We start from the raw sequence: 95,092 nt of genomic DNA, 5'->3' as shown, positions 1-95,092 counted from the left end.
CACAGCTGGCGGCTATGGCTTTTCGAACCTGTTTGCCGACGACATCGCCCGGATCGAGATATTGCGCGGGCCGCAATCGATCCTGTGGGGCAGCGACGCCATCGGCGGCGTGGTCAATGTCCAGACGGCGCGCGCCACCAAGGCGCTGGAGGGCAGCTTTTCCTTCGAAGGCGGATCGCGCGACACGATCAATGCCCGCGCGGCAGTGGGCGGCACCAGCGACCTGATCGACTGGCGCGTGTCGGGATCGACTTTCTCCACCGACGGCATATCCGCCCGGTCCAGCGGCACCGAGGATGACGGCTATCGCCGCCGCGCGGCAAGCGGCACGGCCACCGTGCGGCTGTCATCCGAAATCTCGGTGGACCTGCGCGGCTATTGGGTGAAAGGGCGCAATGATTTCGACGGCTTCGCGGGCGACACGCCTGAATATGGCGCAACGGAGGAATGGACGCTTTATGCCGGATTGAATGCGGTGCTGCTCGATGGACGCTTCACCAACCGCCTCGCCATTCTGCAAAGCGAAACGGATCGCGAGAATTTCAATCCCGCCCGCGCAATACGGCCCATGAATTTCGACGCGCATGGTCGCGTGCGCCGCTATGAATATCAGGGCACTTTGAAGCCGTCCGACATGGTCCAGATCGTCTTCGGCGCGGAACGGGACGAACAGCGGATGACCACCGCTTCCCCGAATGACAGCGCCGCGCCCTATGTGCTGACGCCTTACCGCACCGATACCAACAGCCTCTATGGCGAAATCCGCCTCACGCCCATTGCGGGCGTAACGCTGAACGGAGGCGTGCGCCGGGACCATAACAGCCGTTTCGGCAACAACACGGTTTTCAGCGGCGGGGCGGTCTGGTCCCTACATGAAGGAAATACCGTGCTGCGGGCCAGCTATGACGAAGGGTTCAAGGCTCCTTCGCTCTATCAGCTTTTCAGCGACTATGGATCGGCCGGTCTGCGCCCCGAAAAGGCGAAGGGCTGGGAAGTCGGATTTGAACAGGCGATGGGTAAGATTGCGCGTCTGTCCGCCACCTGGTTCGAGCGCGATACCGACAATCTGATCGACTTCTCTTACTGCCCGAGCGACGTGCCCTCCAATTGCTATATTCCCGGCACGACGGTCGAACGCTTCGGCTATTATGCCAATGTGAAGAAGAGCCACGCCAAGGGGATCGAACTGTCCGGCTCGCTGGAATGGCGGGGCCTGTTCGCGAACACCAATTATAGCTGGATCAAGGCCGAGGACCGGACGATCGGCAGCACCTATGGCCGCCAGCTTCAGCGTGTTCCCCGGCATATGGTGAACGGCGAGCTAGGCTATCTCTTCCCCTTCAATCTGAAGGCCAGCGTGGCGGTCCGCTATTCGGGTGAGACTTATGATCGGGCTACGGGCACATTCAAGCTGGACGATTACTGGCTGACCGATCTGCGCGCCGACTGGCAGGTGCTGTCGGGCTTGGCGCTCTATGGCCGGGTCGAGAATCTGTCGGACAAGCATTATGAAACGGCAAGCGGCTATGGCAGCCTGGGCCGCAGTTTCTATGCCGGCATCCGAAGCCGCTTCTGATGCTGAAGCCGGTCGAAACGGGCGCGGCCGTGGTCGTATGCAATACCTGCCGCCTCTCGCCCGACCGGCGCGAGGATGAAGACGGGCGGCGCGGTGGCGCGCTGCTCGTCGACGCATTACGGCGCGTGCAGGAAAAGGAGCCTGCCCTCGCCGGGGTCGCGGTGCAGGAAATGCCCTGCCTCTTCGCCTGCCAGCGCCACTGTGCCGTCCATATCCGCGCGCCGGGCAAGGTCGGCTATGTGCTGGGCGACTTCGCGGCGGATGAAACGGCGGCGCGGGCGATCCTCACCTATGCGGCGCTTCACGCCCAAAGCGCGGAAGGCGTCGTGCGCTATGCCGACTGGCCCGAAGGCGTGAAGGGCCATTTCATTACTCGTATGCCGCCGGAAGGATTTGTCTGCTCATGATCCATTTTCCTGAACGGGCCGCGTTCGAAGCCGCGCTCCACACACTGCCTTCACCCGATCATCTGGCGATCGAAGCGGCGGCGGCGCGGCAGGGCCAGCTTACCAAACCGCCCGGATCGCTAGGACGGCTGGAGGAGATCGCGTTGTTCATGGCCGGATGGCAGCGCACGGCCCGACCTCGAATCGATACCATTCGGGCAGCCGTCTTCGCGGGCAATCACGGCGTGGCGGCGCAAGGGGTCAGCGCTTTTCCGCCCGCCGTCACGGCGCAGATGGTCGCCAATTTTCATGCAGGCGGCGCGGCCATCAATGCGCTGGCGCGTGCCTGCGGAGCCGCGCTTTGCGTGGTGCCGCTGGATCTGGACCGCCCCACCGGCGACATCAGCATCAAAGCGGCGATGAGCGAGGCCGAGTGCCTTGAGGCGTTGAACGCCGGAGCGGCGGTGGTGCGCGCCAACATCGACCTCTTGTTCGTCGGCGAAATGGGGATCGGCAATACGACCCCGGCAACGGCGCTGTGCGCGCAGGCTTTCGGTGGCAGGGCAAGCGATTGGGTCGGACGCGGCTCGGGCGTCAACGATGCCGGGATCGCCCGTAAGGAGCAGGCCGTCACCCGTGCCCTTGCTCTCCACGGCGCAGCTTGCGACGGGCCTTTCGAAATGCTGCGACGCCTGGGCGGGCGGGAAATCGCGGCCATCGCCGGGGCGATATTGGCGGCCCGCATGGAGGGTGTTCCGGTGTTGCTGGACGGCTTTATCTGCTGCGCCGCCATCGCGCCGCTTGCGGCGACGGCGCCTGCCTTCACCGATCATTGCCTGGCCGCGCATTGCTCGGCGGAAGGGGGCCATGCCCGCCTGCTGGAACATCTGCGCCTTCGCCCCCTGCTCCACCTCGACATGCGGTTGGGGGAAGGATCGGGCGCGGCGGTCGCGGCGCAGATCGTGCGATGCGCGCTGGCGACGCATAACGAAATGGCTACCTTCGCCGAAGCCTCCGTGTCAGGCGCATTGTGAACGGCATAGCCTCCGCCGCACGCAGCCTGCTGGTGCTGGGCGGCGCCCGGTCGGGGAAAAGTCGCTACGCGCAGGCGCGGATGGAGCGGATGGGCGGCACATTTGCCTTCATCGCGACGGCGCAGGCCCATGACGCGGAAATGGAGGAGCGCATCGCACGCCACCGCGCCGACCGGGACAGTCGCTGGATCACCATCGAAGCGCCGGTCGATCTGGCAAGCGCCATTGCCGCCGCCGCGCGCAAGGCGGACGCCGTGCTCGTCGATTGCCTGACCCTCTGGCTTTCCAATCTGCTGCTGGCGGGAAAAGACATAAGGAGCGCCAGCGCGGCGCTGGAAGAGGCTATCATCGCCTCGCCCCTACCCGTCGTGCTGGTCGCCAATGAAGTGGGTCTTGGCATCGTCCCCGATAATGCGCTCGCTCGGCGGTTCCGGGATGAAGCGGGATGGCTCAATCAGAAGTTGGCGCGCCTCTGCGATGAGGTCGCGCTCGTCACTGCGGGCCTTCCGATAGTTCTGAAGTCGCCGCTTTCTCCATGATGCTGCTCGAAAGAAGGCGGATCAGGTCCGCCTGTCCACGCACGTCCATCTTGCCGTAGATGCGTTTGGAATAGTTGCGGGCCGTTTCGATCGTGAGGCCCAGAAGCCTGGCGACCTCCGCTATGCTTGCGCTGTCCGCCATCCGCGCGGCAAACCTTGCCTCGCTGGGCGTCAAGGAAAACAGATCGGAAAGGATCGACGCGCTCACGCCTCTTCCTTCCCCATGCGGCAGAGCGCGAATGCGGATGAGGCAGCGGACGGTTGCGAAAGCCCGTTCCACGCCATCGGGCGGCGGCATCACCAGCATCTGCATGGGCGGATCATGCCACAACCATTCGGCGCGATGCGAAACCGGCCCGGCATTCCCTATCGCCTGCTCCAGCAGCTTGGCCGCTTCAGGAAGAAGCAGGCGCAACCGCCCGTCCGGCGCCCGGCCCATGATTTTTCCCTGGGCGATCAGCATCGCGGTCTCGCTGTCGCAATCCAGCAGATGCGCCTGTGCATCGACCAAAATCCAGCCACCGCCAAGCAGCGCCAATTCCCCTTCGGTCACGGCGATGTGGCCGCCTTCCCGTTCCAGCCGGCCCCATGTCCTCCCGGCGATGGCAAGATGGGGGGCAAGGCTCGCCAGCAGTGCCGAATCGCTCGCGCTGAAATCACCGTCCTCGCGAAAGACGGAAAGACACAGGTCGCCCACATCCGTCAGCCCGAGCCGCATATGCCGTGCTGCAGGGGAATGGGCATCTTCCAGTTCCGTGCCCGAATAGACGCGCCCCGGCCGCATCCGATCCCAGGGCGGCTCGGGCGGCACGAATCCCGGCGACACATGCCGGTCACGCATTTGCGCCGCGAGCATCCAAGCCTCTCCACCAACTGGGCGCAGCATGAGTTGGGCGACGTCCGCCTCAGCACGCGCGAGCAGGCGAAGCAAGAAAAGCCGCCATGGCTCCTCCCCCAAAACACCACCGTAAAGCGCCGTCAGAAGCTCATTTTCATCCGTCCGCGTCAGAACCACGGAAAATACCTCCCATATGGGAGGTGTGTTCGCATCACGGACGTTTATGTCAAGCGTCACCTTATCTTGAAGGAAAGATGCCGGCCCCATGACGACAGCTACCGGACAACTGGACGCCACTCGCCTGACACATTTGGAACGCCTGGAGGCAGAGAGCATACATATATTGCGGGAGGTGGTGGCAGAAGCCGAACGCCCCGTGATGCTCTATTCTGTGGGCAAGGACAGCGCAGTGATGCTGCATCTGGCGAAGAAGGCTTTTTACCCTTCGCCCCCGCCCTTTCCGCTGCTGCATGTCGACACGACCTGGAAGTTCCGGGCGATGTACGATTTGCGCGACAAGGCCGCGAAAGATGCGGGCATGGAACTGCTCGTCTATCATAATCCGGAGGCGAAGGAGCGCGGGATCAACCCGTTCGACCATGGCCCGCTGCATACCGACATGTGGAAGACCGAAGGGCTGAAGCAGGCGCTTGACCTTTATGGCTTCGACGCGGCTTTTGGCGGCGCGCGACGCGACGAGGAGAAGAGCCGGGCGAAGGAACGCATCTTCTCCTTCCGCACCGCCAGCCACCGCTGGGATCCCAAGGCTCAGCGCCCGGAACTCTGGCATCTCTACAACGCCCGCAAGAGCAAGGGCGAATCGATGCGGGTGTTCCCGATCTCCAACTGGACCGAACTGGATATCTGGCAATATATCCACCTCAACAATATCGAGATCGTGCCGCTCTATTTCTCCGCGCCGCGCCCGACCGTGGAGCGCGACGGCATGCTCATCATGGTGGATGACGACCGATTCCCGCTCCGGCAGGGCGAAGAACCGGTGATGCGCTCGATCCGCTTTCGTACGCTGGGCTGCTACCCGCTGACTGGCGCTGTGGAAAGCGAAGCGGCGACGCTTCCGGAAATCATCCAGGAAATGCTGCTCACCACCACCAGCGAACGGCAGGGCCGCGTCATCGACAAGGATGGCGGTGACGCTTCCATGGAGAAGAAGAAGCAGGAAGGGTATTTCTGACGCGAACCCCGTTCGCCTGATCCCGGCGCTGGCCGGAATCGGATAGCCCAAGCCGCACCCCTACCCCAAAACCAACGAGATGCCGGCCTTGGTCCGGCTGACGGGACAGACATCATGACCGACACCGTTGCAGACCCCATTTACCGCACCGACGCCCTGATCGCCGAGGATATCGACAAATATCTGGACGTGCATCAGCACAAGACGATGCTGCGCTTCATCACCTGCGGGTCGGTGGATGACGGCAAATCGACCCTGATCGGGCGGCTGCTCTACGATTCGAAGATGATCTTCGAGGATCAGCTCGCCGCACTGGAAGCCGACAGCAAACGCGTCGGCACACAGGGGCAGGAAATCGACTTCGCGTTGCTGGTCGACGGCCTCGCCGCGGAGCGGGAACAAGGCATCACCATCGACGTCGCCTATCGCTTCTTCGCGACGGAAAAGCGCAAGTTCATCGTCGCCGACACGCCCGGCCACGAACAATATACGCGCAACATGGTGACAGGGGCATCGACCGCCGACCTTGCCGTCATCCTGATCGACGCGCGCAAGGGCGTGCTGGTGCAGACCCGGCGGCACAGCTACCTTGCCCACCTGATCGGCATCCGCAACATCGTGCTGGCAGTCAACAAGATGGATCTGGTCGATTACGACCAGGCCGTGTTCGACGCCATCGTGAAGGATTATGCGGAGTTCGCGCAATCGATCGGCATCGACAATTTCGTCGCCATGCCGATCTCGGGCTTCAAGGGCGACAATATCACCGGTCCCAGCGCCAACACGCCCTGGTATACCGGCCCTGCACTGATGGAGCATCTGGAGACGGTGGAAGTCGACGCCACCGTCGACATCGCCAAGCCCTTCCGCATGGCGGTGCAATGGGTGAACCGGCCCAATCTCGACTTCCGGGGTTTCTCCGGCCTCATCTCCGCCGGGACGATCCGGCCGGGCGATGTCGTCCGCGTTCTGCCTTCGGGCAAGACCAGCACGGTCACGCGAATCGTGACGCTGGACGGCGATCTGGAGCAAGCGGTGGCGGGCCAGTCGGTGACGCTCTGCTTTGCCGATGAAATCGACTGTTCGCGCGGAGACGTGATCGCCATTGCCGATGATCCGGTGCAGACCGCCGACCAGTTCGAGGCGACCGTCGTCTGGATGGATGAGAATGAACTGCTTCCCAGCCGTCCCTATTGGCTGAAAATCGGCACGCAGACTGTCACCGCGACCATTCAGCAGCCCAAATATCAGGTCAACGTCAACACGATGGAGCATCTGGCGGCCAAGACGCTGGACCTTAATGCCATCGGTGTCGCCAATCTGTCGACCGACCGCCCTATTCCGTTCGAACCCTATACGCAGAACCGCGATCTGGGCGGGTTCATCCTGATCGACAAGATGACCAACGCCACCGTGGCGGCTGGCATGATCCACTTCTCGCTGCGCCGCGCGGACAATGTCCATTGGCAGGCGACGGACGTGACCCGCGAGCATCATGCCCAGGTTAAGAACCAGAAGCCCGCTGTGCTGTGGCTAACGGGTCTGTCGGGCGCGGGCAAATCGACCATCGCCAATCTGGTGGAAAAGAAGCTGGCGCGGATGAATCGCCACACCTTCCTGCTGGACGGTGACAATGTGCGTCACGGCCTCAACAAGGATCTGGGTTTCACCGACGCCGACCGGGTGGAAAATATCCGCCGCGTGGGCGAGGTCGCGAAACTGATGACGGACGCGGGCCTCATCGTCATCACCGCCTTCATCTCGCCCTTCCGCGCCGAGCGCGACATGGTGCGCCAGATGATGCAGCCCGGCGAATTTGTCGAAGTCCACATCGACACGCCGCTGGCGGAAGCAGAGAAGCGCGACGTCAAGGGCCTCTACAAGAAGGCGCGGTCAGGCCAGCTCAAGAACTTCACCGGCATCGACAGCCCCTATGAGCCGCCTGCCAACCCCGAAATCCACGTCGACACCACCAGCATGACCGCGGAAGAGGCTGCGGAAGAAATCATTCGGAAACTCATCCCTTAAAATCATGTGCCGGCATGACGATGCGCTGCCTGGAGCAAAACCAGGTGGCGCATCGTCATGAAAGCGGTTCCTACTTCTCGGCCGAAGCGGAGAATCTGTGATGCCATGTTGTGAGACGATCGCGAATCGGCGCGTGCTGTTCGTGATGGCGGCAGAGCAGGAATATGGCCCTCATCTGCGCCGCCGCTTCACGCCGCTGATGACCGGCGTTGGCCCGGTGGAGGCCGCGATGGCAACCGGCATTGCCCTTCATACGCTCGATCAACGGCACGGCCTGCCGGACCTCGTCATATCGCTGGGGTCAGCGGGATCGCGGATTTGCCGGCTGGGTGAAGTCTATCAGGTTCTCAGCGTTTCGTGGCGCGACATGGATGCGTCGCGCATCGGCATTGCCAAGGGCGTGACGCCTTTTCTCGATCATCCGGTCGACATGCCGTTGACGACCCCTTTGTCCTTGCAAACTGCGCGCCTTTCCACGGGAGCCAATATCGTGGGTGGGGAGGGCTATGCCGCGATCGACGCGGACATGGTCGACATGGAAACCTTTGCGATCGCCCGGGCCTGTCAGCGTTTTGAAGTGCCCTTGATGGGACTGCGCGGCATTTCCGATGGCCCGGGAGAACTCAGCGGCATATCGGGCTGGACGCAGTTGCTCTCCTTGTTGGACGAACGTCTTGCCGAAGCAGTCGATCTGCTGGCCGAGACGCTTAGTGGCCCGCGAAAGCCATGATGGCCGCCGTGGCGACGCCATCTGCCTCCAACGCCAGCCTGCCGCCCAGATCGGGAAGATCGATGGCGAAGATGGCCATCAGCACGTTTGCGCCCTGTTCCCGGAGCAGTTGCGCCGCTGCCTGAGCCGTCCCACCGGTCGCGATCAGATCGTCGACCAACAATACGCGCGCGCCCCGCGGCACCTGTCCTTCGTGCAATTCCAGTCGATCGGCGCCATATTCAAGCACATAATCGATGCCGACCGTGCGTCCCGGCAGCTTTCCCGCCTTACGCACGGGCACTAATCCCTTGCCCAGCGCGTGAGCCAGCGCCGCCGCGAGAATGAAGCCACGCGCTTCCACCCCAACCACCAGATCCGGGTCGAGCGGTTCCACAATCCGCGCCATATGATCGACCAGTTCCCGAAAACCCGCTCCGTCCGCCAGCAGGGTGGTGATGTCGCGGAACTGGATGCCCGGCTTGGGGAAATCCGCAATGGTGCGAACCAGGGCGGTCAGGCTGTCGATGCTCATCTGTTCCTCACATGAAAAAGGGCGCGGCCCCTGCGGACCGCGCCCCTGAACATTCAAACGCCCTGGCGTTCCGCCATCAGGCCGCCTTCTTCTTGTCCGCCCAGATGTTCTGATAGGACATATAGGCGAGGCCGGTGGCGATCAGCAGGAAGATGATCGTCGCCAGGCCCGCGCGGCGGCGGTTTTCGAGCTTCGGTTCCGCCGTCCAGCTCAGGAAAGCCGCAACGTCCTGCGACATCTGGTCCACCGTCGACTTGGTGCCGTCGCCATAGGTTACCTGGCCCTCAGCCGTCAGCGGCGGCGCCATGGCAAGGTTCAGGTTGGCGAAATAGGGGTTGTAATGCAGCCCTTCCGGCGTCTTGGCATCCGGGAACTCCTTGAGCAGTTCGGCCGGTTGCGACTGGAAACCCGTCAGCAGCGAATAAACATAGGCGGAACCATGATGGCGGGCCTTGGTCATCAGCGACAGATCCGGCGGGATCGCATTGTTGTTCGCCGCGGCCGCTGCGACATTATTCGCGAAGGGCTTGGGGAAATAATCCGCCGGGATCGGATCGCGGGTCGACATTTCACCCGTCTTGGGATCGACGTCGGGGGTCTTGATCGCCCACTGCTTGGCGATCGCCTTGATCTCCGCCTCGTTATAGCCAATGCCCTTCAGATCGCGGAAAGCGACATAGTGCAGGCTGTGGCAGGCCGAGCAGACTTCCTTGAAGACCTGGAAACCACGCTGAAGCTGCGCCTGGTCGTACTTGCCGAAAGGCCCGTCGAACGAAAAAGACACATGCTTGGGACTCCGGTGGAATTCATGCTCCACCGTCTTGGCCGGCGGGTCGGTGACAAAGGCCACCGCGCCCACCAGAAAAGAGATCAGCAGCCAGCCAGCGAAAAAGAGGCCGACGAGAAATGCGCCGATGCGAACCATGGTTGTATCTACCCCTTATTCGGCCGGGACCGCGGCGGTTTCGCCGTCGGCATGGCCATATTTCGCAAGGACCGCCTCGGTGATCGAGTTCGGCAGCGGCAGCGGCTTTTCAAAGCGCGAGATCAGCGGAAGGATGATCAAGAAGTGGGCGAAATAATAAGCCGCCGCGACCTGAGAGATCATCACATAGGGTTCCGCCGCCGGAGCACCGCCGCAATAGCCCAGGATCAGCACGTCGATGACGAGTATCCAGAAGAACTTCTTGAAGGTCGGACGATAGCTGCCCGAACGCACCGGCGAGGTATCCAGCCAGGGCAGGAAGAACAGCAGCAGGATCGACGCGAACATCGCGAGCACACCCAGCAGCTTCGCCGGAATGAAGAAGAAGTCCACGGTGAAGGCGCGCAGGATCGCATAGAAGGGCCAGAAATACCATTCCGGCACGATATGCGCGGGCGTCGAAAGCGGGTTTGCTTCGATATAATTGTCCGGGTGGCCGAGATAGTTCGGCGCATAGAACAGCAGGACCGCGAAAAGGATCAGGAACACGCCCGCCCCGAAACCGTCCTTCGCCGTATAATAGGGGTGGAAAGGAACGGTGTCCTGCGGCCCCTTCACTTCCACGCCGGTCGGATTCGAGGAACCCGGAATGTGCAGCGCCCAGATATGCAGGATCACGACCGCCGCGATCACGAAGGGCAGCAGGAAGTGCAGCGAGAAGAAGCGGTTGAGCGACGCGTTACCGGGCGCAAAACCACCCAGCAGCCAGGTCTGGATCGGCTCGCCCACGACGGGGATCGCACCGAACAGGCCAGTGATGACCTTCGCGCCCCAATAGCTCATCTGCCCCCAGGGAAGCACATAGCCCATGAAAGCGGTCGCCATCATGAGCAGGAAGATGACGAGGCCGAGCAGCCACACCATTTCGCGGGGCGCCTTGTAGGAACCGAAATAGAGGCCGCGGAAGATGTGGAGATAGACCACGATGAAGAAGAAGCTCGCGCCGTTCGCGTGGGCATAGCGCATCAGCCAGCCCGCGTTCACGTCACGCATCGTCTGTTCGACGGTGCTGAAAGCGACCAGCGTGTTCGCGCCATAGTGCATGGCCATGACAACGCCGGTGACGATCTGAATCACCAGCGCGAGGCCGGCGAGGACACCGAAGTTCCAGAAATAGTTGAGGTTGCGCGGGACCGGATAACCGGCGCCCACCGCGTTGTAGACGAGGCGCGGAAGCGGCAGCTTCTCGTCGACCCACTGCATCAGCGGATGCTTGGGAGTGTAATGCTCAGCCCAGGGAAAGCTCATCGTTTCTTACCTCAGCCTACAAGAATGGCAGTGTCGGAAGTGAAGCTGAACTTCGGCACTTCCAGGTTCTTGGGCGCGGGGCCCTTACGAATGCGGGCCGCGGTGTCATAGGACGAACCGTGGCAGGGGCAGAAATAGCCGCCATATTCGCCGCGATTCTCACCCTCGCCCGCGCCCAGCGGCACACAGCCCAGATGGGTGCACACGCCCATGGTGATAAGCCACTGCTTCTTGCCGTCGACGGTGCGTTCTTCCAGCGTCTGCGGATCGCGCAGGGTGGAAATATCGACCTTGTCGGCTTCAGCTATTTCCTTGTCCGTCAACTGACGCACGAACAGGGGCTGCGACCGGAAGGTCGTCTTGATCGCCTGTCCCGGCTGAATCGCCGAAAGATCGACTTCCGTCGATGCCAGCGCGAGCACGTCGGCGCTGGGATTCATCTGATCGATCAGCGGCAGGACGACGACAACCGCGCCGACCCCCGCAAAGCTCACCGCGGCGATGTTGATAAAATCGCGGCGGCGCACTCCGTCTCCGCCGGCTTGTATTTCGCCGTCCGTATGTTCAACGCTCGCCATGCACCTCAACCCTTGCAAGAACGTCCCTGATCCCGCCGCATTGCCGTCTCCGGCCCTGATTATCAAGGAATTTGGGTGCCTATAAAGCGACGGCCCCCGCTTTCCCCCTAGCGTGTTCGCGGGCCTGATAACCTCAGGGAGCGCATTTTGCCAACAGCAATTTGGACATGGCTATGACAATTTGCCCTGCTGCTTTATGCGCGCGGCATGCGTATCGCCCTTTATCAGCCCGAGATTGCGGGAAATGTCGGCGCCATTTTACGGCTTGCCGCCTGTTTTTCCGTGCCAGTGGACATCATCATGCCGACCGGATTCGCCTTTTCCGATTCTCGCCTGAAGCGCGCCGCGATGGATTACGGCGCGGCGGCGGAGGTCACGCGCCATGCGAATTTCGAAGCCTTCGACGCCCTGCGCCGCTCTGAAGGCCGCCGCCTGATCCTCATGAGCAGCCACGCATCGCAGCGCCTGCCCGACGTCGCCTTTCAGGAGGGCGACGTCCTGCTGATGGGATCGGAAAGCGCGGGCGTGCCGGTTGCGGTGCGCGACATGGCCGATATTCGCGTGCGTATTCCGATGGCGCCGGGATTTCGATCCTTGAACATCGCCGTTTCGACGGGCATCGCGGTGGCCGAAGCCCTACGCCAGACTGGAAAGTTTCCGCAATGACATTGACGCTCGATCCCAAACAGCAATCCGCCCGCGACTGGTTCGAATCGCTGCGAACCCGCATCTGCGAGCAGTTCGAGGCCATCGAGCGGGAAGCGGGAAGCGATGCGCGCTTCGTTTTCACCCCTTGGGATCGCGAAGCACCGGGCCTTGTTGCGGGCGAGGGCGGCGGCGGCGTGCGCGGCGTGATGAAAGGCAAGGTGTTCGAGAAGGTCGGCGTCAACGTATCCACTGTCAGCGGCGCTTTTGCTCCCGAATTCGCAAAGACGATCCATGGGGCAGACGACGATCCCGCCTTTTTCGCGACGGGCATCAGTCTGGTTGCTCATATGGCCAACCCGCATGTGCCCGCCGTTCATATGAACACGCGCTATCTGGTGACGGCCAAAAGCTGGTTCGGCGGCGGCGCGGACCTCAACCCGCCCTTGCCGCGCGAGGAGGATACGGCCCATTTCCATAATGTGCTCAAGGCCGCCTGCGATGCCCATGACCCGGACTATCACCCACGGTTCAAGGCATGGGCGGACGATTATTTCTTCATCCCGCATCGCGGCGTGCACCGGGGCGTTGGCGGTATCTTCTACGATCATCTGGAGGGCGATTTCGATGCCAATTTCGCCTTCACCCGTTCTGTGGGAGAGGCTTTTCTGGAAGCCTTCGCGCCCATCGTGCGGCGGCGGATGCACGAAAGCTGGTCGGAAGAAGAATATCGCACGATGCTGGAATGGCGGGGACGCTATGCCGAATTCAACCTCGTCCACGATCGCGGCACGCTGTTCGGCCTCAAGACCGGCGGCAACATCGACGCGATTCTGATGAGCCTGCCGCCCATGGCAAGCTGGAGCTGAAGCCCATGAGCCTGACGCCCGTGGCGAAAGGACAGGTCGCGGCCATCGTCACCCATCTGGAAATGCGCGAACGGCCAATGCCCGCCCCCATCCCGCCCGCTCCGCTGCGGCTGGCGCCGTGGAAAGAGCCTGGACTGGATGCCTATCGGACGCTGTTCCGCCGGATTGGCACGCCCTGGCTCTGGTTTTCGCGGCTGGTGATGGATGACGCCGCGCTGGCCGCCATCATCCACGATCCGGCCGTGTCCATTTATGCGGTGACGGACCCGCGCGGCGTGGAAGTGGGCCTGCTGGAACTGGATTTTCGGTCGCTGCCCGATTGCGAACTCGCCTTTCTAGGCCTCATACCCGGCCTCAACGGCAAGGGGTTTGGCCAATGGCTGATGATGCAGGCCAAGGCGCTGGCATGGCGCAAGGATGTGGAGCGTTTATGGGTGCACACCTGCACGCTCGACAGCCCCGCGGCGTTGGGCTTCTACCAGAAACACGGCTTCCGCCCCTTCGCACGGGAGGTGGAGATTTTCGCCGATCCGCGCCTGGCCGGCATATTGCCTCGCGATGCAGCGCCGCAGGTGCCGCTGCTGGACTGACGCGGAGGGGCGCTTATGCCCCCTCCAGCTGGCGATAGATGCGCGCGGTGAACACCATCAGATAGACGTTCGCAGCCCCCGCCGCGAGGGCGACGGCGATGTCGCTGACCGATCTTCCGCCTTCCTGCCCCAGAATCAGCGTGCCGACGATGCCGAATATCGACTGCACGGCGATCTGGACCACCAGAATCAGCATCATCGAAACGAGGATGAAGGCCCCCAGTCGCCCGGCCTGCCCCCGCGTCAACGACAGCGTCTGCCTGAGCGCGGCCATCACTCCCTGCCGATGATCGATGACAAGGGCGCTGAGCGGCAACATTCGTGCGCTGACATAGAGCATCGCCGCCAGCATCAGCGCGGCGGCAAGGATCAGCCCGCCCACCTTGCCGATCGCGACCGACAGCAGACCGCCGATCATCGCCGCGCCGAACAGGACGAACATGAGCGCAATACCGACAAGCACAGACGCGCCCAATATCACCGGCAGCCGCTTGATGGCGAGGCGGATCGCCTCCGCCACGCTGATGCCCGGTCGCAACGCCAGCGCATAGACCGCGAGCGATCCAATCAACATGACGATCCCAGCCACGATCATCGCAATCTTCACCGTCCCGGGCAGCGGCGGCAGCGAAGCCAGCGTCTGGCCCGGCGCCATCCGCATATAGTCTGGCGGGATCATCAGTTGCAGGATGGCCATCGGCACAGACAGGAACAACAGGGCGACGGGAAACAACAGGCTCCCTTCGCGCTTGATGAAAGCCAGGCTGTCTTCCCATGCCTTGCCGATCGACAATGCCGCCATATCTTTATGCCTTCATCCCTTGCGCGAAAATGCGCTGGAGACTTGATCGCTCGCTTCGCGCAAGTCAAGGAAACGCCATGACCGCCCCCTCTCCTTTTCCGTCCGTGTCCGAAGCAGCCGGCCGCGTCGAATGGCGCGCCGAAACCGCACAGGTGGATTATCCCGAAGCCTTGGCGGACATGGAGGCGCGCGCCGCCGCGATCTTCGCCGGGGAAGCGAAGGAGCGCATATGGCTGCTTCAACATCCCCCGCTCTATACGGCGGGAACGAGCGCCGATCCGGCCGAACTGATCGATCCGCGGTTTCCCGTTCACGCTGCGGGCCGCGGAGGCCGCTACACCTATCACGGGCCGGGCCAGCGTATCGGCTACCTCAACATCGACCTGCGCGACCGTGGGCGGGACGTGCGAAATTTCGTCCATCATCTTGAAGGATGGATGATCGCGGCGCTCGCTGATCTGGGTATCTCCGCGCGGCGGGCGGAAGGCCGCATCGGCATCTGGACGAACGATGAGCACGGCCGGGAAGCAAAGATCGGCGCTCTGGGCATCCGTGTGCGCCGCTGGATCACGCTCCATGGCTTTTCCATCAACGTCGATCCCGACCTGTCGCATTTTGGCGGCATCGTGCCGTGCGGGATCAGCGAATATCCGGTCACAAGCATGGCCGCGCTGGGCTGCAAGGCTGGAATGGCGGAACTGGATGCTGCGCTAAGGGCTCATTTCCCTGCATTTCTCGGTCATCTGGGCCGGTGCGGCACGGGGGGTTGAGCAATATTGAACGGGCCGTTAGGGTCGCCGCTTTGCCGGGCGGGGGGCTGCCGGGCTTAGCCATTGAACAAGGAGACCCGGATGCATGCCACGGCAAAAATCCTCATTAAAGCCGTCCTTTTGAGCGGCTGCGCCACCCTCATAGGATGCGGCGGCGGGGATAAGGGCGGCAACGCCGTGCAGATGAAGGATATGGAAGTGATCGACGGCACCGCGACCGACGCGATGACCGATCTGGATGGCGTCCAGAGCGAGGGCACCGCCACCGTCATGCCGGCCGGAAATGCGAGCAATGAAAGCGTCGCTACGGCCAGGCCCGACAGGAAAAAGGAAGAGACCGGCGAATCAGCCGATCAGGGCGCCGAAGTGGTCGCCGACCAATAAGGGCGTGGCAAACGGACACAAGATGCAGGCGAACCTCGCAAAGCTAGTGACCAGTGCCATGCGGGGTGATATTCCGCCCTTCTTCGGAGAAGGATTTTAGATGACGTTCCGCTTTGCCACACGCCACCTGCTTTCAGGCCTCGCCATGGCCGCCGCCATGGCGGTCCAGCCCGCCGCCGCCCAGTTCTACTGGTCGCCCCCGGACCTGAGCGCGCCACCCCTGACCGACGATCAGGCCGCTACCGCCTTGGGCCTGCCAGGCGCCACGGCTGCGGAAATCCGCGCGGGTCTGGTGTGGAATCTGCGCGCGGCGCTGAATGTCGCCGCCCTGCAATGCCAGTTCGAGCCGACGCTCCTCGCGATCAGCAATTATAATGCGATGATCGCCCATCATGACGCGGAACTCGACGCGGCGATGGCGACGGTGCTGGGCTATTTCCAGCGGACCGTAGGCAAGGGCAAGCCGGGCCAGTCGGCCGCCGACCAATATGGCACCCGCATCTATTCCGGTTATTCGACGGTTCAGGCGCAGCGCGGATTCTGTCAGGCTGCCGGTGAAGTCGGGCGGCAGGCAATCTTCGCGGATCGCGGCAAGCTGCATGAAGTGGCGCGCAGCGGCCTGCCATCCATCAAGAAATCCCTGATCCTGGCAAGCGATCAATATTATGGCGATCCGGGCCGCAGCTATTCGCTATCGCTGCCCTCGCTCGATGCCAAGTGCTGGAAAAAGGGCAAGCTGACGCCCGCCTGCCAGCAGCAATGGGAAGCCGGGACGAACGCACGGCCCTGACGAAACGGTCTCAACGCAGGCCCAGATATTTGTGGGACTGGAGCGTCAGCCGCCAGCGCGGGCGCTCCATCACAAAGGCGATGGCGGCTTTGACATTGTCCGCCGCCGCCGCATCGTCGAGCGGCTGGACCAGCAGATGACCGAACGCCCATTGCTCCATGGCGTCGACCTCTTCCACGGAATGGCCCGCGCCCGGCTGCGGCCATACAAGCTTTAGCTCATCGCCACTTTTCTGGACGACATCACTGCCGGCCTTGGGGCTGATGCAGACCCAGTCGATTCCCGGATGGACCGGCAAGGTTCCATTGCTTTCTATCGCAATGGTGAAGCCACGATCGTGCAGCGCATCGACCAGGGCATCGTCGATCTGCAACATCGGCTCGCCCCCGGTCAGGACGATGTAACGCAGCGCCCGGTCCTGCCCCCAAAAATCCTGCGCGGCATCGGCGAGCGCGGCGGCGTCCGGGAATTTGCCGCCGCCTTCGCCATCGGTGCCGACGAAATCGGTATCGCAAAAGCGGCAGACGGCGTCGGCCCGGTCACGTTCGCGGCCGGTCCAGAGGTTGCATCCGGCAAAACGCAGGAACACGGCCCGGCGTCCGGCATGCACCCCCTCTCCCTGGAGGGTCAGGAACATTTCCTTGACCGCATAGCTCATCGCATGAAGCCTTCAGGGCCGCATCGCATAATGGGTGGGGTCGGCCAGACCCGCTTCCTGAAAACCCTTGGCCCGCAACCGGCAGCTATCGCACAGGCCACAGTGCTGGCCGTTGGGCGCGGGATCATAGCATGACCAGCTCATCCCCGCATCCAGCCCCAGCCGATGGGCTTCCCGCACGATGTCCGCCTTGCTCATATGCTGAAGCGGTGTGTTGATGCGAACGGGTTTGCCTTCCACGCCCGCTTTGGTGGCCAGCGTCGCCATCTTCTGGAACGCATCGATAAATTCCGGGCGGCAGTCGGGATAACCGGAATAATCCAGCGCGTTCACGCCGATGAATACATCGTTCGCGCCCGCTGCCTCGGCCAGTCCCAGTGTCAGCGAAAGAAATATGGCGTTGCGGGCCGGAACATAGGTGACGGGAATATCGGCCCCCACGCCTCCTTTGGGCACCGCGATGTCGGCTGTCAGCGCCGACCCGCCAAAAGCGGTCAGGTCCAGCGGCAGGACGATGTGGGACATCGCATTCAACGCCTTTGCGATACGCGCCGCCGCGCGCAGTTCCACGCGATGCCGCTGATTATAATCAATCGTCAGCGCCAGCACATGATAACCCGCCTCGCGAGCCAGCCCGCCGGCAACCATTGAATCCAGTCCTCCCGAAAGCAGGACGACGGCGAATTTTCCTTTATTTGCGACCATGGCGTGATGCGCTAACGCCCCATCCCCGCACGCGCAAGCCCGGCTTCCTAGCGGCAGGCGCCAATGCGACGAGCTTCCATGACCCGTGCAAAAGGCGCGCCGTTCGCCACGCCTTGCGATCGAATCTGCACCAGCCGCGGCGTTTCGACGCGCACGTCGGTGCGTCCTCCGCCGCCCGCCGCGCAGTCATAAGTGACCGATGCTGCGGCAGGTTCATCTTTCACGGTGAAGAAGCGGCATTGGTGGCGGGCATGTTCCGTCTGGAGGAGCTGACGCGGATCGCGCACGCAGATCCGGCGCTTTCCTTCATCCTTCTCCAGCGCGCGCAATTCCCATTCGCCCGGCTGCACCGTATCGAGCGCGACCAGCCGTTGCGGCTTTGCCGCGGCCGTTCCTGCCGCCATCATCAACGTTCCCACAATGATCGCACGCAACCACATCGTCACCATAGATCCTCAATAGCCCCGCTACGCATCGTCGGCAAACAGCCGGCCGCCTTCCCACTTCTCCAGATAAGCGGAATAGTGCCCAATTGCGGCAATTTGATAGCGCAGGAAGGATGGCCCTGCCCCAATGTGGGACATGGTCCTGCCCTGATCGAGCGGATCAGTGCCGGGTGAAACTATCGAGCGCGAGCGGGAACAGGCGCGAGCAAAAGGCGCAATCGACGCCGATCACCCCGCATTCGTCCGCCATTTCCGCGCGCTCCTGCTCGGAAAAACGGCCAATGACGTCGCGGATATGGTCCAGGTCGCAACGGCATCCCTTGGCCAGGACAGAGCTTTCCGTCACGCGCACCTCCTGCTCCTCATGGAACAGCCGCCAGAGCATATCCGTCAGCGGAAGCATGTCGTCCGTCAGTTCTTCGTCCTTCAACGTTATCGCCAGCGCCTGCACATGCTCCCATTCGGGATGATCGTGCCGCACATGCAGCCGCTCGCGGCCGACTTCGCCTTCGGGCAGGTGCTGGAGCAGCATGCCCGCCGCGAAGCATCCGTCCGCCTCATGACGGGTTGCGATCTGGATGATGCTGGGAATTTGTTCGGACTGGAAGAAATAATGCTCCGCCGCCTGCGCGATCGATTCGCCATCCAGCGGCACGATGCCCTGATAACGCTCACCGGTCACCGCCTGATCGAAGGTGATGGCAAGATAGCCCTTGCCAAACAGCCCGAACAGCGTGGGGTCGGCGCCAAGTTCCGCCAGACGGTCGGCATCGAATTTGGCATAGCCTCTCAGTTCGCCCGCCTTGTAATCGGCCACCAGCAGGCTCACCACGCCATTTTCCGTCTGCGCCTGCAGCGTGAGCTGCCCCCCGGCATCCTTGAGCGTGCTGCCGAGCAGCGCCGCGAGCACCAGACCGGAGGCCAGCAGGCGCTCGATCTGCGGCGGATAGTCATGCGCGGCAAGCACATCGTTCAGCACAGGCCCGAGGCGCACGATCCGTCCGCGCACATGGCGCGAGGGAATGGTGAAACCCAGAGCTTGGTCGACATTGGCGGAAAAGGTCAAAAACGGGCTCCGATTATCGCCGCACGAACGGCGGGAGAGAAGGACGGCATCCCCGAGGGCGGGGATGAACCCCGGCTAGATAGGAATGCCGCCGCGAAACTCAACCGAGCAGGCCGAACGCCCACAGCAGGACGGATTTCTGGGCATGGATGCGGTTTTCCGCTTCATCCCAGATCAACGACTGCGGTCCGTCGATGACCTCCGCCACCACTTCCTCGCCGCGATGCGCGGGCAGGCAATGGAGGAACTTCGCGTCCGCCTTCGCCCCGGCCATCAGCGCGGGCGTCACCTGATAGGGCATCATCGCCTTCAGCTTTTCGTCCGCATGGGCCTGTCCCATGGAAATCCATGTGTCGGTGACGACGACATCGGCATCCGCCACCGCCGCCTGCGGATCGCGGGTCAGGGTGATGCGCGATCCCAGCGCCTGTGCCGCCTCCGCGAAGGACGGGTCGGGATCATAGCCTTCGGGTACGCCGATGCGGACGTCGAACTTGAGCAGGCCCGCCGCCTCCACGATCGAATGGAGCACATTATTGCCGTCGCCCAGCCACGCCCATTGGCTGCCCGGCAGGGCCAGCCCATGCTCCACCACCGTCAGCAGGTCGGCGACGATCTGGCAGGGGTGCGACAGGTCGGTCAGGCCGTTGACGACCGGAACGCTGGCATAGTGCGCCATTTCCTCGATCTTCGCATGGTCGTCCGTGCGGATCATGATCGCATCGCACATGCGGCTGAGCACGCGGGCCGTATCCGCCACTGTTTCACCGCGCCCAAGCTGGCTGGTCGCGCCGTCCAGGATCAGCGAATTGCCGCCCAGTTGCCGGATCGCCATGTCGAAGGAGACGCGCGTGCGGGTCGAATTTTTCTCGAAGATCATCGCCAGCGTCCGTCCGGCGAGCGGCGCATCCGCATCGGTCGCGCCCTTGGGCAGGGCCTTGCGTGCCGCCTTGCGGTCGATGGCGTCGGCAATCATCGCGGCGATGGCGTCGCCGCCCGCGTCGGTCAGGTTGAGAAAATGTCTGGTCATGAATAACCTCCATTCCCGTATTCCGTTCGTTTCGCGCTGGTCGGGAAACGCCGTGCAAGGCTCCTCGACGTCACGCGAAGCGAACGGATAGGGAAGATGATGTCAGGCGGCCGCCGTTTCCCCGGCAAAGCTGCGCGCACCGGCTGAAATCCGCTCGATGCATTCGGCGACGTGGCTGTCCTCGATCACCAGCGGCGGCAGGATACGCACGACATTCTGCCCCGCCGACACCGTCAGCAACCCGTGATGATCGCGCAGATGCGCCACAAAAGCGCGCGCATCATAGGCGTCCTTCATCTTGACGCCCAGCATCAGCCCCATGCCGCGCACATCCTCGAACATGCCGTCATGATTGGGGATAAGCTGCTCCAGCGCGGAACGCAGCCGCGCGCCCATCGCCTTGACGCGATCGAGGAAACCGTCCGCCAGCACTTCGTCCAGCACGGCCAGGCCCGTCGCCATCGCCAGCGGATTGCCGCCATAGGTCGAACCATGGGTGCCGAACACCATGCCCTTGGCCGCGTCCTCGGTCGCAAGGCACGCGCCCAGCGGGAAACCAGCGCCGATCCCCTTGGCCACGGCCATGATGTCGGGCCTGACGCCATATTGCTCATGCGCGAAGAAGGTGCCGGTGCGCGCATAGCCGCATTGCACTTCGTCCAGAATCAGCAGCAGCCCCTTCTCGTCGCACAGCTTACGCAGACCAGTCAGAAATTCCTGCGTCGCGGGCGTGACGCCACCTTCGCCCTGCACCGGCTCCAGCAGGAAACCGGCGGTATCGTCGTCAACGGCAGCCGTCGCGGCTTCCAGATCGTTGAACGGCACGACCGTGAAGCCCGGCAACAGCGGCTCGAACCCGTCGCGCATCTTGGGCTGGCTGGTGGCCGAAATGGTGCCCAGCGTCCGCCCATGAAAGGCATTGTCGAAGCTGACGATCTTATGCCGGTGCGCCGCGCCGTTCACATAATGATAGCGCCGCGCCGTCTTGATCGCGCATTCCACCGCTTCCGCGCCGGAATTGGTGAAGAACACCGTATCGGCAAAGGTCGCGTCGACCAGGCGCTGCGCGAATTTTTCGCCCAGCGGCATGCCGTAGAGGTTCGACGTGTGCATCAGCGTGGCGGCCTGATCCGCGATCGCCTTCACGATCCGGGGATGGCCATGACCCAACAGGTTCACGGCAATGCCGCTGGCGAAATCGAGATAGCGTTCGCCGCGTTCGCCGATCAGGTAACAGCCTTCGCCTCGCACCGGACGGACATCGCACCGGGGGTAGACGGGCATGAGCGGCGGTATCGACATGATGCTTCCCTTTCTGGGCTGATAAATATTCGTCCGGTAGACATTTGGCGAAACGCAAAAAGGCGGCCCCCGCCGGGCCGCCCTTTGCGAGAGCCGCCTATACAAGGGCGCCTGTAAAGGCGCAACCCCGCACAGGCGGACCGGATGACGGCTTCAGCCGATCTGGCCCCACGCATCCGCGATTTCATCGATCATGACGCGGGCCTGTTCGACGGCCTCGGCGTTGCGTTCCTTCGCGCCCACGAGCAACAACCGCCGCGCTTCGCGATAGATTTGGGCAAGGCCGATGGCGATGTCGCCGCCCTTGTCGAAATCGAGACTGGATTCGAGCGCGAAGAGGATGGACATGGCGCGCGCCTGCTTGTCCGACACCTTCAGCCGGTCGTTCTGCCGCTCGGCCAGCACGGTGGCTTCCAGCGCGATCAGCAGTTCGTCGAACAGGATCTTCACCAGCGCATGGGGCGTCGCGCCTTGCGTCCGCGCACCCGAATGGACGGCCGCATAGCGCCGCGCCGCCATATTGCCCGCATATCCCTGATTATAGAACATTGCCCTTGCGTCCCTGCTTAATTGTCGCTGTTGTTCCAGGAGTCGATCTGCTGTTGCAGATAGCTCTGGGTGGCCTTGAGCGCGGTCAACCGCGTTTCCATGGCCGTGTAGATTTTCGTGAGCTGCGCCTGATAATCCGTCATCTGGTCGCTCAGTTTCTCAAGCTGCGCGGATAGGTTCTTTGCCAGCGCATCATATTTGCTCTGCGCGCTGGCGAGGGGACCGTCCTTCTGCTGGATATTGTCGCGCACATTGTCCATCAGACCGGCCAGACCGGGATTGCTGCCGGATTTGACCGCCGGATTGAGCAATTGCGTGATCGCGGACGGATCGGCCGCCATCGCCTTGTCCAATGTCTTGGTGTCCAGCGTCAACGTGCCGTCGCGATTGGTCGTGACGCCCAGATCCGCCAGCGTCTTGTATGCACCGGTGGGAGACAGCGCCGCCGACGTCATCTGCGAAAGCTGGCGCTTCATGTCGCGGATGGAGGATTCGCCGTTCAGCACGCCCGCGCTGGAGGAATCGGCGCCCTTCGACGTCGCGGTGTTCAGCGCCTTCATCAGCGTGTTGTAGGCATCGACGAATTCCACCATCAGGTCGCGCATCGACGTGGTCGGCTCGGTCGTGGCCAGCGTGACGGACGTGCCCGGCGACGCCTTGTTGAGGTCGATCCGCAGATAGGGAATGGCCGTATCGACGGTGTTGGCGGCATAATGCTGCTCCACGCCGTCCAGCAGGATGATCGCATCCTGGGCCGTCGACGCGGAAGTGAAGGAAGAATTGGCGTTCGGACCCGCCTTCGACCAGGCGAATTTTTCCAGTTCGGCGGAATCGGCGCTCAGCGAGAAGTCGTTGGCCTCTCCGCTCGCGCCTTTCATCACCAGCCGCGTTCCCTGCGTATCGGTGACGAGCGAGGCGGTGACGCCGGTTCCGCTGCTATTGATGGCGCTCACCAGGTCGGCATAGGTGCTCGATGCGGTGAGGACGATATTCTTGGGCGCGCCATTGCCCACCGTCAGGGTCAGCGTGCCCGCCCCGACGAGGGCCGTGGCCGACACATTGGGGTCCGGCGCCGTCGCAAGCGTGCGACCGGAGGCAAGCTGCTGCACCTGAAGCTGCGCGGGCAGGCCCTGCGGCGTGCCGCCCGGCAGAGCGCTGACCGTCGCGACGCTGGGATCGTTGGAGGCGGGCACGCCGGAATAACCCGTGCCCGAAAGCAGGCTGTTCAGCGCATCGGCAAACGCATCGAGCGAACTGGACGCTGAAGCGAGCGCCGAAATACGCGCACTGTTCAGGCTCTGGCGGTCGGTGATGACCTTTTGCTTGGGATCGCGGGCGGCGCTCACCAGGCTGGAAACCAGCGCATTGGTGTCAATGCCCGACCCGACGCCCAGCGCTGTTGAGATACTGCTGCTAACCGAGGTCATGTGCCCGTCCTTTCAGAATGGAAGAACGGCCCTAGCGCCAAGACCTTTAGGAAAGATTTTCGTCAAGCGCCGCCCATCGGCGGCAATGGATTTTCAAACCACCGCGGACAGGATCTGATCCACCGTGCCGCGTTTCATATGCGCCTGCGCCGCATGGGCGTAGCGCGATTGATCGGCCATCCGCCGCGCGAGCATCACGGTGCTTTCCACCGCTTCCTTGCTGGCGGGCGGCAACGGCACGATGATGATCGGCGTCGGCAGCATGGCTTCGATCCGCGAGGTCGCCGCGGCCACCGAGGCGGCCGGGTCGGTCCGCATATCGGCCATGATGTCCGCGATTTCCGCATGGATGCGCGCATATTCCGCGGCGCCCGCAATCTCTTCCTCGAAGGCCGCCGGATCGCGGGCCGGCAGCGCGGGAGCGCGCCCGCGAGAGGCTGCGGCATCGCCATTGTCCGGCTTCACGGTCACGGACTGGGCGGCCGAAACGGCGGGCACGGCATTGGGCCGGGCCGATGCCCGATCCGCAGAGGATATCTCGCTCTTCGACAGATAGTCGCTCATGACGCACATCCTAATGCGTCCCCATGAAGGGAATACGGATGATCGCGGCTAAACTTTAATTCACCATATCGCGTTTTTTTGCCGGCCTGTCACATCTTCTGCCCGTCTGCGTCGAAACGCAGGTCGTCGGGCACGGTGATGAAGGGCCGGTCCATTTCGCTCGCCATGCGGTTTTCCACGCGGAAAACGAAGGCCAATACGGTCGCGACCGCCATATATAGCCCTTCATTGATGACCTGCCCGGCCCGCGACGTGAAGTAGACAGCGCGCGCCAGTTCGGGAAATTGCATGACGGGCACGCCATTTTGATCGGCCAGTTCGCGGATGGCGGCCGCGATGGCGTCACAGCCGCGCGCCACGACGATGGGCGCTGGGTCTTCGCCCGGCTTGTAGCGCAGCGCGACGGCGAAATGGGTCGGGTTGGTGATGATGACGCTGGCTTCGGCCACGGCCTGACGAGTCGACCCGTTCAGCACCTCATATTGCTTGCGGCGGATATGCCCCTTGAGTTCGGGCGATCCTTCGCTTTCCTTGTTCTCGTCCTTCAAGTCCTGCTTCGACATGGCGAGACGCTTGCCCCGCTGGAAGATCTGCGCGGGCACGTCGATCCCCGCGATCAGAAACAGCCCGCCCGCCATGATGAGGCAGGTCATGATAAACATGTCGCCCAGGCTCGACATGGCGGGCGCGACGCCAGCCTTGCCCAGCCCGACTATAGCCGTCAGCCGGTCCCAGATCACCCACGCGCCGATCGCGCCGAGCAAGCCGACCTTCGCCATGGATTTCATCAATTCGATAAGCCCGTTGACGCCGAACATGCGCTTGAGGCCCGATGCCGGATTGAGCTTCGACGCCTTGGGCGCGAACGCTCCCGGCCGAAACCCCAGCGATCCCAGCAGCGCGGGCGCGGCGATGGCGGCGATCAGCGTCGCCAGCAATATGCCGCCCACCGGGAGCGCGATCCCCGACAGCAGCGCCATACCCCGGTCGGCGGGCGCGAAGTCGACAATATCCTCCCGCCGGAAACGCAGCGCTTCGATCAGCATGTGCGACAAAGCCTCGACAAGCGAAGGCCCCATCACCGCCAGCCAGCCGATTCCCGCCATCACCACCAGCGCGGTTCCCAGCTCGCGGGACTGGAGGATGTCGCCCTTCTTGGCGGCGTCCTGCAATTTCTTCTGTGTCGGCTTTTCGGTCTTTTCGCCGCTATTGCCCTCCGCCATGGCTCAGCGTCCTTCCGCAATTGACTGGGCCTGCTCAAGGCCCGCCTTGAGCGCGGCGGCAATGCCCTCGCCCATCACCGGCGTGGCGATGGCGAGCAGCACCAGCCCCGCCATCAGTGCAACCGGCATACCCACAGCGAACAGGTTGAGCGAAGGCGCGGTCCGCGCCAGCATTCCCATCACGATCTGCACCAGCACCAGCGCGAAGCCCACCGGCAGCGCGATGGTCACGCCCGCCCCCAGCAGCGCCCCGCCAAATTCGATCAGGTGCCACACCGCATCGTTGCTCAGCATCGCCGCGCCCGGCGGCAGCGCCTGATAGCTCTGCACCACGAAGCTCGCGAGCATCAGATGCCCGTCCATCGCCAGCAGCAGGAAGGTTGCGAGGATGGACAGAAACTGCCCCACCACCTGCGTCGACTGGCCCGATTGCGGATCGACCATCGCGGCAAAGCCCAGGCCCATGCTGTTGCCGATCGCCTCCCCCGCGACGAAGGCGGCGGCATAGCCGATCTGCACGGCGAACCCCATGGCAAGCCCGGCCAGCACTTCCCCCGCGACCAGCATCACGCCTTCGAAGCTCGCCACGCCGTCCTGCGGCAGATGGATCGGCACGGCGTTGAGCGCGGCCAGCCCCAGCGCCAGCGACAGGATCAGCCGCAACTGCAACGGCACCGCGGGCGCACCGAATACCGGCGCGGCGATAAAGGCCGCTCCGGGCCGGATCATCGCGATCAGCCAGATCCAGAGCTGTGTTTCCACGCCCGCAAAGCCGGGCGCCATCATTGCAGCAGGTCCGGTATCCGCTCAAATATTTCGCGAGTGAAGTCCGCGACCAGCACCATGATCGACCCGCCGAACAGCGCCAGCATGGCGCACACCACGATGATCTTGGGAATGAAGCTCAACGTCTGTTCGTTGATGGAGGTCGCGGCCTGCACCATGCCGATCAGCACGCCCGCGATCAGGGCCGGAATCAGGATCGGCGCCGCCGCCAGCGCCGTAATCCACAGCGCCTGCTGCGCCAGCCCCATGAAGAAATCGGCGTTCTCCATCGGTCCGGCCCTATGTCGCGAAGGAGCCGGCGAGCGACCCCATGGTCAGCGCCCAGCCATCGACCAGCACGAACAGCAGCAGCTTGAACGGCATGGATATGATCGTGGGCGACAGCATCATCATGCCCAGCGCCATCAAGGTGGACGCCACGACAAGGTCGATGATGAGGAACGGCAGGAAGATCATGAAGCCGATCTGGAAGGCGGTCTTGAGTTCGCTCGTCACGAAGGCGGGCAGCAGGATCGAAAAGGGAATGTCGGCGGACGACCGGAAAGCGGGCGCTTCGGCCATGTTGGCGAACAGCTTAAGGTCGGTCTCCCGCGTCTGCTTCACCATGAAGCCGTGCAGCACCTTGCCAGAGCGGCCCACCGCTTCCTCGATGGAAATCTGGCCCTTGCCATAGGGATCGAACGCCTGCGCGTTGATCTGGTCGATGGAAGGGCGCATCACGAACAGCGAGAGGAACAGCGCGAGGCCCACCAGCACCTGATTGGGCGGCGTCTGTTGCAATCCCAGCGCCTGCCGCAGCAGCGACAGCACGATGATGATGCGCGTGAAGCTGGTCATCATGAGCACGAGCGACGGCAGCACCGTCAGCAGGCTCATCAGCACCAGTATCTGCAAACTCAGCGACAATGGGCGGCCATCACCAGAAATCTGCCCCATGGCCCGGCTCAGCGCGCCGCCATTGTCGACGGGTGCCGCCGGAACCGCCTGCGCCAGCGCCGGATGGGCGAGCAGCAACCCGGCCCCCAGCAGCGCAAAACCGATCAGAAGCGTCTTAACGCGCACGGAACGGATCGCCTTCCGCGATCTTCTCGATCCGCCCGCGCGTGACGGATAGCAGGATTTTCTTCCCCTCGAACTCCACCACCGCCAGCTTGCCGAACGTCCCCATCGGCAATGCCTCAAGCAGTTTGAGCGACCGGCCGTCCTGACCCGCCATCATGCCGGGCTGATATTTGCGCCACAGCCACAGCGCGCCGAAGGCCATGCCGCCGACCAGCGGCAGCAGGATCAGCAGTTTGACGAAGTACCAGAACATGAAGCGGCCCCGCGACTATGGTTAATGCGCCATCCGATCCGCAAGAACGGCCCGCAACGCAAGCGAAAAGACTTGCGCCTGCGATCAGCCGCGCCGCTCGACGCCCGCCAGACGGGTTTCGGTGGCGGCAATATCGACGATGCGGATGCCATATCGGCCATTGACCGTCACCACCTCGCCCTTGGCGATCAGCGCGCCGTTCACCATGATGTCGAGCAGATCATCGGCCTGACGGTCCAGTTCCACGATGGAGCCTTCGGCCAGGTCCATGACCTCCGCCAGGCGCAGGGACGTCGATCCCACTTCCACCGACATGCGGACGGGAATGTCCGCCAGCAGCTTGAACTGGCGGTTGGAGGCCATGCCGACCGCGGCATCCTCATGCCGGTCCATGCGCGGCGCTTCTGTCATGTCACTCATTGATCCGGTCCTTGTGCAAGCTTTTCGATCTGGAAGGCGGCGCGGCCATCCTGTTCACCGATGGTTCCGTGCGCCACGATACGGTCGCCGACGATCAGCGGCAGGCTGCGTCCGATGGTCACGGGGATGACGTCGCCCGCCTTGAGCTGCATCAGATCGGCGAGCGAAAGATTGGGCCGCGCCAGCACGGTGCGCGCTGGCAGGCGGATGTCCTGCATCTGGCGGGCGATACGCGCCTGCCAGACGGGATCGACATGTTCTTCGTCCGTGGGCATCCGAACGCCCATCAGCGCCTCGACGCCCCGCAGGGCGGAAAGCGGAAACAGCAGGTCGATCGGCCATGACTGATCGCGGCTGAGGCTGATCGTGAAGCGTTGCAGCACCATCTGGTCGCTCGGCTGTGCGGCGGCGGCGAAACCTAGCCCGGTCTCACGCGCGACCAAGCCGGCGTCGAGAGCGATCACCTCGCCCCAACATTCCATCAGCCGCGTCACGAGCGCTTCGGCGATCCGCGCGATCAACCGGTCTTCGGTAGGCGTGAATTCCCCCTTGGACGGCATGGGGCGATTGCCGACGCCGCCATAAAAGCAGTCGACCAGCACCGAAATCATCGCCGCGTCCATCCGCAGCAGCATCTGCCCCTTGAGCGGGGTCAGGCGATAGAAGGAAATGCTGGAGAAGTCGGGCAGTTCGCCCGACCACATGCCGAATTCCAGCACGCGGGTCGCTTCAGCGGTCACATGCGGGCGGATGCCGGAAATCGGCTCGATCAGTGTGCGGATGCGCCGGCCGAGCTTTTCGCCCAGCCGGTCGAGTCCGGACAGCATGACCGGAGCCTGCGATTCCCCGCGTCCCAATGCATAGGATTGAACGTCGCTCATGAAAGTCCCCAGCCCGTTCGTCGGGGGACTTCCCGACGTTCAGGCAGCCCTATTGAATAACGAAATTGGTAAAATAAACGTTATCGACGCCGCCATAACCCGTCTTTTGCTTCAAAACATCGTTGATAACGGCCTTGATCTTGACCTGAAGCTCTTTCTTACCGTCAGGCGTCGCCAGCATGGTTTCGGGCTGTTGCGCCAACAGCATCAGCACCTGGCTGCGAATCGCCATCTCATGCGTCTTGATCGCCTCGATCACGCGCATGTCGTAATAGGTCGACACGGCGAGCGCGATCTGCGCGAAGGCGTCGCTATCCGACATGTTGGACGTGAAGGGCGCCTGCAGCTGGAAATAGGTCGCCTGATAGGCAGTCGGATTGGTCGGCGTCGGCAGGTCGATGCCCTTGCCCGGCGCATGGCCCGCGATAGCCGCGCCGCCGCCATGTCCTGCACCGCCCATGCCGTGGGCCTTGGCGACTTCCTCGGCATTTTCGCCCGCCAGCACCAGCACCGGCTTGTTCGGATCTTCCTTGGGGCCTTCTTCCTTGTGCGAGAAGAAACCGGCCGCATAGAGCCCGCCGGCGGCTCCCGCGCCCCCGACAAGCGTGGCGATGACAAGCATGATGATCATTTTCATGCTCCCGCCTTTTTTCTTCTTGGCCTTCGCCTCATCGCTCATGGTTCATGTCCCCTGGAACTGGTCGGTCACGCATAGCGCGCGCGGCGGGCATCGCCTGCGCCGTCACCTGCGTCCTTTTGGTTAATAACGGCCCTGTCGGCGCTTCCTTTATGGCCGGAGGCGATATTTTCCCGCGCTTGCCATTGGCCCTGGCGTTCCGACTGGGCCATGCCTTGCCCGGCGCCCTGCCAGCCTGACGCAGACCCTTGCGAAGAGGATTGCTGCCCCGGCTGCTGCTGCCCCGATTGCTGGTTGCCGGATTGTCCCGCGCCGTCCGGGCGGGCGGCTTCCGCCACATGCGGCGCGCGCTCGATCTTCACGTCGGCGATACGAACGGCCGCCAGTCCCGCATCCAGCCGAAGGCGATCGCTGTCCTGCTTGAGGGCGATCTCCGCCGCCTCATTGGCGACCGTCAGGCTGACGGCAGCGCCATCGGCGCCCTGCCGGATATCGACCTGGACCGGCCCCAGCTGACTGGCGTTGATCTGGAAGCGTCCATGCGCGCCATTCTGCGCCAAACCGGCAATGTCGCGCGCCAGACCGTCGATCCACTGCCCGGACACGCCCATATCGACCACCTGCGCGCCCAGCGATGCACCGACATCGACGGTCGGCATCACGGCGGCGACCGCAGGAGCCGGAACACCGGTGGCCACAGGCTGCGGCTGGGCGGAAGCCGTTGCGCCCGCAGGATCGGCATCACTGACGGCTATCGCGGGCGGCATGGTGGGTTCCGCGATCGTCGGCTTACCATCCCGTCCGCCTTTATGCGCCGCCGCCGCCATCGCTTCAGGCACGCGCGCGGTTTCAGGAGAAGTCCGCGCAAACTGTTCGCGCACCATCTGGAGCAGCGAAAGGGCTTCCGACCGCGCCAATTTACCGGCGGGCGCGGCGGACGGCGAAACTGTTCCCACCACGGGAGAGGCCGCCGCCTCATCATCGGGCGATAACAGCGCATCCTTGCTGGTGACTTTGCCAGGAGCAATCGACGGCTTCTTGTCCGTCAAAACGGTATTTTGGGTTCCGTCATTCGGCACGGCGGGTTCTGCCTGCGGTTGAGCAGCAACCTCCGGCTTGCTCGACGAGCGTACCGTCCCCGCCGGTGCAGGAACGGACGGCGTGGAAACCGCCACCTTGACCTTTTCCGCAGCCATCACAGGCTGATCGACAGGAGCGGGGCGCACCATTTCAGGCACAGGCGCGACGATCACTGGCTGGGCAGGGACAGTCGGCGGAGCGACCGCTGCCACATCCTCGCCCGTTTCCTTCACCTCATTTTCGTCAGCCGGTTCTCCGCCCTCCACAGGTTCGGCCTCATCGATCTTGTCGTCCGGTACGGGACGGGCAATCGCGGGCTGCTCCGGCAAATGATCCACGGCGGTCCTGGGCTTGTAATCCGCGATGATCCCGGCGCCGGAAACAGCGGTCTGGTCCGTGGCTTCGCCCTTCTCCGCGTCGTCCACCGGCGTTCCCACAGGCGGCACGGCTGTGACCGGTCGCTCTACAGCCGCGGAAATATCCGGAACGATGGATGGGATAGCCGGAAGGACCGGCTCTTCCAGCATCTCAGGCGCAATGGATGGGGCGTCAGTCGCGGGCGGCGCGGCGGGAGGGGGCACGGCAACATCCGCCCCTGCGTCCACGACCCCCTCCTTCGCAGTCGCTCCGGCGGAAAACGCCGGGGTATCGGAAACCGCGACATGCCCCTTCATGGAACCGTTCAGCAATGCCGCGAAATCAACCTCTCCCGCCGGAAGGGTCGCGCCGGACCCGTCACCGGCCAGAGGCATCTTCATCGCGACGGAGGAAAACAAAAGCGTCTTGAGACTGGTCAACATGTTCATGTCACGCATCTCCCCTGCGTTGCATCCGGCGATAGCTTGGCAGCGCCGCCAGCCGGCTTTCACGCCATTCATCCAGGTCCGCCCGAGCGCGGTCCTTCAATCGTGTCGCGATTTCCTTGTCGCGGTTCGCCGCGAGGCTGAGATTCTCTTTCACCTCCACCTTGCGCCGCGCATCATAAAGCGCGCCGTCAAGCTGGCGTCCCGCCTGCTCCAGCCGCCCCGCCAACTCCTGCATCGCGGCGAAGGACGCGCCACTCGCCGCGCCCTCGGCCTGGAACAGGTCGCTCCGCACTCGGCGCAGGCGTTCGGCATTATGGGCGATGCCCTCCGCCTCGTCCCGCGCGCGCGCCGTCTCCGCCGCCGCCATGGCATGTTGCACATGGCGCACGCGCAGCACGCGCTGGCGGCGAGCGACAAGGCCCTTCACGCGCCGAACTCCGCCATCAGCGCGTCAGCACTGGTGGAAAGGTCGACGCGGCTTTTCTGGTCCTGCTGGATGAAGTCCAGGATTTCCTGCCGCCGCTGCACCGCTTCGTCGATCACCGGATCATTGCCGGGGCGATAGGCGCCCATCAGGATCAGGTCGCGATTTTCCTCATAAGCGGCCCAAAGCCGCCGATAGGCCGCCGCCGCCATGCGATGCTCGTCCGGCACCACATCGGCCATGACGCGCGAGAGGGACTTGCCGATGTCGATGGCGGGAAAGATCGCCTGCTCCGACAGATGGCGGGAAAGCACGAAATGGCCGTCCACAATGGCCCGCGCCGCATCCACGATGGGATCGTCGGTGTCGTCGCCATCGGCCAGCACCGTATACAGCGCCGTAATAGATCCACCCGTGCGCGAATCCACGCCCGCCCGCTCCACCAGGCGCGGGATCAGCGCCAGCGCCGAAGGGGGATAGCCCTTCATCGCGGGCGGTTCGCCCAGCGCCAGCCCGATTTCCCGCTGGGCATGGGCGCAGCGCGTGAGGCTGTCGATCAGCAGCAGCACCTTCTTGCCGCGCGCCCGGAAATATTCGGCGATGGCGGTCGCCCGCGCCGCCGCGCGCAGGCGCAGGATCGGCGGATGATCGGCCGGAACCGCGACGACGATGCTCTTGTGCATCGTGCCCTTGAGCTTGGTTTCGAGAAAGTCACTGACTTCGCGTCCACGCTCGCCGATCAGGCCCGCGATCACGATATCCGCTTCCGCGCCCGCGATCATCTGGCCCATCAGCACGGATTTGCCGACGCCCGAACCCGCGATGATGGCGATGCGCTGCCCCCGCCCGGCGGTCAGCAGCGCATTGACGGCGCGCACGCCGAGGTCAAAAGGCTCAGTCACGCGCCCGCGATCCAGCACATTGCCCTGAACGCCGTTCAGCGGCCAGCTTCCGCCCGCGATGATCGGTCCCTTGCGGTCGAGCGGCTGCCCCATGGCGTCGATGACGCGCCCGATCAGCCCTTCGCCGACCTGCACCATGTTCGCCTGACTGTCCGGTTCGACCCGCGCACCATTTTCCAGCGGCGCGCCATTGTCGAGCGGCACCAGCAGCGTGCGTTCCCCCCGGAAACCCACGACCTCCGCCCGCGCGATCGTTCCATCGGAAGCGATCACCCGCGCGCCCGCGCCGATGGGGCGGCGGAAACCCGTCACTTCCAGCATACCGGCATCGTGGCTCATCAGCCGTCCCACATGGCGGGGCTGGCGGTTCTGCACCTGCAAATGATCGAACAGCGTCTCCGCCTGGGCGATGGCGGCCCGGATCATGCCTTGCCCTCCATATCGTCGAGCAAAGCGCGCAGCCGGGCGAGCCGCACGTCCGGCCCATCCTCGACCCAGCCGTCAGCCGTATCGAGCCGCACGCAGCCCCGGCTCATCGACGCGTCCGCGACCAGCTTCACGCCGACCTGCCCGCCATCGACCAGCGGCATGTCGTCGGGGTGCAGGTGCAGGGCGCTCTTGCCCTCATTCTCGTCGATGAAGGCCGCAATGGTTTCGCACCGCTGTTGCAGCAGTTCCGCGTCGATCGCCACTTCGCCCACAATCTGCGAGACGAGCCGGATGACCGTGGCCGACAGCATCGTGGCCAGGGTTCCGCTGGGCGCGGGCGTCAGCATCTCCAACGCCTCGGCCAGCCGGTTGCGCGCATCCGCATCGCTGGCCATGCCCTCTTCGGTCACGCGGCAGCCTTCATCGAACCCCTGCGCGAAGGCTTCGATCCGCGCCTGCTCCAGCGGATCGCCTTCCGGTTCCGCATCGGCATAGGCCGCCATCCGCATCGCCTGCGTCTGCGCGCCCGGCGGCGCGGTGTAGAGGCTGCGGAAACCGCTGCTTTCGATCCGCGCTACGCCCGCGACGGGGATGCTGGCGATGTCGCTGCCGCTCTCGGCCGCCCAGAAATTAGACAAAGTCGTTCCCCTTGCCGCCCAGCATGATCGTGCCCGCGTCGGCCATGCGGCGCGCGGTGCCGATGATGAGCTTCTGCGCGTCGATGACTTCGGCCAGGCGGATCGGCCCGCGCTCCTCGATCTCGTCGGCGATGGCCTGCGCCGCGCGGGCGGACATGCAGGCGAAGATCTTCGCCTTCAGCACCTCGTTCGCGCCCTTGAGCGCAACCACCAGCACCTGACTGTCCACCGTCCGCATCAGCGTGCCCAGATTCTTGTCGTCCATGTCGATGAGGTTGTCGAAGACGAACATCTCCTCCTCGATGGTCTGGGCGATCATCTTGTCCCGCTTGGCCAACGCCTTGATGATGCGCTGCTCATTATCCTTGCGGACATTGTTCATGATCGCGGCCGCTTCGATGGTGCCGCCCCGCTGCGACGCCGCGCCCTGCTTCTTGGTCGCCGGGCCGCGCATCAGAAGCTGTTCAAGATCGTCCAAGGCCTCGTTGGAAACCGGTCCCAGCGTGGCGATGCGATAGACGATCTCTTCCTGATATTCCGCCGGCAGCAATTGCAGCACATCGGCCGCGACGGGCGCTTCCAGATGGGCAAGCACAATCGCCATGATCTGCGGATGCTCCGCCTCGATCAGGGACGCGATCTCCTTCGCATCCATCCATTTCAGCATCTCAAGCTGGGTCGAGCGGGTCGGCGGCGTGATCCGCGCCAATATGGTTTCGGCGCGCTCCTCGCCCAGCGCCTTGGTCATCGCGCCCCGGATATGCTGGGTCGCGCCATAGCCGATGGTGGTGCGCTTCTTCGCCTTGGAAACGAAATGGTCGAGCGCCTGATTGACCTCGTCCACCTCGACATCCGCGACGTCATACATGGCGTTGCCGAGCTGGCGCACTTCGTCGGGCTCCAGCCGCGAGAGGATCTGTGCGGCCTCATCCTCGTTGAACAGCATCAGCAGGACGGCGGCGGCGGCGCTGCCTTTCAGCGCCGCGGGAGTTGCGGAAGCGGCCTCAGGCATTTTCCTTCTTCCCCTCCTTCAGCAGGTCGCGCACGACCAGCGCGGCCCGGTCCGGGTCCTGCTTCACGAAATTGCGGATCAGATCGGCGCGCTGGCTATAGTCCGGCGCTGAAGAGATCATGTCGAGCGTGATCGGCTGCCCCTCGCCGGGATGCTCGGCGGCATGGCGCGTCAGTTCGCCGGAAATCTCGCGGCCGATGCGCTGGCCGTTTGCAGCGGCGTCAGCGGCGGCGGCCTCCTGCGCGGCGGCCCGGCGCTTGAGCAGCGGGCGGCCGATGCCGAAGATCAGCAGCAGAGCGACCAGCAGCGCCGACACATTGCGGACCAGCGGCGACATCCAGTCGGCTTCATACCAGGGAGCCTTCACCTCTTCCGCCTTGACGAAACCGCGTGAGGACAGGGCCACCACGTCGCCCCGGCTCTGGTCGAAACCGATCGCGCCCTTCACCAAGGCTTCCAGCGCGGCGATTTCCTGCGCGCTGCGGGGCTTGCCGTCCGCGCCATTGTCGAGCGCCACGGCGACCGACAGGCGCTTGACCGTGCCCACCGCGTCGCGGGTGACGGACACTTCGCGGCCCAGCTCGAAATTGCGGTTGAAGGTTTCCTCGGTCTTCAGGACCGGATTGGGCGGCGTGCCCGGCTGAGCGGCGGCGTTCGCGCCATTTCCGGTCTGCCCCTGCTGCACAGCCTGGCCGTTGGGATTGGTCTGCGTCACGGTCGGATTGACCGGAGCCTGATTGCTGAGCGCGCCCGGGATGCCGCCGGCCTCGCCATTGCCCTGACCGCGCGGGTCGGACTGCCAACTTCCCTGCTCGCTGCGAAGGCGCGCCTCATCCTGCGGATAGGTTTCCCGCGTCGCCTGACGCTCGGCAAAATTGAGTTCGGCATGAACCTCGGTCGAAAAATTGCCCGCGCCCAGGATCGGCGTCAGCAGCGCGACGACCGACTGGCGATAGCGATCCTCCACCCGGTCCTGCACCGCAAGCTGGCGGTCGTCGGCGGAATTGGCGTCATTATTGCTGAGCAACCGGCCATTTTGATCGACCACCGAAATATCCTGCGGATTAAGCTCCGGGATGGACGATGCGACCAGATGCACGATGGCGCTGACCTGCTGGTCGGTCAGCGTCCGTCCCTGCGCCAGACGCAGCATGACGGAGGCGGTGGGCTTGGCCCGGTCGCGCAGGAACACGCTGGGCGGCTCGACCGCCAGATGCACCTTCGCGCTTTCCACGGAATCGATCGCCTCGATCGTGCGGGCAAGGTCCATTTCCCGCGCCGACCGCAGCTTTTCGCCTTCCACCGCGCGGCTTGCGCCCATGGGCAGGCTGTCGATCATGCTGTTGCCGTCGGGCGCGCTCTTGGGCAGGCCCTGCGCGGCGAGCATCATCTTCGCCTTGAAATAATCGTCCTGCGCGACGGTCATCCCGCCCGCATTGTCGAAGCTGTAGCGCACGCCGTTCTGGTCCAGCACCTGCGCCACCGCCGATTTGTCCCCATCGGGCAAGGCGCGGAACAGGTCGCGCTGCGGCGGTTCGCGCAGCGCCAGCCAGGCAAGACCCGCCATGGCTACCACGCCCAGCAGGCCCAGCAGCGGCAGGCTCTTCGCCACCGCAGGCTGCTTCATGAAGCCGGTGAAGCGCGCCTTCAGCGCATCGACGCCTTTCGCGCCGCCGCCCAGCGAGGACGCCGGGAGGGCGGGAGCAGCGGCCGCGCCGCTATCGAGGGTAAGTGCGTTCTCGCTCATATTACACCGGCATGCTCATGATGTCCTTGTAAGCGGACAGCAATTTGTTGCGGACCTGAAGGGTGGCTTCGAAACTGACCGACGCCTGCTGCTTTGCCAGCATGACGGCGGCGATGTCCGTCGTTTCCCCCCGTTCGAAGGCGGCGGCGGCTTCACCCGCCTGACTTTGCAGGCCATTGACCTGATCCAGCGCGGACTTGAGCGCCTGCGTGAAATTGCCGGGCGCCGTCGCATCGGCGCCGCCCGTTCCGGCCACGCCGCCGGCATTGCCGGTCGAAGCGACGTCGCGCAGCGCGGCGTTCTTCTGAAGGATGGCGTTGCGGATCGCCATCACGCTGTCAGTGGGAGAGATGCTGCTCATCCTCTAACTCCTTACGCGGCGGCCAGTTCGCGCATCTCGGCCAGCCGATAGCGCAGGGTGCGTTCCGAAATGCCGAGCTTGCGGGCGGCGGCGGCGCGGTGGCCGTCTGTCTCGCGCAGCGCAAGGCGGATGGCTTCCAGCTTGGACATGCGCGCCACGTCGCGCAGGCGGACCGGCTCGTCCGGCACCAGGATCGGCGCGGAACGGCGAACCGGCTGCGGCGCGGCGGCCAGATGCAGGTCGTCGGCGTCGATCCGCGCGCCGTCGCGCAACACCAGCGCGCGCTGGAGCACATTGCCCAGTTCGCGGGCATTGCCCGGCCAGGCATGATCCTCCAGCTTCGCCAGCGCTTGCGGAGTCGGCCAGACAAAGGCGTCCTTCGCCAGATCCTGATGACGCAGCAGCATGGCGGCGGCGATGGCGGCGATGTCGCCGGGACGCTCGGCCAGCGGACGCAATTCCAGCGGCATGACGTTCAAACGCCAGTAAAGGTCTTCACGGAACCGTCCGGCGGCGCATTCGTCGGCCAGATTGCGGTTGCACGCGGCGATCACGCGGACATTGACGGGCACCGGATGGGTCGCGCCGACGGGAAGGACTTCGCCCTCCTGCAACGCGCGCAGCAGCTTCGCCTGAAGCGCCAGCGGCAGTTCGGCGATCTCGTCGAGGAACAGCGTGCCGCCGTCCGCCGCCAGGAACAGCCCTTCGGACGCATTGGCCGCGCCGGTGAAGCTGCCCTTCTTGTGGCCGAACAGCATCGCTTCCATCATGGTTTCGGGCAAAGCGGCGCAATTGACCGCGATGAAGTCCCGCGAAATACGGCCCGACTGGGCGTGAAGGAAGCGCGCCATGCCTTCCTTGCCGGTGCCGGTGTCGCCTTGAATGAGCACGGTGGCGTCGCTGCGCGCGACCCGCCCTGCCAGCGTCATCAGCCGGGCGCTGGCGCTGTCGCCGACCGCCGGGATGACATCGGGCCGCGCCAGTTCCGCGATCAGCGCGAAGGCGAAACCCATATCCTCCAGGCCGAAAGCCACGCGGGCGGGCAGGCCATTGGCGGCGGGCACCAGCGAAGGCGCGCCATCGATCAGGTTGATGAGGATATCGCGATGGGTCGCATGGGCGATCTCGCTCGCCAGCAGCACGCGCCGGTCATCCCGGTCGCGCGGCGCGGCGGCATCCACCGCACGCACGGCGAAAAAGGCATTTTCAAGCCAATGCTGCAACCCTGGAACCAGCGCGCAGACCCTTTGGCTCACGTCGAGAGACGACATGCACATTCCCCATCATTTCGGCTGTCTGGTGCCCCCGCACTTTTCAGCCCCCTTTCGATAGGGTCTTTTTGCGCCTTGCATGGTTATCATATGGTTAACTCTGCCTGCCCCTTGCCGCCGACCGGCAATTTTTTTCCGCCCCGGCAAGGGAATTTGCCGCGCTTCTTATATGGACGCGCGCGTAAGAGGCGGTTTTTTCAGTTATTTTCGAAAAAATCGCATCTGCCCCTAAAAGCTTTTTTCGCGCCGCCGTTATCCCCTTTCGAGGCCGCAAGCAGCCTGATGGCAGCGACCTGATGTTAAACGAAAGGGAACACCATGACTGTTATCGGAACCAATTCTTCGGCCCTGCGCGCCACCAACGCTTCGGCCCAGTCGAGCAAGGCGCTCAGCACCGCGATGGAACGCCTGTCCACCGGCAAGCGCATCAACAGCGCGAAGGACGACGCCGCCGGCCTCGCCATCGCTTCGACGATGACCGCCCAGATCCGCGGCATGACCCAGGGCATCCGCAACGCCAATGACGGCATCTCGCTGGCGCAGACGGCGGAAGGCGCGCTGGGCGAAGTCAGCAACATGCTGCAGCGGATGCGCGAACTGACCGTTCAGGCGTCCAACGGCACCAACGATGCAACCTCGAAGAAGAACATCCAGACGGAAATCGAGCAGCTCAGCACTCAGATCGCATCGACCATCAACAATACGAAATTCAACGGCATCCCGCTCTTCAACGGAGCAGATGCGGATTTCAGCTCAACCGTCTCGATCCAGGCCGGCGCAAGCGCGTCGGATGCGATCTCGATCAACATGGCGGACATGACCGATGCAACAGACGGCATCGTCGGAATCGTGGATTTTGCTCCCGCCGCCGCCGGCGATCCCTATGCTGCGGTGGATGTCACGGACGCGGCGTTCGATGCTGATACGGCACTGCAGGCGTTCGATGCCGCTCTGAAGGTTGTCGACACGACCCGCGCCAATCTCGGTGCCGTGCAGAACCGCCTGGAATCGACGATCAACAATCTGACCGCGAACGTCACCAACCTGACCGACGCTCGCAGCCGGATCGAAGACGCCGACTTCTCGACGGAAACGACCTCGCTCGCCAAGGCGCAGATCCTGAGCCAGGCTTCGACCGCGATGCTGGCGCAGGCCAATCAGAGCCAGCAGAACGTCCTGAAGCTGATCCAGTAATCCGCTTGCATAAGAATGCACGGTGAGGTCTGGTCGCCTCACCGGACATGGAGCCTCCGGCACATCAACAGTCCCCACCGTGCCGGAGGCGACACCTTTCGATCAAAGACCAGCTTTCCGAAGCCTCCGTCCCCCCGGACGGAGGCTTCATCGCATTTGCGCGGGCCATGGCTTGCAAAGCGCGCCGTCCTTCCCATGATGGGGCCATGACCATGATCGACCGGCGCGCGATGATCGCCGCCTCCAGCGCCGCCCTCCTCCTCCCTCGTCCGCTTATGGCCCAGAGCAAGGGTGAAGCCTTTTCCTGGGATGCGCTGGTCGCCATGGCCCAGCGGCTGGCCCGCGCGCCCTTTCAGGAAACGCCCCTTCATACCGGAGCGGCGAAGGTCGATTACGACGCCCTGCATCAGGCCCGCTTCCGCGAGGAGCGCACGCTCTGGGGCGATCTTCCCGGCCATACCGGCATCCGTTTCTTTCCCCTGAGCGCCAACGCCGCCCAGCCAGTCTCCATCGCTATCGTGGAAAATGGCCGCACGACGCCGCTGCGCTATGATCCCTCCATGTTCGACACGCCGCCGGGCAATGCCGTGGCCGCGCTTGGCCCCGATGCGGGCTTTGCGGGTTTTCGCATCATGAACGCGGCGCGGGACGGGGACTGGCTCTCCTTCCTGGGCGCCAGCTATTTTCGTGCCCCCAGCCCGCAAAAGCAGTTCGGCCTGTCCGCCCGCGCCGTGGCGATCAACACCAGCATTGCGGGGAAAGAGGAATTTCCCCGCTTCACCCATTTCTGGCTGGAACGCACCAGCGCGGACAGCGTCACCGTCCACGCGCTGCTGGACGGCGCATCGATCACCGGCGCGTTCCGCTTCGTCAGCCAGCTTGGGCCGCAGGGCGTCCGGCAGGACGTGACCGCCGCCCTCTTCCCCCGCAGGCCCATCGAGGAACTGGGCCTGATGCCGATGACCAGCATGTTCTGGTACGATCAGGCGAACCGGACGCAGGGCACCGACTGGCGGCCGGAAATCCACGATAGCGACATGCTCGCCATCGCCAGCGCGAACGGCACGGCGCATTGCCGCCCCCTCACCAACCCTGCCGCACCGCGCGTCGATGTCTTTGCCGAGCGTGATCCAGCCGGTTTCGGCCTGCTACAGCGCGACCGCGATTTCAGTCATTATCAGGACGACGGCGTATTCTACGACCGCCGCCCCTCGCTCTGGGCCACCCCGTCGAAGCGGCTGGGGCCGGGCGAGGTGCGCCTCTATGCCTTTCCCACCGACAGCGAATATACCGACAATATCGCCGCCTACTGGACCCCTTCCGCCTCCGTCCGCCCCGGCAGGCGGATCGACGCCAGTTATCGGCTCGACTGGTCGGCGGCGCAAAGGCCCGCATCCGCCGCGACGGCATGGGTCAAGGATGTCTGGCGCGGGCGCGGCGATCAGGCGGGTCAGGGCCGGCTGGTCATCGACTTCGCGGATGTGACAGAGGCAAAACCCGAAATCTGGGCCGATGTGGCGCATGGCGCGCTTCTCAAAAAGGCCGGTTATCCGGTGCTTGGTCAACGTAATCTCTTCCGTGTCGTGCTGGATGTGGCGCGTCAGGGCGGCGGGACGACGGATATTCGGGTCCAGCTCCGCTCCGGCAATCGCGCCATCAGCGAATATGTGCATTATCCGCTGGGCGCATGATCGGAACCCTTGGCTTGCGCGAAGGGTTGAGCGTGCGGAACAAATGGATACGGGTCTGGAATGAAGGGCACGGACGGCATAAGGCCGCTGCATGAACAATCGCAAGACGCATCCGTGACGCGGGCATTCGAACAGGTTCCCGCCGAAATGCCGCTTGCCATGCCGGTGCAGGATTTTTCCTCTGCCCCGGACGATGTGCCGGTGCGCGCGCGCAATATCGACCTGTGGGCGCGGCGGCTTCTGGTGGTGCTGCTCGCTGTCCTCCCGGCGTCCATGGCCGCGCATGAAATGCGCCTTTCCATCGGCCTCGACGGCATTTCCCTTTGGGAAGGCATCTATCTCGCGCTGTTCATTCCCCTCTTCGCCTGGATCGCCTTCGGCTTCGCGACCAGCTTCATCGGCTTCCTGTTGCTGACCATCGGGCGCGGCCGCGGCGTCCAGCCTCGCGCCCTGCGCCCTGGCGATCCGCTGCGCGGCCAGACGGCCATATTGCTGCCGGTCTGCAACGAGGATTTCCTGGGCGTGCTGGGCCGCCTTTCCATCATGGAGCGGTCCCTGACGCAGGTGATGGGCGGCGAACGCTTCGAATTTTTCATCCTCAGCGATTCCAATGCCGAAAATGGCGAGATCGAACGGGAAGCCTATCAGGCGATCCGCCACAGCTTTTCCCGCGCCGTGCATTATCGCCGCCGCGCGCTCAATATCGGGCGCAAACCCGGCAATATCGCCGAATGGGTGCAGCGTTTCGGCGGTGGCTATGACTATATGATCGTGCTGGACGCCGACAGCGTCATGAGCGGGCAGACCATGGCGCGGCTGGCGTCGGACATGGAACGCCACCCTTATCTCGGCCTGATCCAGACCGTGCCGACGGTGGTGGGCGCATCCACGCTCTTCGCCCGCTGGCAGCAATTCGCCAGCCGCCTGTTCGGCCCGATCTCCGCCGCCGGCATGATCTGGTGGGCGGGGTCCGAAGGCATGTTCTGGGGCCACAACGCCATATTGCGCGTGCGCGCCTTCGCGCAAAGCTGCGGCCTGCCCGAACTGCCGGGCCGCGCCCCCTTCGGCGGCCATATCATGAGCCATGACATGATCGAGGCTGCCTTGCTGCGACGGCGTAGCTGGGACGTGCACATGGTGACGGCCGACGACAGTTTCGAAGAATTCCCGCCCTCCCTCCCGGATCTCGCCACGCGCGACCGGCGCTGGTGCCAGGGCAACATCCAGCACGTCCCCCTGATCGCGAAGATCAAGGGGCTGCATCCGGTCAGCCGCTTCCAGTTGCTGGTCGGCGCTTCGGCCTATTGCACTTCGCCCTTATGGCTTGCGCTGATCCTGGTCGTGCTGGGCGGCGCGGTCGCGGGCCTGTGGCCGGCCAGCGCCGTATTGCCCTCGGGCGGGCTGCTGGCGCTGACGGCGGTGCTGCTGTTCGGTCCCAAGCTGCTGTCGATGATCTGGGCGCTGGCAGACCCGGCCCACCGCATCGGTTTCGGCGGCGCGGCGCGGATGAGCCGGGGCGTGCTGGCCGACATCATCCTGTCGATCCTGATGGCGCCGGTCAGCATGTTGACCCAGACGATCAACCTTTTCGGCATATTGATGGGCCGCAAGAGCAGCTGGAACGGCCAGACCCGCGACCGCGACGGCATGGCGCTTATCGGCGCCGTCTGGCTGTTCAAATGGCATATTCTGCTGGGCCTTGGCCTCACATTGCTGGCCGTGCGGGGCGATACGCCGCTGGGTTGGGTGACGCCGGTGGTCGCGGGACTGCTCCTCGCCCCTGTCCTCGCCGCCATCACGGCGCGCAAGGGATTGGGCCGCTGGGCCGACGAACATGGCCTGTTCCAAGTGCCCGAACCCTGGTGGCGCACGCAAAGCTATCGCCCGCTGCGCTATCGCCTCTCGGTCAATGGAAAGACCATCACGCCGACCTGGCCAGCGAACGACGGTTAGGGGTGGGAGGCGGACGGTCTGCTATCCCCATCTCCGTTCGCCCTTCGACAAGCTCAGCCCGAACGGAGGTGGGTCGTGCGAAAACGGCCGAAACCCGCTATCGCAGGATCAGATTTTCTAATCCCAATCCCTCAACTTCTCGCGGAGCTTGTCCAGCGCCGCTTTCTTGATCTGGCACACGCGGGCCGCGCCGATGTCCAGCACCTGCCCGATTTCCTCCAGATTGAGTTCCTCGACGAAATAAAGTTGCAGCACCAGCGCCTCGCGCTGCGGCAGTTCTCCGATATGTTGCGCCATGGCCGCCTTCAGCGACTCCCGCTCCATCACATCGTCGGCGCGGTCCTCGACATCGGCGAACCACATGGACTGATCGGAATAGACCTCGTCCATGCTCATATGCTGGACCATCTCGGCCCCGTCAGCCATCTCGCGATAGGCCGCCGCGTCCAGCCCCATCTCGTCGGACATTTCCGCTTCGGTCGGCATCCGGCCCAGCCGCTGCTCCAGCTTGCGCCGGACGCCCGCCAGTTCCTTGCGCCGCGCCATGGCGGACCGGCAAAGCGTCGCCTGCCGCCGCAAATGGTCGATCATCGCCCCCCGCACGCGCATCTGGGCATAGGAGGCGAAACCCAGTCCGCGATCCTCGAAGCCATTGGCCGCCTCGACCAGCGCGACCATGCCGATCTGGAGCAAGTCCTCGATCTCGATGGCGCTCGATACGCGGCCATGGACATGCCAGGCGATCTTGCGGACCAGCGGCATATATTGCCGCGCCAGTTGCTCGGGCGAATTGACGGTTCCCCGCCGTCCGTAGGTATGGACGTCCGATCCGGCGGCGACTTTGCTCATATACATGGATCAAGTCTCCTCAAGCGACCCGCTCGCGCGCGGGTGCGGGATCATGGCGCGGAATGGGCCGCTGCTCGCCGCCGACCACGGCGACGACCTCGACCCCCTTGCCGTCGGGAATTTCCAGGAAGGACAGCACCGGCGTTTCCGGCAGATGCGGCTTGAACAGCCGCGCCAGCGCCCGCCGCGCGATCGGCGACGTCACGATGGCGAAGTTGCGCGCCTGCCCCAGCAGGGGCCGCGCCGCCTGCACCACCGCTTCGATGATGCGGTTGGCGAGCGCAGGCTCGATGGGATGCTTGGCGTCGCCCGCCACCCGCATCGCCTGCGCCAGCAGCGCCTCCAGATCGCCGTCCAGCGTGATGACGGGCAGCGGCATCTTCACCGGCACAAGGCCCTGGATGATGAGCGCGCCGATCCGCTGCCGCACCGCTTCGACAAGCTGTTCGTGCGACATGTCGGGCCGCGCGGCGTCGACCATCGCCTCGCAGATGCGGCGGAAGTCCTTGAGCGCGATCCCTTCGGACAGCAGCGCCCGGCACAGCGCGGAAATCTGCGTGAGGCTGAGCAGTCCCGGCGTCAGCCCATCGACCAGTTGCGGCGCGGCGTCCTTGAGGTTGTCGAGCAGCTTGCGCGCTTCGTCCAGCCCGAACATCTCGCTCGCATTCATGGCGATAAGCTGGTTGAGATGGGTCGCCACCACCGTCGGCGGATCGACCACGGTATAGCCTGCAATCACCGCTTCGCTGCGCCTGGCGGGCGAAATCCACACCGCTTCCAGCCCGAAAGTGGGATCTTTCGTCTCGCGCCCCGAAACCGTGCCTTCCAGCGCGCCGCTGTCCAGCGCCAGCAGATCCTCCGGCCAGATCTCATCCTCGCCCACGACCACGCCCGCGATGGTGATGCGATATTGATTGGGTTCCAGCGACAGATTGTCCTTCACCCGCACCATCGGCACGACAAAGCCCAGTTCCTTGGACAATTGCCGCCGGATGCCCGTGATCCGCGCCATCAAAGGCGCGCCCTTGCGCTCATCGACCAGCGAAATCAGGCCATAGCCGATCTCCAGCCCCAATATCGCGCCGTCCGACACGTCATCCCATTCGATCAGCGCCGGATTGGCGGGCGGCGGCGCGGGGGCGGGTTCCGCCGCCTTGCGCTGGCCTGCCTTGCGGAGCTGCCATGCGATCCCTCCCGCCACGGCGGCGGCGGTCAGGATGATGAAGTGCGGCATCCCCGGCAGCACGCCCAGGAAAGCCAGGATCGCCGCGACCGGCACCCAGGCGCGACCCGAACCGAACTGGCTGGTGATCTGGCCGCCCAGGTCCTGCTCGCTGCCGACGCGGGTGACGATGGCCGCCGCCGCGATGGACAGCAGCAGCGCGGGCACCTGCGCCACCAGCGCATCGCCGATGGCCAGCACGATATAGGTCTGCGCGGCCTCGCCCATCGACAGGCCATGGCTTACCACGCCCAATATGATGCCGCCCACGATGTTGATGGCCAGGATCAGTATGCCCGCGACCGCATCGCCCTTCACGAACTTGCTGGCGCCGTCCATGGAGCCGTAGAAATCCGCTTCCGTCGCGACTTCGCGGCGGCGCACCTTGGCTTCTTCCGGCGTCAGCAGGCCCGCGTTCAGGTCCGCGTCGATCGCCATCTGCTTGCCCGGCAAGGCGTCGAGGGTGAAGCGCGCCGACACTTCCGACACGCGCCCCGCGCCCTTGGTGATGACGACGAGGTTGATGATCATCAGAATCGCAAAGACGAAGATGCCGACGACATAATCGCCGCCGATCAGGAAATGGCCAAAGGCTTCGATCACATGCCCCGCCGCGTCCGATCCTTCATGCCCCTGCACCAGCACCACGCGCGTCGACGCGACGTTCAGCGCCAGCCGCAGCAGCGTCGCGAACAGCAGCACCGTCGGGAAGCTCGAAAAATCCAGCGGCTTGGCGGCGTTGAGCGCCACCATCAGCACCGCCAGCGAAATCATGATGTTGGTGATGAACCCGATGTCCAGCATCACCGCCGGCACGGGCACCATCATGAACAGCACGACCATCAATGTCGCAAGGGGCAGCACCGCCCCCTTGGCGGCGTTCGTCCAGATCTTCGCTTTGACTTGGGCAGGAGTCATGAGAAGCCGTTACCTTCCGAGGGTGGCGAGCATGAGATAGGCGAGGCGCGCCGTCTGCGGCTGGGGCGTCACGGTGACGTCCGCCGCGCTGGCAAGGCGCTGGGTTTCGATCCGCACATAATCGGCGGGCTGAATGGTCTTGGCATTGGCGGGCAGGGACGCGGAGGCATCGGCATAGCGGACATCGCCGCCGATCGAATCCATGCCTTTTTGCAGCTTGCCCGCGAAACGGTCGCGAATCTCGGCGAAGCTGCGGGCATGGCCCTGCCTGTCGTAGAAGATCGACCGATTGGCCCGCGCCGCCGCCGGGAACAGCGAAGCCGCCGTCGCCTGCGGCGCGCGATCATGCGTGGACAGGAACTTGGCGGCCCCGCCCACGCCCAGGAAGTGCGCGAGATAGAGGTCGACCGGCTGCGCTTCACGGCCCAGCCGCTGCTCCAGATAGGCTTTGTTGTCCGCGGCATGTTCCGCCGCCATGACCGAAGCCGTCTCCGGGTGGCTCCGCAGATCCAGTATCTGCTGCCGCAAATTCGGGTCCGACACATAATAGCGGCCATTGCTACCCCGGCTGACCGCATCGGCGGCCCAGCCAAGCCCATATTCGCTGCCATGCTTGTCGATGACGGCGAGCCAGCTCTGGTCGATGAATTGATAAAGGCCCCGCGCGGACGACGTCGACGCGCGCGCATTGGGATTGAGGCTGCTTTCGATCTTCGCCTGCCCCAGCAGGTAGCCGAAATCGACGCCCGTCCTGCGGCTGGCCATGGCGATCGCGTTGGTGACGCGATTGCCGGCCGAAGCCCCCGTTACCGTGATGTCCGCGAATGCCGACACTGTGAACAATCCCCTTTGCTAGCGGGGATCATTAGAGCAAGCCTTATGCCAATATTTGGTTAACGCGCCCGCAAGAAAATGCAGCGCCTTTTCGGAAAGGCGGATGATGGAGTGTGCTGGCGCATGGTTTTGGGGGAAAGCGAACGCTCCGCCAATCCCGACTCCGTTGGGCTATGTCCGCTCACGCCCGAAACCCATCAGCCACAAAAAAAGCGCCCAAAGGCGCCCTTTCCCATCATTGCGAGGAAGAAAAATCTAACGCCCGTAGACCAGCGGCGCATTTTCCGCGCCACGGACCGCCAGGACATTCAGCTTCTGATTCGTGCGATCGGACAGCACCCGCGTCCGCACCCGCGCCATTTCCAGCAGAGTCGCGATGGCCTTCAGCCGTTCCGTCACATCCGGTTCGGAACGCCACGCCCCGATGGCGCGCACCGACGCCGCCGCCTGCCCGACCTTCGCGCTCGCCGCGTCGATCGCGGCGGCATCATATCCGTCGAGCACCGCACGCAAATCCTCGCAGGCGGTCCGCAGATGATCGAGGGCGGCAAGGCCGAGCGGCATGAACTAACCCGCGACCGGCAGGTCGAGCGCCAGCATCCGGTCGGCAATCGCCGCCGGATCGACGGGATAATTGCCCGATGCGATGGCCGCCTTGATCGCCGCGACGCGATCCATGTCGACCGGCGCGCCTTGCGCCGCCATGCGGGCCGCCGGGCTTGCCGAAGCCGCCGATGAAGCGGGCGCGCCAGCCGTGCCCACGGAGGATGCGCGCACCTTGCCGCCATCCCGGATGCGGGAAGCCTCGACTGCGGCGCTCAGGCTCTGGCCAACTGACTTGATCATGGGTTCAATCCTTCACTCGTCCCTACCGTCTATAACGGACAAGTTCAAAAATCATTAAATCCCGGAACGCGCACAATTCCCATTTCCATGACCTGCGCCAAAATGGGCGACGATTTCCTGTCCTCACGCACGCGGATCGTCTCTCCGACCGCGCCATCTTCGTCCGCGATCATCATGCGCGATACGCTGAACACCGCGTTGCCCGCCATCAATTGCACGGGGTCGCCGCGCTTGACCGCGTTTTCCTTCGGCGCCGGCCTGCTCGCCATGCCATAGCGCGCCACCGGCCCGGACGCCGCCGCCGCGCCGCCGGGGACCAAAGGCACCCGGATACGCCAGCCCAGCGCATCGCACTTCACCATCGCGGCGCCGAAAACCGGCCCCTCGACATTGGGCGTGGTGGGACAGGCCGCCAGTTTCAGCCGCCGGTCGACCGGCGCGGCGGGTCCGCCCGGCTCGCCCAGATTGGCGCCCACGGTCATCGCCACCAGACTGTCGATCCGATCCAGATTCTCGAATTTCTGCTGCGCCAGCGCCGGTCCGGCGCTCATCATGACGAAGGCGGCAAGGCAGAATGTGGACAGTTTCAACACGATCAGTCTCCGAATGCGGATGTCTTTCGTGTATTTCAGCAATTTTCGTGCCAGTTTTCCGAAACAGAACGCAACGATCCCGCGCTCCTGCAAAGGCAGGAGCCCAGATCACAGCACGGGCCCAAGCGGCGTGGACAAAATCGGATGGGCTGAAAACGGCCAATGGCGAACAACCCACATCCAGGCGGCGTCGAAGGGCCTTCCACTGAGCGAAGCGAAGTGGCCTCCCTACGGTCAGCCTTGCCCCCTTCGACACCGCCTGCGGCGTCGCTCAGGACAGGCTTCGACTTCGCTCAGGGCGAACGGAGATGGGAATAGCAGACAGTCCGCCTCCCACCCATTTTAGCCGTTCCCCGATACACGGAATTTGTCCAAGCGCCCTAGGCTCCTGCCTTCGCAGGAGCATGATTTCCCTGGCGCCTCATTTAACATCAGGCGCGATGCGGATGACCTGTCCCTGCCCCGCCTTCCCTTCGGCCTGATCCAGCCCGCGGATCGCCAGACGGCTGCCCGCAATCCCTTCGGCCCGCAAGGCCCGCGCCACCGCGCCCAGCCGCGCCGCCGCCAGATCCCAGTCGTCGAACCGCTGCCGCGCCGGGTCCGTGCCATGGCTGCGGACCTCGATCCCGCCGCTTTCGCGCGAAAATTCGCGGGCAATGGCCGTCAACCGCGCCTTGCCCGCACCAGTCAGCAGCGCCTCGCCCGGCACGAACAGCTCCGCCGCGCGCAGTTCGATCCCCTGCCGCATCGGCCGCCCGCCAAATTGCTGGCTCAGGCCCGCCAGCATGACGTCGCGCCGCTGCCCGCTCGCCTGCAACAGCACGAAGAAGGCCAGCAACAGCAGGAGAAGATCGGCAAAGCTGACGGCCCATCGGTTCCGCCGAACCATGGCTGGAGCAGGAGGCGCGCTCATGCGACCTCACGGATCGAAGCGCGCCGCACCGGCGCATTTTCGCGCCGCGCAATGGCCAGCATCCGCGCCACGGCTTCCTGCTGCCAGGCCAGTTCCCGCTCGGACAGGTCCGCCAGCCGCGCGGCAATCGGCGCGGCGACGATATTCGCGATCACCACGCCATAGAGCGTCGTCAGCAGCGCGAGCGCCATGGACGGCCCCAGCCTGGCGGGATCGTCCATCGCCGCGAACATGCCGACAAGGCCGATGATCGTCCCCGCCATGCCCAGCGCGGGCGCGGCGTCGGCGACCGACAGCCACACATTGCGGACCGCCGCGTGCCTTTGCCCGCGATCCGCCAGCGCCTGCGCGGCCCACAGCTCGAACTGCTCCACCTTCTCGCAATTGGCGAGGCGGCGCGCGGCCTCCCCCAGGAAGGGATCGGCGGTCTTGACCCGGTCCGTGCAGGAAAGCCCGCGCAACTGCGCCACCTGGTCGATCCTGAGCATCGCCGCCCGCGCCGCATCGCGATCCCGCGCGGGGCGGGCCGTGACGAGCGGCCTCAGCGCCGCGAAGGCGCGCGCGAAATGCGCCCCGCCATTCTGCAACAGCGCCACCAGCCCGATGCCCGCGACCATCGCCGTCAAGGTCAGCGGATCGAACAGATGCCCCAATATTCCCACCATGACTCGCCGCTCCATCCAGGCCCGGCAAAGCCTTGCCGCCGCCCGGCAAAAAATTGCCGCCCTTGCCGCCTGCTTGAGGCAATCCCCCGGATTTCCGCCACTTTCGCCTTTGCCGATGCGTCACCCACGCAAATTGGCACGGCTCTTGCGAATATCAGGCTGGATCGCCCGCACTGCACGCCATCAGGCTTCAGAACGGCGCGGCGAACCGAAGTTTTAGGCCCATCGGGGCAAAAAGGGACGGAAGACGAAAATGTCGCTGGAAGACGGTTTGTTCGGGATACATGGAAAGGCGCTGGCGCTTCGCTCGCAGCGCCTGTCCCTGCTCGCGTCCAACATCGCCAACGCCTCGACGCCGGGCTACAAGGCGCGCGACATCGACTTCGACGCCGCGCTCAAGGAAGCGACCACGCAGGCGGCCAAATCCGCCGCCGACGTATCGAAAGCGGCCGACGATTCCATGGGCTACCGCGTGCCCCTGCAACCCAGCCTCGACGGCAACACGGTGGAACTCAGCACCGAACAGACGCTGTTCGCGGAGAACGCCGTCAAATATCGCACGACCCTCTCCTTCCTGGAGGGCCGCATCAACACCATCACCCGCGCCCTGAAGGGAGAATGAGCATGAGCGGCTCCGGTCCCATGAACGTCTTCGACATCGCCGGCCGCGCCATGAGCGCGCAGCTCGTCCGCCTCAACACCACCGCGTCCAACATGGCCAATGCGGGCAATGTGTCGGGCAGCGCGGCGGACGCCTATCGCGCGATCAAGCCGGTTTTCCGCTCCGTCACCGACAGCCCCGGCGTGTCGACCGTGAAGGTGGAGCAGGTCGTCACCACCAACGCCCAGCCCACCAAGCGCCACGATCCCAATCACCCGCTGGCCGACGCCAATGGCGATGTCTGGGAAGCGGCCGTGGATAGCAATGCGGAGCTGGTCGACATGATCGAGACCGCCCGCATGTACCAGAACAACGTGCAGGTGCTGAACACCGCCAAATCGCTGATGATGGAAACCATAAGGATCGGCAAATGAGCACGACCTCGAACGTAACCGACAGCGCGGGCATTCCCGCCTATAGCCCTTCCACCGTCAAGGCGACCGGCAAGTCGGAAATGGGGCAGGCGGATTTCCTGCGCCTGCTCACCGCCCAGATGCAGACGCAGGACCCGTTCGAGCCGATGGACAATGCCCAGATGGTTGCCCAGATGGCGACGATCACCAACTCCAGCGGCATCGCGGAAATGAACGCGACGATGAAAAGCCTCGCCTCGCAGCTTACCGGCTCGCGCCTGGGCGACGCGGCAAGCTGGATCGGCAAGTCGATGCTGGTCGAAAGCAATATCGCCGCCCCCGACGCCGCGGGCCAGTATATCGGCCAGCTCACGCTTGGCAGCGACGCCGAAAACGTCTCGGTCGATCTGGTCGACGGCAACGGCAACACGGTCAAAACCATCGACCTGGGCGCCCAGTCCAAGGGCGACGTCAATTTCTATTGGGACGGCAAGGATGAGGCGGGCGAAACCATCGCCGACGGCCCGCTCCAGATCAAGGTCAACGGCGCGAACCCCAATCGGGTCGCAAGCTGGGCCGCCATCGCCGCCGTCCAGTCGCCCGCCGACGGCAGCGCGTCCAAACTCATCACCGCGCTGGGCACCTACAGCCCCGCCGACGCCATCAGTCTCGCTTAACCTCATCCTTTTCACCCAGGGAGCAACGCCATGTCCTTCTACATCTCGCTTTCCGGCCTCAAGGCGGCCCAGACCGACCTTGCGACCATCTCCAACAACGTCGCCAACGTGAACTCCACCGCGTTCAAGCGCAGCCAGGCCAATTTCGGCGACATCTTCGCCGCCGCGCCGATGCAGACCACGACGCAGGTGTCCGGCCAGGGCGTCCGCGTCCAGAGCATCACCCAGCAGTTCACGCAGGGCACGACGCAGGGCACCGACAAGACGCTGGACCTCGCCATCACTGGCGAAGGCTTCTTCACCGTCAAGCGCACCGCCGACGATCAGGTCAGCTACACCCGCAACGGCGCTTTTTCGGTGACGAACGACCGTTATGTCGTCGACACCACCGGCGCGCGGCTTCAGGTGATCCCGGTCGATCCCGTGACCGGCGCGCCCACCGCGACCGGCACGCTGGGCACCGGCGACCTCGTCGATCTCAAGGTTCCGACCAACTGGCCCGACGGCGGCACCGGCAACCAGCTTTCCAGCGTCGGCGTGGCGGAAAATGGCGACATCACCGGCGTCTATGCCGATGGCACCACCGTCCATCTGGGCACGGCCGCCATGGCCGCCTTCAACAGCCAGGACGGCCTGCGCCAGCGCGGCGACGCGCACTGGTATTCGACCGCGGCCAGCGGCGACCCGATGTTCGGCACCGCCAATAGCGGCCTTTTCGGATCGATCCAGTCCGGCACGCTGGAACGCTCCAACGTGGACATCACGGAGGAACTGGTCAGCCTGATCTCCGCCCAGCGCAACTTCCAGGCGAACGCCAAGGCGATCGAGGCGGCGAACACGCTGTCCACCACCATCGTCAACATGCGGTCATAAACCAGCCGGAAATTAAAGCTCTTTCCCGTTCGGGCTGAGCGAAGTCGAAGCCTTCCGCTGAGCGAAGCGAAGTGCTTCGGCTTCGCCTCAGCAGAGCCTTCGACATTTTGGACGAGACAAGCGGCTCGTTCAAACAGAGCGAACGGGTCGGACAAGACAGGAAACAGGACAAACCCATGGACCGGCTCGTCAACACGGCACTCACCGCAATGCGCGGCGCGATGGCGCGGCAGGCGGCGATTTCCAACAATCTCGCGAACGTCAACACCGTTGGCTTCCGCGCGGAGATCGCCAATGCCGAGACGCGCTGGATCAAGGGCGATACCTTCGACACGCGGGCGCAGGCGTCCGAACAGGTGATCGCCGCCGACATGGCGCAGGGGGCAGTCACCGCGACCGGCAATCCGCTGGACGTGGCGATGAACGGCGACGCCTTGCTCGCCGTTCAGGCCGCGGACGGCAGCGAAGCCTATACGCGCCGGGGCGACCTTAAACTCACCGACAGCGGCCTGCTGACCACCGGCGACGGCCTGCCCGTGCTGGGCGAAGGCGGTCCCATCACCCTGCCGCAGATGGACAGCCTCTCCATCGCGCAGGACGGCAGCATCTGGGGCGTGCCGCAGGGGGGCGACGCCGCCAACCCGCAGCGCGTCGATGGCCTGAAACTCGTCAACGCCACCGGCTCCTCCATCGCCAAGGGCACGGACGGCCTGTTCCGCGAGACGAATGGCGGCGCGTTGCCGCAGGATCCGCTCGCCACCGTCACCGCCGGATCGGTCGAAGGCTCCAACGTCAATGCGACAGCGGCCCTCGTCCAGATGATCGAGGCGAGCCGGGCGTGGGAAACGCAGGTCAAGATGATCGACACCGCGAAACAGCTCGATGATGGCGGCGCATCGCTCATGCGCCTTGATGGTTAATTTGGCACGAACCTTGCTTTTCAACAGGCAGGACTGAGCCGATACGGCTCCACGGAGACAAGAGACGATGACCAACGCAGCCCTTCATGTCGCCCGCACCGGCCTTGACGCGCAGAACACGAAGATGCGCGTGATCGCCAACAACCTGGCGAACGTCAACACGACCGGCTTCAAGCGCGACCGCGCCGATTTCGAAACCCTCGCCTATCAGCAAATGGTGGCGGCGGGCGCGAACTCCGACACGGAAAACAAGTTCGCGACCGGCCTCAATCTCGGCTCCGGCGTCTCGATGCAGGGGACCAGCAAGATCAACACCCAGGGCACGTTGCAGGAAACCGGCAACGCGCTCGACATGGCGATCGAGGGCGCGGGCTTCTTTCAGGTCCAGCGGCCCGACGGCTCCATCGCCTATACCCGCGCGGGCAATTTCACGACCACGGCCGAAGGCGTCGTCGTCACCAGCGACGGCCTGCCGCTGATCCCGCAGATCACCGTGCCCGAAGGCACGACCGGCCTCACCATCGGCAATGACGGCACCGTCTCCGCGACCTTGCAGGGCCAGACGGAAGCGACCCAGCTCGGCCAGATCGAACTCGCCAATTTCATGAACGCGTCCGGCCTCCAGCCGATCGGCGGCAACATGCTGCTCGAAACCGCGGCCAGCGGCACGCCGCAGGTCGGCGTCGCGGGCCTGGATGGGCGCGGCGCGATCCGCTCCGGCAATCTCGAAACCTCGAACGTCAATGTGGTCGAGGAGCTGGTCGACATGATCGAAACCCAGCGCGCCTATGAGGTCAATTCCAAGATGATCAAGGCGACCGACGAGATGCTCCAATATGTAAACCAGCAGTTGTGAGCCGGTTGATGCGCGCCCTTTCCGCCTCCATCGCCGCCCTGTCGCTGATCGCTTCCCCCGCCATCGCGGGCAAGAAGCAGCGCGAGGAGGAACGGCAATATTACGCCCCCACGGTCGTGGCGCAGCCCGCCGCGCCCGCCGCCAACGGCTCGATCTTTCAGGCGTCGATGGGCTACACGCCGCTCACCAGCGGGGCGCGCGCGACCAGCGTGGGCGACATCATCACCATCGTCCTGGTCGAACGCACGCAGGCGACCAAGAGCAACAGCGCCGACACCAGCCGCAACGGCAATATCGGCCTGACCCCGCCCACCACCGGCGTGCTCTCCAAGCTCTTCTCCGCCAGCGACGTCGCCATGGGCGGCCAGAGCGGCTTCACCGGCAAGGGCAACGCGACCCAGTCCAATGCCCTCAATGGCGAGATCACCGTGACCATCGCGGCGGTCTATCCCAACGGCACGATGCTGGTGAAGGGCGAAAAGGCCCTGACCCTCAATCGCGGCGACGAATTCATCCAGATCAGCGGCCTTGTCCGTCAGGCGGACATCAGCCCGGACAACCGCATCGCCTCCACCCGCGTGGCCGACGCGAAGATCATCTATACCGGCAAGGGCGAAATCGCCCGCGCCAGCCGTCAGGGCTGGCTGCAACGCTTCTTCTCGATGATCAGCCCCTTCTGATGGAGATTTCCAACATGTCCAATCTCCTACAGCCGCTGCGAACAATCGTTCTCTTCGCCATCTCATTCATGACTTTGCTCGCCGTCCCCGCCCATGCGGAACGGATCAAGGACCTCGGCACCTTCCAGGGCGTGCGCCCTAACCAGCTCACCGGCTACGGCATCGTGGTGGGCCTCGCGGGCACCGGCGACGACAGCCTCGACTATGCGACGCAGGGCATGAAGGGCGTCGTCTCGCGCTTCGGCCTCACACTGCCGCAGGGCGTCAACCCGGCGCTCAAGAACGCGGCGGCCGTGCTCGTCACCGCCGACCTCCCTGCCTTCGCCAAGCCCGGCCAGCGCCTCGACGTCACCGTCTCCGCGCTCGGCAAGGCCAAGTCGCTGCGCGGCGGCACGCTCATCATGACGCCCCTGCGCGGCGCGGACAATGAAATCTACGCCATGGCGCAAGGCAACCTCGCCGTCGGCGGCCTCGGCGTTTCCGGCGCGGACGGCAGCCAGGTGTCGGTCAACGTCCCCTCCGCCGGGCGCATCCCGAGCGGCGCGACCGTCGAGCGCGCGGTCGCGACCGGCTTCGACACCGCGCCCACGCTCACCTTCAATCTGGCGGAAGCCGACCTCACCACAGCGCTGCGCGTGGCGGACGGCATCAACCGCACCTTCGGCGACCAGCGCGCCCGCGCCATGGACGCCGTCTCGGTCGCCATCAGCGCCGCGCCCGGCGCGGAAGACCGCATCATGATGATGGGCATGATCGAGAATATCGAAGTCTCGCCCGCCGACGCGCCCGCCCGCGTCATCGTCAACGCCCGCACCGGCACCGTGGTCATCAACGGCGCGGTCAAGATCCATCCCGCCGCCGTGGCGCACGGAAAACTGACCGTCTCCGTCAACGAAGCGCCCCGTGTCGTCCAACCCGCCCCCTTTTCGCGCGGGCAGACTGCGGTGGAGCAATCCAGTTCGATCCAGATCGACGAACAGAAAAAACCGATGGTCAATTTTAAAGGTGGCGCGTCTCTGGCCGATATAGTGAAGGCGGTCAACGCCATCGGGGCTTCTCCCGCCGACATGGTCGCGATCCTCGAAGCCTTGAAACAGGCGGGCGCCATGAAAGCTGATCTGGTGGTGTTGTGATGCAGATTTCGACCGTTACAGGAACCTCCGCCTCCAATGGCGGGAACGCGGACAAAACCGCGCTGCAAAAGGCGGCGCAGCAGTTCGAGGCGATCTTCCTGCGCCAGATGATTGGCGCGATGCGCTCCTCCAGCATGGGGGATAGCCTGCTCGACACCAGCGCGTCGGAACAGTTCCGCGACATGGCCGACGCCCGTACCGCCGACAGCATGGCGCAAAAGGGCAGCCTTGGCATTGCCGAGCTGCTGCTGAGCCAGTTCGGCGGCAAGGCGCAGCCGCCCGCCACTCCCACACAGGATAAGAGCCCATGAGCGACCTCTTCGTCATCGGCGCGTCTGGCACGCGGGCCTATCGCGCCGCGATGGGGGCCGTGTCGGAAAATATCGCCAACGCCAACACCGACGGCTATTCGCGCCGCTCGGTGACGACTATTGAATCCGGCGCTTCGACCGCCACCATGGCCTTGTACATTTCAAGGGCCAATTTCGGCGGCACGCAGATCGCCGGCGTCAATCGCGCCACCGATCCCTATCTGGACACCGCGGTGCGCCTGACCGGCATGGCGCTGGGCAGTTCGACCGCGCGGATGCGCTGGCTGACCGATACCGAAACCGCGCTCAACGATACCGACACCGGCATCGGCAAGCTGATGACCGGCATGTTCCAGAATATGGACAAGCTGGCCGCCAGCCCCAGCGACACATCGCTGCGCGTAACGACGCTGGACAGCATCAGCCGCGTGGCCGAAGCCTTTCGCCAGACCGCCGCCGACCTCGGCAACGCGTCCAGCGGTATCGCCACCGAAGCCCAGGCGTCGGTGGCGAACATCAACATCGCCCTCGACCAGCTCGCCAATATCAACGGCAGTCTGCTGCGGGCGCAACCCGGCACCTCTGCTTATGCCCAGTTGCTCGACAGCCGGGACGCGGCGTTGCAGCAGCTTTCGGAAAACCTGAACGTCGACATCAGCTTCGGCGCGCATGATTCGGTGCAGATCAGCTTCAACGGGCAAACGCTCGTGCAGGGCGATGCCGCGACGAAGGTGGCGGTCAGCGCTAACCCCAATGGCACGCTCTCCTTCGCGACCAGCGGCGGCACCGCGCTCGCCGCGCCCGCTAACGGAACGTTGGGCGGCCTGTTCTCCGCCGCGCAGACCGTCACCGACCGGCGCGCAAGTCTCGACACTCTCGCCCAGCAGTTCGTGACCGACATGAACGCCTGGCACGCGCAGGGCCAGACCGACGCGCTTGCAGCGGGCGGCGCGCTCCTGTCCTATGGCGGTGGCGCGGCCAATATGGCGGCCCTCATCACTGATCCGGCGGCTCTGGCAACACGGTCGACCGACGGTACGCTCAACGGCAATCTGCTGACCGTGCAATCGGCTCTGCGCGGCAATGGCAGCGTGGAGCAGAACTGGACCGCGTTGATCGCGACCCATGCCAATCTGCTGACCGCTACCAAGGCGGAGCAGACCACCGCGCAGGGCCGCGCCGATCAGGCCGTCGCCGCGCGCGAAGCGGTGAGCGGCGTGGACCTCGATATGGAAGCGGCCGATCTGCTGCGCCTTCAGCAGGCCTTTTCGGGCTGCGCGAAGATATTGCAGGTCGCCAAGGAAACCGTCGACTCCATCCTGCAACTTATCTGAACGGGAAAGGCCTGACCGATGGTTGGCATCACCAACAAGACCCTTACCGCCGAAATCCGCCGTCAGCAGCAGCTGTCGCAAAGCATCATCGCGGGCCAGACCGCCATTTCCTCCGGCGTGACGCTGACCAGGCCGTCCGACAATGCCCTTGCATGGGTGCAGGTTTCGGACATCGGCCGCGCACAGGCGCAGCAGGCGGCCTGGCAAGCCAATGTCAGCTATGGCACGACCCGCGCCTCCAATGCCGAATCCAATCTGGACGAAATCAACAACCTGCTGGTGCGGGCGCAGGATCTCGTGATCTCGGCCCGCAATGGTTCGCTCAACGACACGAGCCGTGGCGCCATCGTCGAGGAACTCAAGACCATCCGCACCACCGTGGGCGAATTGCTGAACCAGAAGGATTATCAAGGCGTGTCGGTGTTCGATGACGGACAAAGCGTTCTGGTGCCGGTCAGTCGAGGCCTCAACCTGGCAGTGGTCGGGACACGCCAGCAGGTTTCGGAAGGGATCGACGTGGACGGCACGGCAATGTCGATCGACGACATATTGAATCAGAGCATCACGGCCGTTTCAAGCGGCAGTGACAGCGACATCGGAACGGCGCTGGAAAGCATCCAGGCGGGCCAGAGCCATATCATCGTCGAGCTGGCGAAACAGGGCGTCAGATCCGATCGCCTCGACGTGGTCGGTGCGCGGCTGACCGATGTTGATCTGGACCTGACCGAACGCCGCTCCACACTGGAATCGACCGATCTCGCGCAGGTCATATCTTCGGTTCAGGCCAAGCTGCTTCAGCTCAACGCCGCCCAGTCCGCATTCGCGCGCATCAACAAGCAGACGCTGTTCGACCTTATCGGCTGATCGGAAAAAAGGGCGCGCGCTCCTAAACCGAACGCTAACCAAACCGTATTAACCAATGAAACGGCATTGCACGGGATGCTGACGGGGTTGGCCCCTTCGGGCAAAATTTTCGGGGATTTTCATGTTCGCTATTATCGGCCTCGTCGTCCTGCTCGTCATGGTGTTTGGTGGGTTCATCTTCACCGGCGGCGACATCGGCCCGGTTCTGCACGCCCTTCCTCACGAAATGCTGATCATCGGCGGCGCAGCCGTCGGCGCGCTTATCATCGGTAATAGCGGCGCGGACCTCAAGGCGCTGGGCGGCGGCGTTGGGAAGGTATTCAAAGGCCCCAAATACAAGAAGCAGGATTTCCTAGACTGCATCTTCCTCGTCAGCCGCCTGATGAAGACCCTCCGCGTCGAAGGGCCGGTGGCGCTGGAACCGCATATCGAAGATCCGGGCAGTTCCACCATCTTCACCGAATATCCGCGCCTGATGGGCGACAAGACGCTGATCCACCTTATCAGCGACACGCTGCGGCTGGTTGTCGTGTCGTCCGGCACGCTCGATCCCCATGCGGTCGAGGAGGTTATGGATAATGCGCTCAAGACCCATCATCATGAGGCACTGAAACCCGCCGACAATCTTCAGGGCCTGGCCGACGCCCTGCCTGCTCTGGGCATCGTCGCGGCGGTCCTCGGCGTGGTCAAGACCATGGGCGCTATCGACCAGCCGCCCGCCATCCTTGGCGCGATGATCGGTTCGGCGCTGGTGGGCACCTTCCTGGGCGTCTTGCTCGCCTATGGCATGGTCAATCCCTTCGCCAACCGCTGCCGCAGCGTGATCGAGGCGGACGGCTCCATGTATCATGTCGTGAAGCAGATCATCATCGCCTCGCTCCACGGCCATCCCCAGCCGCTCGTCATCGAAGCGGCGCGCTCCAGCCTCACTCATGCGAACCAGCCAGCCTTCGCCGAAGTGTTCGACGGCATGCGGGGCAAATAAGTCATGGCCGAAAAGAAGCGCGGCGCGAACGAGCCTGAACCAAGACCGATCATCGTCAAGAAGATCATCGTCGAAGGACATGGTGGCCATCATGGCGGCGCATGGAAGGTCGCCTATGCCGACTTCGTGACGGCAATGATGGCGTTCTTCCTACTGATGTGGCTGCTCGGCGCGACCACCGAAAAACAGCGCAAGGCGCTGGCCGACTATTTCACTCCGACCCTTATCGAAATGAAGATGGCATCGGCGGGCGCGAATGGCCTGCTCGGCGGCGACAGCATCAAGGGGAAGGAAAATTACCCGACCACCGGCGGTCAGGGCACCATGTCTATGACCATCCCTCGCGATGCGAGCGGAACGGCGGATCAGGGCGGCAAGGGGTTGCGGGCGGCCGACCGCGCCAAGTTCGAATCGATCAAGAAAGACCTTGAAGCACGCATGACGCGCCGGGGCATGCAGAATCTCCGCAAGAATGTGCGCTTCACCGAAACGCGCGAAGGGCTTCGCATCGACCTGATCGACGAAGCGGATTTCGCCATGTTCTCGATGGGCACCGACCGACTACTGCCGCAGGCGCGCGCGCTGGTGGGTGAAGTCGCCAACGTGCTCGAAACCATGCCCAATCCGCTGATCGTGCGCGGCCATACCGACGGCCTGCCCTATGCGGCAGGGCGGACGATGAACAACTGGATGCTGTCCTCCGCCCGCGCCGAAGCAACACGCAAGGCGCTGTCGGACGAAGGAATCGGCAATGCCCGCTTCGCCCGGATCGAAGGCGTGGCCGACCGCGAACCCTTCGTGAAGGACGATGCCTATGACCCGCGCAACCGGCGCATGTCGATCGTCCTGGGCTGGACGCGCGGCGCGGAAACGCCCGATGCCAATGCAGAGATGGATGCGGAAACCAGAGCTGAGATCAAGGAACGGGATAACCCCCTCCGCGTGGCCCGCGAACAGGCCCTGCGCCTCAACATGGGTGGCACGGGCCTTCCGGCGGGCGCGGAATTGATAAACCCGGCCGCGCCGGGCGCGTCCGGCAAACCTGGTAAGCATTGACGGGAAATACCGCACTTTTGCAGTGTTGCGCCGTGTACCGGTTCGGGGGGGCGGAACGGCAGCGCGCCGTTCGTCCTGAGCAGCTCCTGAGCCTATCGAAGAGGCATATCGAAGGACATGTGGCGCGTCGGCCCCATACGGGTCTTCGACTTCGCTCAGCCCCTACTCAGGACGAACGGGGGTGAGGAGCGACAACCCGCCCATTCCTCAATCGCGCCAATCGCCCGCAAATACCTATGCAGGCAAAATCAAGCTCGCCTCCAACCCGCCTTCTGCGCGGTTGGCGAGGTGCAACGATCCGCCATGCTCGGCCATGATCGCTCGTACCAGCGCCAGACCCAAGCCCGCGCCGCCGGTATCGCGATTGCGCGATCCCTCCAACCGGGTGAACGGCTCCATCATCTCTTCCATGCGATCTTCAGCGATACCGGGGCCGTCATCTTCCACGATCAGGTGAATGGCGCCATCCCGGCGCGCCACCGAAACATGCGCCCGCTCGCCATAGACCGTGGCGTTTTCGATAAGGTTGCGGAGGGCCCGGCGAATCTGCTGCGGGCGCACATTGGCCACGGCGCGAGCGCTCTCGGCCATGTCGACCGGCGATCCCAGTTCCAGGAAATCCTCCACCACAGCATCCGCCAAAGCCGAAAGATCGACCTTCTGCGCGGACTCGCTGCTCCGCCCGGCCCGCGCGAGCGACAATATGTCCTCCAGCATCCGGTTCATCTCATCAATGGTTTCGGACATGCGGGCGCGCTCGCCTTCATCCTCCACCGATTCGGTGCGGACCCGCAGCGAGGCAAGCGGCGTACGCAGATCATGACCGATCGCACCCAGCATCCGGTCCTTTTCATTCAGCATCAGGAAAATGCGCGCGCGCATCGCGTTGAAAGCGGTCGTGAGTTGGCGCACATCGCCCGGCCCGCGCTCATCCACCGGATCGGCGGCGCCGGTTCGCGCGAACTGCTCGGCGGACTCCGTCAATTGCCGCAACGGACGCGCCAGCCGGCGCCCTACCCACAATAACGGCAACAGCACGATGACATAAAGGATAGCAGTCTGTCCGATCAGCCAGCCGCCAAAACGTTGCGGCCGCTCACCCGTGCGCGTCTGCGTCACGACCCATTTGCCCGGCTCATATTCGGCCGCCATAACCAATCGGCCTACATTGTGCATAACCGGTTCTGCACCCGACGCCCGGGCTCGAAGGCGTTCCCAGCGACGCATGGGCAGGCTTTCGCTGTCCTGCACCGCCCGAATGGACCGCATCTGCAACCCGATATCCTCGAACATCGCCGCCGCCCGGCTTTCGACATCGGGACGCCGTTGTCCTTCGACACGCGGTGGCGCATCGGTAAAGCGCGCCCGCACCCGCCGGTCGTCGGCTCGCCGGTCGCCGCGACTGTCGAGCGCGTCCACGATGCGATAAACGGCAGGGGCGGTTTGCCCGGTCAGTTCCAGCCGGTTCCGTTCCCGCAGCAAGAGCGCAAAATTGATCGCCTGCGCCACGAACAGCGCGATGGCGACCAGCAGGATGACCTGCCCGACAAGGCTCTGGGGCCACAGTCGCAACCGCTTCACAGCCTGCGTACCTCCGCCGACAAGGTATAGCCGCCGCCCCAAACCGTCTTGATAAGCGTCGGGTTCTTGGGGTCCGGTTCGATCTTCTTGCGTAGGCGGCTGATCTGGTTGTCGATGGCGCGATCGAAGGCGTTGGCTTCGCGCCCTTGCGTGATGTCGAGCAACTGGTCGCGGCTCAACACCTGGTTGGGCCGGGTGGCGAAGGCCATCATCAGATTATACTCCGCCGTCGACAGCGGCAGCGCCACCCCCTCGGCGTCCACCAGCGTGCGTTCCTGCGTCTTGAGCAACCATCCGGCAAAAGCATAGGTCGCGCCGTCGGGAGCCGTCACCCGCTGGCCACCGGTGGCGACGCGGCGGAAGATCACCTTGATCCGCGCCACCAGTTCGCGCGGGGAGAAGGGCTTCAGCACATAGTCGTCCGCGCCCATTTCCAGCCCTACGATGCGATCCGTCTCCTCCGACCTGGCGGTCAGGAGGATCACGGGAATCTCGCTCGTCTCGCGGATATGGCGGCACAGCGACAGGCCGTCCTCGCCCGGCATCATGATGTCGAGCACCACCAGGTCGATCGCGTTGGCATTGAGCCGCACCCGCGCTTCCGCCGCGCTTTCGACGGCGGTGACGCGAAAACCGTTGCGCGTCAGATATTGCGCCAGCGGCTCGCGGATCGAACGCTCGTCATCGACGAGCAGCAAATGGGGTCGTTCGCTCATGTTTCAGGCTTCTGTCACGGCTGGGAAGAGAGGGGAAGGGTGAAGGCAAACTGCCCCCGCCCTTCCCATATTGTGCGTGTCAGTCGGCGGGCGTGTCTGCGGCAGGCGCAGAATCCGATCCCTTGCGGTCCTGCCACGCCTTCCGCATGGCCTGATGCGCGGCCTTCATCTCCTCGGCGGTGACAGTGCCGTCCTTGTTCGCGTCGGCCCGGTCGAACATCGCCACGCCGCGCGCCACGAACTGCTCACGCGTGACGGGACCAGCCTGCGCGCCGTCCGGTCCAGCTTTCATGCCCTTGCCGAAGCCGCGATGATGGCGGCCGCCCCAATGACGTCCATCCGGCCCGCCGGGCTTGCCCGCCTCGGCGCTGCGATCAGGCTTGGCGGTGAATTCGGCCTTGCTGATCTGGCCGTTCTTGTCGGTGTCAAGCTGCGCGAAGCGGGCTTCCTGCCGCTGCTGGCGGCGCAGTTCCCAGTCCTCCTTGCTCAGCTTGCCATCCTTGTTGGCGTCCATCTTCGCAAAGCGCGCTTCGAGAGAGGCGGTCAGTTCCGCCTTGGTGAGATTGCCGTCCTTATTGGCATCGGCCATCATCATCATGCCGCCGCGCGGACCGCCGCGACCGGGGCCGTCCTGCGCCGCAGCGATGTGCGAAGCGGCAAGGCCCCCTGTCAACAAAGCGCCAGCGGCCACCGTCATCATGAACTTGCGGATCATGTCAGTCTTCCTTCCAAATGTCTGTCACGAACGGCGAAGGCCGTCCCTGGAAACGCTTATCGGCAAGACTTGTCCCGCAACTGTGTCATGTCACGGAATAAAATGTCGCAATGTGTAACGGCGAGACGCCGAAATCTCAGCGATCCCGGCCGCCCAGCAGCCGCAGCCGCAGCGCATTGAGCTTGATGAAGCCCGCCGCGTCGCGCTGGTCATAGGCGCCCGCATCGTCCTCGAACGTCACGACCTTTTCGCTGTAGAGCGAATAAGGCGACTTGCGGCCCACGACATAGACCCCGCCCTTGTAGAGCTTGAGGCGGACGGTGCCCGTCACCTTCTCCTGGCTGTGGTCGATGGCGGCCTGCAGCATCTCCCGCTCCGGCGAGAACCAGAAGCCGTTATAGATCAGCTCGGCATATTTGGGCGCGAGTTCGTCCTTCAGATGCGCCGCGCCGCGATCCAGCGTCACCTGTTCGATGCCGCGATGGGCAAGGTGATAGATGGTGCCGCCCGGCGTTTCATACATGCCACGCGACTTCATACCGACGAAGCGGTTCTCGACCAGGTCGAGCCGCCCGATGCCATGCTTGCGGCCATATTCGTTAAGCGTTTCGAGCAAAGTCGCGGGCGTCATGCCCACGCCATTGATCGCCACGCCGTCGCCGCGCTCGAAATCAATGGTGATATATTCCGGCGCGTCGGGCGCGTCCTCCGGGTTCACCGTGCGCGAGTAGACATAATCGGGCGTTTCGTCCCACGGGTCTTCCAGAACCTTCCCTTCGGACGAGGTATGGAGCATGTTCGCGTCGGTCGAAAACGGGCTTTCCCCCCGCTTGTCGCGCGGGATTGGGATCTGGTGCTTTTCCGCGAACTCGATCAGCTTCGTGCGGCTGGTCAAATCCCATTCGCGCCACGGCGCGATCACTTTGATGTCCGGCTGCAACGCATAATAGCCCAGCTCGAAACGCACCTGATCATTGCCCTTGCCGGTCGCGCCGTGGGATACGGCGTCGGCGCCGACCTGCTTCGCGATCTCGATCTGCCGCTTGGCGATCAGCGGACGGGCGATGGAGGTGCCGAGCAGGTACAGCCCCTCATAAAGCGCATTGGCGCGCATCATCGGGAACACATAGTCCTTCACGAATTCTTCGCGCAGGTCGTCGATGAAGATATGCTCTTCCTTGACGCCCATCAGCCGAGCCTTGGCGCGCGCAGGCTCCAGTTCCTCGCCCTGCCCCAGATCGGCCGTGAAGGTCACGACTTCGCACTGATAGGTCTGTTGCAGCCATTTCAGGATCACGCTCGTATCCAGCCCGCCGGAAAAGGCGAGGACGATGCGATTAATCTTGTCGGGATTGGAAGCGGACATGGGCGAAGCAACCTTCCTTCGGAACTGGCGCGGATATTGGGCGCGCCGGTATCAGGCACGGACCTTGAGCGCAACCGCATCCATGCTGCATGGGCAGATTCGGCACGGCACTATCCGATCAAGGCAAGTCTAGGATGCGTCCGGCCCCTCCTTCTCCCGCCGCGCCCCATCCAGAGCGCGAACCCGGCGGGCTTCCCCGGCTTCCGTTTCCAGCCGCTCCGCCTTGCTGCGGCCGAATTTCGCGCGATTAGCCTGCGCGAGCCGTTCCTTCTCGTCCCGCATCTTGGCTTTGCGCGCCTGCCGCAGGTTAATGACGTTATCCATTGCATCGCTCTCCCTTCCCCGCGTCGAATCGTCTGATTTTCAGGCGGCGGCCACTTCCGGCAAGGCCCAGTCGATCGCGCCGCGCCCCTTCTCCTCTAGAAACGCATTGGCGCGCGAGAAATGGCGGCAGCCCAGAAAGCCATTATGCGCCGACAGTGGCGAGGGATGCGCGGCCTTCAACACCAGATGTTTCGATGGATCGACGAATCCGGCCTTGCGCTGGGCATAGGCGCCCCACAACAGGAACACGACGGGCTCCTCCTTTTGATTGACCAGCCGGATGATGGCGTCGGTGAACTGTTCCCATCCCTTGCCCTGATGCGAAGCGGCGCGGCCCATTTCGACGGTCAGCACGCTGTTGAGCAGTAGCACCCCCTGCCGTGCCCAATGCTCCAGGAATCCGTGGCGCGGCGGCGCGATGCCCAGATCGCTATTCAATTCCTTGTAGATATTGACCAGCGAAGGCGGCGTCCGCACGCCCGGTCTCACGCTGAAGCACAGCCCATGCGCCTGCCCCTCGCCATGATAGGGGTCCTGCCCCAGAATCACGACCTTCACCCTGTCCAGCGGCGTCAGGTCGAGCGCGCGAAAATATTCGCTGCCCTTGGGAAACACCCGCTTCCCGCTGACCTTTTCCCCTTCCAGGAAGCGCTTGAGCGCCTGCATATAGGGACTCTGAAACTCGCCCAGCATCGGCTCCCGCCAACTTTCGTCCAGCTTGATGGTGTCACTCATGTTTCGGGTGATGAACCGGACGGCAAACCCCTGTCAACCGGGCGACCCCAAAGCCTCTTGCCTCCTACGGCGGGATAGAGGAGAGAACGGCCATGCCGCTTTCTCGCACTTTTGGCGCTATCATTGCCGCCCTTGGCCTGTTCCTCGCCCCGCTACCCGCGGCGGATGCTTTCGGCCCTGTCAAAAGCCTCCCGCAGCAAACCGCCGAAGCGCGGCTCCTTGCTCAGTTCCAGAGCTTCGCGGTGCTGACCGACGGCACCGTCGGCATCGCCGTGCAGGATCTGTCGACCGGGGAGGAGCAATCGCTGAACGGCGATACGCTGTTCCCCATGGCCAGCACATATAAGGTCGCTGTGGCGGGCAAGATTCTCTCGATGGTGGATGCGGGAACGCTCAACCTTCAAGACTTGATCGATCCGCCGTTGCCCGCGAAATCGCGGTCGGTCCATGACCTCATCGATCTGATGCTGACCCATAGCGACAATGATGCGACCGATGCTCTGGTGGCGCGCGCGGGCGGCCCCGCCGCGATAGACGAATGGGTCGGCGCGCTGGGCGTCAAGGGGCTGCGCGTCGACAGCGACACCGCCCATCTGCTCTATCGCGCCATGGGCATCAGCCCGGCCGCGGGCAGCTTTCGTCGCAATGTCGCTGCGGCGCTGGAGGCGGATTCGTCACTACGCGAGCGCGACGCGCGCGACATGCCCAACATCGCCTTCACGCGCGATCCCCGCGACACCTCGACGCCGCGCGCGATGAACGCACTGCTCGCCAATATCCAGCTGGGCAAAGCGCTCAAGCCTGCCAGCACCGCTTATCTGCTGGACATGATGGAACGTTGTCACACGGGCAAGGCGCGCCTGAAGGCCATGCTGCCGCCTGGCACCCGGATCGCACACAAGACCGGGTCGCTGAACGGCTATGGGGGCGATGTCGGCATTGTCACTCTGCCCGACGGGCGAATGTTCACGATATCCGTTTTCGTGATGAAGGATTATAAGGGCCGGGAAACGCGGGACAGCATCATGGCCCATGCCGCCCGCGCCGCCTATGATTATTTCCTCTTCGCTCTCGCCAGGCGCACAGCCTGACGCATCCGGCTTAACAGGCTCCCTTACAGCGGTTATTCTCCCGTGCTGAGAGAGGAGCGACGTGGACAGGTTCACCTGCTTTCGGGAATTCTGGCCCTATTATCTTCAGGAACATGCGCGCCCAGGCACGCGTGCGCTGCATTATGTCGGCACGACGCTGGTAGTCGCATTGGCGATGGCAGCGCTACTGCTGGTTGAGGGCTGGTGGCTGCTGGCCGCCATTCCTTTTGCCGGTTACGGCTTCGCATGGGTCGGTCATAGCCTGATTGAACATAATAAGCCGGCGACCTTCCATTATCCCTTCTGGTCCCTGCGCGCCGATTTCCGTATGTGGTATCGCTTCCTTACGGGCCAGATGGGCCATGAGCTGGCGGTGGCCGGTGTGCGGCCGGATGGCTCGATCGATCCGGTTCGGCGACTCCGCCCCTGATGTCGTCCTATCCGCTTGACCAGGGCCACGCCTTTGCCACAAGGGGACATGGCCCTTCGCGCGCATTTCTCTCCCCTTCCCGACAGGACAACGCTCGAAGCCCGCTGGCGAACGATGGAGGCGCAGTCGGACGCTTCCTTCTTTCTCGGCTGGACATGGATCGGCGCTTGGCTTGATGCCTATGACGTGCGGCCCGAACTCCTGGCCGTTACCAACGATGAGGGGCATGACATCGCACTCGCGCTTGTCGGCCATGCGATGATGCCACGTCTGCTGGGCAGGGCCGCCACGCTCTGTCTCAATCAGGCGGGCGATGATGGCGCGGACCGCCCATTCATCGAATATAACGGCCTGCTCATCCTGACGGATCAGGAATTGCCGGTTGCCCGCACCGTTCTATCGGCAATCGGCGCGCGCAAGGATTGGCGCGTACTGCACCTTGCGGGCGTCGCGCCGGAATCGCCGCTGCTGGACTTCCCTGCCCACCGCAGGGCGAAGCTCGATGAATCCCCGGTATATCAGATCGATCTTGATGCCGTGCGCGCTGCCAAAGGGGATTATCTCTCGCTGCTGAGCGCCAACACGCGCAGTCAGATTCGTCGCGCGATGAAGGAACGTGGCGGCGCGCTTCCCACCGTCGCCCGGGCCAGCCGCGCCGATCTCGAACCATGGCTGGAGGAGATGCGGATGCTCAATCAGGGGCGTCATGCGGACAATGCCTGGGACAATGCCGCCTTCCGCAGGTTCGTCGCCATCATCGCCGAACGCGGACTGGAGGAGGGAAATGTCGAACTGCTGCGGTTCACAGACGGCGGCGATGGCGATGCCGATCCAGTCGGACTGCTTCTCAACTTCATCCATCGCGGCGTGGCGATGAACTATCAGTCCGCCTTCACCGCGCCGCGCTCTGCCAAGGACAAGCCGGGCCTCCTGTGCCATGCGGCGGCTGTCGGCGATTATGCGGCGCACGACCTCAACCTCTATTCGCTGCTGGCGGGCAAGGATCGATACAAGCAGAGTCTGGCCACTTGCGAGGACCGTCTGCAATGGTGGGCGCTGGAACGCTTCTCTCCCCGTCTGGAGGCCGAAGCCACGCTCCGACGGCTGCTCAGGCGCCCAATTTCCGCATGATGCGATAGACGAACCGGCGCCCGATCTGCTTTTCGGGCCATCGGGTGACTTTCCCGATCGGCATTTTCCAGCGCCGAAGCAGCCCGTTGAAGCTGTGCAACTCTCCCTCGGCCACGCTGCGTTCGGACCGCCATGTGATAGACAGGCTGATCGAAACGGCAGATCCATTCTGGACGAAATGCGGCGCCTTCACCGGCACATGTATCGCATCGCCCGGCTCCAGCAGAACAGGAATCCCGCGCGACAGGAATGCATCCCGCCATTCCAGATTGCGATGGCCGCCATTGTGGAAATCCTCGCTCTTGCATGGCGGCACCAGTTCTTCGTCGCGCGCCGGAAAGACTGTCATTGTCTTGGTTCCGCGAATCTGGAGCAGGATATTATGCTCGGGGTCCATGTGAAAGGGCGTGACGCTGCCGGGAGAGGACAGGAAGATGAACGCTTCCCGATGCAACATCGGCCCTGTCCTGCGCGCCACCATGGGTTCCAATTCCGCCAACGCCTGATCCAGTAACGCGCCATAGATCGCGTCCCGCTCCACATTCTTCAGTACGGCCCAACTGCCGTTGGTTTCTATGGTCCGGATCGTCTCGCCCAGCGTCAGGCCGTTGGAGGGCGTTTCGTCCGGGCGAACGCCCAGCGGCAATGCTCCCAGATTATATTCGACGCTCCCCGCCGGCATACGCTCCGCCAAATCGGCCAGAGCCGCCAGCGTCAGCAGCGGATGATCGACAAGATCATGGGTAAGCGGCGCCGCCTGATCGGGATAGGCAGCGGTGAAAGCCACGCGCGCGCTATCGGAGAATATCCGGGTGGTCGTTTCCTTCCCCGGCGTGATCGAACCATGGGCGGTCATGCCTGTCCTTTCATGATCTGGCTTATCCGTTCGACGCCGTTGGCGAGCGTGAAGGCCGCTCCGCGAGCCAGGCGCCTGACGCCGCGCCCGTGCAAGGCGATGCGATATTGCACGATGGTCCGTCGCTCCGCCCACAGGCTGTCGATCATGGGATGATCGGCGGCGGCGCAGCTATCCATCCACGTCATGCCCGGGTCGCCCTGCACGGCATGGAGATTGGCGATCTCGATCAATACGCCGGGCGAAAAACGCCCCAACGCCTCGTCAAAGGCGATCTTGAAGGAAAAGGCGCCTTCGCCATGACGGAAATTGACGAGCATGGCGATGGCGCGACCGTCCAGATCCATCCGCAGGAAATGCAGCCGTCCGGCTTCAAGGGCCGCAGCGCAGGCCGTGCGGAAAAAGGCTTCGTCGCCCTTTTTGCACGCCAGTGCGGTTCCGTGCTGCCCCTTCCACCCGGATGCTTCCAGCGTCAGGAAATCCTGACACCATAGCGGCAGGTCCGCCGCGCTGGCCAAAAGCCGGGTCTCCATATGGCCCAATTCCGCCAGCCGCTTTTGCAGACGACGCAATTCCTTGCGTTTCTTGGCGCGGACGTGGGTTTCCCAATAATCATCGGCTGACAGGTCGGATCGCAGCATGGCGCGGTCATAGCGATGGATTTCCCGCCGCCCGCGCCATTGCTCGACACAAAGCGCCTCCAGAGCTGCTGCATTGGCGCCCGCCGCATCCAGAGATTCCAGATGCAGGAAACCCGACGCCCAATCGGCATCGTCAAGCTGCGCCAGAAAACTGCGCCACGCGGCTAGCTCATGCCCCTGCCGGACAAGAGGCGCGCCGAAAAAGCAATGGTCGTGCATCCAGTTGACTACGCAGGGAACGGGCAGGCGCCCATGGTTCGGCGCCATGATGACCGGTAGAAGGCCTATGGAACGGCCTTCCTCCTGCGCCTCGATCAACCGCACGCCCTTATGGACTGCGAGATGGTCCAGAGCCGCCTCCAGCATGTCCGGCGCATAAAATGCGTTCGCCTCCGCCGCCGCGCTGGCCAGATCGGCCCAGCGAGCACGGCGCAAGCGCGCATGCGGATGACCCGCCGACGCGGAAGGATGCGTTGCCATATCCATATCATGCCCATAGGCAGGAAAGATTAGAGAATAGCTAAGCTTTGATCGTCATGGGGCTTTTCCCTGGACGACACCGGGTGCAGAACCCTTTACATCGTGCGCGGAGTGGGCTGGGAAAGTGGAAGGAACGTCGTCTTGACGGGCAAGCAGGGAGACAGCGTCGTGCAGCATGATTACGGCCTATTGCAGCATCGGATATCCGCATGACCATTCTTGTCACCGGCGTGGCCGGCTTTATCGGCATGCAGGTCGCCGACCGTCTGCTGGAAGACGGACGCGCGGTAATCGGCATCGATAATATGAACGATTATTATGCGGTATCACTCAAACAGGATCGCATAGCAGCCCTTTCCGAACGTCATGGCAAGCTATTCACCTTTGCCGAACTGGATTTTGCCGACATGCCCGCCCTGCAAGGCGCCCTGGCCGATCATCCAGTGGAGGCGATCGTCCATTTGGGCGCGCAGGCGGGTGTTCGCTATTCGCTCGTCAATCCGCACGCCTATGTGCGTTCCAATCTGACGGGGCATGTCAACATGCTGGAACTGGCGCGGGAACGGCGCGTGCGCCATCTGGTCTATGCATCGTCCTCATCCGTCTATGGCGGCAATGACACATTGCCGTTCCGAGTGGAGGATCGCGCCGATCATCCCGTATCGCTCTATGCCGCCACCAAGCGCGCCGACGAACTGATGAGCGAAACCTATGCCCATCTTTTCCGGGTGCCGATGACCGGACTGCGGTTCTTCACAGTCTACGGCCCGTGGGGCAGGCCCGACATGGCCATGTGGATCTTCACCTCAAAGATCCTGGCCGGTGAGCCGATTCCCGTTTTCAACCATGGCAGGATGCAGCGCGACTTCACCTATATCGACGATATCGTCGCCGGCGTCATAGCCTGTCTCGACAATGCGCCCCCCGACGACGGCGCTGTAAAGGCGGGTGGCAGCCGGACTCCCCACCGTCTGTACAATATCGGCAATAATCGGCCGGAAGAATTGATGCACCTGATCGCCGTGCTGGAGGATGCCTGCGGACGAAAGGCGGAAATGGATTTCCAACCCATGCAGCCCGGCGACGTGCCCGCCACCTACGCCGATATCAGCGCGATTGCGCGTGACGTGGGCTTCGCGCCAACCACCGGGATCGAAGTGGGTGTGCCGCGATTCGTGTCCTGGTATCGCGATTATCACGCTATCGGATAATAAGCTGCACGCTCAATCAAGCAAAAAGTTCCTCGATCAATCGTGCATTTACGGCATTTGACCGTATTCTAACGCTGCATGATCCAGAACGGCGATATTTCTCAACAGCATAATAGATTGCAACAAGTCACAAAAATATCGTAAGTCATATCCCATCCGGATAAAATGAGATCCGGCTCAGAACAAGATAACAGGCGATCCGCCTAAAGGTGGTCGTCGGCGTGTTCGTCAACCGGATGGGGCCGGGACGTTACGCGAAAAAGGGCGAATGCGTGTCTACAGTATCCAATATTGTGCCATTCAAATCAGGTGGCCACATCGTTGAAACCGCCTGTCGCAGTCTTGCCGTCGCCGCCAGCGGGCTCAATGCGCTGGAAGCGCAGTTTGCGGAACGCGACTTTGCCGGCGCATTTCTTCGGCTCATCGGCCTTATCATGAATGTGCGTGGCCGGTTGATCGTCACCGGTATAGGCAAAAGCGGCATAGTGGCGCGGAAGATGACGGCCACGCTGACCTCCACGGGCACGCCCGCGATTTTCCTGCACCCCGCCGATGCCGGTCATGGCGATCTGGGCATGGTCACCCCGGCGGATCTGGTGCTGATGCTCTCGCATTCGGGCGAATCCACCGAACTCGGTCCGATCATCCAATATTGCAAGCGTTTTGCCATTCCCCTCGCCGCCATGACAGCCCAGTCCAACAGCACGATCGCGCAGGCAGCGGACATTAGCATCTTGATGCCTCCCGTCCAGGAAGCCTGCCCTAATTCGCTGGCCCCTACCACATCGACTACGGTCCAGATGGCATTTGGCGATGCACTCGCTGTTTCGCTCATGGAAATGCGCGGCTTTTCCGCCGATGATTTTCATAAATTCCATCCCAATGGCCGCTTGGGCGCGCAACTTGTCAAAGTGCGCGAATTGATGGCCTCGGGCGACGACATCCCCAAAGTCCGGGGAGACGCCACGCTTCTGGAAGCCACGATCGAAATGACGCGAGGAAGGTTGGGCGGCACCGCAATCGTCGACAACCACGAACGGCTGATTGGCGCCTTTACCGATGGCGACCTGCGCCGGACGCTGACTGCCAAGCAGAATCTGACAGAATCCATAGGACAGTTCATGACGGTCACGCCGCTTTCCGTCGGACCGGATGAACTGGCATCGGAAGCCCTGCGCCGGATGCACGACAGCAGCGTCATGCTCTTCTTCGTCTGCGAAGATGAACGTTTGATAGGCGCAGTCCATATGCACGATCTGCTCGAAGCCGGGGTTGCCTGAACATATTGATCGTCATTCCAGCGCGGGCAGGATCGTCCCGCCTTCCACGCAAGCCTCTGCACATGATCGCGGGGCGCACATTGCTGCATCGTACCATCGCCATGGCGCGCAATGCCATTCGGGGCCTGCCCGACATGGAACTCGTGGTAGCGACGGACGATGGCGAGATCGCCGATCACGCCCGGGCAGCGGGCTGCGAAGCCGTGATGACGGACAGCGCCATCGCCACAGGGTCCGGACGCGCTCTTGCGGCGGCTATCGCCCGACCAGCGTCACCCCAGTTGATCGTCAATCTACAGGGCGATTCCCCTTTTCAGCCTGAAGGCGCACTGGCAGCCGTCATCTCCTCACTGCGGGAAGGCGCTCGGGTCGCAACGCCAGTGATCGCGCTCGATTGGGCAGCGCTCGATTCGCTGCGGGATCACAAGATGCGATCTCCGTTCAGCGGCACCACCTGCGCGCGCGCTTCGGATGGCCGCGCGCTCTGGTTTTCCAAGGCGATCATTCCCGCCATTCGCGATGAAGCGGCCTTGCGCCGGACGGAACCGCTCTCTCCGATCTGGCGCCATGTCGGCCTCTATGGCTATTCAATCGAGGCGCTACAACTCTTTGAGCGGACGGCGCCGACGGCATTGGAAACGCTGGAGGGACTGGAGCAATTACGGCTGCTGGAATTGGGAATCCCCGTCACGACCATTCCTGTGCCGCCGCCCCTTTTCGACAGTTCGGGCATCGATACGGAAGAGGACATCGCCCGTGTGGAGGCGCTGATCGCTATGCATGGCGATCCGACGCCTCTCCTGCCTTAATCTCGCGCCCATGACACGCCGCATTTTCATCATCCGGCATGGGAACACCTTCGAAAGCGATGCACAGCCACGCCGCATCGGCGCTGCAACGGACATTCCTCTTGTGACCAGCGGCCAAATACAGGCCGATCGCGTGGGCGCATGGTTTGCGGAGCAGGATTTTTCTGTCCGGCATATTTTTTCCGGGCCACTTCTGCGCGCAAGGGAAACGGCGGAAAGGATCGGCGCAGCCTTGGTTAAGACAATCGACGGTGTCCTGCCCTGGCTCAATGAGATTGACCATGGCCCAGACGAAGGACTTCCAGAACAGGAGGTATGGGCGCGGGTCGGCGCGGAGGCCATCGCGGCCTGGGACGAACAGGCCATCGCTCCTCCGGGCTGGCGGGTCGATGCCGAAACCCGCCTCGCGGCCTGGCGAGCCTATCTCGCCAACGGTGAGGAAGGCACGGACATCCTTGTGACCAGCAACGGCGCGGCGCGCTTTGCATTATTGGCCCTTAATCTTCCTCTGGCTTCCTTGAAATTGCGGACGGGTGCCCTGGGCGAACTGGTGATCGCTGCTGATGGCCAGATTCAGTTGCAGCGCTGGGACTATCGCCCCTGACACCGCCTCCAAACCGCGGGGCGCCACAGGACAGCTATAGCCTCCGCAAGTATAAGTTGATTTGCTCCTTTCAATCTATTGATTAGGTAGAGATTGCTCAAGCGGCGCGGATGGTCATCGCGCCGGATGGAAACATCGGCATTCGACCCGCGGCTTTTGATCGGGATGCAGCTTGCTCCGCGTTACTAACGGCTAAAGCGCACGATGCCAGGGCGATAACGCCAGTGTCGTGTTCCCCCACCACAGACTGGGGATGATATGATGCGCGATACCATGACAAACAGATAGAGAAGCTGCCCCTTTGGGCACTATCCAAATCGTTCGGCTGCGATGATGTGCACATGTAGCGCAAGCCATTTGGGCGATATCTTCGCAGCCCACCATTCACATCATTCCGGTTAGATAATTATCGCCGTGAAAGGATGTATTATGCACGATAAATCTCGTTCAGGCTCTCAGGGTCAATCTTGCTATTCTGCCTCTCTACTTCAAGCAGCCGCCGCTATTTATGGCATTGAGGCGGCGGAACTTGCCGAAGCGGCCAACAAAGCCACCAAGATCAGCAGGAAATACAGAAGCTAGCTCATCATAGCCTGCCCGGAACGGCGCCAATCGGCCCCATTCCGGGTAGGCTTTTCAGCTATCACGCGCGACCTGAAAACCGCCAAAGGACTGGCTGACAGGCATGAGTTCGATAGTGTTGAAATTGAGATGTGCGGGCTGTGTTGCGACCCAAAAAAGCGTTTCGGCTATATCCTCTGCCGTCATGGGTGCGGCACCCTGATACAGACTGTCGGACGCCACCTTGCTTCCAGTACGGATCAGGGTGAATTCGGTTTCCACCATGCCCGGCTCGATGGATGTCACGCGGACGCCCGTACCATGCAGATCGGAGCGAAGGCCCAGGCTGAATTGATGGACAAATGCCTTAGTCCCACCATAGACGTTCCCGCCGGCATAAGGATAGGTCGCGGCGACTGAACTCAGGTTGATGATCCCACCCTTGCGCGCAATGAGGGTTGGCAGCAATTTGTGCGTGATGGTCACCAGTCCCGTCACATTAGTGTCGATCATCTGCCGCCATTGGGCAAGATCGGCGCTTTGGGCTGGCGCGGTTCCCAATGCCAGACCGGCATTGTTGATGAGCAAGTCAATGTCGGCAAAGGCAGGCGGCAAAGTTGCAATGGCATGATCAATCGCGGCATCATCGCGCATGTCGAAGCTAACCGCATGAACCTTGTCCGCCCCAAGCTGCTCCACCAATGCCGCGAGGCGTTCTGCGCGACGGCCTGTGACAATCACCTTCCAGCCTGCATCAACGAAACGCCGCGCCGAAGCGGCTCCGATCCCCGCCGTCGCTCCAGTAATGAATGCGGCTCCCGCCATCTGTCCAAAATCCTCCACCACCTCGCATGACCTCTATCGGAGGCGCGAAGGTTTCATGACGCCGTTCATCGAAGCTCGCCACCGAAAATTTTTGGAGACCCGCAAAATTTGGGGAATGGAGCGACCCGCTTCATTCCCCGCTTCGCGCGTAAAAGCTATTCAGCCTTGCGTTCGATGGATTTTCCAACCGACTTGGCCCTTGGCGTCGTGGCCTTCCTGCCTTTCGCCTTCCTGTCAGCCGATATACTCGCCTTGGGCGCCGTTGCAACCGAAGCGGCGCTGTCAGCGACAGCGGCGCGCGGCTTGCGCGGGGCAGCCTTCCTGGCAGTTGCGGCTTTTGCCTTTTCTTTCGGAGCTTCATTCACCGGAATGTTTTGCACAGTCCCTTCGGACCGCTTCCGGCCCAGACCCACTTCCTTGGCAACCGCCCGTCGACGTTCCGAATAGCTTGGCGCGACCATGGGATAGGTTTTGGGCAAGCCAAATTTTTCCCTATATTCATCGGGGGTCATACCATGGGTCGCAAGATGACGCTTCAATGTCTTATATGGTTTTCCATCAATCATACTAAGAATATGATCGGCGGAAGCGAGACTCTTGCGGACAGAGACAGCGGCGATAGGTGCCTCTTCGACCGGAGCGGGGGCCTCCCTCACCGGCTCATCCAATGCTGCTCGCGTCGAACGGATAAGTTCCACCAAATCTTCTCGGGGAACTATATTGTTGGCAACATAAGCGCTCAGAAGTTGAACCGCCAGCATGTTGAGATCTGGATGAACGCTGTCAGTCATAATATGCCGCCTTCTCTATCGAATCGGATAATGCCATTTATTGGAGTTTTCTTCAGCAGAAGTAAATCAATGCTGTTGATGCATCTATTATCGGGTGTGGCATCTCACCCCAATATGGCTAAAAAAGCACCGGCAAGCGGCGATTTCAATCCGCCTTCTCGATCAATTCCATGAAATTGCGCGCCGCATCGCGATCGGCGAAATCCGCAAACGCCACGTCGATGTCCGGCGCATCCCCAAGCAGGAACAACAGCGACCAAAGAGCGAAACGTCGACTTCGGTCTGTTTCCAGTCCGAAGTCGACGCGCATTTTCTCGACGCCAGCCGCAATGACTTCAGGTGCCAGACCGTCCAGTCCAGTGCTCCCGAAATAACGGTAGAGCTGATCGTCGAAGTTCATTTACCGGATCAGCCGTTCAGCTTGTCCTTCACGGCCTTGGCCGGTGCGAAGGCGAGCTTCTTGGAAGCGGCGATCTGAATGGTGGCGCCGGTCGCAGGATTGCGTCCTTCACGAGCAGGCGTATCCTTCACTTTGAACTTGCCGAAGCCATTGAGCGATACTTCCTCCCCCTTGGCCGCCGCGTCGGCGATCGCGGCGAACACGCCGTCGACAACCTTGCGCGCATCCGCTTTCGACAAGCCATTTGCGGCTGCAATGCTGTCGGCCAGATCGCTGTTATTCATTACGATTCCTTTCATGTGCGATTGATGCCTCCTCCGCATAGCCAGCCGAAAAGCCCCGGTCCATATCTCTACGCAGATCCATGATCTTTCTTGTCCCTGTTATTTCCGTCCGCTGTGCGGCATGCCGACGGGATTCAATCCCTCAGCCGGACAATTCATCGGCCTTGCGCCCCACATGATCCAGAATATCGCATAACCGCGCAAGATCATCGCCGGACAGGGAAGAGAATACATATTGCTCCAGTTCAAGGGCTTTGGGAGCAATCTGGCGATAGAGATCGCGTCCCTCCCCGGTCAGGAAAAGCATATGGGACCGCCCATCGCGAGGATTTGGCGAGCGCTCGATCAATCCCCGTTTCGTCAGGGAAATGGCGGCGCGGCTGACTGTCACCTTGTCCATGACGGTTTTCTGGCCGATCTCATTCTGCGTGGCCTCTTCGCTTTCCGCCAGAACGGCAATCAAACGCCATTCCGGGATGCTTAGCGCGAAAAGCCTGTCATAGGCGCTGGCAATCGCGTTGCTAACGCGATTGGCCGCGACCGACAGGCGATAGGGCAGAAACTGATCGAGCCGCAGCGTCTTTCGGGACATTGCAAACTGGTATCAGTTGACACTATATTTCGCAAAGCGTAAAATAGTGTCAACTGATACCAGTTTGCCGGTCGCAAGGACGGCGGAGCGCGCAGCAGCCAGGAGAGGATCATGCCTCCATTCAGGATCAGCCGCATCCATCATGTCGCTTATCGCTGCCGTGATGCGAAAGAGACGGTGGAATGGTATCAGCGGGTGTTGGGCATGACCTACACCTCGGCCTTTGCCGAGGATCATGTGCCTTCGACCGGAACTTATGACCCCTATATGCATGTGTTCCTGAATTGCGGGGGCGGCAATATACTGGCCTTTTTCGAACTGCCTAATCAGCCCGAAATGGGGCGTGATCCCAATACGCCGGCCTGGGTCCAGCATCTTGCCTTCGAAGTGCCCGACATGGATGCCCTGCACGCCGCCAAGGCGCATATCGAGGGAGAGGGCGTCGAAGTGCTCGGCCCCACCTATCACGGCATTTTCAAATCCATCTATTTCTTCGATCCGAGCGGCCATCGCATCGAACTGGCCTGCAATATCGGGACGCAGGAACAATATGCCGAACTAACGCGCCTCGCGCCATTGATGCTGGAGGAATGGGCACAAACCAAGAAAGCGCCCCGCCATGCGGACTGGCTGCACAAGGAGGATGAGATTTGATGGCCCGGGTCGATTTCACGCACGATCCCGCCGCCCGAAGCTGGGTTGAGAGCGCAAACGGACATAGCGATTTTCCGGTCCAGAATCTCCCCTTGGGATTATTCTCGCCATCATCAGAAAGGCCGCGCGGCGGTGTCGCGATCGGCACGGAAATTCTCGACCTAGGGGCGGTCGCTCCCCTCCTGCCGCAAGACGCAGGCGACGCGGCGCGGCTGGCGGACAGTTCCACCCTCAACAATCTGTTGGCCGCAGGCAATGATGCATTGCGCGCGCTGCGCCATGGCCTGTTCCGTCTGCTGACCGATCCGGCCGCAGAAAAATCCGCTCGTCCAGCGCTTTATCCCGTGGATCAGTGCAAGCTGCACCTGCCCGTTCATATCGGCGACTATACGGATTTTTATACCGGCATCCATCATGCCGTGAACGTTGGGAAGCTGTTCCGGCCCGACAATCCACTGCTACCCAACTATAAATATGTTCCTATCGGCTATCATGGCCGCGCATCCTCCGTTCGACTTTCAGGCGAGGATGTCGTTCGTCCCAATGGGCAGACCATGCCGCCGGGAGCGGAGACGCCCTTGTTCGGCCCTTGCAAAAGGCTGGATCACGAACTGGAAATGGCGATCTGGGTCGGGCGCGGCAATGCGCTGGGCCATCCCATCCCGATTAAGCAGGCGGCGGATCATATGGCCGGGCTTTCCATCCTGAATGACTGGTCGGCGCGGGATATACAGGCATGGGAATATCAGCCGCTCGGCCCCTTCCTCGCCAAGAGTTTTCACAGCAGCGTGTCGCCCTGGATCGTCACCATGGATGCGCTGGGGCCTTATCGCATTGCCCAGCCCGCGCGGCCGGAAAGCGACCCAGCGCCGCTTCCCTATTTGTTCGACTCCGACGACCAGCAGAGCGGAGCATTGAACGTGACGATGGAAGTCTATCTGTCCACTGCGCGGATGCAGGCCGACGGGCAGCCGCTCCATCGCCTCAGCCAAGGTTCGATGACGGCCATGTATTGGACCGTTGCCCAGCTTTTCACCCATCACAGCGTCAATGGCTGCAATCTCTCCACCGGCGACCTGCTGGGCACGGGTACGCTGTCGGGTGCGGCAGACGAGAGCAAGGGCAGCCTGCTCGAACTCACCAGTGGCGGCAAAGTGCCCATCCGCCTGCCCAATGGAGAAAGCCGCACCTTCCTGGAGGATGGAGACGAAATCGTCATCACCGCCTTTGCAGAGGCATCAGGCTTCGTGCGGATCGGCTTTGGCGAATGCCGTGCCCGCATCGCACCGTCCCCACAATGGGAGTTGTGATATGATGGACCTCATATTGCATGGCTATTGGCGGTCTGGAACCAGCTATCGCACGCGCATTGCCCTGAACGTCAAGGGACTGGATTATCGGCAGGTGCCCGTCAATCTGCTGAGCGGCGAACAGCACGCCGCCAATTATCGGGCGCTCAACCCGCAAGGCCTGGTGCCCACACTGGAGGCAGACGGTCGAATATTCATGCAGAGCAGCGCCATCATAGAATGGCTGGAAGAACGCTATCCCGATCCTCCTCTGCTCCCGCGAGAGGCCGATGACCGCGCGATCGTGCGCGCCATGGCGATGACGGTGGCCTGTGATATCCATCCGCTCAACAATGCGCGGGTGCTGAACGCGCTAAGGGACGATCTCGGCGCAGATGGAAATGCGCGAAAGGCATGGACCGGCCGGTGGATCGCGGACGGCTTTGTCGCGCTGGAGGAGATGGTCGTCCGTCATGGCGGCCTCTACGCTTTTGGCGACAGCCTCACCATGGCCGACTGCCATCTCGTCCCTCAGGTTTATTCGGCGGAACGCTTCGCAGTGCCCCTCAAGGCCTATCCCGCCCTGATGGCAGCCGTGAGCCATGCCCGCAAACATCCAGCCATCAAGGCCGCGCATCCCGACCTTGCGCCGGGCCATCCATAAAAGCAGAGCCGTAACCCTGGGCTAGGTATTTCCCGAATCCTGACGCATCGCGAAAAGCGCTGGCGGCACTGGACAGGAAGCGCGTGATTGGACAATGGGCGGCGGATTATCGACACGCCTTTCGCGCGCCATGCGCCAGCGGCAACATCAAGGAGATGTAAGACATGACTATCCAACGGATCGAATGCGGTCCACGCATGAGTCAGGCCGTCGTGCATGGCAACACCGTCCATCTAGCCGGGCAGGTGGGTGCGCCGGGCGAAAGCGTCACCGCGCAGACCACCGCCGTGCTGGCACAGGTGGACCAACTTTTGAAGGAAACCGGCAGTTCCAGGGATCACCTCTTGACCGCGACGATCTGGCTGGCGGACATGGCCGACTTCGCCGAAATGAACGGCGTGTGGGATGCATGGATCGCGGGACACCCCGCGCCCGCCCGCGCCACCGGCGAAGTAAAGCTCGCCGCCCCGGAATATAAGGTGGAAATCATCATCGTCGCAGCCAGGGCCTGACGCTTTTTCGCGGCTTTCGGATATCCGGCCCGAAAGCCGCGACAGCATAGCAGCACGCGGGCAACAGGGTGGCAAAGCAGCACCGTGCACCATCCTCCTGCGGATCGCGAAGATATCGCGACTATGCACACCTGGCTGGCATCGGCGGCCACCTGAACGGGGCAATGTAATACTGGAGCGGGTAGCGGGGATCGAACCCGCATCACAAGCTTGGAAGGCTAGTGCTCTACCATTGAGCTATACCCGCCCGTCAGGAAAAGCGCCCTGCCATCATTTTATGGGCTTCGTCAATATCGCATCGAAGTTCATGGCCAAGTTCCTGCTTAACCCGGGACATGCTTTGCTCTATCACCCGGTTCATGGCCAAGCCTTCCCTGCGCCAACTTGACCTTTTCGCGCAGATGGTGGCGGCGGGCAGCATTGCGCGCTGCGCCAGCGATCTGGGCATCGGCATCGATGAGATCGCGCGCAATATCGCCGCGCTGGAAATGCGGCTTGGCTACAGATTGTTCGACGACCTGCATGGCGCGGCGCGACTGACGCGCGCCGGACATCAGACGGCGCAGGCCATGACATTGCTGGGGCAGCACAATCCGGAACAGGCGATCATGGGGACTGAACCGCCGGCCCAACCGACCTCGCCGTCGCCTGCCGAGGCGACACGCAAGCTGATCACGCTAGGCGCACCGCCGCCTGTCTTCGGGCATTTCCAGGAGGCGCTGGCCGCGTTCGAAGAAGCCAATGACGATGTGGCAATCACGCTGGACCTACATATCCTGCTTGCGGAGCAAGCGCGCGAGGCCTTGGACCGGGGAAAGGTCGACATCGCCTATTTCTATGCGCTGGGGGAACCAGCTGGACTGCACTCACGCTATGGCTGGTCGGAGCCGCTCAGCCTCTATGCGGGCAGCGCGCATCCGCTGGCGCAGCAGGAAATCGTGTCGTTCTGGGAGGTCGAGGCCGCGCCTATGCTAACGATGGAGCCGGGCAACGGGCTGCGCGCGATAACGGAGGATGCCCTGCGGCATGGCGGCATCACGCCGGGGCCACCCGCGCTGGAGTCGGACAATCTGTTCGATATCATGACGGCATTGCGGAAGGGCATGGGCTGGTTCCCGGCCTTCGGCCCTATGGCGCGCGACATGGGACGGATCGACGGGATCAAAAGGCTGGCGCTGGAGGCCCCTCTGCCTGCCATCGAGATACGACAGGCGATCAGCGCCAGCGCAACAGAAACCCCTGCGGTCGAGGCGCTAGCGGATTATCTTTTCATGTGAGGCGCGGCGAAGGGCGGCGGCCATGTCCCCGCCCTTCGCCCTAGCTGGAGCGCGCTGCGTTAAATCGACTGCAGGTCGCGCGCGCTCCTTCTTTGCTGTCGCATCGCTTCAGCGGAAACCGGTCCCCGATTTTCCGCAGGATGCCCTAGCGGCAGTTCAGATTGCCGCGGTCGATTTCCCGACCCAGCAGCGCGCCAGCGCCGCCACCGATCAAGATGCCCGCCGTGTTGGAATAGCCGCGATCCAGCTGGCTACCGAGCAGGCCGCCCAAAGCCGCGCCGACGATCAGGCCCGTGGTGCCATCAGAACGGCGGCAATAATAGCGGTCGTCATAACCGCGATAAATACGCGTGTTGCGCGTCACGCGAATGGGCTGATAGCCGCCGCGATAATAACGATCCGGCCGATAACGCTTGCCATAGCGCGGGTCGGGTCGGTTCCAATCATAATTGTAGACGCTCTTGCCTGGACGCCGCCAGCCTTGGTGGCGACCATTGTCGTGCCGGTTGCCCTTCCAGTTGTCACGGTGTCCCTTATCATGGCTCGACCAGCGCGGCGGATCGGCATGGGCCGGGGTTACGGCCACACCGATCAACGTCATCGCGCCCAGCGAAAAAGCGGCAAGCAGCTGTTTGAAATGCATTTTCATGGGATATCCTTCCCTTCTCAACTCGGTTCTGGCCATAGAACCCGCGCTCAGGGGAAATGTTGCATGAACGGAATAAAACAGATCGTTCAGCCAAGCATCAGGATAATCGGATAATCACTGTGCAGACATCGGGCGGCATCAATCGCGCGAGATCCGGCGAATAACCCTGAGGCGAAGGCCCGTTCCTAGCGGAAACCAGCCACCACCTGGGAAAGTGCAATGCTCGAAAAAGCCAAGGGTGGCTCTGCCATCGGACCGCCCTTGCATTTGCCGTTTTACTCCGCCGCGATGCCCGCCGCCTTGAACATATCCGGGTCGCTTGCCTCGTCGCTGTTGGCGGGGTCGCTGCCCTTGAGCTTCTTGCGGCGGTCGAAGGCGTCCCATACTTCGGTCCACTGGCCGCGGGTCGCGCCCTTCGAATATTCGGTCGCGCGGGTTTCGAAGAAGTTCGCGTGCTCCACGCCGTTGAGCAGCGGGGTCAGCCACGGCAGCGGATGCTCGTCGATCATATAGATGGGCTTCAAACCCAACTGCCCCAGCCGCCAGTCGGCAATGTAACGGACGTAACGCTTGATGTCCTTGGGCGTCATGCCCGGCACCGGCCCCATTTCGAATACCAGGTCGATAAACGCATCCTCGATCCGCACCGTCTTGTGGCACATATCGACGATGTCGTCCTTAACCGAGGGGGTCAGGCAGTCGCGTTCCTTCACGAAGGTATGGAACAGCTTGATGATGCCTTCGCAGTGCAGCGTCTCGTCGCGGACGGACCAAGTGACGATCTGTCCCATGCCCTTCATCTTGTTGAAGCGCGGGAAGTTCATCAGCATCGCGAAGCTCGCGAAAAGCTGCAACCCTTCGGTAAAGCCGCCGAACATAGCCAGTGTGCGGGCAATATCCTCGTCGCTGTCGACCCCAAACTGCTGCAGATAATCGTGTTTGTCCTTCATTTCCTTATATTGCATGAAGGCGCTATATTCGCTTTCGGGCATGCCGATGGTGTCAAGCAGATGGCTGTAGGCGGCGATGTGGACCGTCTCCATATTACTGAACGCGGTCAGCATCATCTTGACTTCGGTCGGCTTGAACACGCGGCCATATTTTTCGTGGTAGCAATCCTGCACTTCCACGTCCGCCTGAGTAAAAAAGCGGAAGATCTGCGTCAGCAGGTTGCGTTCATGGTCGGAAAGCTTCTGCGCCCAGTCGCGGCAATCCTCACCCAGCGGCACTTCCTCCGGCAACCAATGCAGCTGCTGCTGGCGCTTCCAGAACTCATAGGCCCAGGGATATTCGAAGGGCTTGTAGACCTTGCTGGCTTGAAGAAGAGGCATGGCTGTTATCCTTGGGCCTTAAAGAGCGAACTGTGGGACGGGCGGCGGGCAGAGCCTGCGACCGGATGGCGTTTCATGCGTTGGGACCGGACCAACCAAGGAGAATGGCGATGACCGATCTGTCCCAAATAAAGGAACATATGAATATCGTCGGCGCGGACGGCGTGCATCTGGGCACCGTCGATCATGTCGACGGCAACCGGATCAAGCTGACCAAGGCCGATAGCCCGCAGGGGCCGGACGGCAAAGGGGCGAAGCATCATTATTTCGACGGTGGGCTGATTGCCGAGGTCGAAGGCGACACCGTGCGCCTGTCCGCGACGGCGGCCAATGCGGCGGACCTGTTCGAAACGACGGAATAGACGCTTGCCATGAAGGGACAGCTCCCTCTCCCCACCCTCTTCCCAAGAGAAGAGGGCTGCGGGATGCGTCTTACTGGCAGGCAAGGCACTCGTCATAGTCAGTGCTCCCGCCGGCCAGTTCGAATTTCGGCGCGTCGATGGTGTTGTCCGCTTCCACCCCACCCGCGAAACCGGCGCGCTGCACGGATTTGGAACGGAGATAATAAAGCGACTTGATGCCCAGTTCCCACGCGCGGAAATGGAGCATCAGCAGATCCCACTTTTCCACATCGGCCGGGATAAACAGGTTCAGCGACTGCGCCTGATCGATATAGGGCGTGCGGTCGGCGGCGAGTTCGAGCAGCCAGCGCTGGTCGATCTCGAAGCTGGTCTTGAACGTGTCCTTTTCCTCCTGGGAGAGGAAGTCGAGATGCTGAACCGATCCGCCGCGTTCGAGGATCGTGTTCCAGACATTCGTGCTGTCCTTCGATTTCTCCTGCAATATCTTTTCCAGATACGGGTTCTTGACCACGAAGCTGCCGGACAGCGTCTTGTGGGTGTAGATGTTCGCTGGGATCGGCTCGATGCAGGCCGACGTGCCGCCGCAGATGATGCTGATCGACGCGGTGGGCGCGATCGCCATCTTGCAGGAGAAGCGCTCCATCACGCCCATGTCGGCGGCATCCGGGCACGGACCGCGCTCGACCGCGAGTTGCATCGAGGCTTCGTTCACCTTCTCGTTGATATGCTTGAAGATGCGAAGGTTCCATGACTTCGCCATCGCGCCTTCGAAGGGCAGATTGCGCGCCTGCAGGAAGCTGTGGAAGCCCATGACACCCAGCCCCACCGAACGTTCGCGCGACGCACTATATTTGGCGCGGGCCATCTCGTCCGGCGCACGGTCGATATAGTCCTGCAGCACATTGTCGAGGAAGCGCATGACATCCTCGATAAATTGTCTGTCTTCCTTCCACTCATCCCATGTTTCGAGATTGAGGGAAGAAAGACAGCAGACCGCCGTGCGGTCATTGCCGAGATGGTCGCGACCCGTCGGCAAGGTGATTTCCGAACACAGGTTGGAGGTGGAGACCTTGAGGCCCAGATCGCGATGATGCTTGGGCATCGTCCCGTTCACCGTGTCGGAAAAGACGATATAGGGTTCGCCGGTCGCAAGGCGGGTTTCGACCAGCTTCTGGAACAGGGCGCGAGCGTCCACCTTGCCCCGGACCGAGCCGTCCTTGGGCGATTTGAGATTGAATTCCGCGCCGTCGCGCACCGCTTCCATGAACTCGTCGGTCAGCAGCACGCCATGATGGAGGTTGAGCGCCTTGCGGTTGAAGTCGCCGCTGGGCTTGCGGATTTCGAGGAACTCCTCGATCTCAGGATGGGAAACGTCGAGATAGCAGGCTGCGGACCCACGGCGCAGCGAACCCTGCGAAATGGCGAGCGTCAAGCTGTCCATCACCCGGACGAAGGGGATGATGCCGCTGGTCTTGCCGTTGAGGCCGACCGGCTCGCCGATGCCGCGCACGCTGCCCCAATAGGTGCCGATGCCGCCGCCCCGCGAGGCCAGCCAGACATTCTCGTTCCAGGTGTTGACGATGCCTTCCAGGCTGTCGTCCACTGAATTGAGGTAGCAACTGATGGGCAGGCCGCGTCCGGTGCCGCCGTTCGACAGCACGGGCGTCGCGGGCATGAACCACAGGCGCGAGATATAGTCATAGACGCGTTGGGCATGGTCCTGGTCGTCGGCATAGGCGGCCGCGACACGGGCGAAGAGATCCTGATAGCTTTCGTCGGGCAGCAGATAGCGGTCCTTGAGCGTATCCTTGCCGAATTCGGTCAGCAGCGCGTCTCGCGACGGATCGGTCACAACATCGAAGCGCCGGTCCAATATCTTGGACGATGAAATCGCCTCCTTCGCCGGAACGGGCTTGGGCGCCTGCTCCACCGCTTGCGTTTCCACCAAATCTTCCATCACGGTTGCCACGTCGCCAATACCTTGTGCGCTATCTCGAAAATCCATGCGAGCCCCCGAATGCTCCTGTTCCGTTCGATTCGGTCAAGCTAAAACCCGGCAGACCGGGGAGCATAGCATGATCCAAACCGCGCCGGGACGGAAATGGGCCCAATCGACCGGATCGCAAGGGCAAAAACGCCCCCGCGCTGGAAACCCGTCCAGCGAAGCAATCACAATCTATTGGGTGCCCCCAGTTATCCCGATACAAGGGATAGTGCCACACCCTCCGCCACGCGCAAGAGGGTAAATGACAGGTTGAAGACTCGGTTCACCGCTGCCTTGAGTCGGCTCACCGTACATTCGAGGCGCTTCATCGGCGCGACGCACGGACTTCCCTCGGGTCCAAAAAAGGCAAGAGGGTTCATGCATCTGCAAAAATAAATTTGGCTTGCCACGAAAATGTGCGTGTCAGGAAAATAGTCTCTCTCAACGGCTTGGATCGGCCAAGCGCCAGATTGTGATAATAAGAGACCGCTGGAGAGGTCGCCAAGGTTGGAAAGGCTGTCCCATGATTCTCTATTACCACCCCTTGTCCTCCTATTGCTGGAAGGTGCTGATCCCGCTTTACGAGAATGCGACCCCCTTCACGCCGCGCCTGCTGGGCGAATCCGAAGCGGCTGCGGAAGAGTGGATGGCGCTCTGGCCGATCGGCCGCTTTCCGGTGCTACATGACAAGGCGCGGGCCCGTACCGTGGCCGAAGCCAGCATCATCATTGAATATCTGGACCACCATGCGCCCGGTCCCTTCCGCGCGATTCCGGGAGATGCCAACGCAGCGCTGGAGGTCAGGCTGATGGATCGGCTGTTCGACAATTATGTGATGGGGCCGATGCAGGCCATCGTCGCCGACCGCCTCCGCCCGGAAGACGCGCGCGACCCGCAGGGCGTCGCCCAGTCCCGCCAGATGCTGCTCAAGGCCTATGCGCTGCTGGAGGAACGGATGACGGGCCAGTCATGGGCGGCGGGCGATGATTTCACCCTCGCGGATTGCGCGGCCGCCCCCGCCCTCTTTTATGCGGACAGGGTGGAGCCGATGCGGCGAAACTTCCCTATCCTCGCTGCCTATCTCGACCGGCTGGAGGCGCGGGAAAGCTTTGCCCGCGTGCTGGCGGAGAAGGAGCCTTATTGGGCCATGTTCCCCTACGCCAACGGATAGCCGCTCTATCTGGACTCAGCACGCCAAAGTCCTATAGCCGCCCTGCGAATGCATCCGCCGTGCAAGGGCGGGGCGTCAGAAGGGACATGGGTAATGACTGTCATCAAGACCGCCGATCTGATCGAGAGCGTCGCGGACGCGCTCCAGTTCATCAGCTATTATCATCCGATGGATTACATCCGCGCGCTGGGCAAAGCCTATGACGCCGAAGCCAATCCGGCGGCCAAGGACGCCATCGCCCAGATCCTGACCAACAGCCGCATGTGCGCCGAAGGGCACCGCCCGATCTGCCAGGACACCGGCATCGTCAACGTCTTCGTCAAATGGGGCATGGACTGCCGCCTCGACGACAATAGCCGCTCCATGCAGGAGGTCGTCGATGAAGGTGTGCGCCGCGCTTATCTCAACCCTGAAAACCGCCTGCGCGCCTCGATCCTGCGCGATCCGGCGTTCAGCCGCCAGAACTCGAAGGACAACACGCCCTGCGTCCTCAACGTCGAGATGGTGCCGGGGAACAAGGTGACGGTGGATGTCGCGGCCAAGGGCGGCGGCAGCGAGAACAAGACCAAGTTCAAGATGATGAACCCCAGCGACAATATCGTCGACTGGGTGCTGGAGATGATCCCGCAGATGGGCGCGGGCTGGTGCCCGCCGGGGATGCTGGGCATCGGCATCGGCGGCACGGCGGAAAAGGCCGTCGCGCTCGCCAAGGAAAGCCTGATGGAGCCGATCGACATGGGCGAGTTGAAAGCTCGTGGCCCGCAGAACGACATCGAGCGGATGCGGATCGAGATTTTCGACAAGGTGAACGCGCTCGGGATCGGCGCGCAAGGGCTGGGCGGCTTGTCCACCATCCTCGATGTGAAGATCTACGACTATCCCTGCCATGCGGCGGGCAAGCCCGTGGCGATGATCCCCAATTGCGCCGCCACCCGTCACGCCCATTTCACGCTGGACGGCTCCGGCCCCGCCTATCTGGAGGCGCCCAAGATTTCCGAATGGCCGCAGGTCGACTGGAAGCCCAGCAAGGAAGCGATCCGCGTCGACCTCGACACGCTGACGCCGGAAGTCGTGCAAAGCTGGAAGCATGGCGACCGCCTGCTCCTCAATGGCAAGATGCTGACCGGCCGCGACGCCGCGCACAAGCGGATCAAGGACATGCTGGCGAAGGGCGAACAACTGCCCGTCGATTTCAAGGGCCGTGTCATCTATTATGTCGGCCCGGTCGATCCGGTGCGCGACGAAGTGGTGGGTCCCGCCGGTCCCACCACCGCGACCCGCATGGACAGCTTCATGGACATGATGCTGGAGCAGGGCCTGCTCGGCTGCGTCGGCAAGGCGGAGCGCGGCCCGGCGGCGACCGACAGCATCGCGAAGCACAAGAGCGCCTATCTGATGGCGGTCGGCGGCGCGGCTTACCTTGTCGCGCGCGCGATCAAGGGCGCGAAGGTCGTGGGCTTCGAGGATCTGGGCATGGAAGCGATCTACGAATTCGAGGTGCAGGACATGCCCGTCACCGTCGCGGTCGATAGCGAGGGGCAGAATGTCCATCGCCTCGCCCCACTGGTGTGGCAGGAGAAAATCCGCAAGGAACGTCTGCTCGAAGGCGTGTGAACTTCCCGCAGGACAAATCCTCCTGATCGAAATCAAGGTGGCGGCAATGGGCGGAACCCTGTGGCCGCCGCCGCATTGTTTCCGGCATCTTGCGCCGGAGTTTCTTCATGTCCTTTATTCAGCTCAATCCACCGCTTCCCATCGATATCCAAGACAAGGGAAAAGGTTATGCCTTCGCGGTCATCGACTATGGACCAGAACATAATCTGATCTGGGTTACGGGTCTCAACGACAGCGGCGAGATATGGTGCGCGCCCAATCCGCTGGTGCGGCTCCAGACAAACTGGACCATGGGTCGCCTTCCGCTGGCGGATGCCCCCGCGCCTCCCATCGGCTGGCATCATGGCGGAGCCTCGGCGAACGGCGTCAAGCCAAGCTGAACGCTTCCCCAGACGGCGTGCAAAGCAGAGCAAGCTAAAGGTGACGCCCCGCGCTTTTCGGCTATAGGCCGGGCATGATTTCTTCTCCCATCTGGTTGCCCGCCACGTTGATGGCAGGCGGAATGCAGGCATGGCGGACCGCTGTGCAACGCCGAGTCGGCAAAAGCCTGTCGATCAACGGTGCGGGGCTGGTCCGCTATCTTTACGGCCTTCCCTTCGCACTGTTGATGCTGGCGGCTTACCGGCTGACTTTTCCAGCGCCATTTCCTTCTGTCGGTGGGCTATTCCTGCTTTTCTGCCTTGCGGGCGGGTTGGCACAGATCATCGCCACCAACCTGTTGCTGATGGCCTTTCATCACCGCAATTTCGTGGTCGGCACTGCCTATTCGAAAACGGAGGCGGTGCAGAGCGCCATCCTCTCCTTCCTGTTGATGGGCGAAAGGCTGAGCGCGCCCAGCCTCTGCGGCATCGGTTGCGGCGTCGGGGGCATCATGTTGTTATCCACGGGCGGACGGCGCATGGGTCCGCTGGATTTCCTGAAGGCCCTGGGCCAGCCCGCCGCGCTCTATGGCATAGCATCCGGCTTTTTCTTCGCCCTGACCGCCATCGGCATCCGCCGCGCCGCGCAGGAAGTGGGCGGCAGCGACCCAATCCATGCCGCGCTCATCGTTCTAGCGGTGACGGTGGCGCTTCAGACGGTGATGCAGGGCGGTTATCTGCTGCTGCGTGAATCGGGCGAAATGCGGCGGGTGCTGGCGAGTTGGCGGGTCTCGGGACAGGTCGGATTTCTGTCTGCGGCCGGATCGGCCTGCTGGTTCACCGGCTTCGCCACCGCACCGGTGGCGCTGGTCCGCATCGTCGGGCAAGTCGAAGTCGCCTTCACGCTCGTCTTCGGGCATTTCTACCTTGGCGAACGCATGAAACGCAGCGAGGCGGTGGGCCTCATGCTAGTGGCGCTGGGCGTCATCCTGGCGTTGGCCGGCGCTCTCTGACTCCATTGGTCGCGCACCTAACCTTTCATTTACCCGCGGCCCGCGAGCAGCAGGAAAAGGCGCGCGGCTTAAAAGGGTTCTTTGGCATGACCTTCACCGATCGCAACGCCTTTGGCGCGGTGGCCATGCCTGAACGCGCCCAGCCGCAGCGGCCGGGGCAGGACAAGTGGAACCTTGAACATTCGCGTCAGGGCGTGATCTTCGATTTCCCCGACACCCGCGAGCAAAGCAAAATCACCCAGCCCTTCTATATCAAGGCCTATCGCCGCCTGACGGCCGATATGGAGGTCGTGCTGCTCAAACAGGTGATTGCTTCCATCCATGTGAATGGGCGGCATTGGGGCATATTGCAGCTTGCCTATGAGAACCCCTGCTGAGCGGCATTGACGCCATGCCCCTTGCCGCGCCGCCAATCCGCGTTATGTCGCTGATGGCAAAAGGTTCGGAGAGCGCATGGGTCGCCTGTTCAGGAAAATCGCCGGTGTCGTGGGCATCGCATCGCTGTTTGCGGTCATCGCCCTATGCCTGGCGGTCACCGTCATCCCGCCTTTCCTTGACCGCATCTATTATCAAGGCCCTGCCAGCCGCCATTTCGACGGCGCACACTTCTTCAATCCCGATGGCACGGACGATTTCATCTCACGCGGCCCCAATATGCACAATGCCATCGCCCGCTATCTGCTGGGGCGGGACGACCGGCCCGAATGGCCGGACGCGATAGCGGTAAGACCGGCGCGCCCCGCGCCCTTCGCCGCTCCGCGCGGCATGACGGCGACATGGGTGGGTCATGCGACGGTGCTGGTGCAGGCGGCCGGCATCAACATCCTGACCGATCCGATCTGGTCGGATCGTGCCGGGCCGTTCAATCTGGTCGGGCCAAAGCGCGTCGCACAGCCGGGCGTCCGCTTCGACGACCTGCCAAAGATCGACCTGATCGTCATCAGCCACAATCATTACGATCATCTCGACATCCCCACCCTTAAAAAGCTCTGGGAACGCGACCGGCCCAGGATCGTCACCGGCCTTGGCAATGACACGATCCTGAAAGCGTCCGGCATTCCCGCCACCGCGCTGGATTGGGGCCAGTCAATCAGCGGCGCGGCACTGGGCGGTCTTGGTGCCGATACGGTGATCCAGTGCGAAAATTATGAGCATTGCCCCGATTACCGCGTCCATGTGATGCGAAACCATCACTGGAGTTCGCGCTGGGCCACGGACCGGAACCGCGCGCTATGGTCCAGCTTCGTGATCGAAACGCGGGCCGGGAACATCTTCTTTGCGGGCGATACCGGTGCGGGCGATATGGCCTGGCCAGCCGAAGCCGCGCGACTGGGTCCGGTCCGCCTCGCCATCCTCCCCATCGGCGCCTTCCGCTTTCAGAAAGGGCAGATGGCTTCGGGCACGCATATCGGCCCGGAACAGGCCGTGCAGATCTTTGAGCGGCTGGGGGCATCGACTGCGATCCCCGTCCATTGGGGCACGTTCCGCCTGTCTTATGAGAAATGGGACACCCCGCCCCGGATGCTGGAAATGTTCCTGCAATGCGAGGGGATAGAGCGCAAGCGCTTCGCGCCACTCAGGATCGGCCAGTCGATTCTGGTGCCCAATTATGCGCCTGTCCCGCGAGGGCCAAAACGCTGCGACCGACGGGCCATCGCGGCACTGGAATAGACCGCGCAATCAGGACGGCGGGCAAACCCCCATCATGGCGCGATAATTGTCCACCGTCACTGCGGCGAGATATTCGGCCTGCATCTCCGCGGTCAGCAGTTCGATCATCTGACGCCTTCAATCCATAGCTCGCTGACGCCGAAGCCGCCGTCACGCTTACGATATTTTGCGGGCCAGCCTTCTCGCCTGGCAATCGCCATCACATCATCCTGGCTGAGGCGCGTGGCGATGGCGGCATGGGTGGCGGCAAATCCGGTTTCACCGGCGCGCTCGCCCTCGCCGTCGGCACCGCCCTCCGCCTCATACAGCATGATGCCTAGGGATAGACCTCCATCGCGGTGCCATGTTCGTCATTGGCGAGCGTGATCCAGCTTCCCTCAGCAACCGGCGGAAAGGGAAAGGCGGCACCATCTCAAAATTGCGCGATGACCTCCGCCAGATGGCGCGGATCGTGCGCTGCGATCGAAAGATGAAACAGCGTGGCCGATTCCCTTTTCCATGGAATGATGCCGTGCACGATTGCGGATTGGAGATTCCGGCCCGGAGCTGCCGGGCCGCCATGCCCGGCAGACCGTCCAGGCAAGTTCAGGCCTTGGGGCAGTCGCCGACGCGCTTGCCGCTCAAATCATGCGTTGTCCGCAATGTGGGCTGGCCGCCCACCGTCTTCGTCATCGTCGTGCCCAGCGTCAGCGTATCAGCTGTGTAATTGCCTTCCACCGTGATTTCCGATGTGCCGCTTCCCGACTTGCAGGACAGGGTCGCGATAAGCCTCCCCTTGCGGACCAGCTTGTCCTTGTAAGTGCAATCCTTGCCTTCCGTGCCTGCCAAGGCATCGGCATTGGGCACTCCGGCGGCATCGACCACGATGCACGTCTTGTCTTCGCTCACTTCCTTGAGCGCGGCCTGATATTCGGCGGGCGTCACCGTAGGCGTGTTATAACCGGTGGTCTTGCGGGTCAGCGCCCATTCGCCCGCCTGCATCAGAATCGGCACTTCTTCTGCTTCGGGTTCGGGCGCGGAACTGCTGCCGCACCCTGTCAGGCCAAGAGTCATCACAAGCGGCATCGCCGCCAGAACAGTGTATCGCATCATCTCTCCCCTGTTCTCTTACGGAACAGAGGGCAGGCTCACCCCTCTGGCAGTAAAGTGCAAGCGAAAACGCGATCCTGTTCAATGCCTTCGGCGGGTGGGCGCATGGAAATCCGGCGGCTTGTCCGCAATCCAGTCGAGGAAGCGGGTCATGGCAGGATGCGCGCGCAGGCGGTCGGCATCCCGATAAACGCGCACCAGTTCGGCATTGGTGGCGACGGCATGAATGGTCCGGTGGCAAATCGGATGCAGCGGGACCACATCCCGCCCGCCCCTGCTTTTAGGCAGCGGATGATGCCATTCCACCCGCCGCCCAAGCGAACGACCACACAGCCAGCAACACGCCGCCCGCGCTTCATCCATGCCGGTGCAGGCGCGAGGAGGCGGTCAGGAACAGGTGGCTCCGACCCACTTTCCGGTCGTCCGCGCCTTCATCGCCATGGTCATACCCTGGGGGCCGCCCTCCATCTTCATGTTCATCTGCATCTCATAGTTTTCCGGCGCATAATTGCCCGTCATCACCGCACTCATCGTACCATTCTCCCCCTTGCACGATACCTGCCCCTTCACCGCGCCACCACGCGCGTCGAAGCCGCTATAGGTGCAATCCTTGTTCTCCTGACCGGAGAACATCTTGCCGCTGGGATTGGCGGCCTCTTCGGGCGTGACGCAATATTTGATCGAGGGCTGCGTCATCATCTGCTTCATCCGGTCCTTCATCTGCGGCGATGCGCCGGGCATGTTCGACAGGTCGATATCCTCCAGCGTGAAGCTGCCTTCCCACTGGCCAGGCTTAAGCTGCACCTTGTCGACCTGCGCCTTCACCTCTCCCCGGCTCATGCCGTCGGTCGCGGCAATGTCTCCCGCGCCTTCCGCTTTCTCCCCCGCCTTCTCGCCACAGGCAGCGAGCAACAGGGTGACGGAGGCAAGGGCGGCGGTCACGGCGGCTTTGTTCATGGCATGGGTTCCCTGTTTGATCTTGGCGGTTGCGACCCGTCCTTGGGAGGACCATATCAAGCAGCGATGACAATTCAAATCCGCACATCCCTCGCAGAACCGGAGACAGGCGAAGACTTCGTCCCCCACCGCCCCGCGCGCCCGGAAAAAAGCGAAGGCGGCAAACCCTTCAAACTCGTGTCCGACTATGAGCCGTCGGGCGACCAACCGACCGCCATCGCCGAACTGGTCGCCGCCGCGCACGAAGGGGAACGCGATCAGGTGCTGCTGGGCGTCACCGGCTCCGGCAAGACTTTCACCATGGCCAAGGTGATCGAGGCACTGCAGCGCCCGGCTTTGGTGCTGGCCCCCAACAAGATCCTCGCCGCCCAGCTTTATGGCGAGTTTAAGAGCTTCTTTCCGGAGAACGCCGTCGAATATTTCGTCAGCTATTACGACTATTACCAGCCCGAAGCCTATGTCGCCCGGTCGGACACCTATATCGAGAAGGAAAGCTCGGTAAACGAGAGCAT

The 95,092-nt window shown here is 63.1% G+C and carries 107 protein-coding genes, 1 tRNA gene and 1 pseudogene (2 of these 109 only partly in view); 49 read left to right on the top strand and 60 right to left on the bottom strand.

Annotation, left to right across the window (positions count from 1 at the left end):
• The 4 genes from LDB26_RS02195 to cobU form a co-directional block, all read left to right on the top strand.
• A protein-coding gene (locus tag LDB26_RS02195; protein WP_257540115.1) for a TonB-dependent siderophore receptor crosses the window boundary here: on the top strand, positions 1–1,576 show its 3' portion. The gene continues 353 nt to the left of window position 1, outside the view; 1,576 of the gene's 1,929 nt are visible here — the last part of the coding sequence; its start codon lies off the left edge, out of view; it ends in the stop codon at positions 1,574–1,576.
• On the top strand, positions 1,576–1,983 hold the full coding sequence (locus LDB26_RS02190; protein ID WP_257540113.1) for a DUF1636 domain-containing protein: 408 nt from the start codon (positions 1,576–1,578) through the stop codon (positions 1,981–1,983). The genes LDB26_RS02195 and LDB26_RS02190 overlap by 1 nt, the downstream gene beginning before the upstream one ends.
• On the top strand, positions 1,980–2,996 hold the full coding sequence (gene cobT / locus LDB26_RS02185; RefSeq protein ID WP_257540111.1) for a nicotinate-nucleotide--dimethylbenzimidazole phosphoribosyltransferase: 1,017 nt from the start codon (positions 1,980–1,982) through the stop codon (positions 2,994–2,996). The genes LDB26_RS02190 and cobT overlap by 4 nt, the downstream gene beginning before the upstream one ends.
• Positions 2,997–3,076: 80 nt before the next feature.
• On the top strand, positions 3,077–3,535 hold the full coding sequence (cobU, locus tag LDB26_RS02180) for a bifunctional adenosylcobinamide kinase/adenosylcobinamide-phosphate guanylyltransferase (protein WP_231746461.1): 459 nt from the start codon (positions 3,077–3,079) through the stop codon (positions 3,533–3,535).
• On the opposite strand, the gene LDB26_RS02175 is transcribed toward cobU, so the two are convergent.
• A complete protein-coding gene (locus LDB26_RS02175; RefSeq protein ID WP_156415234.1) occupies positions 3,489–4,550 on the bottom strand; it encodes a helix-turn-helix transcriptional regulator in 1,062 nt (353 codons plus the stop codon). The genes cobU and LDB26_RS02175 overlap by 47 nt on opposite strands.
• Positions 4,551–4,638: 88 nt before the next feature.
• On the opposite strand from LDB26_RS02175, the gene cysD reads away from it, so the two are divergent.
• The 3 genes from cysD (at position 4,639) to LDB26_RS02160 (ending at position 8,326) form a co-directional block, all read left to right on the top strand.
• Complete coding sequence (gene cysD, locus LDB26_RS02170; protein WP_062063451.1) at positions 4,639–5,568, top strand: sulfate adenylyltransferase subunit CysD; 930 nt, start codon at positions 4,639–4,641, stop codon at positions 5,566–5,568.
• Between the two features lie 114 nt (positions 5,569–5,682).
• Entirely contained in the window at positions 5,683–7,596 is a 1,914-nt protein-coding gene (gene cysN / locus LDB26_RS02165) for a sulfate adenylyltransferase subunit CysN (protein ID WP_257540109.1), read from the top strand.
• A gap of 100 nt (positions 7,597–7,696) precedes the next feature.
• Positions 7,697–8,326, top strand: a complete 630-nt coding sequence (locus LDB26_RS02160) for a 5'-methylthioadenosine/S-adenosylhomocysteine nucleosidase (RefSeq protein ID WP_257542228.1) — start codon at positions 7,697–7,699, stop codon at positions 8,324–8,326.
• Here LDB26_RS02160 and LDB26_RS02155 read toward each other — a convergent pair.
• The 4 genes from LDB26_RS02155 to petA form a co-directional block, all read right to left on the bottom strand.
• Positions 8,304–8,840, bottom strand: coding sequence for an adenine phosphoribosyltransferase (locus tag LDB26_RS02155; RefSeq protein ID WP_257540107.1), 537 nt, complete (start codon positions 8,838–8,840; stop codon positions 8,304–8,306). The two genes, LDB26_RS02160 and LDB26_RS02155, sit on opposite strands and share 23 nt — an antisense overlap.
• A gap of 76 nt (positions 8,841–8,916) precedes the next feature.
• Positions 8,917–9,765, bottom strand: a complete 849-nt coding sequence (locus LDB26_RS02150) for a cytochrome c1 (RefSeq protein WP_257540104.1) — start codon at positions 9,763–9,765, stop codon at positions 8,917–8,919.
• 15 nt (positions 9,766–9,780) lie between these two features.
• Positions 9,781–11,073, bottom strand: coding sequence for a cytochrome b/b6 (locus LDB26_RS02145; RefSeq protein WP_062063442.1), 1,293 nt, complete (start codon positions 11,071–11,073; stop codon positions 9,781–9,783).
• 11 nt (positions 11,074–11,084) lie between these two features.
• Positions 11,085–11,651 (bottom strand): ubiquinol-cytochrome c reductase iron-sulfur subunit, encoded by a 567-nt coding sequence (gene petA, locus LDB26_RS02140; RefSeq protein ID WP_062063440.1) that lies wholly within the window; start codon positions 11,649–11,651, stop codon positions 11,085–11,087.
• Between the two features lie 207 nt (positions 11,652–11,858).
• On the opposite strand from petA, the gene LDB26_RS02135 reads away from it, so the two are divergent.
• From LDB26_RS02135 to LDB26_RS02125, 3 genes are read left to right on the top strand one after another with little or no spacing between them, the layout of a single operon-like run.
• Positions 11,859–12,317: a tRNA (cytidine(34)-2'-O)-methyltransferase gene (locus LDB26_RS02135; RefSeq protein ID WP_257540102.1), complete on the top strand. Its 459-nt coding sequence runs from the start codon at positions 11,859–11,861 to the stop codon at positions 12,315–12,317.
• On the top strand, positions 12,314–13,165 hold the full coding sequence (gene hemF, locus LDB26_RS02130) for an oxygen-dependent coproporphyrinogen oxidase (protein WP_257540100.1): 852 nt from the start codon (positions 12,314–12,316) through the stop codon (positions 13,163–13,165). The genes LDB26_RS02135 and hemF overlap by 4 nt, the downstream gene beginning before the upstream one ends.
• Positions 13,166–13,170: 5 nt before the next feature.
• Positions 13,171–13,755 carry a GNAT family N-acetyltransferase gene (locus LDB26_RS02125; RefSeq protein ID WP_062063435.1) on the top strand — a complete coding sequence of 195 codons (585 nt, stop codon included), beginning with the start codon at positions 13,171–13,173 and terminating at the stop codon, positions 13,753–13,755.
• Positions 13,756–13,768: 13 nt separating this feature from the next.
• Here LDB26_RS02125 and LDB26_RS02120 read toward each other — a convergent pair whose 3' ends face one another.
• The gene (locus tag LDB26_RS02120) at positions 13,769–14,557 is read right to left on the bottom strand and encodes a hypothetical protein (RefSeq protein ID WP_062063433.1); all 789 of its coding nucleotides are present in this window, start codon (positions 14,555–14,557) and stop codon (positions 13,769–13,771) included.
• A 77-nt stretch (positions 14,558–14,634) separates the two neighbouring features.
• Here LDB26_RS02120 and lipB point away from each other — a divergent pair, with 77 nt between their 5' ends.
• The 3 genes from lipB (at position 14,635) to LDB26_RS02105 (ending at position 16,501) form a co-directional block, all read left to right on the top strand.
• Entirely contained in the window at positions 14,635–15,327 is a 693-nt protein-coding gene (lipB, locus tag LDB26_RS02115) for a lipoyl(octanoyl) transferase LipB (RefSeq protein ID WP_257540097.1), read from the top strand.
• Between the two features lie 81 nt (positions 15,328–15,408).
• Positions 15,409–15,711: a hypothetical protein gene (locus tag LDB26_RS02110; protein ID WP_257540095.1), complete on the top strand. Its 303-nt coding sequence runs from the start codon at positions 15,409–15,411 to the stop codon at positions 15,709–15,711.
• A gap of 100 nt (positions 15,712–15,811) precedes the next feature.
• Positions 15,812–16,501 carry a hypothetical protein gene (locus LDB26_RS02105; protein ID WP_062063427.1) on the top strand — a complete coding sequence of 230 codons (690 nt, stop codon included), beginning with the start codon at positions 15,812–15,814 and terminating at the stop codon, positions 16,499–16,501.
• A gap of 10 nt (positions 16,502–16,511) precedes the next feature.
• On the opposite strand, the gene queE is transcribed toward LDB26_RS02105, so the two are convergent.
• The 25 genes from queE to LDB26_RS01980 form a co-directional block, all read right to left on the bottom strand.
• On the bottom strand, positions 16,512–17,159 hold the full coding sequence (queE, locus tag LDB26_RS02100) for a 7-carboxy-7-deazaguanine synthase (protein WP_062063425.1): 648 nt from the start codon (positions 17,157–17,159) through the stop codon (positions 16,512–16,514).
• Between the two features lie 12 nt (positions 17,160–17,171).
• Positions 17,172–17,864 carry a 7-cyano-7-deazaguanine synthase QueC gene (queC, locus tag LDB26_RS02095; protein ID WP_257540093.1) on the bottom strand — a complete coding sequence of 231 codons (693 nt, stop codon included), beginning with the start codon at positions 17,862–17,864 and terminating at the stop codon, positions 17,172–17,174.
• Between the two features lie 47 nt (positions 17,865–17,911).
• A complete protein-coding gene (locus LDB26_RS02090) occupies positions 17,912–18,313 on the bottom strand; it encodes a hypothetical protein (RefSeq protein ID WP_257540091.1) in 402 nt (133 codons plus the stop codon).
• Between the two features lie 157 nt (positions 18,314–18,470).
• Positions 18,471–19,376: an Hsp33 family molecular chaperone HslO gene (locus LDB26_RS02085; protein ID WP_257540089.1), complete on the bottom strand. Its 906-nt coding sequence runs from the start codon at positions 19,374–19,376 to the stop codon at positions 18,471–18,473.
• A 100-nt stretch (positions 19,377–19,476) separates the two neighbouring features.
• Entirely contained in the window at positions 19,477–20,406 is a 930-nt protein-coding gene (argF, locus tag LDB26_RS02080) for an ornithine carbamoyltransferase (protein ID WP_062063417.1), read from the bottom strand.
• 102 nt (positions 20,407–20,508) lie between these two features.
• Positions 20,509–21,708: an aspartate aminotransferase family protein gene (locus LDB26_RS02075; protein WP_257540087.1), complete on the bottom strand. Its 1,200-nt coding sequence runs from the start codon at positions 21,706–21,708 to the stop codon at positions 20,509–20,511.
• 153 nt (positions 21,709–21,861) lie between these two features.
• Positions 21,862–22,257: a flagellar export chaperone FliS gene (fliS, locus tag LDB26_RS02070; protein ID WP_062063413.1), complete on the bottom strand. Its 396-nt coding sequence runs from the start codon at positions 22,255–22,257 to the stop codon at positions 21,862–21,864.
• 17 nt (positions 22,258–22,274) lie between these two features.
• The gene (gene fliD, locus LDB26_RS02065; RefSeq protein ID WP_257540085.1) at positions 22,275–23,684 is read right to left on the bottom strand and encodes a flagellar filament capping protein FliD; all 1,410 of its coding nucleotides are present in this window, start codon (positions 23,682–23,684) and stop codon (positions 22,275–22,277) included.
• A 93-nt stretch (positions 23,685–23,777) separates the two neighbouring features.
• Complete coding sequence (locus tag LDB26_RS02060) at positions 23,778–24,248, bottom strand: hypothetical protein (protein WP_257540083.1); 471 nt, start codon at positions 24,246–24,248, stop codon at positions 23,778–23,780.
• Between the two features lie 89 nt (positions 24,249–24,337).
• Entirely contained in the window at positions 24,338–25,471 is a 1,134-nt protein-coding gene (locus LDB26_RS02055) for a flagellar biosynthesis protein FlhB (RefSeq protein WP_257540080.1), read from the bottom strand.
• A 3-nt stretch (positions 25,472–25,474) separates the two neighbouring features.
• Positions 25,475–26,257, bottom strand: coding sequence for a flagellar biosynthetic protein FliR (gene fliR / locus LDB26_RS02050; RefSeq protein ID WP_062063406.1), 783 nt, complete (start codon positions 26,255–26,257; stop codon positions 25,475–25,477).
• Positions 26,254–26,526 carry a flagellar biosynthesis protein FliQ gene (gene fliQ / locus LDB26_RS02045; protein ID WP_021244590.1) on the bottom strand — a complete coding sequence of 91 codons (273 nt, stop codon included), beginning with the start codon at positions 26,524–26,526 and terminating at the stop codon, positions 26,254–26,256. The genes fliR and fliQ overlap by 4 nt, the downstream gene beginning before the upstream one ends.
• Positions 26,527–26,536: 10 nt before the next feature.
• Positions 26,537–27,319 carry a flagellar type III secretion system pore protein FliP gene (fliP, locus tag LDB26_RS02040; RefSeq protein ID WP_306812046.1) on the bottom strand — a complete coding sequence of 261 codons (783 nt, stop codon included), beginning with the start codon at positions 27,317–27,319 and terminating at the stop codon, positions 26,537–26,539.
• Positions 27,309–27,572: a flagellar biosynthetic protein FliO gene (locus LDB26_RS02035; protein WP_021244588.1), complete on the bottom strand. Its 264-nt coding sequence runs from the start codon at positions 27,570–27,572 to the stop codon at positions 27,309–27,311. Before LDB26_RS02035 ends, fliP begins: the two co-directional genes overlap by 11 nt.
• An 84-nt stretch (positions 27,573–27,656) precedes the next feature.
• Positions 27,657–27,992, bottom strand: a complete 336-nt coding sequence (gene fliN, locus LDB26_RS02030) for a flagellar motor switch protein FliN (RefSeq protein WP_062063402.1) — start codon at positions 27,990–27,992, stop codon at positions 27,657–27,659.
• A complete protein-coding gene (locus tag LDB26_RS02025; protein ID WP_257540078.1) occupies positions 27,989–28,873 on the bottom strand; it encodes a flagellar motor switch protein FliM in 885 nt (294 codons plus the stop codon). The genes fliN and LDB26_RS02025 overlap by 4 nt, the downstream gene beginning before the upstream one ends.
• Before the next feature lie 49 nt (positions 28,874–28,922).
• Positions 28,923–29,552 carry a flagellar basal body-associated protein FliL gene (gene fliL, locus LDB26_RS02020; RefSeq protein ID WP_257540076.1) on the bottom strand — a complete coding sequence of 210 codons (630 nt, stop codon included), beginning with the start codon at positions 29,550–29,552 and terminating at the stop codon, positions 28,923–28,925.
• Between the two features lie 26 nt (positions 29,553–29,578).
• A complete protein-coding gene (locus LDB26_RS02015) occupies positions 29,579–31,396 on the bottom strand; it encodes a flagellar hook-length control protein FliK (protein WP_257540074.1) in 1,818 nt (605 codons plus the stop codon).
• Position 31,397: 1 nt separating this feature from the next.
• Positions 31,398–31,823, bottom strand: coding sequence for a hypothetical protein (locus LDB26_RS02010; RefSeq protein ID WP_062063395.1), 426 nt, complete (start codon positions 31,821–31,823; stop codon positions 31,398–31,400).
• On the bottom strand, positions 31,820–33,148 hold the full coding sequence (locus LDB26_RS02005) for a FliI/YscN family ATPase (protein ID WP_257540072.1): 1,329 nt from the start codon (positions 33,146–33,148) through the stop codon (positions 31,820–31,822). Before LDB26_RS02005 ends, LDB26_RS02010 begins: the two co-directional genes overlap by 4 nt.
• Complete coding sequence (locus LDB26_RS02000; RefSeq protein ID WP_257540070.1) at positions 33,145–33,789, bottom strand: FliH/SctL family protein; 645 nt, start codon at positions 33,787–33,789, stop codon at positions 33,145–33,147. Before LDB26_RS02000 ends, LDB26_RS02005 begins: the two co-directional genes overlap by 4 nt.
• The gene (fliG, locus tag LDB26_RS01995; protein ID WP_021244580.1) at positions 33,782–34,801 is read right to left on the bottom strand and encodes a flagellar motor switch protein FliG; all 1,020 of its coding nucleotides are present in this window, start codon (positions 34,799–34,801) and stop codon (positions 33,782–33,784) included. Before fliG ends, LDB26_RS02000 begins: the two co-directional genes overlap by 8 nt.
• Positions 34,794–36,548, bottom strand: coding sequence for a flagellar basal-body MS-ring/collar protein FliF (gene fliF / locus LDB26_RS01990; protein WP_062063391.1), 1,755 nt, complete (start codon positions 36,546–36,548; stop codon positions 34,794–34,796). Before fliF ends, fliG begins: the two co-directional genes overlap by 8 nt.
• Before the next feature lies 1 nt (position 36,549).
• Positions 36,550–36,909: a flagellar hook-basal body complex protein FliE gene (fliE, locus tag LDB26_RS01985; RefSeq protein WP_031290899.1), complete on the bottom strand. Its 360-nt coding sequence runs from the start codon at positions 36,907–36,909 to the stop codon at positions 36,550–36,552.
• A gap of 11 nt (positions 36,910–36,920) precedes the next feature.
• Positions 36,921–38,180 (bottom strand): sigma-54-dependent Fis family transcriptional regulator, encoded by a 1,260-nt coding sequence (locus LDB26_RS01980; protein ID WP_062068490.1) that lies wholly within the window; start codon positions 38,178–38,180, stop codon positions 36,921–36,923.
• Positions 38,181–38,498: 318 nt separating this feature from the next.
• On the opposite strand from LDB26_RS01980, the gene LDB26_RS01975 reads away from it, so the two are divergent.
• From LDB26_RS01975 to mdoH, 3 genes are all read left to right on the top strand, one after another.
• On the top strand, positions 38,499–39,374 hold the full coding sequence (locus tag LDB26_RS01975; protein WP_257540068.1) for a flagellin: 876 nt from the start codon (positions 38,499–38,501) through the stop codon (positions 39,372–39,374).
• Between the two features lie 206 nt (positions 39,375–39,580).
• Positions 39,581–41,065: a glucan biosynthesis protein gene (locus LDB26_RS01970; RefSeq protein WP_257540066.1), complete on the top strand. Its 1,485-nt coding sequence runs from the start codon at positions 39,581–39,583 to the stop codon at positions 41,063–41,065.
• Between the two features lie 60 nt (positions 41,066–41,125).
• Positions 41,126–43,018 carry a glucans biosynthesis glucosyltransferase MdoH gene (gene mdoH, locus LDB26_RS01965; protein ID WP_062063385.1) on the top strand — a complete coding sequence of 631 codons (1,893 nt, stop codon included), beginning with the start codon at positions 41,126–41,128 and terminating at the stop codon, positions 43,016–43,018.
• A gap of 117 nt (positions 43,019–43,135) precedes the next feature.
• Here mdoH and LDB26_RS01960 read toward each other — a convergent pair whose 3' ends face one another.
• The 8 genes from LDB26_RS01960 to LDB26_RS01925 form a co-directional block, all read right to left on the bottom strand.
• On the bottom strand, positions 43,136–43,873 hold the full coding sequence (locus LDB26_RS01960) for a FliA/WhiG family RNA polymerase sigma factor (protein WP_062063383.1): 738 nt from the start codon (positions 43,871–43,873) through the stop codon (positions 43,136–43,138).
• Positions 43,874–43,886: 13 nt separating this feature from the next.
• A complete protein-coding gene (flhA, locus tag LDB26_RS01955; RefSeq protein ID WP_021244572.1) occupies positions 43,887–46,007 on the bottom strand; it encodes a flagellar biosynthesis protein FlhA in 2,121 nt (706 codons plus the stop codon).
• Between the two features lie 9 nt (positions 46,008–46,016).
• Entirely contained in the window at positions 46,017–46,841 is an 825-nt protein-coding gene (locus LDB26_RS01950) for a lytic transglycosylase domain-containing protein (RefSeq protein WP_062068488.1), read from the bottom strand.
• Positions 46,842–47,096: 255 nt separating this feature from the next.
• On the bottom strand, positions 47,097–47,405 hold the full coding sequence (locus LDB26_RS01945; protein WP_062063381.1) for a hypothetical protein: 309 nt from the start codon (positions 47,403–47,405) through the stop codon (positions 47,097–47,099).
• A gap of 3 nt (positions 47,406–47,408) precedes the next feature.
• Complete coding sequence (gene flgM, locus LDB26_RS01940) at positions 47,409–47,687, bottom strand: flagellar biosynthesis anti-sigma factor FlgM (RefSeq protein ID WP_021244569.1); 279 nt, start codon at positions 47,685–47,687, stop codon at positions 47,409–47,411.
• Positions 47,688–47,731: 44 nt separating this feature from the next.
• Complete coding sequence (locus tag LDB26_RS01935) at positions 47,732–48,238, bottom strand: flagella basal body P-ring formation protein FlgA (RefSeq protein ID WP_257542226.1); 507 nt, start codon at positions 48,236–48,238, stop codon at positions 47,732–47,734.
• A gap of 463 nt (positions 48,239–48,701) precedes the next feature.
• The gene (locus LDB26_RS01930; RefSeq protein ID WP_062063380.1) at positions 48,702–49,193 is read right to left on the bottom strand and encodes a flagellar motor protein MotB; all 492 of its coding nucleotides are present in this window, start codon (positions 49,191–49,193) and stop codon (positions 48,702–48,704) included.
• Positions 49,190–49,858, bottom strand: coding sequence for a MotA/TolQ/ExbB proton channel family protein (locus LDB26_RS01925; RefSeq protein WP_257540064.1), 669 nt, complete (start codon positions 49,856–49,858; stop codon positions 49,190–49,192). Before LDB26_RS01925 ends, LDB26_RS01930 begins: the two co-directional genes overlap by 4 nt.
• Positions 49,859–50,111: 253 nt before the next feature.
• On the opposite strand from LDB26_RS01925, the gene flgB reads away from it, so the two are divergent.
• The 13 genes from flgB (at position 50,112) to LDB26_RS01860 (ending at position 60,561) form a co-directional block, all read left to right on the top strand.
• Positions 50,112–50,480 (top strand): flagellar basal body rod protein FlgB, encoded by a 369-nt coding sequence (gene flgB / locus LDB26_RS01920; protein ID WP_257540062.1) that lies wholly within the window; start codon positions 50,112–50,114, stop codon positions 50,478–50,480.
• A gap of 2 nt (positions 50,481–50,482) precedes the next feature.
• Positions 50,483–50,893, top strand: coding sequence for a flagellar basal body rod protein FlgC (gene flgC / locus LDB26_RS01915; RefSeq protein WP_021244564.1), 411 nt, complete (start codon positions 50,483–50,485; stop codon positions 50,891–50,893).
• Positions 50,890–51,549 carry a flagellar hook assembly protein FlgD gene (locus LDB26_RS01910; RefSeq protein ID WP_257540060.1) on the top strand — a complete coding sequence of 220 codons (660 nt, stop codon included), beginning with the start codon at positions 50,890–50,892 and terminating at the stop codon, positions 51,547–51,549. The genes flgC and LDB26_RS01910 overlap by 4 nt, the downstream gene beginning before the upstream one ends.
• A gap of 30 nt (positions 51,550–51,579) precedes the next feature.
• Positions 51,580–52,422, top strand: a complete 843-nt coding sequence (locus tag LDB26_RS01905; protein ID WP_021244562.1) for a flagellar hook-basal body complex protein — start codon at positions 51,580–51,582, stop codon at positions 52,420–52,422.
• A 176-nt stretch (positions 52,423–52,598) separates the two neighbouring features.
• Positions 52,599–53,342: a flagellar basal body rod protein FlgF gene (locus tag LDB26_RS01900; RefSeq protein WP_021244561.1), complete on the top strand. Its 744-nt coding sequence runs from the start codon at positions 52,599–52,601 to the stop codon at positions 53,340–53,342.
• A 67-nt stretch (positions 53,343–53,409) separates the two neighbouring features.
• Positions 53,410–54,198: a flagellar basal-body rod protein FlgG gene (gene flgG, locus LDB26_RS01895; RefSeq protein WP_021244560.1), complete on the top strand. Its 789-nt coding sequence runs from the start codon at positions 53,410–53,412 to the stop codon at positions 54,196–54,198.
• 8 nt (positions 54,199–54,206) lie between these two features.
• On the top strand, positions 54,207–54,878 hold the full coding sequence (locus tag LDB26_RS01890; RefSeq protein WP_021244559.1) for a flagellar basal body L-ring protein FlgH: 672 nt from the start codon (positions 54,207–54,209) through the stop codon (positions 54,876–54,878).
• A 14-nt stretch (positions 54,879–54,892) separates the two neighbouring features.
• Entirely contained in the window at positions 54,893–56,011 is a 1,119-nt protein-coding gene (locus LDB26_RS01885) for a flagellar basal body P-ring protein FlgI (protein WP_051187122.1), read from the top strand.
• Complete coding sequence (locus tag LDB26_RS01880) at positions 56,011–56,322, top strand: rod-binding protein (protein WP_062063377.1); 312 nt, start codon at positions 56,011–56,013, stop codon at positions 56,320–56,322. The genes LDB26_RS01885 and LDB26_RS01880 overlap by 1 nt, the downstream gene beginning before the upstream one ends.
• Positions 56,319–57,656 carry a flagellar hook-associated protein FlgK gene (gene flgK, locus LDB26_RS01875; RefSeq protein ID WP_257540058.1) on the top strand — a complete coding sequence of 446 codons (1,338 nt, stop codon included), beginning with the start codon at positions 56,319–56,321 and terminating at the stop codon, positions 57,654–57,656. Before LDB26_RS01880 ends, flgK begins: the two co-directional genes overlap by 4 nt.
• An 18-nt stretch (positions 57,657–57,674) precedes the next feature.
• Entirely contained in the window at positions 57,675–58,520 is an 846-nt protein-coding gene (locus tag LDB26_RS01870; protein ID WP_257540056.1) for a flagellin, read from the top strand.
• A gap of 121 nt (positions 58,521–58,641) precedes the next feature.
• Complete coding sequence (gene motA, locus LDB26_RS01865) at positions 58,642–59,505, top strand: flagellar motor stator protein MotA (RefSeq protein ID WP_062063371.1); 864 nt, start codon at positions 58,642–58,644, stop codon at positions 59,503–59,505.
• A gap of 3 nt (positions 59,506–59,508) precedes the next feature.
• Complete coding sequence (locus tag LDB26_RS01860; RefSeq protein ID WP_062063369.1) at positions 59,509–60,561, top strand: flagellar motor protein MotB; 1,053 nt, start codon at positions 59,509–59,511, stop codon at positions 60,559–60,561.
• Positions 60,562–60,795: 234 nt separating this feature from the next.
• Here LDB26_RS01860 and LDB26_RS01855 read toward each other — a convergent pair whose 3' ends face one another.
• From LDB26_RS01855 to ung, 6 genes are all read right to left on the bottom strand, one after another.
• Positions 60,796–62,142, bottom strand: coding sequence for an ATP-binding protein (locus LDB26_RS01855; RefSeq protein WP_257540054.1), 1,347 nt, complete (start codon positions 62,140–62,142; stop codon positions 60,796–60,798).
• Entirely contained in the window at positions 62,139–62,858 is a 720-nt protein-coding gene (locus tag LDB26_RS01850; RefSeq protein WP_062063365.1) for a response regulator, read from the bottom strand. The genes LDB26_RS01855 and LDB26_RS01850 overlap by 4 nt, the downstream gene beginning before the upstream one ends.
• Positions 62,859–62,937: 79 nt before the next feature.
• Positions 62,938–63,573, bottom strand: coding sequence for an EF-hand domain-containing protein (locus LDB26_RS01845; RefSeq protein WP_145073663.1), 636 nt, complete (start codon positions 63,571–63,573; stop codon positions 62,938–62,940).
• 136 nt (positions 63,574–63,709) lie between these two features.
• Positions 63,710–64,939, bottom strand: a complete 1,230-nt coding sequence (locus LDB26_RS01840; protein WP_257540051.1) for an argininosuccinate synthase — start codon at positions 64,937–64,939, stop codon at positions 63,710–63,712.
• A 129-nt stretch (positions 64,940–65,068) separates the two neighbouring features.
• A complete protein-coding gene (locus LDB26_RS01835) occupies positions 65,069–65,263 on the bottom strand; it encodes a DUF4169 family protein (protein ID WP_257540049.1) in 195 nt (64 codons plus the stop codon).
• 39 nt (positions 65,264–65,302) lie between these two features.
• Positions 65,303–65,998, bottom strand: coding sequence for a uracil-DNA glycosylase (gene ung, locus LDB26_RS01830; RefSeq protein ID WP_062063356.1), 696 nt, complete (start codon positions 65,996–65,998; stop codon positions 65,303–65,305).
• Positions 65,999–66,090: 92 nt separating this feature from the next.
• Between ung and LDB26_RS01825 the strand changes: the two genes are divergently transcribed.
• The 3 genes from LDB26_RS01825 (at position 66,091) to LDB26_RS01815 (ending at position 68,650) form a co-directional block, all read left to right on the top strand.
• Positions 66,091–67,089: a serine hydrolase gene (locus LDB26_RS01825; RefSeq protein WP_257540047.1), complete on the top strand. Its 999-nt coding sequence runs from the start codon at positions 66,091–66,093 to the stop codon at positions 67,087–67,089.
• A 61-nt stretch (positions 67,090–67,150) separates the two neighbouring features.
• A complete protein-coding gene (locus tag LDB26_RS01820; protein WP_062063353.1) occupies positions 67,151–67,519 on the top strand; it encodes a DUF962 domain-containing protein in 369 nt (122 codons plus the stop codon).
• Between the two features lie 48 nt (positions 67,520–67,567).
• Positions 67,568–68,650 (top strand): GNAT family N-acetyltransferase, encoded by a 1,083-nt coding sequence (locus LDB26_RS01815; protein ID WP_257540045.1) that lies wholly within the window; start codon positions 67,568–67,570, stop codon positions 68,648–68,650.
• On the opposite strand, the gene LDB26_RS01810 is transcribed toward LDB26_RS01815, so the two are convergent.
• A complete protein-coding gene (locus tag LDB26_RS01810) occupies positions 68,628–69,506 on the bottom strand; it encodes a cupin-like domain-containing protein (protein WP_062063349.1) in 879 nt (292 codons plus the stop codon). The genes LDB26_RS01815 and LDB26_RS01810 overlap by 23 nt on opposite strands.
• Positions 69,503–70,633 (bottom strand): GNAT family N-acetyltransferase, encoded by a 1,131-nt coding sequence (locus LDB26_RS01805; RefSeq protein ID WP_257540043.1) that lies wholly within the window; start codon positions 70,631–70,633, stop codon positions 69,503–69,505. Before LDB26_RS01805 ends, LDB26_RS01810 begins: the two co-directional genes overlap by 4 nt.
• 203 nt (positions 70,634–70,836) lie before the next feature.
• On the opposite strand from LDB26_RS01805, the gene LDB26_RS01800 reads away from it, so the two are divergent.
• The 4 genes from LDB26_RS01800 (at position 70,837) to LDB26_RS01785 (ending at position 74,531) form a co-directional block, all read left to right on the top strand.
• Complete coding sequence (locus LDB26_RS01800; RefSeq protein WP_062063345.1) at positions 70,837–71,838, top strand: NAD-dependent epimerase/dehydratase family protein; 1,002 nt, start codon at positions 70,837–70,839, stop codon at positions 71,836–71,838.
• A 272-nt stretch (positions 71,839–72,110) separates the two neighbouring features.
• Entirely contained in the window at positions 72,111–73,118 is a 1,008-nt protein-coding gene (locus tag LDB26_RS01795) for an SIS domain-containing protein (protein WP_062068481.1), read from the top strand.
• A 5-nt stretch (positions 73,119–73,123) separates the two neighbouring features.
• Entirely contained in the window at positions 73,124–73,927 is an 804-nt protein-coding gene (kdsB, locus tag LDB26_RS01790) for a 3-deoxy-manno-octulosonate cytidylyltransferase (protein WP_231746401.1), read from the top strand.
• Positions 73,928–73,937: 10 nt separating this feature from the next.
• Complete coding sequence (locus LDB26_RS01785) at positions 73,938–74,531, top strand: histidine phosphatase family protein (protein ID WP_257542223.1); 594 nt, start codon at positions 73,938–73,940, stop codon at positions 74,529–74,531.
• Positions 74,532–75,167: 636 nt separating this feature from the next.
• Here the strand turns inward: LDB26_RS01785 and LDB26_RS01780 are convergent.
• The 5 genes from LDB26_RS01780 to LDB26_RS01760 form a co-directional block, all read right to left on the bottom strand.
• Positions 75,168–75,917, bottom strand: coding sequence for an SDR family NAD(P)-dependent oxidoreductase (locus tag LDB26_RS01780; protein WP_062068479.1), 750 nt, complete (start codon positions 75,915–75,917; stop codon positions 75,168–75,170).
• 155 nt (positions 75,918–76,072) lie between these two features.
• Complete coding sequence (locus tag LDB26_RS01775; RefSeq protein WP_257540041.1) at positions 76,073–76,708, bottom strand: MucR family transcriptional regulator; 636 nt, start codon at positions 76,706–76,708, stop codon at positions 76,073–76,075.
• A gap of 145 nt (positions 76,709–76,853) precedes the next feature.
• A complete protein-coding gene (locus LDB26_RS01770) occupies positions 76,854–77,108 on the bottom strand; it encodes a hypothetical protein (protein WP_062063339.1) in 255 nt (84 codons plus the stop codon).
• Positions 77,109–77,116: 8 nt separating this feature from the next.
• Complete coding sequence (locus LDB26_RS01765; RefSeq protein ID WP_062063338.1) at positions 77,117–77,392, bottom strand: HU family DNA-binding protein; 276 nt, start codon at positions 77,390–77,392, stop codon at positions 77,117–77,119.
• A gap of 142 nt (positions 77,393–77,534) precedes the next feature.
• Positions 77,535–77,984, bottom strand: coding sequence for a MarR family winged helix-turn-helix transcriptional regulator (locus LDB26_RS01760; RefSeq protein ID WP_062063336.1), 450 nt, complete (start codon positions 77,982–77,984; stop codon positions 77,535–77,537).
• 111 nt (positions 77,985–78,095) lie between these two features.
• On the opposite strand from LDB26_RS01760, the gene LDB26_RS01755 reads away from it, so the two are divergent.
• From LDB26_RS01755 to LDB26_RS01740, 4 genes are all read left to right on the top strand, one after another.
• Positions 78,096–78,638: a VOC family protein gene (locus LDB26_RS01755; protein ID WP_257540039.1), complete on the top strand. Its 543-nt coding sequence runs from the start codon at positions 78,096–78,098 to the stop codon at positions 78,636–78,638.
• Positions 78,638–79,948 carry a fumarylacetoacetase gene (gene fahA, locus LDB26_RS01750; RefSeq protein ID WP_257540037.1) on the top strand — a complete coding sequence of 437 codons (1,311 nt, stop codon included), beginning with the start codon at positions 78,638–78,640 and terminating at the stop codon, positions 79,946–79,948. The genes LDB26_RS01755 and fahA overlap by 1 nt, the downstream gene beginning before the upstream one ends.
• Before the next feature lies 1 nt (position 79,949).
• Complete coding sequence (maiA, locus tag LDB26_RS01745) at positions 79,950–80,591, top strand: maleylacetoacetate isomerase (protein ID WP_062063330.1); 642 nt, start codon at positions 79,950–79,952, stop codon at positions 80,589–80,591.
• 164 nt (positions 80,592–80,755) lie between these two features.
• Positions 80,756–81,103 carry a RidA family protein gene (locus LDB26_RS01740; RefSeq protein ID WP_062063328.1) on the top strand — a complete coding sequence of 116 codons (348 nt, stop codon included), beginning with the start codon at positions 80,756–80,758 and terminating at the stop codon, positions 81,101–81,103.
• 173 nt (positions 81,104–81,276) lie between these two features.
• Here LDB26_RS01740 and LDB26_RS01735 read toward each other — a convergent pair.
• Positions 81,277–81,350 (bottom strand) — tRNA-Gly (locus tag LDB26_RS01735).
• 112 nt (positions 81,351–81,462) lie between these two features.
• Here LDB26_RS01735 and LDB26_RS01730 point away from each other — a divergent pair.
• On the top strand, positions 81,463–82,380 hold the full coding sequence (locus tag LDB26_RS01730) for a LysR family transcriptional regulator (protein ID WP_062063326.1): 918 nt from the start codon (positions 81,463–81,465) through the stop codon (positions 82,378–82,380).
• 145 nt (positions 82,381–82,525) lie between these two features.
• Here the strand turns inward: LDB26_RS01730 and LDB26_RS01725 are convergent, their stop codons facing one another.
• Together LDB26_RS01725 and LDB26_RS01720 are read right to left on the bottom strand one after the other, a co-directional pair.
• Entirely contained in the window at positions 82,526–83,029 is a 504-nt protein-coding gene (locus LDB26_RS01725; protein ID WP_062063324.1) for a glycine zipper 2TM domain-containing protein, read from the bottom strand.
• 275 nt (positions 83,030–83,304) lie between these two features.
• Positions 83,305–84,360, bottom strand: a complete 1,056-nt coding sequence (locus LDB26_RS01720; protein ID WP_062063322.1) for a ribonucleotide-diphosphate reductase subunit beta — start codon at positions 84,358–84,360, stop codon at positions 83,305–83,307.
• A 110-nt stretch (positions 84,361–84,470) separates the two neighbouring features.
• Between LDB26_RS01720 and LDB26_RS01715 the strand changes: the two genes are divergently transcribed.
• Entirely contained in the window at positions 84,471–84,722 is a 252-nt protein-coding gene (locus LDB26_RS01715; RefSeq protein WP_257540035.1) for a DUF2171 domain-containing protein, read from the top strand.
• 70 nt (positions 84,723–84,792) lie between these two features.
• On the opposite strand, the gene LDB26_RS01710 is transcribed toward LDB26_RS01715, so the two are convergent.
• Positions 84,793–86,727 carry a ribonucleoside-diphosphate reductase subunit alpha gene (locus LDB26_RS01710; RefSeq protein ID WP_257540033.1) on the bottom strand — a complete coding sequence of 645 codons (1,935 nt, stop codon included), beginning with the start codon at positions 86,725–86,727 and terminating at the stop codon, positions 84,793–84,795.
• A gap of 502 nt (positions 86,728–87,229) precedes the next feature.
• Here LDB26_RS01710 and LDB26_RS01705 point away from each other — a divergent pair.
• The 6 genes and pseudogenes from LDB26_RS01705 (at position 87,230) to LDB26_RS01680 (ending at position 92,534) form a co-directional block, all read left to right on the top strand.
• Entirely contained in the window at positions 87,230–87,877 is a 648-nt protein-coding gene (locus LDB26_RS01705; protein WP_257540031.1) for a glutathione S-transferase family protein, read from the top strand.
• Between the two features lie 93 nt (positions 87,878–87,970).
• Positions 87,971–89,491: a fumarate hydratase gene (locus LDB26_RS01700; RefSeq protein ID WP_257540029.1), complete on the top strand. Its 1,521-nt coding sequence runs from the start codon at positions 87,971–87,973 to the stop codon at positions 89,489–89,491.
• Between the two features lie 107 nt (positions 89,492–89,598).
• The gene (locus tag LDB26_RS01695; protein WP_257540027.1) at positions 89,599–89,871 is read left to right on the top strand and encodes a hypothetical protein; all 273 of its coding nucleotides are present in this window, start codon (positions 89,599–89,601) and stop codon (positions 89,869–89,871) included.
• 74 nt (positions 89,872–89,945) lie between these two features.
• Complete coding sequence (locus tag LDB26_RS01690; protein ID WP_257540025.1) at positions 89,946–90,863, top strand: DMT family transporter; 918 nt, start codon at positions 89,946–89,948, stop codon at positions 90,861–90,863.
• 29 nt (positions 90,864–90,892) lie between these two features.
• Positions 90,893–91,240: pseudogene (locus tag LDB26_RS01685) on the top strand (chemotaxis protein); the annotation flags it as partial.
• 76 nt (positions 91,241–91,316) lie between these two features.
• Entirely contained in the window at positions 91,317–92,534 is a 1,218-nt protein-coding gene (locus LDB26_RS01680; protein WP_257540022.1) for an MBL fold metallo-hydrolase, read from the top strand.
• Positions 92,535–92,638: 104 nt separating this feature from the next.
• On the opposite strand, the gene LDB26_RS01675 is transcribed toward LDB26_RS01680, so the two are convergent.
• The 4 genes from LDB26_RS01675 to LDB26_RS01660 all read right to left on the bottom strand — a co-directional run bounded on the left by LDB26_RS01675 (position 92,639) and on the right by LDB26_RS01660 (position 94,580).
• Entirely contained in the window at positions 92,639–92,845 is a 207-nt protein-coding gene (locus tag LDB26_RS01675; protein ID WP_257540020.1) for a hypothetical protein, read from the bottom strand.
• A 274-nt stretch (positions 92,846–93,119) separates the two neighbouring features.
• Positions 93,120–93,623: a DUF3617 domain-containing protein gene (locus LDB26_RS01670; RefSeq protein WP_062068473.1), complete on the bottom strand. Its 504-nt coding sequence runs from the start codon at positions 93,621–93,623 to the stop codon at positions 93,120–93,122.
• Between the two features lie 81 nt (positions 93,624–93,704).
• The gene (locus tag LDB26_RS01665; protein ID WP_257540018.1) at positions 93,705–93,986 is read right to left on the bottom strand and encodes an HNH endonuclease; all 282 of its coding nucleotides are present in this window, start codon (positions 93,984–93,986) and stop codon (positions 93,705–93,707) included.
• 24 nt (positions 93,987–94,010) lie between these two features.
• Positions 94,011–94,580: a DUF3617 domain-containing protein gene (locus LDB26_RS01660; protein ID WP_257540016.1), complete on the bottom strand. Its 570-nt coding sequence runs from the start codon at positions 94,578–94,580 to the stop codon at positions 94,011–94,013.
• A 66-nt stretch (positions 94,581–94,646) separates the two neighbouring features.
• Here LDB26_RS01660 and uvrB point away from each other — a divergent pair, with 66 nt between their 5' ends.
• A protein-coding gene (gene uvrB / locus LDB26_RS01655; protein WP_257540014.1) for an excinuclease ABC subunit UvrB crosses the window boundary here: on the top strand, positions 94,647–95,092 show its 5' end (the start). It continues 1,738 nt past the right edge of the window; only the first 446 of its 2,184 coding nucleotides appear in the window; the start codon lies at positions 94,647–94,649; its stop codon lies off the right edge, out of view.

Source organism: Sphingobium sp. CFD-1, from assembly GCF_024611115.1.
Taxonomy (GTDB): domain Bacteria; phylum Pseudomonadota; class Alphaproteobacteria; order Sphingomonadales; family Sphingomonadaceae; genus Sphingobium; species Sphingobium baderi_A.
This window is presented reverse-complemented; position numbering and strand designations above follow the sequence as displayed.

Excerpts from the sequence above, each read along its gene's own strand:
- LDB26_RS02025 (WP_257540078.1), bottom strand. The coding sequence starts at position 28,873 with ATGAGCGACGTTCAATCCTATGCATTGGGACGCGGGGAATCGCAGGCT.
- LDB26_RS01705 (WP_257540031.1), top strand. The coding sequence starts at position 87,230 with ATGATTCTCTATTACCACCCCTTGTCCTCCTATTGCTGGAAGGTGCTG.
- LDB26_RS01975 (WP_257540068.1), top strand. The coding sequence starts at position 38,499 with ATGACTGTTATCGGAACCAATTCTTCGGCCCTGCGCGCCACCAACGCT.
- flgB (WP_257540062.1), top strand. The coding sequence starts at position 50,112 with ATGTCGCTGGAAGACGGTTTGTTCGGGATACATGGAAAGGCGCTGGCG.
- fliG (WP_021244580.1), bottom strand. The coding sequence starts at position 34,801 with ATGCCTGAGGCCGCTTCCGCAACTCCCGCGGCGCTGAAAGGCAGCGCC.
- LDB26_RS01880 (WP_062063377.1), top strand. The coding sequence starts at position 56,011 with ATGCAGATTTCGACCGTTACAGGAACCTCCGCCTCCAATGGCGGGAAC.
- queC (WP_257540093.1), bottom strand. The coding sequence starts at position 17,864 with ATGGTCGCAAATAAAGGAAAATTCGCCGTCGTCCTGCTTTCGGGAGGA.
- LDB26_RS01945 (WP_062063381.1), bottom strand. The coding sequence starts at position 47,405 with ATGCCGCTCGGCCTTGCCGCCCTCGATCATCTGCGGACCGCCTGCGAG.
- cobU (WP_231746461.1), top strand. The coding sequence starts at position 3,077 with ATGGAGCGGATGGGCGGCACATTTGCCTTCATCGCGACGGCGCAGGCC.
- LDB26_RS01680 (WP_257540022.1), top strand. The coding sequence starts at position 91,317 with ATGGGTCGCCTGTTCAGGAAAATCGCCGGTGTCGTGGGCATCGCATCG.
- LDB26_RS02090 (WP_257540091.1), bottom strand. The coding sequence starts at position 18,313 with ATGGTGACGATGTGGTTGCGTGCGATCATTGTGGGAACGTTGATGATG.
- LDB26_RS02105 (WP_062063427.1), top strand. The coding sequence starts at position 15,812 with ATGACGTTCCGCTTTGCCACACGCCACCTGCTTTCAGGCCTCGCCATG.
- LDB26_RS01720 (WP_062063322.1), bottom strand. The coding sequence starts at position 84,360 with ATGCCTCTTCTTCAAGCCAGCAAGGTCTACAAGCCCTTCGAATATCCC.
- LDB26_RS01780 (WP_062068479.1), bottom strand. The coding sequence starts at position 75,917 with ATGGCGGGAGCCGCATTCATTACTGGAGCGACGGCGGGGATCGGAGCC.
- argF (WP_062063417.1), bottom strand. The coding sequence starts at position 20,406 with ATGACCAGACATTTTCTCAACCTGACCGACGCGGGCGGCGACGCCATC.
- LDB26_RS02110 (WP_257540095.1), top strand. The coding sequence starts at position 15,409 with ATGCATGCCACGGCAAAAATCCTCATTAAAGCCGTCCTTTTGAGCGGC.
- LDB26_RS01840 (WP_257540051.1), bottom strand. The coding sequence starts at position 64,939 with ATGTCCGCTTCCAATCCCGACAAGATTAATCGCATCGTCCTCGCCTTT.
- LDB26_RS02190 (WP_257540113.1), top strand. The coding sequence starts at position 1,576 with ATGCTGAAGCCGGTCGAAACGGGCGCGGCCGTGGTCGTATGCAATACC.
- LDB26_RS01980 (WP_062068490.1), bottom strand. The coding sequence starts at position 38,180 with ATGTCGTCTCTCGACGTGAGCCAAAGGGTCTGCGCGCTGGTTCCAGGG.
- LDB26_RS01810 (WP_062063349.1), bottom strand. The coding sequence starts at position 69,506 with ATGACCGCCCATGGTTCGATCACGCCGGGGAAGGAAACGACCACCCGG.
- LDB26_RS02150 (WP_257540104.1), bottom strand. The coding sequence starts at position 9,765 with ATGGTTCGCATCGGCGCATTTCTCGTCGGCCTCTTTTTCGCTGGCTGG.
- LDB26_RS01695 (WP_257540027.1), top strand. The coding sequence starts at position 89,599 with ATGTCCTTTATTCAGCTCAATCCACCGCTTCCCATCGATATCCAAGAC.
- cysD (WP_062063451.1), top strand. The coding sequence starts at position 4,639 with ATGACGACAGCTACCGGACAACTGGACGCCACTCGCCTGACACATTTG.
- LDB26_RS01890 (WP_021244559.1), top strand. The coding sequence starts at position 54,207 with ATGCGCGCCCTTTCCGCCTCCATCGCCGCCCTGTCGCTGATCGCTTCC.
- LDB26_RS01730 (WP_062063326.1), top strand. The coding sequence starts at position 81,463 with ATGGCCAAGCCTTCCCTGCGCCAACTTGACCTTTTCGCGCAGATGGTG.
- LDB26_RS01755 (WP_257540039.1), top strand. The coding sequence starts at position 78,096 with ATGCCTCCATTCAGGATCAGCCGCATCCATCATGTCGCTTATCGCTGC.
- LDB26_RS01725 (WP_062063324.1), bottom strand. The coding sequence starts at position 83,029 with ATGAAAATGCATTTCAAACAGCTGCTTGCCGCTTTTTCGCTGGGCGCG.
- fahA (WP_257540037.1), top strand. The coding sequence starts at position 78,638 with ATGGCCCGGGTCGATTTCACGCACGATCCCGCCGCCCGAAGCTGGGTT.
- LDB26_RS01905 (WP_021244562.1), top strand. The coding sequence starts at position 51,580 with ATGTCCTTCTACATCTCGCTTTCCGGCCTCAAGGCGGCCCAGACCGAC.
- LDB26_RS01935 (WP_257542226.1), bottom strand. The coding sequence starts at position 48,238 with ATGAGCGCCGGACCGGCGCTGGCGCAGCAGAAATTCGAGAATCTGGAT.
- LDB26_RS01690 (WP_257540025.1), top strand. The coding sequence starts at position 89,946 with ATGATTTCTTCTCCCATCTGGTTGCCCGCCACGTTGATGGCAGGCGGA.
- ung (WP_062063356.1), bottom strand. The coding sequence starts at position 65,998 with ATGAGTGACACCATCAAGCTGGACGAAAGTTGGCGGGAGCCGATGCTG.
- lipB (WP_257540097.1), top strand. The coding sequence starts at position 14,635 with ATGACCGCCCCCTCTCCTTTTCCGTCCGTGTCCGAAGCAGCCGGCCGC.
- LDB26_RS01825 (WP_257540047.1), top strand. The coding sequence starts at position 66,091 with ATGCCGCTTTCTCGCACTTTTGGCGCTATCATTGCCGCCCTTGGCCTG.
- LDB26_RS01900 (WP_021244561.1), top strand. The coding sequence starts at position 52,599 with ATGGACCGGCTCGTCAACACGGCACTCACCGCAATGCGCGGCGCGATG.
- LDB26_RS02120 (WP_062063433.1), bottom strand. The coding sequence starts at position 14,557 with ATGGCGGCATTGTCGATCGGCAAGGCATGGGAAGACAGCCTGGCTTTC.
- fliN (WP_062063402.1), bottom strand. The coding sequence starts at position 27,992 with ATGAGTGACATGACAGAAGCGCCGCGCATGGACCGGCATGAGGATGCC.
- LDB26_RS01785 (WP_257542223.1), top strand. The coding sequence starts at position 73,938 with ATGACACGCCGCATTTTCATCATCCGGCATGGGAACACCTTCGAAAGC.
- cysN (WP_257540109.1), top strand. The coding sequence starts at position 5,683 with ATGACCGACACCGTTGCAGACCCCATTTACCGCACCGACGCCCTGATC.
- LDB26_RS01700 (WP_257540029.1), top strand. The coding sequence starts at position 87,971 with ATGACTGTCATCAAGACCGCCGATCTGATCGAGAGCGTCGCGGACGCG.
- LDB26_RS02160 (WP_257542228.1), top strand. The coding sequence starts at position 7,697 with ATGCCATGTTGTGAGACGATCGCGAATCGGCGCGTGCTGTTCGTGATG.
- queE (WP_062063425.1), bottom strand. The coding sequence starts at position 17,159 with ATGAGCTATGCGGTCAAGGAAATGTTCCTGACCCTCCAGGGAGAGGGG.
- fliE (WP_031290899.1), bottom strand. The coding sequence starts at position 36,909 with ATGAGCAGCATCTCTCCCACTGACAGCGTGATGGCGATCCGCAACGCC.
- LDB26_RS01970 (WP_257540066.1), top strand. The coding sequence starts at position 39,581 with ATGACCATGATCGACCGGCGCGCGATGATCGCCGCCTCCAGCGCCGCC.
- motA (WP_062063371.1), top strand. The coding sequence starts at position 58,642 with ATGTTCGCTATTATCGGCCTCGTCGTCCTGCTCGTCATGGTGTTTGGT.
- LDB26_RS01675 (WP_257540020.1), bottom strand. The coding sequence starts at position 92,845 with ATGCTGTATGAGGCGGAGGGCGGTGCCGACGGCGAGGGCGAGCGCGCC.
- LDB26_RS02135 (WP_257540102.1), top strand. The coding sequence starts at position 11,859 with ATGCGTATCGCCCTTTATCAGCCCGAGATTGCGGGAAATGTCGGCGCC.
- LDB26_RS02015 (WP_257540074.1), bottom strand. The coding sequence starts at position 31,396 with ATGAACATGTTGACCAGTCTCAAGACGCTTTTGTTTTCCTCCGTCGCG.
- LDB26_RS01760 (WP_062063336.1), bottom strand. The coding sequence starts at position 77,984 with ATGTCCCGAAAGACGCTGCGGCTCGATCAGTTTCTGCCCTATCGCCTG.
- LDB26_RS01670 (WP_062068473.1), bottom strand. The coding sequence starts at position 93,623 with ATGCGATACACTGTTCTGGCGGCGATGCCGCTTGTGATGACTCTTGGC.
- LDB26_RS02055 (WP_257540080.1), bottom strand. The coding sequence starts at position 25,471 with ATGGCGGAGGGCAATAGCGGCGAAAAGACCGAAAAGCCGACACAGAAG.
- LDB26_RS02145 (WP_062063442.1), bottom strand. The coding sequence starts at position 11,073 with ATGAGCTTTCCCTGGGCTGAGCATTACACTCCCAAGCATCCGCTGATG.
- LDB26_RS01715 (WP_257540035.1), top strand. The coding sequence starts at position 84,471 with ATGACCGATCTGTCCCAAATAAAGGAACATATGAATATCGTCGGCGCG.
- LDB26_RS01835 (WP_257540049.1), bottom strand. The coding sequence starts at position 65,263 with ATGGATAACGTCATTAACCTGCGGCAGGCGCGCAAAGCCAAGATGCGG.
- petA (WP_062063440.1), bottom strand. The coding sequence starts at position 11,651 with ATGGCGAGCGTTGAACATACGGACGGCGAAATACAAGCCGGCGGAGAC.
- flgG (WP_021244560.1), top strand. The coding sequence starts at position 53,410 with ATGACCAACGCAGCCCTTCATGTCGCCCGCACCGGCCTTGACGCGCAG.
- fliQ (WP_021244590.1), bottom strand. The coding sequence starts at position 26,526 with ATGGAGAACGCCGATTTCTTCATGGGGCTGGCGCAGCAGGCGCTGTGG.
- fliF (WP_062063391.1), bottom strand. The coding sequence starts at position 36,548 with ATGAGCGAGAACGCACTTACCCTCGATAGCGGCGCGGCCGCTGCTCCC.
- LDB26_RS01925 (WP_257540064.1), bottom strand. The coding sequence starts at position 49,858 with ATGGTGGGAATATTGGGGCATCTGTTCGATCCGCTGACCTTGACGGCG.
- LDB26_RS01800 (WP_062063345.1), top strand. The coding sequence starts at position 70,837 with ATGACCATTCTTGTCACCGGCGTGGCCGGCTTTATCGGCATGCAGGTC.
- LDB26_RS02075 (WP_257540087.1), bottom strand. The coding sequence starts at position 21,708 with ATGTCGATACCGCCGCTCATGCCCGTCTACCCCCGGTGCGATGTCCGT.
- fliL (WP_257540076.1), bottom strand. The coding sequence starts at position 29,552 with ATGAGCGATGAGGCGAAGGCCAAGAAGAAAAAAGGCGGGAGCATGAAA.
- LDB26_RS01665 (WP_257540018.1), bottom strand. The coding sequence starts at position 93,986 with ATGGATGAAGCGCGGGCGGCGTGTTGCTGGCTGTGTGGTCGTTCGCTT.
- flhA (WP_021244572.1), bottom strand. The coding sequence starts at position 46,007 with ATGACTCCTGCCCAAGTCAAAGCGAAGATCTGGACGAACGCCGCCAAG.
- flgK (WP_257540058.1), top strand. The coding sequence starts at position 56,319 with ATGAGCGACCTCTTCGTCATCGGCGCGTCTGGCACGCGGGCCTATCGC.
- LDB26_RS01815 (WP_257540045.1), top strand. The coding sequence starts at position 67,568 with ATGGCCCTTCGCGCGCATTTCTCTCCCCTTCCCGACAGGACAACGCTC.
- fliR (WP_062063406.1), bottom strand. The coding sequence starts at position 26,257 with ATGATGGCGCCCGGCTTTGCGGGCGTGGAAACACAGCTCTGGATCTGG.
- LDB26_RS01740 (WP_062063328.1), top strand. The coding sequence starts at position 80,756 with ATGACTATCCAACGGATCGAATGCGGTCCACGCATGAGTCAGGCCGTC.
- LDB26_RS01860 (WP_062063369.1), top strand. The coding sequence starts at position 59,509 with ATGGCCGAAAAGAAGCGCGGCGCGAACGAGCCTGAACCAAGACCGATC.
- LDB26_RS01845 (WP_145073663.1), bottom strand. The coding sequence starts at position 63,573 with ATGATCCGCAAGTTCATGATGACGGTGGCCGCTGGCGCTTTGTTGACA.
- LDB26_RS02060 (WP_257540083.1), bottom strand. The coding sequence starts at position 24,248 with ATGAGCGACTATCTGTCGAAGAGCGAGATATCCTCTGCGGATCGGGCA.
- LDB26_RS02125 (WP_062063435.1), top strand. The coding sequence starts at position 13,171 with ATGAGCCTGACGCCCGTGGCGAAAGGACAGGTCGCGGCCATCGTCACC.
- LDB26_RS01765 (WP_062063338.1), bottom strand. The coding sequence starts at position 77,392 with ATGAATAACAGCGATCTGGCCGACAGCATTGCAGCCGCAAATGGCTTG.
- LDB26_RS01805 (WP_257540043.1), bottom strand. The coding sequence starts at position 70,633 with ATGGATATGGCAACGCATCCTTCCGCGTCGGCGGGTCATCCGCATGCG.
- LDB26_RS01885 (WP_051187122.1), top strand. The coding sequence starts at position 54,893 with ATGTCCAATCTCCTACAGCCGCTGCGAACAATCGTTCTCTTCGCCATC.
- LDB26_RS02035 (WP_021244588.1), bottom strand. The coding sequence starts at position 27,572 with ATGTTCTGGTACTTCGTCAAACTGCTGATCCTGCTGCCGCTGGTCGGC.
- LDB26_RS01660 (WP_257540016.1), bottom strand. The coding sequence starts at position 94,580 with ATGAACAAAGCCGCCGTGACCGCCGCCCTTGCCTCCGTCACCCTGTTG.
- LDB26_RS01775 (WP_257540041.1), bottom strand. The coding sequence starts at position 76,708 with ATGACTGACAGCGTTCATCCAGATCTCAACATGCTGGCGGTTCAACTT.
- LDB26_RS01850 (WP_062063365.1), bottom strand. The coding sequence starts at position 62,858 with ATGAGCGAACGACCCCATTTGCTGCTCGTCGATGACGAGCGTTCGATC.
- flgM (WP_021244569.1), bottom strand. The coding sequence starts at position 47,687 with ATGATCAAGTCAGTTGGCCAGAGCCTGAGCGCCGCAGTCGAGGCTTCC.
- maiA (WP_062063330.1), top strand. The coding sequence starts at position 79,950 with ATGATGGACCTCATATTGCATGGCTATTGGCGGTCTGGAACCAGCTAT.
- mdoH (WP_062063385.1), top strand. The coding sequence starts at position 41,126 with ATGAAGGGCACGGACGGCATAAGGCCGCTGCATGAACAATCGCAAGAC.
- LDB26_RS01770 (WP_062063339.1), bottom strand. The coding sequence starts at position 77,108 with ATGAACTTCGACGATCAGCTCTACCGTTATTTCGGGAGCACTGGACTG.
- fliD (WP_257540085.1), bottom strand. The coding sequence starts at position 23,684 with ATGACCTCGGTTAGCAGCAGTATCTCAACAGCGCTGGGCGTCGGGTCG.
- LDB26_RS01930 (WP_062063380.1), bottom strand. The coding sequence starts at position 49,193 with ATGAGCGCGCCTCCTGCTCCAGCCATGGTTCGGCGGAACCGATGGGCC.
- LDB26_RS02155 (WP_257540107.1), bottom strand. The coding sequence starts at position 8,840 with ATGAGCATCGACAGCCTGACCGCCCTGGTTCGCACCATTGCGGATTTC.
- hemF (WP_257540100.1), top strand. The coding sequence starts at position 12,314 with ATGACATTGACGCTCGATCCCAAACAGCAATCCGCCCGCGACTGGTTC.
- LDB26_RS01960 (WP_062063383.1), bottom strand. The coding sequence starts at position 43,873 with ATGTATATGAGCAAAGTCGCCGCCGGATCGGACGTCCATACCTACGGA.
- LDB26_RS01870 (WP_257540056.1), top strand. The coding sequence starts at position 57,675 with ATGGTTGGCATCACCAACAAGACCCTTACCGCCGAAATCCGCCGTCAG.
- LDB26_RS01910 (WP_257540060.1), top strand. The coding sequence starts at position 50,890 with ATGAGCACGACCTCGAACGTAACCGACAGCGCGGGCATTCCCGCCTAT.
- fliS (WP_062063413.1), bottom strand. The coding sequence starts at position 22,257 with ATGTTCTATAATCAGGGATATGCGGGCAATATGGCGGCGCGGCGCTAT.
- flgC (WP_021244564.1), top strand. The coding sequence starts at position 50,483 with ATGAGCGGCTCCGGTCCCATGAACGTCTTCGACATCGCCGGCCGCGCC.
- LDB26_RS01710 (WP_257540033.1), bottom strand. The coding sequence starts at position 86,727 with ATGGATTTTCGAGATAGCGCACAAGGTATTGGCGACGTGGCAACCGTG.
- cobT (WP_257540111.1), top strand. The coding sequence starts at position 1,980 with ATGATCCATTTTCCTGAACGGGCCGCGTTCGAAGCCGCGCTCCACACA.
- LDB26_RS02005 (WP_257540072.1), bottom strand. The coding sequence starts at position 33,148 with ATGATCCGGGCCGCCATCGCCCAGGCGGAGACGCTGTTCGATCATTTG.